We start from the raw sequence: 113,400 nt of genomic DNA on the forward strand, positions 1-113,400 counted from the left end.
GGGCTCAGCAGCGACGATGGCGTCAGCGGCCTGTGCGCCGGATACTGCTGCGAGAGCCGCAGCGGAGCCGATCAGAAGGCTCTTGATGTTCATGGGTTGACCTCCAGTCAAAGTTTTTATCCACCAACGCAGAAGTCCCGAAACCGGTTGTCCCCGCCTCATTGGCCCTGCGTTGATTCACAAAAGACAGAAAGTCGCCTCATTCCGCAATCCGGATTCGCTGATTTAGTGTGATTGAATGGAGACGAACCGCAGAAGGTGTGTCCAATAAGTAACAGAATCGCATTTGCCCTGTTGAAAACGTTAAGCTCTCATTAGGAAATTCAAGCGGTTCGGTGGAAGTTTCGTGTCGCCGGGAGGGCGCAAGGAGGGAATCGGTGGGCAATCTGTCTGTGGCGTTTCGTAATAAGAACTGCTGCTCACCCATCGAACATTTTGTAAACGGTTCGCCTGTAGGCTTCGCCCATGAAGAAGCCGAAAACCTCCAAGCCTCTTCTGAGGCACGACGAACCCCTCCGCTCGCGGCCACGACGTCGTCGGGACCCCGCTCAGCCGGCGTTGCCACTGGAACCAATGCCGGCGCGCATTGAACCTGCCCTCGCGCTGCTGAAACAAAAGCCGCCTTCAGGCGACAAGTGGGGATGGGAAATCAAGTGGGACGGCTACCGGCTGGCGGTCCATGCCAATGCCAACGGTATCCGAATATTGACACGCGGGGGCTACGACTGGGCGGCGCGCTTTCCCGCCATTGAGCAAGCGGCTCGAGCCCTTGGACCGGCATCATTCATTATCGATGGCGAGGCTGTCGTCCTGGACGAACAGGGGCGGTCGGACTTCAACGCGCTGCAAAATAGCTTAGGTGCCGTTGGCGCGCGCAGCGGCAAGAAAGTGGCCGGGGACGCCATCCTCTATGCATTCGACCTTCTATACCTCGACGGCCGCGATCTCCGCGAACTGCCGTATAGAAGCCGCCGGCACATGCTTGAAGAAATGTTGACCGGCGTCGATGGCGCCATCCGACTATCGGAAGAGGTAGAGACCGACAATCCCGGCCTGATGCTGGAGCACGCCTGTCGCCTCGGGCTGGAAGGTATTGTCGGTAAGGATCGGAACAGTCCCTACCGGAGCGGAAGAACTGGCGACTGGATCAAGGTGAAGTGCGTCCAGTCGGAACCGTTCGTGATCGTGGGATATGAACCTTCCATGTCGGCAAGCGGCGGCTTTGCCTCGCTCTTGATGGCCGCCTATGACGGCGACGAGCTGCGCTATGTTGGAAGCGTCGGCACGGGCTTTAAGGAGCGGACCGCAAACGAACTCCGTCGCTCGCTCGACAAGCTGCCGTGGCGGAAGAAAAAACCGCCTGTGTCCTATTCGGGTCGGCGCGAGGTCGTTTGGGTGCAGCCGACGCTTATTGCGGAGATCGAATTTCGGCAGATGACGCCCGATCGTAAACTGCGCCATGCCGCATATAAGGGCCTCAGAGGGCGGCAGGATAACGCAGACGTGTACCGTCTTGATTAATCGTCGCCGGTTTTCGTGTTACCTCGCCCCATGAGCGAATTCAGAATAGAGCCCATCACGATCAACTGGGGTAATTTCGAAACCCTTGAAACCGTCACCGACCTTGCGACGGTTCTCCTTCATGAGTGGCCCGGAAGCACAGAGGCGCAGGCGTACGTTACCGCTCTTATGGTTTGCTCTGCCGTCCTTGAAAATGGCTTGGACGACCGACCCGAAGACGCGCGCCTCGCTTTTGTCGAAGCTGCCTATGAGGCCGGTCTGTCGGTCAGTCCCGACGGCGAAGCGCAAGATTGGTGAGAAATGGTGTTCGGTTGACGAGAGAACCCGCTGGATTTAAGCGAAAACGCAGAATATGGCCATGGCTGCTAGTTTGCATACTGGTTCTTATCATCGTCACCGGTGTATACGCCTATCTGGAAATCACCGCCATGATCGAGGATCTTGGCCGTTTGTGGGACGACCTGGTGCAGTTGTTCTGGCTGATTGTTCCGGACGGCGAGAAATAGAAATTCTGGCAAAAAGAAACATGCCGGAGCGGGTTGTGGATCGTCCTCGTTAACAAAAGTTCATTTGCAATTGAGAGACAAAATTCCTATTTTTGCTCCGTGGACAAGCGCTAGAATCGCCCCAAGTTGCCGAAAGGCAGCAGCACTCTTTGCGGTGTGGGACAGGGGCCTAGGGGTCCACGCACGGGCCCTAGGAAACTAGGGCCTTTTCTTTTGGGCTATTATCCAATCGATGAATGTTTTTTGTTCACCATTCAATGGGCATTTAGAATAGGGCGGGATAATCGTAAGTCCTGAGTTCAAAGCATTGCCTTTGAACTTCAAAAACCTTGATGAAATCTCCTTGGCATAGCGATCTTCGCAGCGGCCGTACCCATTTGGCTCTAGGGCTTTCCACACAGCGCTGGTGAACAAATCTGCGATTTGGAGGCCAGCCCTAACCTTGTGGTTCTCGACCGCAATGTCGTCAGGGTTAAGGACAGTCCAATCGATGGACCGGACAGGCTTCATCTTCTCCTTACCATCCCGCATAAATGAAAGATACTCGCGCATCTGTTCGTAGTCGGTTCCTTTTCTTCGCGAAAATACGACCTTCAGTCGAGCCTGTGCGCCATCAGCTGAAGCGCGCCTTTTGCACGCTGCTGTAATTCTTTCGAGCAGAAACCTTGTGAGATAGTTGTAGAGGTGCTGTTTTCGCTTGAATATATCAATCTCTTCAGCGTCCAGTATCGTCTCTTTGCAGGATGAGATGACGCATGCGCCAATAGGCTTTTGCGCAATTATTGATGAGGCGTGTACCCGTTGATCGTGGCTCAGGTCCCGAAAATGAAGGTCGCGTGCTTTCTTGTTTTTGAAGGCGCTCATTATTTCGTCGCGCCAGGAGGGCAGAAGCTTGTCGTTGCCTTCGTTGACCACGCATGCGCCGATGGAAAACCATTTTGACTGAGCGCTTGGAACATCATCCCGAAGCTTGCCGAATCCCTCATCCCCAGCTTCATCAACGTAAGCGACAAACCGATTAATTTTAATGGGCTCGTTCACCCCAAATGCGCTCAATACCGCCCCCTAGGCTCGCTCACCGCTGCTTCACCTCGTCCCGTTTCAACCGCTCAAGCTCTTCGGCTCCCAGCGCCGCCTCAAGCACAACAGCATATCTGGAGAAAAGCTCCTGATGGTCAACGCTTCTCGTAGGGACTGAGAGAAGTCTGAAATTATTTCCCTCGTCAATTGTAGCGTTAATGTGATGCCCATTGAAAAATTCAAAATCCGATTGCCAAAAAACCTATTTGGGAAGGTCTAAGTACTCGTCGGCAGATTTCGCGCGCCCGTGCACCTTCTCCCATTTGCTGATGTAGTCCCCGGCTTTTTCGATCAATGTCTTGGAAAAAATTTCACAGCTCTCTTTTGAAGCCCATAAGACACCGGTTACGGAATTGTGGGAGACAAGCAAATCATTTGTATTTTTTTGCCGAATTGCTCGGACATTGGCGGGCGAGGTCTCCATTCTACTTTCATCGATCTTGGCCAACGCGTGTGAAAAGCGATTGGAATTATTATTGTCGCCAACACTCACTAGGAACTCGCTAATCTTTGGATTTTCTAACAGTGCCTTAATTACATCAAAAGCTTCTCGCAGCCGCTCGATATTGGCGTCTGAAAAATCAGTTTCAAAATCTGTGATGCGGCGCTCAAGTAGGTTTAAAAAATGCCTCATTCTAGTCGCTTCAAAAACGAGTAGGCATGCAAGCGCGTAATGATCGGAGTAGTGGAGCTTTTGAGCCTCGCTGTATTGGTCACGAAGAAACGTTAGCGTGACCAAAGCAGCAAGCGCGGCCGCCCAACCGCCCATTGCACTAACCCATCCTAAGATACATCCCCCGCCAGTCTCGCACACAGCACCACGGAAATTTTCCCACCCTACGTAACTCAAAAGAATCGCCGCACCTAAGACGAGGACGGCAACCCAACCGCAATTTTTTGACCACCAATGGCTAAGTAACTTTATGCCACTCCCAAGGGTAACAAATGCTTTGGGCATATCGGCTTTGATTTTGAATGGTGACTTCATTTTTGTCACCAACCGCCTGGCCGCGACATAGCACTTCGGTGACCGCATAGACTACCATCCGCAGCTCGGTCATAGTAGGAGTAGCAATTCCCTGGGTAGCTTCTTGTGGGGTAGCCACCCCCGCAATTGTTGTTGGCGCAAACAGCAACGGCCGTTCCGACAAGCGCCACAGCGACCAAAGCCGCGGCAGCCGCATCTTGGTTCCGAACCATTTCTGGACATTGATAAAACTGCACACCCCGCCGGCTGAGTTCGTTCGCGAGCTCCTGCTGGAATGCTGGGTCTTGGCTTTGCAAGTATGTGCGACAGAGCGTCGGCTTATCGATCGACTTTGGATTGGCGTTGAATGCCTCGCGCGAAGTGGTGCATGCGCTTAAGGCACACGAAATGAACAGGGCGCCAAGCACCCGCAAATAAACAATTGTCAAGAAAGCCCCCAATAACGTCCCCGCGAACACAAAAACACGCAGAGAGATTGGAGTCGAGTCTACTCAACTAGAATTTTTATTAGAGAAGATAAAGAACCACCGGGAGACCCTTGCGACCTCAAAGTACACTCAGAGCCACGAGGTTGAGGATGAATGAAAGAAGTAAGGTTGCCAAAAGGGGATACCAAACCTTTCCGACCAATTTCCCGGTTTGTTCGATAAACTCGCTAAAAGTATGCGAATTTGCGTGCAAACGGACGACGCAGAACGCGAGCAATACTCCTGTCGCTCCGACCGGCGGAAGGATGGAGTTTGGGGTAAATCTGGTGCTCGGAATAATAATTGCCAGCACTAGTAAGTAGACGATATAGACGATCAAAAAAGCAATGAGGATGCTGAGGGCGGCGTAAAGAGCTATCGACGCTATCTCGCTCGCGTCGATCCGACGGTTTGAACCAGCTTCCCGCATTTCTCTTCCTTTGCTACTCGCTAAATGGCGTATGTGTTTACCTGACCGTGCCCTGGAGGCACCTCTGTCTTGTCGGATTGGAGAACTTAATCACTTGGGAGCCGACCGATCACATCCACACGGTCGCACGTCCCAGTGGCGGGTACGACATCAAGTTTTTCACCAACCGCGTATTTATCCAGAGGCCTTCCAAGTCTCACGGTCTTCTTGCAGGAATGTGTAATGCCCTTTTGCTGACGCTCGAAAACAATCGTGCCGAAAGTGAAGGTCTCGTAGTGCGTCTCAAATAACGGTTCACCTCTGCGGCCCGCGACCTTGACTTTTTGATCCCACACTTCCTGAATTGTTGCGATGGAGTGGGCGAAATTACTGAAGCGCCATGCTCGCAGGCCGACAACTAGGGCCCCGACGAAAGCAATGCAGCACACCAACAGTATAGGCCACGCAAACCTGAATGCGTCGAGCTTCGGATCGTTGTGCTGTCGATGTAGCATGGTGAAACTCGACTGTTGCATATCTTTGGTGAGGCTACGGCAAAATAAAGGGAGCCCTCCGAACACCCTTCATGGGCGGGGTGACTTAGTCTCCAACCACCTTCAAAACCGGTGGAGCGCCTTCGGCTCTGAACGTTTTAAGATCCACCTGCGTCAACGGCCCGCGCGAGGTCATCATCGCCAAGGTGGAGACTTCCACATCAAGGCCGGTCTTGTGAACTTCCTTGATGGCATCGTTCAATTGGCGAAGCGCCATCGCCAGTCGTTGTTCTGCATTTTTCTGGCGAGCGATGCGGGATATCATCGTGACGGCTCCTTTTCCTGGTGGTGCTCCCAGCGATACCATTTAGGTTTTCCAGCATACGATTTCGAGAATTCGAAGCCGCTCCACCTACGACAATTTACCCGCTCGTACCAGCGGCGGCGTCTCATAGATGCCATGTCTTGCCACCTTCGCATATTCCCAATGGTTAAAATTGAGAGGTGTGGAAAGCCGGGAAAAGGTGGCCGCCAGACTCGCATTTCAAGTGGTGGGAGGTTGAAATTGCGCGGGGAGGTGCTTCCAATGGCACTAGCGTATCACGCAAGGAATGCAGTCATGGCTCAACGTGCGAGGGCCCGGGTTCATCGTGCTGGCGAAATTGCTGGGCAGAAGCTTTGGACCGACCAAGAGCGAGAGACGATCATCCAACTTGCTCCAGATTACAAAGCTCTTCGGAAGGCTCTTCGGCGTAGGAGTTATGTCGCGATAAGAGCCCAAGCCGGTAAGCTGGGGCTCACAAAGGAAATCCACATCTGGACTGGCGCCGAGCTTTCCAAATTGCGAAAGCTCTATCCGGAAGCGTCTCCTCAAGATATCTGCGCAGCCTTTCCACATTCCACCTGGCACAATATCCAGCAAACTGCACGCTACCACGGCTTCAGGAGAAAGCGGAAAGGTTACAAATTAACTGGGATACCGGGACTAGACGAAGTCAGACGTCGTTGTTTCGAAATAGGCTGGACTATGCCAGATTTGGATAAAGCTGCGCGCACAGGGACGTACTTTAGCAGAGCGGGATGGATCGGGAAAAGGACCAACCACCGAGCGCTTGGCAGGGCAATAGAAGCGCTTGATGGCGCCGTTATGCCGGAATGGGCGAGATACGAGTGATTGATAAAGAAAACCCGCCGGCAGCCTCGTACTACCAGCGGGTTCTTTCAACTTCCGGCCAGCTGGCCGGAAGTCTCTCGACCTCCATAACGGAGGCGCAGATCAATTGCACCAATCAATGCGCACATTAAAAATCTGCCACCTGCTTTCCCTTGGGGCGCTGTATTAATCGTCCCAGTAGTTGACCTTCATTGGCGGATCGCCTTCCGGATCGTAAAGGGGATCCGGATCTGCGAAAAGCAGCTTGGCCTCTAAAGATGTCTGAATTGCCTCAACACGCGTTTGCTCCTCCAGCTGCATTAGCCGCTTTTGAGCCCACTCAAGCATGCGTCGGTAGTCCGCCGGGAGATCTTCACAATACGGAACGGTGGAAATTGTATCGCGTAAATCGTCTGCCTCACGGCGCGCATTGGCAATACTTTGCAAAAAGGATAGGCGATCGCTTTCACGCTTCGCTCGTTGCTCGGCCATCTTCCTACGAGACGCCATATGCGCTCGACGCGCAGCTTCTTGGCGGCTTCGCTCTTCGTACTCTCGCTCGGCTACGTGGTTTAAGCGAAAGCTCTCAACAATCTTATCAAGGTGATCCTCAATTGAACCACTATCCCTGTCGATCCATTCTTTCTTTACGCCGTCCGCACGACCAAAAATACGCAGCTTAAACCGACCAACGTGCTTGTAGGTGAAGCTCCTCCATTCAGTCCTTGAAACGTTGGTTTCTCTTTTTCGTGGAGCTTCTATTTCGAAATCTACAGTCGTCCCGGCCTTCGAAAATCCCAAACGGCTTCCACCCCCATCAAAAATGAACTCGTACCGTTTTAGCTGCCGCGCGAGACTGTCTAATATCGCTCCAACTCGGTTGACATCTTTCGGAGCGACCTTAATCCACTTCAACTGAATAAAGCCGTCCCGATCGACTTGGCACCTCCGCAGTTCTGAAATGAAGGCTTGTACGTCTGGCTGAAGCTTTCCGGATGTTAGTTTCGACGGTCTATTCGCCTCAACCCCTGTTTCTGGTGCGGGGGCCGGCATCGTCAAAAAAGGTAAGCGAGTTTCATCGCCTGCGCTGCGCGATAACAATTGATTTTCAGCCTCAACCTCCCGTTTGGCTGTAGCCATGACTTCTAAGAGATAGGGACTGGGCGCGCTTAATTGTCTGCCTCCGATGTGCACCGTGTGGAGCGCCGTATTCTCAACCGCCCGCAGGGGCGTCCGCTTAACCGGTTGCCCGGCGTCGATTTTTGCCCAATATCCCCTCGACGGCACTGGAACGAGGTATCGCTGACACGTCTTTGCAAGCCCTCGGTCTGATAGGCCGTACGTTTCCGCCAGCTTCTGCATTGGGGTGGACCACACTAGTTCGTAAAGCTCCTCCCGCGACATCGACCTCTTCGGATTTTCCATGATTGCCTCCTAGCGGTGAAGCGAGATTTATGAATCTATGGGGCGTCTGCGAGCTTTCACTGACGTCATAGACGCGGATCGATGCACGAGTTTTGTGGGCCATGCTCAACTGCACGTCACGACTTGTGGAAAGGTGACCCCAAGGCTACGAGCAGTTCAGTCCGGCATCTTGGAAAGTAATGTCGTAAGATGACCGGTCCAATGTGAGCGAAGGGCAGCAGCGTTTCCATCCTCATGGCCGTAACAATTTGGCGCATTTCTTGGAGGCCATAGACCGCCACCAGTTCCTCCACCATGTCGAATGCCGCTCGATAGTCTCCGGCGGTCATGGTTCTGAAATCCACGCCTTCATATCTGGATTGGAAAAACTGTTCGACAAGATAAATTTTTGCGTGTTCTGCCAATCCCTCTTCAAGCACCGTTGCTTGTCCGGTCTGCGGGCCATTAGGAGTGAGGCAATGAACTAGTTCATGCGTCAGGTGGAAAAAGCGCGCCAAACCGTCATCGGCTTGATGCTCAGGCAGGCAAACCGCAACCTGTTTGGGATTGTCTGGGTCGGTGTAGATTGTGAAGGGAAACCTTCGCTCATGGAAATACACGCCATCGAAGATGACTTCCGGGTGGGGGGTGCCAAAGAAGCCAACAACGAGCTCCTGTGTGAGCGCCACTTCGCTAGGGTCCATCTGGTTCAGAGTATCGAACTGGATAAAATCGTTCTGGCGCATCTCGGCTCCGATGGAGAGCGGTGCTTCCTATATGCTTCCTGTAAGATTTTTATCCATCTAACAAAATCGCTGGAAGCCTTGAGAAAATGGCGCACCCGACAGGATTCGAACCTGTGACCTTTGGAATCGGAATCCAACACTCTATCCAGCTGAGCTACGGGTGCAGCGGCCACGCTTGAATCGCGTGCAGCGGTTGGTTCATACCCTAGCTTTCTTTCCGCATCAATGACTAAAAATCCAAGATTTGCGAAACCTTGCCAGTTTTCGAGACCGCAGGGTGAAGAGGGCCGGAAGTGCGGGCGTGCGGTTTTTGGGCGACTTTGCGCGCGGGGCTGCGTCGTTTGGCGTCCCAGGTCTCGCGGAAATCGATTTCACCTATAAGTAGTAGCTTGTCACGGGTCCCGCGTGCAGTTTCAGCATGTTCATCCGTCGTGGGCCGCGGTGCCCGTATGCCTGCCAGAGAAGGGTGACCCCGCGGTTCCGGCCCCTCAAAATTGGCGGGTAAATAGTCATGCTTTCGGCGCAGATTTTGTCGCCAGATGGCGGGCAACATTGGGTTTCCGGTCATTAACTGTCAAATTCTTATACAATATTAGTATCATCTACATTTATTTAGGATACAGTTTCGTGACATTGTCAGTTATGATTTCGGCAGGGTAAAGGACGAATCAGGCGGGGGATCGGATGGCTTTGCGATTGGCACATAGCAACGGGCCGCGGACGGAAAAGGTCGAAAGCGGCAGCGCGCAAACGACGAATCTTACGGCGATCGATTACGGTTTGCTGACGACTGCGATCAGCTATCATTTGCGGCACTCGCAACTTGCCGTGGCAAACGGTTTTTCCGATGTGCTGGCGGAGCAGGGATTGCGGCCGGCCGATTTTTCCGTTCTCGTCATCGTCGGCGGAAATCCGGGTCTTAAACAAAGCGATGTGGCCGAGGCGCTCGGCATCCAGCGGGCTAATTTCGTTGCCATCGTCGACAGCATGGAAGAGAAAGGTCTGCTCGTCCGCCGCAGGTCGGAAGAGGACAGGCGCGTTCATTTCCTCGACATGACGGCCGAGGGTAGCCGTCTTCTCGACCGCCTTTCCGATGTCTGGCGCGACCGCGAGGAAAAGCTGATCGACCGTATCGGCGGCAAGAAGGCCCGCGACCAATTGCTGGCGCTGCTCGGCCGCCTGCGCGACTGACGTCCGGCGCCGGTGTTTCCCCATGCTCAGCTCGGCAAATGCTGGCCGGAAGGGCGGCGGATTTCATCCGTGGTGGCACGGCACCCCCGGTTATCAGCTAATCTCCATCACGGCAGCCTGATATCCCTCGGTCCGATTTGCGTTGCAATTTGTCTGCGAAACGGTCAAGACGCATGGAATCCCCGTGCCATGCGGTGCCCGCGCGGCAGCGAGCGACTGACCGGAAAAGCCAGAGACGGAAACACCATGCTGAATATCGATACGAGTCATCCGCTTTATCGTCCCCTGTGGGTGCGGTTGCTCATCGTCGGTTTCTGTGTGGCATGGGCTGTCATCGAATTCGTCAATCGCGAGTTTTTCTGGGGAACCGTCGTGGGCGGCATAGGCGTCTATGCGGCCTATGAACTGTTGGTAAAATTCAAACCCGCAAGCGACGGCGACAAGAGTGGGGACGGGGCGGTTGCGCCCGCCGCCGAAAATCCACCCACCGATAAGGACGATGCCGGCTGACGCGTCGCGATTTTCCGTTCATCGCCTGTCTTGAGCTGCCCGCCTCTTACCGGAAATGCTCTCGCATCCGAAGCATGCGGAGCGCCTGGTCGATCAGGAGATTGGCTGCCGTCATGCGCAGTGTCGCATTGTGCCGGAACTGCGGTTTCACCCGGTCGGGATGATTGAGGCGGGCGAAGGCGCGGCGCTTTTCCGCGAGCGTTGCCGCAGTGTCGGTCTCCTGGATCGCCAGTTCCGCCGAAACATCGGCAAGTGAGGTCTTTTCGAGGTGGGCCGGCATCGGTTCCGGTTCGCTCTCCGGTTCCGGCTGGGGTTCCGCCGGTGGCGCGGCGTCTTCCAGGAAGGCGAGATAGGCGTCGAGATTACCGTTCGCAGCCGCCGGCGCTTCGATATGCGTATCGACAACGAAGCGTGAGCTGAAGCCGGCAATGCGGTTATCCGCGGGCGGGGGCGGCTCTGCGCCTTCGTCTTCTTTCTCCTGCTTCAGTCTTTCGACGACAGACTGGAAAACGGATTGTCCGAAGAGCATACGGCTGTTCCTTCGCCGGTCACGATTTCCGGCCCTTGTAGTGGATGAAGGTGGCGTCTGGCTTGCCGCCGTCACTGGGCAGTCAGCTTGCGGCTTTCATCCAGCACCAGATCGTAAAGCAGGCGGGCGCTGGGCGGCAGGACGCGCCCCTTGGTGGTGATGATGCTGTAGGGCTTGACGACCAGTTCGAAATCCGTCGGCAATATGCGGGTCCGGCCGATATCGGCCCGCTGGCCGGCCACGAATTCGGCCATGTCCTGCGCAATCGGCGCAATGGCATCGGTGTTGCAGACAAGCGCAAGCGTGAGAACCACGGATGGCGTGTTGATGACGTTGCGCGGCATGGCGACGCCGTGGGTAAGGAAGACATCCTCCATGGTGCGCCGCAAAAGCGCGCCAGGGGGCTGGAACACCCAGTCGTAACCGGAAAGATCCTGCAGGGTGACGGGATCGCCGCCCAGAAGCGGGTGACCTTCGCGCACCACTAGACAGGCGCGCTCAATGCCGATTTCGTGGATGGAGAACAGGCCTGGATCAAAGTCATCCGGTATGCGGCCGATGATGAAATCGTGGCGCGCAGCCAGCAATTCCCGCGCCAGCACGTTGCTGCTCTCCACCTGAACATTGATTTCAATGCCGGGATAGGTGTCCATGGCCCGTCTTATGGCGGGAACCACGAGGCTGATGGCGGGCGCGGTCACCGCGCCGATGAAAACGGATCCGCCGCTGCCGGACTTCATCTGATTGAGTTCGCGACTCGCCTCACGCAGCTCCAGCAATATGGTGCGCGCCCGTCGCGCCAGCGCCTCGCCGAACTTCGTCAGAACCACACCGCGCGATGCTCTCTGACAGAGCGGCGATTTGACGATCGCTTCCATTTCCGAGAGCATGCGCGAGGCCGCCGGCTGCGTCATGTTCATGGCGGCGGCAGCCGCGCTGACCTGCCCGTGCTCCTCGATCATGACCAGCATGCGCAGGTGGCTCATCTTCAATCCGGCCCGCAGCAACGGGTTGTCTTCAAAGACAAAAAGGGCATCCGTTGTTTGCGCCTGCTCATACACTTTCTGGTTGCTCATTCGCGATTTTATACCCCTCATCGGTTTTTGTATCGATTTAATATATCATAATTGATATATGGAAACTGATTTATTCTATTTGACAGTTATATGGATTCAGAACAATTTGCGGAATGCCGGGGAGGAGCGGCAGCTGTTCCATTTCGCAATTGCGAAAAGGGAGCGAGCAGGGCGCGGCTTCTTCCTCTGACGGCATGAATTTCCTGGTGCACCGCAACATGCGGGTCCAGAGAAGGGCTCAAGGGAGAGAGTTAATGAAGTCCATTATTTCGCTGATGGCAGCTTGTGCCATCGGTGCTGCGTCTTTCGCAGTGCCGGCTTTCGCACAGGACAAGGGCGCTGTTGGCATCGCCATGCCGACCAAGTCTTCCGCGCGCTGGATCGATGACGGCAACAACATCGTCAAGCAGCTTCAGGAAGCTGGTTACACGACCGACCTGCAGTATGCCGACGACGATATTCCGAACCAGCTTTCCCAGATCGAAAACATGGTCACCAAGGGCGTCAAGGTCCTCGTGATCGCCTCGATCGACGGCACCACGCTGTCGGACGTGCTGAAGCAGGCCGGCGAGCAGGGCATCAAGGTCATCGCTTATGACCGCCTGATCCGCAACAGCGGCGACGTCAGCTACTACGCCACCTTCGACAACTTCCAGGTTGGCGTTCTGCAGGCGACTTCGATCGTCGACAAGCTTGGTCTGAAGGATGGCAAGGGTCCGTTCAACATCGAACTCTTCGGCGGCTCCCCTGATGATAACAACGCCTTCTTCTTCTACGACGGCGCTATGTCTGTTCTCCAGCCTTACATCGACAGCGGCAAGCTCGTCGTGAAGTCCGGCCAGACCGGCATGGACAAGGTCGGCACGCTGCGCTGGGATCCGGCAACGGCCCAGGCCCGCATGGACAACCTTCTCTCGGCCTACTACACCGACGCCAAGGTTGACGCCGTTCTGTCGCCTTATGACGGTCTTTCCATCGGCATCATCTCCTCGCTGAAGGGCGTTGGTTATGGCACGAAGGATCAGCCGCTGCCGGTCGTTTCCGGTCAGGACGCTGAAATCCCGTCCGTGAAGTCGATCATTGCCGGCGAACAGTATTCCACCATCTTCAAGGACACCCGCGAACTCGCGAAGGTTACCGTGAACATGGTGAATGCCGTTATGCAGGGCAAGGAACCTGAAGTGAACGACACCAAGACCTATGAAAATGGCGTCAAGGTTGTTCCGTCCTACCTGCTGAAGCCGGTTGCAGTAACCAAGGAGAACTACAAGCAGGTTCTCGTCGATGGCGGTTACTACAAGGAAGACCAGCTGAAATAAGCCTGATACACATGCGGGGATGGCTTGGCGTCATCCCCGTTTTTCCATAAAAATAAAAACGCCGGAATTAATCGGGCGCTGGATTGCGATATGGCCAATACCATTCTCGAAATGCGGAACATCACCAAGACGTTTCCGGGCGTGAAAGCGCTTGAGAACGTCAACCTCAAGGTTAAGGAAGGTGAGATCCACGCACTCGTCGGTGAGAACGGCGCGGGAAAGTCGACCTTGATGAAGGTCCTTTCCGGTGTTTACCCCGCCGGCACCTATGAGGGCGAAATCCACTATGAAGGCGCCGTGCGAAACTTTCGCGCCATCAACGACAGTGAAGATATTGGTATCATCATCATTCACCAGGAACTGGCGCTCGTGCCGCTCCTGTCGATTGCGGAAAACATCTTCCTTGGCAACGAGGTCGCCTCGAACGGCGTGATCAGCTGGCAGGAGACCTTCAATCGTACGCGCGAACTTCTGAAGAAAGTGGGTCTGAAGGAATCACCGGAGACGCTGATCACCGATATTGGTGTCGGCAAGCAGCAGCTGGTCGAAATCGCCAAGGCGCTGTCGAAAAGCGTGAAGCTGCTTATCCTTGATGAGCCGACCGCTTCGTTGAACGAAAGCGATTCCGAGGCGCTGTTGAACCTGCTGATGGAATTCCGCAAGCAGGGCATGACCTCGATCATCATCACCCACAAGCTGAATGAAGTGCGCAAGGTGGCCGACCAGATCACCGTGCTCCGCGACGGCATGACGGTGAAGACGCTCGACTGTCACAAGGAAGAAATCAGCGAGGACGTCATCATCCGCAACATGGTGGGCCGCGATCTCGAAGATCGTTATCCGCCGCGCGACGTGCCGATCGGCGAAACCATTCTCGAAGTGAAGAACTGGAACGCCTATCACCAGCAGCACCGCGACCGCCAGGTTCTGCATGATATCAACGTCACCGTGCGCAAGGGCGAAGTCGTCGGTATTGCTGGCCTGATGGGGGCAGGGCGCACCGAATTTGCGATGAGCGTGTTCGGCAAGTCCTATGGCCACAAGATCACCGGTGAAGTGCTGATCAACGGCAAGCCAGTTGACGTCAGCACCGTGCGCAAGGCAATCGATGCCGGTCTTGCCTATGTCACGGAGGACCGCAAACATCTCGGTCTCGTGCTCAACGACAACATCCTGCACAACACCACACTCGCCAATCTTGCCGGCGTCTCGAATGCCAGCATCATCGACGACATCAAGGAAATGAAGGTGGCGAGCGATTTCCGCACGCGCCTGCGCATCCGCTCGTCGGGCATCTTTCAGGAAACGGTCAACCTTTCGGGCGGCAACCAGCAGAAGGTTGTGCTCTCCAAGTGGCTGTTCTCCAATCCCGACGTGCTGATCCTCGATGAACCGACCCGCGGTATCGATGTCGGCGCGAAATATGAAATCTACACCATCATCAACCAGCTCGCTGCCGATGGTAAAGGCGTTCTGATGATCTCATCGGAAATGCCCGAACTGCTCGGCAATTGCGACCGCATCTACGTCATGAACGAAGGCCGCATCGTCGCTGAATTGCCGAAGGGAGAGGCGAGCCAGGAAAGCATCATGCGCGCTATCATGCGCTCAGGGGAGAAGAACTCATGAGTTCGGCAAACACAACAAACGAAGAAAGTAACGTCGTCTCGGTCACATCCTATATTCGCTCCAATATCCGCGAATATGGCATGCTGATCGCGCTCGTCGCCATCATGGTTTTCTTCCAGTTCTACACCGGCGGCATCCTGTTCCGCCCCGTGAACCTGACCAACCTCATCCTGCAGAACTCGTTCATCGTCATCATGGCGCTGGGCATGCTGCTTGTCATCGTGGCCGGGCATATCGACCTTTCGGTCGGTTCCATCGTCGCCTTCGTCGGCGCGATCGCGGCCATACTGACCGTGCAATGGGGCATGAACCCCTTTCTGGCGGCATTGATTTGTCTCGTCATCGGCGGCATCATCGGTGCGGCCCAGGGTTACTGGATCGCCTATCACCGCATTCCGTCCTTTATCGTGACGCTGGCGGGCATGCTGGTGTTCCGCGGCCTGACGCTCTTCGTGCTCGGCGGCAAGAACATCGGTCCGTTCCCGACCGATTTCCAGATCATCAGCACCGGCTTCCTGCCCGATATCGGCGGCATTGAAGGTCTCAACACCACCTCGATGATCCTGACGGTGCTGATTACCGTCGTGCTGTTCTATCTCGCATGGCGTCGCCGTGTCGTGAATGTGAAGCATGGCATCGATGTCGAGCCTTTCGGTTTCTTCATCGCCCAGAACCTGCTGATTTCGGCCGCGATCCTGTTTCTTGGCTACCAGCTTTCCACCTATCGCGGCCTGCCGAACGTGCTGATCGTGATGCTTGCTCTCGTTGCGCTCTACAGCTTCGTGACGCGTCGCACGACCATCGGCCGTCGCATTTACGCCATGGGCGGCAATGAAAAGGCGACCAAGCTTTCGGGTATCAACACCGAACGCCTGAGCTTCCTGACCTTCGTCAACATGGGCGTTCTGGCTGGTCTCGCCGGCATGATCATCGCGACCCGCCTCAACTCGGCAACGCCGAAGGCCGGCGTGGGCTTCGAGCTTGACGTTATCGCGGCCTGCTTCATCGGTGGTGCTTCGGCATCCGGCGGCGTTGGCAAGATCACCGGTGCGGTCATTGGCGCCTTCATCATGGGTGTCATGAACAACGGCATGTCGATCGTCGGTCTCGGCATCGACTTCCAGCAGATGGTCAAGGGCCTCGTGCTGCTCGCCGCCGTGTTCTTCGACGTCTACAACAAGAACAAGGGCTGATCGGCTCACCCATATAGCAGTCCAAAAAGTGGCCGGTTTCCGGCCACTTTCATAAGATGCAGGCGCAAGGCGCCGCGTAGAAGAGATAAAGGCGCATTGCGCCGGAGGAAGGAAATCCCGTGCTCATTTCACAGATTAAAGATGCCAGCGGCAACATCACCGTAGCGGTTCGCGAAGAAGGCGGAGAGGCACGCGCAGTCAAGGGCGCAGAGTCCGTTTATGCGCTTGCCATGGAAGCCGCCAATGGCGACAAGAACCTTGCAGATGTCATTTCCGCGCATGGTCTGGGCGATGCCGTCGATCTTGAAAAGGCTTATGCCGAAGGTCGCTTCCTGCCGCCGATCACCCATCCCGATCCGGCTCATCTGCATCTGACCGGCACTGGCCTTACCCATCTCGGTTCGGCCGCGACCCGCGACAGCATGCACAAGAAAACCACGGAAGCCGCCGAGGAAAGCCTGACGGACTCCATGAAGATGTTCCGCATGGGTCTGGAAAACGGCAAGCCGAAGGCCGGTGAAAAAGGCGTTCAGCCCGAGTGGTTCTACAAGGGCAACGGCCATGTGGCGGCAGCGCCCGGTGCGGCGCTCACCTCGCCTTCGTTTGCGCTGGATGGCGGCGAAGAGCCTGAGATGGCAGGCATCTACGTGATTTCCGACAAGGGCGAAGCCGTGCGTATCGGCTTTGCCGTCTCGAACGAGTTTTCCGATCACGTCACCGAGCGGATCAACTATCTCTACCTCGCCCATTCCAAGCTGCGCCCGGCAAGCTTCGGTCCGGAAATTCGCGTCGGCGCCCCGCCGTCCGATATTCGCGGCACCTCGCGCATCCGCCGCGGTGATAAGGTCATCTTCGAAAAGCCGTTCGTATCGGGTGAAGACAACATGTCCCATACCTTCGCGAACCTCGAATATCACCACTTCAAATACGGCCTGTTCCGTGCGCCTGGCGATGTGCATGTGCATATGTTCGGCACGGCAACGCTTTCCTTCGCCGAAGGTATCAAGCCGGAAGCGGGCGACGTCTTCGAAATCGAAGCCGCCGGTTTCGGCCTGCCGCTGAAGAACCCGCTGGCGGTCGATGCGGAAGAGGAGATCGTGGTTCGGCAGATCTGATCTGCGGGCGATCTTTGGGAATGATAGAGGGAGCAATTGCTCCCTCTATTCGTCTACCGGCCTTGAACCGGTATCCAGCCAGCCCAAGTCTTTGGGCTGAAAAGAGTCTTTTCTCCGCGCAGACGCGCGTCGGCTGGTTTCCGGCTCAGGGCCGGAATGACGTAGGTCATATTGTCTGCGTCACCTGATCACGAGCAAATGTCGCTATGGCTATCGCGAGGCAAAATCCTGCAGATGCGAAACATCCGCCAGTGAAACGATGGCGCGGTTCTGCCAGTAATCGTCTTCCTTCAAATGCGTTATGCTGCCGGAGCGCGCCGGAAAGCTGACATAACCGGCGCTGTCGATCGGCATCTTGATCCATGCCGCAATGACGAAGGTCAGGGCGAAGCCATGGGTCACGATGATCTGCGTGGCGCAGGGCCGCGCGATGATCATGTTTACGGCTCGATACACCCTTTCGGCAAATTCGCGTCTCGTCTCGCCATCGGCAATACCGCCACGATGGTCAAGGCGATTATGGTGCGGTGCCGGGATTTGACGCTCATCGAGCCATTGCTGCGGCATGCCTTCGGCCTCACCATAGCTCATTTCCCTCAAGTCACGCATGGTCTCCATTCGCTGCCCGAAGCGTTCCGCGATGATTTCTGCGGTCTGCGAGGCGCGAAGCAGGTCGGAGGTGAAGATTTCCACGGGCTCACCACCGACCAGCGTCGCCAGTCTGGCAGCCGCCGCCCTGGCATCGGTCCTGCCGTGCGGCGTCAGTTCGGTATCATACCAGCCGCCGACCCGGTTCTCGACATGGTGGACCGACTGAGGATGAGTTACGACATAAATGTTCTTCACGGTGGTGTCCTGCTTCTTTGCGGTCAGCCCTGTTCAAATCCCCAGAGCTTGCCTTCTCCCACTTCCACCGAGTTCCCGGAGGGGTCGCGGATATAGACGGAATAGCTATCATTCGGCCAGCGGTGATAGTGCTCGATAGGAATCCCGAGCGTTTCGAAGTGCGCTTTCCAGCCGTCTACCTCCGATTTGTCCCTTGCGTAAAAGCAGAAGTGGCCTTCACCTGCCGTGCCATGGCGAGGGATGGGATTATCGGGATCGGCTTTGCGCGACTTCTCGGGGTCGAAAACCAGCAGTACCTGCCGCCCGCACCTGAAAAAGACGAAGCTTCCGGGCACCTTGCGGATGATCTCCAGACCGAAGACATCGCAGTAAAAAGCCTCGGCGGCTTCGAGATCATTCACATAGATCGCGGTTTCCATGATGGCTGTTGGCGGTTGCATGGTGCCTCCTATGGTCGAGATGTGGTGAGGAATGATGGGTAAGCGGCGGGCGGCGTCATGTCTTGTAGGTCAACACCGTCAGATCGTGCTTGCCGACGCCCCGTTCGAGGACGGTCCAGCCGCAGTTGAGGTAATAGTCCTCAAGACCTGCCTCGCAGCAGAGGTAGCAGATCTCGTGACCGAGGTCGGCGGCACTCTTTGTCGCGGCCTGCATCAGCGCGCGCGCCACGCCAGAGCGTCGGCGGTCTTCTTCCACCCACAGGGCCGCGACCCAGGGAAGATAGTGCGGGCGCTCCTCGAGATCGCAATGAATGAGAAAAGCGGAGCCGACATAGGCGTCGCCATCATGGGCGACGAAACCGGTGGGGAGGGCGTGAGGATTTGTCATCTCTTTCAGGTGCTCGAGGACATCGCCCACCTTGAGGCCGCTATCTTGCCACCACGCCGTCCAGACCCTTTCTGCTATGATGGGTCCATGCGACTGGCAGTCGCGATAGTCGGAAATGCTGTACAATGCCGTCTCCCGGCCGGTTTTGTCCCAAAAGGATAAACCGGATCATGCTTTCAACTGAGAACGGCGATTAAAACGGGTGCTGCGCCATTTTGCAACCGTGAACCTGTCGCGGTTGGTTAGCGCTTTTTGGCCATGACATGCAGCCAGTCTGTCGGCAGCTTGTCGTAACCGCTTCCCTGCCGGGCTTCGATCTCTACGCCCGTCCAGTCATATTGCCCGTAAAGCTCCTCCAGCCATGACCTGGACGGATAATTGTAATAGCGGCCGAACGTATCGCGTCCTTCAGCCTCTCCGGCCTTGAAGCTCGCATAAAAGACGCCGCCCTGTTTCAGTGCCGTGTGGATACGGCCGATGATGCCGCGCAGAGCAGGGCGTGGCACGTGCAGCAGGCAGGCATTGGCCCAGACGCCGTGATAGCGCCCGACCTCATCGATATTTTCGAACAGCAATATCCTGACAGGAATGCCGAGTCGGGCTTCCGCAGCCTTCGCTATATCGGGCGTTCCATCTGTGGGATGCACGTCGAAACCGGCTGCCAGCATATATTCGCTTTCCTGCCCGCCGCCGCATCCAAGTTCGAGGATGGTCGCGCCTTTTTCCAACTGCGACAGGAATGTCTTGAGATGCGGGCGGTCTGCTGCCTGCCCGCGGGTGGTATAGGCGGTTGCGTTGTCAGTATAGAAACCGATCGTATCGTCGTCTCTGGCGGCCATGATCTCAGCTCTGGGACTGGCTCTGGCTCTGCGATTGCTGCACGGTAACTGAAACGCTCAGCGTCTCACCGGCCGGGCCGATGCGCATGCCAGATATAGGCGCGCAATCGCGATAGCAGAGACCGGATGCGATGCGGACATAACGGTCATCGGGGCAGATATTGTTGGCGGCGTCGAAGCCGACCCATCCAAGGCCCTGCAGATGCACCTCGGCCCAGGCGTGGGTAGCGGTTTGTTCCTCCACCGCCTCCATCATCAGATAACCGGATACATAACGGGCAGGCAGGCCCATCTGACGGGCAGCGGAAATGAGAATATGGGCGTGGTCCTGACAGACGCCCCTGCCAGCCTCCAGTGCCGCTTCGGCCGTGGTTTCGATGTCGGTGGAGCCGGGAACATACTCCACCTTGCCGTGAATGTTTTCCATGAGATTGTGGAGGCGGGCAAGCTCGCTCTCGCCGACGCTCACCTTCACCAGTTCGCGTACCAGCTTTCCCGGTTTGGTCCGCGGCGTTTCCCGCAGGAAGAGCCAGAGCGGCGCGTTGCCGATGTGGTGACCGAACACGCCGGCCTTGTCCTGCGTGTTCACCGTGCCGCTCGCCACCACTTTGACCCGCTGCTGTGGGCCTTCCGTTTCCACCAGCGCGACGCGATTGCCGAAATGGTCGTCATAGGTCACTTCCACGGTCGCGCCATCGACCGAGACATCCCAGTCCTCCACCGTCTGGCTCGGGCCGGTCTGCGGTGTCAGGCGCAGCCGCTGCAAGGCATAGGGCATCGGCTCGTCATAGACATATTCCGTCGTATGGGTGATTTTCAGACGCATAAGCTGTCCCCGTCTACGCGCTCATTGATAGAAGCGGTAGCCTTCCGTTATTTCCTGTCCCAGTTGCCCGTTGCGATGGACGAATCTTTCCAGAAACTCGTGCAGGCCCTCGTCCATGACCCGGGCGATGGTGGTCGCGCGCAGGCTGTCGCGGATGCTTTCCGCCGTATCGTGTGCCTTGTGCCGCTCGCTGTAGTCCTCGGCGATGTAATTGAGGTTGCTGGCGATCTTCTCGTAACAATAGGCAAGCGAACGCGGCATGCGTCCATTGAGAATGAGGAAGTCGGCGATGTTGGCCGGTTTGTATTCCGCATCATAGACCCAGCCATAGGAACGGTGGGCCGAAACCGAGCGCAGAATGGATTCCCACTGCGCATTGTCGAGCGATGAGCCGACATGCGCCACAGCTGGCAGCAGCACGTAATATTTGACGTCGAGAATGCGCGCCGTATTGTCGGCGCGTTCGATGAAGGTGCCGATACGGGAGAAATTATAGAGATCGTTGCGCAGCATTGAACCGTGGAAGGCGCCGCGCACCAGACCGGCGCGGTGTTTGATCACGTCGATGGTCTGCGGCAGTTCCGCATGGTTGAGCTTGCGGCCGAGGATGTTCTTCAGCTCGATCCAGAATTCGTTGGTGGCTTCCCATGTCTCGCGCGTCAAAGCCGTGCGCACCATGCGGGCATTGTTGCGCCCCGCTTCGATGCAGGACATGACGCTGGATGGGTTCGATTTCTCGCGAAGAAGATAATCGATAGCATTTGCCGCCGTCACCTTTTCGCGTGTTTCGAGGAATTCCTCATGCACGCCCGCGCTTTGCAGCACGCCGTCCCAATCCTCGTCGCCGCTGCCTGAGCGCGTCAGTGAAACGCGCAGGCCCGCATCGATGAGCCGGGCGATGTTTTCAGCGCGCTCGATATACCGGAACATCCAGTAGAGCCCGTTTGCCGTTCTGCCCAGCATGGCTTAATCCTCCAGTACCCACGTATCCTTGGTGCCGCCGCCCTGGCTGGAATTGACCACCAGCGAGCCCTGCTTGAGCGCAACGCGGGTCAGGCCGCCGGGAATGATCTGCACCTTGTCCGAAACAAGGACATAAGGACGCAGATCGACATGGCGCGGCGCGATGCCGTTCTTGACCATGATCGGCACGGTGGAGAGCGACAGCGTCGGCTGTGCAATATAGTTGGAGGGGCGCGCCCGCAGCTTTTCGGCGAATAGCGCCCGCTCCTTTTTCGATGCGGTGGGGCCGACCAGCATGCCGTAACCGCCTGAACCGTGGACCTCCTTGACGACGAGATCGGCAAGGTTGTCGAGAACGTATTTCAGGCTGTCCGGCTCGGAACAGCGCCAGGTCGGCACGTTTTCTAGGAGCGGCTTGCGGCCGGTATAAAATTCGACGATCTCGGGCATGTAGGAATAGATCGCCTTGTCGTCGGAAATGCCGGTGCCGGGGGCGTTGGCGATGGTGATGTTGCCGGCGCGATAGACATCCATGATGCCGGGAACGCCAAGCGCCGAATCCGGCCGAAAAGTCAGCGGGTCGAGGAAGTCGTCGTCGACGCGGCGGTAGAGAACGTCGATGGCCTCATAACCGCGTGTCGTGCGCATCTTCACCTTGCCGTCCATGACGCGAAGGTCGGAACCTTCCACCAGTTCCACACCCATCATGTCGGCGAGGAACGAGTGCTCGTAATAGGCGGAATTATAGATGCCGGGGGTCAGCACCGCGACGCGCGGCTTGCCGGTGCAGCCCGGAGGGGCGAGCGAGGCAAGCGACTGGCGCAGCAGATAGGGGTAATCCTCCACCCGTCGCACCCGGTTTTCATGGAAAAGTTCCGGGAACATCTGCATCATCGTTTCGCGGTTTTCCAGCATGTAGCTGACACCTGACGGTGTGCGGGCATTGTCTTCCAGAACATAGAACTGGTCTTCGCCGGTGCGGACGATATCGGTGCCGACGATATGGGTGTAGACCCCGCCAGGCGGCGTGAAGCCGATCATTTCCGGCAGGAAGGCTTCGTTCTTTTCGATGATCTCACGGGGGATGCGCCCGGCGCGGATGATTTCCTGTTTGTGGTAGATATCGTCGAGGAAAGCATTGAGGGCGAGAACACGCTGTTCGATGCCCTGGGCCAGTTTGCGCCACTCACGGCCGGAGATGATGCGCGGGATAATATCGAAGGGTATAAGTTTTTCTGAACTATCGGCGTGGCCATAGACTGCGAAAGTAATGCCGGTTTTTCTGAAGATGTTTTCCGCGTCTTTTGATTTCTGGATCAGGTGCGCCCTGTCCTGCCGGCTGTACCATTCGTTATAGTTTTCATATGGGCTTCGCGGCGTGTTGTCCGCATTTATCATTTCGTCAAATGCCAACTTCGATGTCCCCTTTTTTGCCATATGAATACAACGACAAATGCAATGCAAGAACTATGCAGGCCTCCCTGAGAAGATTTTTTGTCGCCCTAGAGTTTTAAAAAAGAAGCGTTTTTTCGGCTTCCGCCTATAAATGCGGCATCGGCAAATTGGTTGCGGGGCGACGAGCGGTGTAAGCGGGCGGTGGCGCTGTTTGCGCCGTGGGCGAATGCATAAATTTTGTTCGCTCGCTTTCGGTTGATGAATGTCCGGCGTCGCATCAGAAAATCTGAAAGATGTGATCACCAAAACGCCTTTGACCTTTTGCCGGGATGCGGATACCGCCATGCTGAACACCCGGGTCGACTATTCGCCGGTTTGCGTGAAGCCGCAGAAACATCAATTCGCCGTCTGTCCCGCACCGGTAGCGGACATCATGCTACACAGAGGATGCGCCCATGTCGCTCGACCGTTTGGCTCCGGCCATCTTCGTCTTTCTCTGGTCGACGGGCTGGGTCACCGCCAAATATGCGGTCTATTATACCGGGCCGCTGACCTTCCTCTGTCTGCGCTATCTTCTGGCGGGCGTTTTGCTGTGGGCGATCTGCCGCTTTTCGTCCATCCAGTGGCCCGAAAGTCGTGTCGGTATCTTCCGGGCGATCCTGTCAGGCGTCTTCCTGCACGGTCTTTATCTCGGCATGATCTGGTGGGCGATAGGGCAGGGCGTGCCGGCGGCGATCGGCGGCATTATCGCCGGCCTGCAGCCGCTGATGACGGCGGTGGCCGCCCGTTTCATGATCGGCGAAAGGATCTCGCCGCTGCAGCGCGCCGGCCTGCTCATCGGCTTTGCCGGCATCGCCATCGCGGTGCTGCCGAAGGTCATGGCCGCGGGTGCAGGCGGGCTGTCGGTGCCGCTTTACGCCGTGGCGGTGAATGTGCTGGGCATGACCTCGGTCACCTATGGCACGCTCTACCAGAAGAAGTACGTGCATGGCGGCAACATCATGGCGGTGGCAACGCTGCAATATGTCGGCGCGCTGCTGGTAACGGTTCCCTTCGCGCTTCTGCTGGAAGATGGGCATGTGGACTGGAGCCTCGGCCTTGCCGCCACGCTCGCCTGGTCTGTCGGCGCGATTTCCATCGGGGCCGTGGCGCTGCTTCTTTATCTGATCCGGCGCGGCCAGGTTTCGCGCGCCGCTTCGCTGATCTATCTCGTGCCGCCGCTTGCCGCGGTGGAAGCCGCCCTGCTTTTCGGCGAGACGCTGACGCCTGCGATGATTGCGGGTACGGTTCTGGCGGTGACAGGCGTTTATCTCGCCAATCGCAAACCTGCCGCATCGGTTGCGGCGGGTTAATTACTGCAACCTCATATTAGGGGTTTGTTAACCATAAAATTATACCTCTCGTTAATCACATGATTTGGCGGGGGTTACATGTCTATTTCACGTCGTGGTGTTCTGTTTGGATTGCCGCTGTTTCTGGCTGGCTGCGCAAACACCGGCATCGGCCAGCACAGGCTGGATTACGCGGCGAAGCCGGAGGAAAAATTCCCGCTTCCCGCCATGCATCTCGATAAGGTGAAGCCCGAACTGCGCCGGCAGGAGGTGGCCTATGATACGCGCCATCCGGCTGGAACGGTGGTTGTGGATACGCCGGCGCGGCGGCTTTATTATGTTCTCGGCGACGGTCGCGCAATGCGCTACGGCGTCGGTGTAGGCCGCCAGGGTCTTGCCCTGAAGGGTGACGCCTATATCGGTCGCAAGGCGGAATGGCCATCCTGGACACCAACCGCGAACATGATGCGCCGCGATCCGCGCAATCTGAAATTCGCAGCCGGCATGCCCGGCGGCCCGAACAATCCGCTTGGCGCCCGCGCGCTCTATCTTTATCGCGGCGGCAACGACACCATGTTCCGCCTGCATGGCACCAACCAGCCGCAGTCCATCGGCCACGCCATGTCGAGCGGCTGCATCCGCATGCTGAACCACGACATCATCGACCTCTATAGCCGCGTGCCTGTCGGTTCGAAGGTGGTGGTGCTGCAGGCGTGAGGCGGGACGGTTTTTCCGCCTGTTGCGATCGAAAAAATGTCTGAAGCCCTGAGTTGATTTTTCTGTAAGAAAGTCAATTTTCTATGGTGAAATCAACTATTTGTAGAAAATGGCGTTTTGAGTATTTTAGGTAGTTCTGCAATATCGGAAACGTGATTTCCGCTATTTCGGAGGTGTATCCATAAACGTGCCATCGCGCTCATATCGGCGCTTCACCACTTCAACGGGGACACATCAACATGGCAATTTTCGATTCTCTCTCCCGCTATCGCCCACAGGCACTCGGGGCGTTGCGCATCATGACGGCGCTGCTTTTCATTTCGCATGGAACGCAGAAACTGTTTGGTTTTCCGGCATCGCAGATGGAAGGCTCCCTGCCGACGATGCTGCTGGTGGCGGCGATTCTGGAATTCGTCGGCGGCATTCTCGTGCTGATCGGTCTTTTCACGCGTCCGGTCGCATTCATCCTGTCCGGCCAGATGGCGGTTGCCTATTTCATCGCGCATGGGCCGAAGAGCTTCTTCCCGGCACTCAACGGGGGTGATGCCGCCATCCTGTTCTGCTTCATCTTCCTCTATCTGTTCGTGGCCGGTCCGGGCGCTTTCTCGGTGGATGAGCGCCGGGCCTGATCTGCCTGACCGGACATCGATTTGTTTTGCCGAACCCCCCCGCGTGGCCAACGCCGCGCGGGGCTTCTTTTTAGAGCAGGATCGATACTTCGGCCGCGGCCGAAGCATAGGCGCCTGTTTTCCGGTTAAGAACGGGTCACCCTCAATGTAGTTGGAAATCGATCCGTGTCCTCTGAGAACCCCATCGCCCGCGAATTGCTGCTTCTGGCCGTGTTGTCCACGCTGTGGGCCGCATCCTACACTTTCATCAAGATCGGGGTGGAGACCATTCCGCCCCTTACCTTCATCGCATCGCGCACGATGATCGCCGGTCTGCTGCTCTTCGCGGTGATCCGGCTGCGCGGGTTGCGTCTGCCCACGGATTTAGCGACGTGGCGGCTGTTCTTCATTCAGGCCTGTATCAACAGCGTTCTCCCCTTCACGCTGATCGCCTGGGCCGAACAGAGCATCGATGCCGGCCTCGCCGTCATTCTCAATGCCACGACGCCGATCTTTACCTTTCTTCTCACGGCGCTCGTGATCCGGCATGAGGCAGTCAGCGGGCGCAAGCTGTTCGGCACGATTGCCGGCATGACGGGCGTTTGCCTCATTATCGGCATGGAGGCACTTGATGGGGCGGGCGAGGCGATATGGAGCCAGCTCGCCGTGCTGACAGCGGCATTTTCTTATGCCTGCGCGGCCATTTTCAGTAAAAATTTCAAAGGGCTCGATCCGATCATGCCGGCCGCCGGCTCGCTTATCTGCGGTGCTGTCCTGCTGCTGCCCGTGAGCCTGATTGTCGACCGACCCTGGACCTTGTCGCCTTCGGCGGCATCACTGGCGGCGCTGTTGTGCCTCAGTGTGTTTTCGACCGCGCTCGCCTTCATGATCTATTTCCGGCTGATGCAGACGCTCGGTTCGGTCGGTACCACCTCGCAGGCCTATCTCAGGGTGCCGGTCGGGGTCGCCATCGGCATGGCGTTTCTGGGGGAAATGCCGACGCCCGCCATGTGGGGTGGGCTCGTCTGCGTGATTGCGGGCGTGCTGGCGATGACCCTGCCGTCACGGCGTCGTCCGGTCGCGCAGGGGAACTGAAGGCGAAGAAAAGCCCCGCTACCGGGTGTGGCTGCGGGGCTTGATTATTGGCGAGCGCGTGCCGCTTGTCTTCTCCCCGCCGGGGAGAAGGTCGCGGCAGCGGGCTGAGGGGGCAAGGGTGATGAGATACGGCAACTTTACCCCCTCATCCGACCCTTCGGGCCATCTTCTGCCCGGCGGGGAGAAGAAACGCCCGGCAATGCCGCGGCGTCCTCAATCCATTCAGAGCGCCTTAACGGTTGCGGCCGCGATGGCCGTTACCGGAAGCGCGTTTTTCCTGGCCGTTGCCGCCGGCAGGGGCGTGGCGGTTGGCGCCGCTGCCGCCGGGCTTGCGGGCCGGACGACGATGCTTGCGCGGGCCAGCCGGGCGGCCTGCGTCGCCTTCGGCCTGCTTCACGCGCTTGAAGTCTGAGGTGACTTCAAGATCATTGTCCGCATCGCGCGGCGCGTGGTGGCGAGACGGGCGGGATTCGCCGTTGTGGCGTCCGCCTTCGCGCGGACCGCGCTGCTGGCCGCCATTGTTATTTCGTCCGCCGCGGTTGTTGTTGGGGCGCGTCGGGCTGGCAAGACCGGCCGGGCGTTCACCAGAAGCAACCGGAATATCGATCTTCATCAGCTTTTCGATGTCGTGCAACAGGCGGGTTTCGTCCGGTGCGCAGAAAGCAATGGCGATGCCGTCGCGGCCGGCACGGGCGGTACGGCCGATGCGGTGGACATAAGCGTCCGGTACTTCCGGCAGGTCATAGTTGAAGACGTGCGTCACGGCCGGGATATCGATGCCGCGGGCCGCGACGTCGGTTGCGACCAGAACCTTGATCTCGCCGTCCTTGAAGCCCTTCAGGGCGCGCTCGCGCTGGCCCTGGCTCTTGTTGCCGTGGATGGAGGCGACCTTGAAGCCGATATGTTCGAGATGCTTGTAGAGCTTCTCCGCACCGTGCTTTGTGCGCAGGAACACGATGGCGCGGCCATCCGGGTTCTCGTTGAGCGACTTCTTCAGAAGCTCGGTCTTGTCGTTCTTGCCGGCGACGAAGTGGACATATTGCTCCACCTTGTCGGCTGCCTTGCCGGGCGGGGTCACTTCGACCTTCAGCGGATCGGTCAGGTAGCTGTGGGCAAGATCGGCGATCGCCTTCGGCATGGTGGCGGAGAAGAGCAGCGTCTGGCGCTTGGCGGGCACCATCTTCGAGATCTTGCGCAGATCGTGAATGAAGCCGAGGTCGAGCATCTGGTCCGCTTCGTCCAGCACCAGATAGGTGACCTTGGAGAGCGAGATGGCGTTGCGGGCGATGAGGTCAAGCAGGCGGCCGGGGGTTGCCACCAGAATGTCCGTGCCCTTTTCGAGCTGGAGCTGCTGCTTGTTGATCGATGCGCCGCCAACCACCTGGTTGATGCGCAGCGGCGTCTTCTTCACGAAAGCGCGCAGGTTTTCGCCGATCTGGTTCACCAGCTCGCGGGTCGGGGCAAGGATGAGCGTGCGGCAGGTGCGGTTTGCCGGGCGGTCCGCCTGCTTCATCAGCATTTCGATGATCGGCAGGCCGAAAGCGGCGGTCTTGCCGGTTCCGGTCTGTGCGAGGCCGATGAGGTCGCGGCCTTCGAGCAGCAGCGGAATGGCTTTTGCCTGAATGGGGGTCGGGGTTGTGTAGCCAAGCTGGGTAACGCTGGCAACAATCTTTTCGGAGAGGCCGAGTTCGCTAAAACTGGTCAATATAATGCCTTTCGGGGCGCCAAAAACCAATCGTCCGGAACAGGGCTGCTGTCCGGCGGTTTCGGCGTCAAGAACCCCGCGTGAATTGGGAACTTGTGGGTTGGAATAACTTTCTGCGCATCAGTGCGGCACATGCCGTCTTCTGTATTCTCTGCGCTTTTCCTTCATGCGGGCCAAGTCTCTCTCGGACCAAGTCTTCTCAACATACGCTGCAGCTCACGCGGCTGCCGAAGGTGAAAGCTTGACCGGCATGTGGGCGTTTTACTCGCCAAAGTCAAGCGATAGTTTCATGACATGGCTGCCGGACGGCGCATGGCAGCCATGCGGAACGCTGCCGCCAGCTGGCCGAAGAGCTGGGCCGCAGCGAATAATTATGGTTAAAAAAGTGTATTGCCGGGCAGGGCGCATAGCAAAAACAGATTTTCTCACATAACGTTTTTGCGAAGTCATCTAGAAATATTTGATTCGACAAAAGTGAAACTGCACGCTGTGGAGTATCGATTGACCGAGGGCAGCGGGTTGCTGGAAAAGGCTTGCAGGGCTGTTGCCGCCCTGAACCTGCCCGCGTGCATCAAGGACAGCGAGCTGCGCTATCTCGTGGTCAACGCCGCCTACGCACGGTTGATGGGGCGTCCCCTCAGGGCGTTCGAAGGCCACACCAGCCTTTCCCTCTCGGCTGATATCCGTGATGCGGAGCGGGAGGACAGGGAGCGCCGTTCACTCGTTTTTGCGACGGACGAGATGATCGCCTGCCATGCCTCGGTTTCCTCCCTGCCATACACACTTCGCTGCGAGCGCTTCACCGATGATGACGGCAGCCTGTTCCTGTTCGAAACGGTGGAAGACATGCCCTTGGGCGTTCTGACGGGGACGGCGGATATCGGCGGGGCGTCGGACCTGCTGTTCAGTAGCGGCCTCATGGATTTCATCGATGCCGGCATCGTCGTCTACGATCCGGAAAACCGGCTGGTTTATTGCAATGCCCGTTTCGCGGAGTTCTATAGCGGTTTTGGTGTCGAGCTGAAGCCGGGCATCCGGCTCGAGGCGCTGATGGAGGCGCTCTATTTTTCGAGCGGATATCGTCGCGTCAAAGAAGACGACCCTGCGTTCGAAGGCTGGATGCGGGAGCAGTTGCGCGATTTTTCCCTGCCCTATCTCGAAAGGGTGGAGCAGTTCGCCGATGGCCGCTGGGTGCGCATGGTCAACAAGCGGCTGGAAAACGGCATGCTGGTTGGCCTGCGCATCGATGTGACCGAGTTCAAGGCGCACGAGACCCTTCTCAGCGCCCAGATCCGCGAGACCTGGTTGCTGCGCGCTGCCCTCGAACAATTGCCGGTGGGGGTTTTCCTGAGGGATCAGGACAGGCGGCTGACCTATGCCAATGCCGCCTATGACGCATTTCTCGGCGGCAATCTCGCCGACTATATCGGCAAGACCGAATCCGAAATGTTTCCGCAGAATGGCTCCCAGTTCCAGCAGGAAAACGAACGGATCTTGCAGACCGGGGAGGCGCTCGAACGCACGGGAAACATGCCTCAGCGCAACGGACGGTCCATTCCCGTCATCACGCGGCTCGGCCGCGTTGCGACACCGGATGACGAATATTACCTCGTGGGCTCCGTCACCGATGTCAGCCTCCTGCAGGAGCGGGAAAAGGCGCTGATCGCCACACAGGCCGAAGCCGAGGCGCTGCATCGCCAGCTCGAGGCGGTGCTTCACGCGCTGCCCGTGGGGGTGCTGCTTCTCAGCGCCGATCTCGTCATCGAATATGTCAATCCGTTCTTCTACCAGGTCTGGGGCGAAATCGGCGGCGAGAAATCACTTGTGGGCAAAGACTATCGCGAATTCATGAGGATGAATTTCGATAGCGGCCTTTATGATTATGGCGATCGGCCTTTCGACGAGGTCTATAGCGAGCGGGCGCAGCGGCTCCTGAAGGATGAGGCCTTTGCCCCCCGCGAGGTGCGCAGCAAAAGCGGCAAGGTGACCGTCATCTCCAAAACGCGCCTCGAAGGCGGAAAAATCCTCAGCACCTATGCCGATGTGACGGATGTGCGAATGCGCGACGCCGAAATCAGCAAGGCGAAGGCCGAGCTGGAGCGCGTCGGAGAATATATGCAGGGCGCGACGCGCGCCATGGCGCAGGGCCTGGTGCTGGTGGAGCAGGGCACGATCATCATGTCCAACGAGGCGATGGCGCGGATGTTCGACGTGCCTCCCGAGCTGCTGGAAAAGGATCGCGACTGGTCCGGCTTCTTTGCCCATTGTGCCGCGCGCGGAGATTTCGGCACGGCTGAGGAAGCGGCCGCGATGCTCAATGCCTGGAAAGACAACATTGCCGCCAACCGGCCGTTCTCCTGGCTAATCCATGTCGCCGGCAAGAGCTGGCTCAACCTGGAAGCCACCAACAGTTCCGGCAATTACTGGCTCGTGATCGTCACCGACGTGACCGAGATGAAGATGCGCGAAGGCGAATTGCAACGTCTGCTTTCGCGGGCGGAAGCGGCGGACCGCGCCAAATCGGAATTTCTGGCCAATATGAGCCATGAAATTCGTACACCGATGAACGGCGTGCTTGGCATGGCGGAGCTTCTGGCCAAATCCAACCTCGATACGCGCCAGAAGACTTTCACCGACATCATCGTCAAGTCAGGCAATGCGCTTCTGACGATCATCAACGACATCCTCGATTTCTCCAAGATCGAAGCCGGGCAGATGAAACTGCGCAGCGTATCTTTCGATCCGGCGGAAGCCGTTGAGGATGTGGTTTCGCTCCTGTCCTCGGCGGCGCTGGAGAAGAATATAGAGCTGGTGGTGCGGACCGACCCGTCGGTTTTCGGCAAGGTCATCGGTGACGCCGGACGCTTCCGCCAGATTGTTACAAACCTCGTCGGGAATGCCGTCAAGTTCACCGAAACCGGTCATGTGCTGGTGGAGCTTTCTGCGCAGTCAGCGGAAGCTTCGGAGGCTATCCTGTCGCTGCGTGTCGAAGACAGCGGGATCGGTATTCCCTCCGACAAGCTGGAGACGATCTTCGACAAGTTCAGCCAGGTCGATAGTTCCGCCACGCGCCGTCACGAAGGAACCGGGCTCGGCCTGGCGATCACCGTCGGCCTTGTCGGACTGTTCAACGGCAAGATCGATGTCGTCAGCGAAGTGGGCAAGGGGTCGAGTTTCGAGGTCAATATCCCGTTTCAGATGACCGAAAGGCGGAGGGATGTCCCACCTCTTTCGGTGGCGATCGAAAATATCCGGGTGCTCGTCATCGATGACAACGATGTCAACCGGCGCATCCTGACGGAGCAGCTGCAAAGCTGGGGCATAGACGGCCATGCCGTCGAGGGAGGGCCCACCGGCATTGCCGTGCTGCAGGAAGCCGTAGCGGTGGGTCTTTCGATCGACGCCATCATTCTTGATTATCACATGCCTGTCATGAACGGCCTGGACGTCGTGGAGCGGATCAGGGCGGATCGCCGTTTCGACGACATCGCCATCATTTTCCTGACGTCCATGGATGTCGTGGGTGACGAGACGCTCTTTACCGATCTCAACGTGCAGGCACATCTGATGAAGCCCGCGCGGGCGCGGCTGTTGCGCTCCACCCTGTTCGACGTGGTGCGCGACGTGCGGCTGAAACGCGCGCGGCCGGAAGCTTTCGCAGGTGCCTCGGACGGCGGTTCGTCCCGGCCGGAAGGTCCTGCTTCAGAAAAGAAGCGGCGGGCAGAGGTGCCGACAGTTTCCGTCCGGCTGCGGCCCAGCCTGATCGATGTGCTGGTGGCCGAGGACAATGACGTCAACCAGATTGTTTTCACGCAGATTTTGCAGCAGACGGGTCTGCGGTTCCTGATCGTCGGCAATGGGAAAAAGGCCGTTCAGGCGTGGGAGGAATATAATCCCGCGATCATCCTCATGGATGTCTCCATGCCTGTCATGAACGGGCATCAGGCAACGCAGGCGATCCGGACGGCCGAACTTGCGGCCGCCGAAGGCCGGCATGTGCCGATCATTGGCGTGACGGCCCATACGCAGGATGCTGACCGCGATCTATGCCTGCAGGCCGGCATGGACGATTATCTGTCGAAGCCCATCAGCCCCGAAATTCTCGAGGATAAGATCGCCCAGTGGCTGGGTGAAGATATTCCGCGCCGGGTATCTGATGACGCAACCGGTCGCTGATGTCGTTTTGGTCAAACCGGGGGCCTGGTGCCGCAGAGCATTTCCCGTTTTCCTGCGAAACCCTTGCGTCGTTCCACATCAAAACCGGCGGCGATGAGATTGCGGCGGACGAAGCCTGCGGCGGCATAGGTGGCGAAGGTGCCTGCCGGCGCCGTCCTGGCGAACAGTGCCTGCATGATCTCCAGCGACCACATGTCCGGGTTGCGCGCAGGTGCGAAACCATCCAGGAACCAGGCATCGAAGGTTTCGTGACTGTTGGAAATACCGGTGAGCGCCTCGCCGCAGACCACCGTCAGGCGTGTTTCACCATCGAGTTCAATCTCTACCTTCCCCTTCGGTTCGGCGGGCCAGAGGGCGGTGAGCGCCCTGCGTTCGGCGTCCACCTCCGGCCAGCGGGAAAGTGCCCGGCCGATCTCGTCCGCCTTCATCGGGTAGAGTTCGAAGGAGATGAAATGCAACGTGGAGCGGCCGTTGCGGAGCTCTTTCCATTGGCGCCATGTCTCGCACAGATTGAGCGCGGTGCCGAAGCCCAGTTCCCCGATGCGGAAGACGCCTTCGCGTTCCCGCCAGCGTTGCGGCAGGCCGTTTCCTGACAGGAAGACGTGGCCACATTCCAGCCTGCCATCCGTCTGGCAATAAAAATGGTCGTCAAAAGCCAGCGAATAGGGCATATCCCCGTCACGCCAGTCGAGTGCAGTGTGGGTTTCGCCGGTTGCCGAACCGGCCTGTGCGCCAGTCTCTCTGATAGTGTCGTTGGAATCTTTCATGGCTAAAGCCGATAATCCCGCTTTCGAACAGGGTCAATCACCAAGAACGCCTTTGCCTGCTTCCGTCCCTCTCCTCATCGTCGGGGGTGGTATCATGGGTCTATGGGCTGCGGTTAAGGCGGAACGGCTCGGCATCGATACGTTGTTAGTGGAGGCGGACCATCCCGGTGGCGGCGCGAGTGGCGGGCTGCTCGGCGCGCTGATGCCTCATATGCCGGACCGCTGGTCGGACAAGAAGCAGTTCCAGTTCGCCGCCCTCGTGGCGCTGGAAAAAGAGATCGCCGGGCTGGAGGCGGAGACCGGGCTTTCCGCCGGTTATCGCCGCTCTGGCCGGATCATCCCATTGCCGAAGCCGCATCTGCGTCCCATCGCCGAGCGGCATGAAAGGGATGCGCAGGAGAACTGGGTCTCGGGTGAGCGCCGGTTCCATTGGCATGTCGGTGACAGCCCCGCGGTTGCGGGCTGGGTGGATGACGCGGCTGGCGCAGCGGGTTTCGTGTTCGATACGCTGGCGGCGCGGGTGGCTCCGCGTGCAATGATTGCGCTTCTTTCGGCATTTCTCGGCAAGGCGCGGCATGTGCGGTTGATCAAGGGTTGCCGCGTCCTTTCGCTTGACGCGGAGACAGGCCGGGCGGCGCTGTCTTCGGGTGACGAGGTCGTGTTCGGGCACGCCGTGATCGCCAATGGGCATCGATCCTTTCCCCTGATCCGGGACGCACTGGGCCTCGACACCGGGCTGGTGCTCGGGCAGCCGGTGAAGGGGCAGGCGGCGCTGCTCGACGCGGCGGTCGATCCGGCCATGCCGGTGGTGTTCCTGAACGGTCTTTACATCGTGCCGCACGAAGACGGAACGGTCGCCATCGGCAGTACCAGCGAAGATTGTTTTTCCGACCCCTTCGATACGGATGAGAAGCTGGAAAAACTGCTTGCGGATGCGGCTGCGATTGTCCCCTGCCTTGGCGGGGCGCCGGTTCTCGAACGCTGGGCCGGGCTGCGGCCGAAGGCTGCGGGCAGAGACCCCATGGTGGGAACGGTTGCCGGTCACCCGAAGCTTGTGGCATTGACGGGCGGCTTCAAGGTGAGCTTCGGTCTTGCCCATTCTCTTGCCGATGCCGCGCTACAGGCCGTCTGCGGAAAGGCACCGGACGTGCCGCGGAGTTTCCAGCTTCAAGAACACGTGAACATAGCCATGGCGGGCATCGGAAAGTTCTGACCAGACCGCTTACGTCGTTAATCTGTCACGCAAATCACTTATTTGCTGGCCTGCAACGAGGCAGGTTTGTCCGCTTTTGCGGCGAGGTGACAGCGCATGCGATACGCCATTCATTTCACGCCTTCCCCCAATGACCCCCTGACGCAGGTGGCCGCTGCGTGGCTGGGGCGCGATGCCTATTCCGGTCAGGCGGTTGAGCCGCCCGGTATGATCGATCTTGGCATGCAGGAGATTTCCTATCACACGGCCCTGCCGCGCCGGTATGGTTTCCATGGCACCATCAAGGCTCCTTTCCGCCTTGCCGAGGGTCAGTCCGAAGCGGCGCTCCTGCGCGACCTGATGTATTTTTCCGGCAGGCAGGAACCCTTTCCGTTGCCGCAACTTGTGGTGGCGAGGCATGACAATGTCTTCAGCCTCGTCCCCGAACGGCCCTGTGAAGTGCTGCATTTTTTCGCGGCCCGCGTCGTGCAGGAATTCGACCGTTACCGGGCGCCTCTCACAGAGGCGGAGATCGAGCGTGCCGATCCGGACCGGCTGTCGGCCTCGCAGCTCACCAATCTGCACCGCTGGGGCAGCCCGCATGTGATGGACGAGTTCCGGTTCCAGATGTCGTTGACCGGCGGTGTGGAACCCGCCAGCAGCCAGAGGATCGAGCGGGCCGTGCGCAAGGTGTTCGAGCCGCTGCTGTCCCGGTCCCTGCAATTTTCCAGCCTTGCGCTCTTCATCGAGGATGAGCCGGGAGCGCCTTTCCGGGTGCACTCGCTTCATCCCATGGGCCGCGTTTCCGCCCGCAAGATTGCCTGACTGGCGCGCCATCATAATCGTATACAAAAAAGCTTCGGAATGTCGGCAAAATTGATCTCGACATTCCGGATGCGAATGCTACCGTTCGACATCGCATATTCGAAGTGCGCTGCGTCATCCGTCTGGATCAGGCATCTTCGAAGTTCTGTTTATGTCTCCGAAATCGGTTGCCGATTGGGAGAGATGGTCTGGGTGGCTGAATGATTTCCGAAAACTACTCCCGCAATCTGGTGGGCTATGGCCGCAATGTTCCCGATCCGAAATGGCCGGGCGGTGCGCGCATTGCCGTGCAATTCGTCATCAATTACGAAGAGGGTGGCGAAAGTTGCATTCTCGACAATGACAAGGCGTCGGAATCGCTGCTGTCGGAAATCGTCGGCGCCCAGCCCTGGCCTGGCCAGCGCAACCTGAACATGGAATCGATCTATGAATATGGCTCGCGCGCCGGCTTCTGGCGGCTGTGGCGCATGTTCACCGGGCTTGGCGTCACCACCACCGTTTACGGCGTGACCGCAGCCATGGCCCGCAACCCGGAAGCGGTTGCGGCGATGAAGGAAGCGGGTTGGGAAATCGCCAGCCACGGATACCGCTGGCTGGAATACAAGGATTTTTCCGAGGAGGAAGAGCGTAAGCACATCGTCGAAGCGGTCCGTCTGCACACGGAGGTCACCGGCGAACGTCCCTATGGCATGTATCAGGGCAAGCCCTCGGACAATACGCTGCGGCTTGTCATGGAAGAGGGTGGTTTTCTCTATTCGTCGGACTCCTATGCCGACGATCTGCCCTATTGGGTGAAGGGTGTGAAGGATGAGCCTTTCCTGATCATTCCCTACACGCTTGAGACCAACGACATGCGGTTTGCCACGCCGCAGGGCTTCAATTCCGGCGACCAGTTCTTCACCTATCTGAAGGACGCTTTCGACGTGCTTTATCAGGAAGGTGTCGAAGGTGCGCCGAAGATGATGAGTGTCGGCCTGCATTGTCGTCTTGTCGGCCGTCCGGGTCGCGCAGCGGCACTTCGCCGCTTCATCGAATATGTGCTTGGCCACGAAAAGGTGTGGATCCCGCAGCGCATCGAGATCGCCCGTCACTGGCATGAGCATCACAAGCCGGAGGCGCTTTGATGCTGACGCGTGAGGACTTCGTTACCCGTTTCGGCGGCGTGTTCGAACATTCGCCATTCATTGCCGAGCGGGCCTATGACGCTGGTGGGGCCGGCCTGGAGCTGACGGCGAAGGCGGTTCATGCCGCGCTTAGCGCGCAGTTTCGCGCGGCTCCCGAGGCGGAAAGGCTTGGAGTGTTGCGGGCGCATCCCGATCTTGCCGGGAAGCTGGCAATTGCCGGTGAGTTGACGGCAGACAGCCGCAACGAACAGGCCGGTGCCGGGCTCGACAGGCTTACCCAGGAAGAGCACGCCCGTTTTACCGAATTGAACAGCGCCTATACCGATAAATTCGGTTTTCCTTTCATCATCGCGGTCAAGGGGCTGAACAGGCACGATATACTCTCGGCCTTCGAGACACGCATAGGTAACGGCGCAGCCGAAGAATTCGCGACCGCCACGGGGCAGGTTGAAAAGATCGCCTGGCTTCGTCTTTGCGCAATGCTGCCGCAGGGATGATTGGCGCGTTGCGGCCATTCTGCTAGAATCGCGCCGTGTGGAGATGACGATGAGACCTTCCGAGGTGCTGGAAAAGAACAGGGAAGCGATCCGCGAAGCGACGAAACGCTTCAATGCGGCAAATCCCCGCGTGTTCGGCTCCGTCGCCCGCGGCGAGGACAGGCCGGACAGCGATCTCGACATTCTGGTGGACGCGCTGCCGGGTACGACGCTGTTTGATCTCGGCGGTTTGCTGGAAGAACTGAAGACGATGCTTGGTGTCGAGGTCGATGTCGTCACCTCGGGCGGCTTGCATTCGGATATTCGGGCGCGCGTTCTGAAGGAAGCCAAAGCGGTATGAGTACGGATCGGCTTCTGCTCTATCTGAAGGAGATGGATGTTGCTGCTGCCAGGATACGGGATTTCATTCAGGATATGGATGAGGCCGCTTTTTCTTCCGACACGCGCACGCAGATGGCGGTGATGATGGGTCTTGCCCTGATTGGCGAGGCGGTCGCCAAGCTCGACAGGCACTACCCAGCATTTATACAGCAGCACCCGGAAATCCCCTGGATCAAGATGAAGGGTATGCGCAATCTGATCGTGCATGATTACTTCCGGGCAGAGCTCTCGGTCGTCTGGAAAACGATAACGCAGAGTATTCCGGATTTGCAGGCGCGCCTCTCCCTTCTCCGAAACTGGCATGCCCAAGGTGAATGACATTTGACTGATTTTCTCAACATACAACCTCTTACCAAGGAGGCGTTTGCCTCCTTCGGCGACGTGATCGAAACAACACCTTCTTCCATGCGGTACATCAATGGCGGCCAGACGGAGCGGCATCATGCGCTCGCAGCGCCGGAGGCGGCAGGCGAGGGGGCACGTGTGATCCTCAATATCTTCCGCGGGCAGCCGCGCGCCTTTCCGCATGAAATCGAGATGATGGAGCGGCATCCGCTCGGCAGCCAGAGTTTTTCGCCGCTTTCCGGCCGGCCCTTTCTCGTGGTCGTTGCCGAAGACGATGGCGGCCGGCCGGGGCGGCCTCGGGTGTTTCTGGCGCGGGGCGATCAGGGCGTGAATTACCGCCGCAATGTCTGGCACTATCCGCTGATGCCGTTGCAGGCGGTTTCGGATTTTCTGGTTGCCGACCGTGACGGGCCGGGCAACAATCTGGAAGAGTATTTTTTCGACAGGCCCTATGTAATCGCGGAGCCCAGCCTATGACCGGTCTGACAACCCATGTTCTCGACGCCGCGCACGGCACGCCTGCCGAGGGGCTGGTGATCGATCTCTACCGGCTCTCCGGTGATCGCCGTGACAAGCTGAAGACGGTGCAGACAAATGGCGACGGCCGTGTCGATGGCGGGCCGCTGCTCGTTGGCGACAGTTTCAGGGCCGGTGAGTATGAGCTGGTTTTCCATGCCGGCGATTATCTGCGAGGCAAGGGCGTCGTGCTTCCGAAACCAGCCTTCCTCGATATTATCCCGATCCGTTTCGGCATTGCCGACGAGAGCGGTCATTACCATGTGCCCTTGCTGCTCTCGCCTTATAGCTATTCCACCTATCGAGGAAGCTGACACCGATGATCTTTGCCGCCATTGCCGATATTCACGGAAACTGCGCCGCGCTGGAGGCGGTGCTTGAGGATATCGCCAGGCTTGGTATCGAGGACATTGTCAATCTCGGCGATTGTTTCAGCGGTCCGCTGGAGGCCGGTTTTACCGGCGATGTGCTGGTCGGCAACTGGATTCCCAGCATCCGCGGCAATCACGACCGGGAACTGATCGAGCGTGCGCCGGAGGAGATGGGGAGCTGGGAAAGGCCCGCCCATGCGCAGCTGAGCACGGCGCACCGGGACTGGTTGCAAACTCTTCCGTTCAGCATGGTGTTCAAGGACGTCGCTTATTGCTGTCATGGTTCGCCCCGTGAGGATCTGGAATATTGGCTGGAAACGCTGTCGCCTGAAGGTGTCCTGAAATTGCGGCCTCTGGCCGAAATCGAAGCCATGGCTGAGGGTATCACGCAGCCGCTGATGCTTTGCGGCCATACCCATATTCCACGCGCCGTGCAGCTTTCAGATGGCCGGCTGATCGTCAATCCGGGCAGCGTCGGCTGTCCTGGGTGGAGGGACGATACGCCTTTCGATCACCACGTTGAAGCCGGTCACCCGCTTGCCACCTATGCGGTTCTCGAAGAAACCGCACGCGGCTGGCAGGTCTATTTCCGCAATATCCGTTACGACAACCTGGCCATGTCCGAAATGGCTCGGGTCAACGGTATTCCTTATCTGGCCCATGCGTTGGAAAACGGCTGGCTGAAGCGCTAGGGATCACCCCTCACTGGTCATCACCACGCATGCATAAGAGCGTGCCTTCAGCGCCTTGCAGGCGGAGACTGCCGAGGACTGGTCTTCGAAGCCGGTGAAGCGGGCTCTGTAGAGCGTCGCCGATCCGCTCTGCACGGCTTCGGTGTAGGGGGCGATGCCGGAATAGTTGCCGATATTGGAGCGCGCATTGGCGAGCAGCGAGCGGGCGGCGGCTTCGCTGTCGGTGGCGGCGATCTGCACTTCCCACCGGCTGCGCTGGCCGGCAGGGGCCGCGGCGGGAGCAGGCCGCGGGATGGCCGAGACCTGCATCATGTCCGCCACATCGGCGTTTGCGGTGGCAATCTGCATGGCAACCGGATCTGCCCGGCGCTCGGCGAACATCGGCAGCGGCACGGCAGCCGGCGGCACGGCGGCGGCAACATCGAAGGTGCGGCTGACTTTGGCACTGGCGACGAGCTGTTCGGTGTTGCGGCCCCTCGATGCCTGCGGCACGGCCTTGTCGAGAAGTGCAGCCATCTGGGCATCGCGGCTGCGCGCGGTCTTGCCGCCCAGCACGACGCCGACGACGCGGCGGCCATTGTGATTGACGGCACTGACGAGATTGAAGCCGGAGGCGTTGGTATAGCCGGTCTTGATGCCGTCCATCCCCTGATAACGATACATCAGATTGTTGTGGCCGCGGATGCGCTTTCCACGAAAATTGAAGGATTGCGTGGCGAAGAGGCTGTATTCTTTGGGAAAATCCCGTTGCAAGGCAAGACCGAGCTTCGCCATGTCGCGTGCCGTCGTCACCTGCGACTTGTTGGGCAGGCCGGACGCGTTGCGGAAGACCGTTTTGGTCATGCCGAGTTGGCGGGCCTTGCGGGTCATCATTTCGGCGAACCGTGCCTCTGAGCCGCCGAGGTGATCGCCCATACCTTCGGCCATGTCATTGGCGGATTTGACGATCATGCCGTAGACGGCTTCGCGCACGGTGAAGGTCTGGCCCTGACGCACATAGAGCTTCGAGGGAATGACCGATGCCCCATTCTTGGACATGGTTATCTTCTGGTCCCAGCGAAGTTTGCCGGCATGCAGCGCCTCAAAGGTCAGGTAAAGCGTCATCATCTTAGTGAGCGAGGCGGGGTGGTTCAGCACATCGGCATTGCGGGCGGCCAGAACCTTGCCGGTATTGGCGTCCATGATGAAATGGGCATAGCCCGCCTGCGCCGGCGACGCATGGAGCGAGAGGATCGCGCAAAAGAAGGCGAGTGCAAAAATCCAGGCACCCGCCATTCCCCGTTTGATCATTCCCGACATAGTTCACCCCTTTTGTTCGATCGCCGCGCTGGGCAAAGTTTTACTGACACTTTCCGGCAACAAAACCGCTAAAACTTTAGAGATCGCTTTCATGCTTAATTAAGTATGAATTTCAACCCGACAGCTGCCCTCACAATTTCCTTGAAAAGAAACCAACCGTCCGGTATGTTTTACGACATGACAAACGCTCATGAACGCAAGAAGCAGCCTGAGGTGGTGCGCCGCAATCTACTCGATTGCGCGGCGAAACTTGCTGCTGAACAAGGGGTTGCAGCACTTTCCGTGCAGGCGGTGGCGGATGCGGCGGGAGTGACCAAGGGCGGGCTGTTTCACCATTTTCCTTCCAAGCAGGTGCTGCTCGAAGCCGTCATGACTGACCTTCTGGCGGCGCTGGACAACGAGATCGATGCTCTCATCTCACAGGATCGTGAAGCTTCTGGAAGCTTTACGCGGGCCTATGTAAACGCGGTTTTCTCTGATCGGGGCAGGGATTCGGGTCGGCAATGGGCAGCGATCTCCGTTTCGATGGTCGGCGAACCGTCGCTTCGACGCATGTGGAACAGCTGGATCGAGGGTCGTCTTGTCCGTCATAAAGAAACGGATGACGGGGTGGTACTGGAGATGGTGCGGCTGGCTGCCGACGGCATCTGGTTTGCCGATCTGCTGGCCGACGACGGCAAAGCGGGTGGCGACAGGGCGGCTCTGAGGGCCCGGATGATCGCCCAGACGAAGAAGGATAGGTGACGATGAATACCGCGGTCTTCACTTATGGCGCGCTTGTCGCAGCCATTGTCTGCGAGGTAATCGCCACCTCCTTCCTGCAGCAATCGCAGCAGTTCACCAGGCTGGTGCCGACCGTGCTGATGGCGTTGTTTTACGGTGCAGCCATTTATCTTCTGTCGTTCACGCTGCGGGCGCTGCCGGTCGGCGTGGCCTACGCGATCTGGAGCGGGCTTGGCATCGTGCTGATTTCCGGCATCGGATATTTCGTGTTCCGCCAGACGCTGGATATTGCCGCCGTCATCGGCCTCGGCTTCATCATCACCGGCGTGGTGATCGTGAACGTGTTTTCGAAAACGGTCGGGCATTGAGGGGCTGGGTGGTGTAGCGCGAAGGCTATACCAACCGCCGTCATCCCGGCCTTGAGCCAGGATCCGGCGCGATCAAGTCTTTGATCGCGAGAGACTCTTTCGCGGCGCAGACGCGCCGCGGCTGGATGCCGGATCTAGTCCGGCATGACCGTAGAGAGCTCCGCGAGCTGTGGTTGCCATGCCGGAAGTTCTGCCCTTCTGACATCACGCCAGAATGCTGCGATCCACATCGGTAATCAGCCGCTTGCCGCAGAGCGCCATGCTGACATCCATTTCCTTGCGGATGATCTCGAGCGCTGTCGTCACGCCCTGCTTGCCATCCGCACCGAGGCCATAGAGAAAGGGCCGGCCGATATAGGTGCCCTTTGCGCCAAGCGCCACGGCCTTCAGCACATCCTGACCGGAGCGGATGCCGCCATCCATGTGCACCTCGACCCTGTCGCCCACAGCATCGACGATTTTCGGCAGCATGGCGATGGAGGAGTGCGCGCCGTCGAGCTGGCGGCCGCCATGGTTGGAGACGATGATGGCATCGGCGCCGGTATCGAGTGAAGCGCGGGCGTCTTCCTCGTCAAGAATGCCCTTGAGGATAAGTTTGCCGCCCCAGCGTTCCTTGATCCATTCAACGTCTTTCCAGGATAAACGCGGATCGAACTGCTCGGCCGTCCAGGAAGAGAGCGACGAGAGGTCGGAGACGTTCTTGGCGTGGCCGACGATGTTACCAAAGCTGCGGCGCTTGGTGCGCGCCATGTCCAGGCACCATTTGGGCCGGGTCGCCATCTGCCAGATGTGTTTCGGGGTGAATTTCGGCGGGGCCGAGAGGCCGTTGCGCAGATCCTTGTGCCGCTGGCCAAGGATCTGCAGGTCGAGCGTCAGCACCAGCGCCGAGCACCCGGCGGCCTTGGCGCGGTCAATGAGGTTGTTGACGAAGTCACGGTCCTTCATCACATAAAGCTGGAACCAGAACGGTTTCGAAGTGACGGAGGCCACATCCTCGATGGAGCAGATGCTCATGGTGGAGAGCGTGAAAGGCACGCCGAATTCCTCCGCCGCCTTGGCAGCCAGCATTTCGCCATCGGCATGCTGCATGCCCGTAAGGCCCGTAGGGGAAAGCGCTACCGGCATCGAAACCTTCTCGCCGACCATTTCGGTGGCGAGCGATCGGTCGGTCATATCCACCAGCACGCGCTGGCGCAGCTTTATCTTGGCAAAATCATCCTCATTGGCGCGGTAGGTGCTTTCCGTCCACGCGCCGCTATCGGCGTAGTCGAAAAACATCTTTGGCACACGGCGCTGCGCCTGGTTTTTCAGGTCAGCTATGGTCAGGATTTTGCCCATGGATAAAGCCTTCACATTTGAATGATGGCTTCACTTAACATGAATAGCACGGTTGCGACATCGAAATCGTCGTTCTTGTTTCACCAAAAAGCGCGCAGGGATAGTTCGCAGCCAAGCACGAGCAGGCAGATGAGGAACCAGCGCCGAAATGTCGCCGGGCTAACGATATGGCGGATTTTCTGGCCAAGCCACATGCCGAGAAGCGCTGGCAGGACGGCGAGTGCGGAAAGCGACAGATGCTCGACATGAAAAGCATTCTGAGAAGCAAGACCGGCGGCAAGTGCAAGGGTGGAAATGGTGAAGGAAAGGCCGAGTGCCTGCACCAGATCGTCACGGCTAAAACCCAGCGATTGGATATAGGGCACAGCGGGTACGACGAAAATTCCGGTGCCGCCGGTCAGAAGGCCCGTCACCAGCCCCATGATGGGGGAGAGTTTTGGTTCCAGCCTTGCCGGTATCGAGATCGGTCTGGCAAGCAGGCTGTAGGCTGCGTAAACCGCGAGGCACAGGCCGAGCGCTGAGGTGGTCCAGACGCCGGTGCCCGCCGTCATCAGCCGGATACCGATGAGGGTGCCAAGCGCAATGGCGATCATCATCGGCCACAGCCGCTTCACGATGGCCCGGAAATCAGGCCCGGCCAGCAATTGCCAGATATTGGTGATGAACGAGGGCAGGATGAGCAGGCCGGCGGCGATGACCGGGGGCATGAAGAGGCCGAGCACGCCCATGGCAACAGTCGGCAGCCCCATGCCGGTCACGCCCTTGACGATGCCGGCAACGATGAATGTTGTGAGGATCATCAGCAGGGTGGTTGTGTCTAGGTTCGGCACCGGGCACTCCAGAGGTCATTCGCATTCGGCCGAAATGGCGTCAGGCAATCATGTGGAGCGAGCGAGTGCCGCTTGTTTCTTCCCCCCCCCCCCCGGCGAGAAGGTCGCGGCAGCGGGATGAGGGGGGCAAGCTCTCCGAAATCCGGCAACGTTGCCCCCTCATCCGACCCTTCGGGCCACCTTCTCCCCGGCGGGGAGAAGAAAGAGGCGGCACACGCTCGATCCAATATGTGACGGATGTAAACGAGTTAGCAGCTTTATGTTTCGGCCGCAGCCGAACTATGCCAGCACGCTCTTCATCGGCTGGCCGGCCACATAGGTCTCTACCACTGTGCGGTCGTCGCCCATGGTCAGCATCAGGAACAGTTCTTCCGTGAGACTTTTCACCACTTCCATCTTCAGGGCCATGGCTGACGTCGAGGAGGCGTTCAACACCGTGATGTCGGCATCCGTGCCGGCCTCCAGCGTGCCGATGCGGTCGACCATGGAGAGCGCTTCTGCATTACCACGGGTCATCAGATACCAGCTTTCCAGCGGGTTGAGACGTTCGCCCAGCAATTGCTGGATTTTGTAGGCCTCGTCCATGGTGCGCAGCATGGAATAGCTCGATCCGCCGCCGATATCGGTGGCGACGGCGATACGAACAGGATTTTCGCGCCTTTGCAGCTTTTTCATCGGGAAGAGGCCGGAGCCGATGAAGAGGTTCGATGTGGGGCAATGCACTGCCACCGCGCCGGTTTCCGACAGCACGTCCGCCTCGCGATCGGACAAATGAATGGCATGGCCGAGAAGGGTTTTGTTGCCCATCAGGCCGTAACGCACATAGATGTCGGTGTAGTCGGTCGCTTCAGGGTAAAGCTCGCAGGTATATTTGATCTCGTCCAGATTTTCAGACAGATGCGTCTGGATGAAGAGATCGGGAAACTCCTGCGCCAGCGCCTGTGCTGCTTCCATCTGTTTCGGCGTGGAAGTGATGGCGAAGCGCGGGGTGATGGCGACGTGGTTGCGGCCCTTGCCGTGCCAGTCGGCGATGACCTGGCGTGTCTCGTCATAGGAAGTTTCCGGTGTGTCCAGCAGGCCCTGCGGGGCGTTGCGGTCCATCATCACCTTGCCGCCGACCATCAGCATGTTGCGCTTCATGGCTTCCGCGAAGAAGGCGTCGGCGGAGGTTTTGTGCACGGAGCAATAGGCGGCGGCCGTCGTCGTGCCGTGGCGCAGAAGCTCATCGTAGAAATGCGTGGCGATGCGTTGAGCATGCGCGCTTTCAACGAAACGGCACTCCTCCGGGAAGGTATAGGTGTTCAGCCATTCCAGCAGGTTGGCGGCATAGGAGCCGACGACCTGCATTTGCGGGAAATGCAGGTGCATGTCGATGAGGCCGGGCACGATAAGGTGCGGGCGGTGGTCCTTTTCCTCGACGTCTTCGGGTGCTGTCTTACGGATATCGGCGTATTCGCCGATGGCGGCGATCTTGCCGTCTTCGAGAAGCAGGCCGCCATCTTCAATATAGAGATAGCTTTGCGTATCGTCGATTGCGAGCGGCGCGCGGCGGAAGCTCAGCAGGCGGCCACGCAGCAGAACCAGGCTCATTCAGTCTTTCCTTCGGCTTTTCCAGCCCCGGAAACCGCACTTTCATACCATGCGGTGAGCACCTTGCGCTCATCCGGGGTGATGGCGGTGATGTTGCCGGGAGGCATGGCATGGCTGCGCCCGGCTTGCAAATAGATTTCGCGCGCGTGGGCGGCGATCTGTTCGTCGGTTTCGAGCTTCACCGATTTCGGCGTGAACGGCACGCCTTCCCACGCCGGCTCGGCGGCATGGCACATGGAACAGCGACCCTGAACCACGTCACGGGCCTTGGTAAAATGGGCATCGCTGACGAATTGCTGCTGCATGGGTGAGAGGGTGGCGGCCTTCTCTTCCTGTTCGCCGGTCAGCACTTTCGGCACGGTGGAAAGCCACATGATGACGATGAAGATGAGGGCGGTCGCAAGCCATGTCCATGTCGGCTTGCCCTTGCGGGCATGGGTGGTGTTGAACCAGTGGCGGATGGTAACGCCCATCAGGAACACCAGCGCTGCGATGATCCAGTTAAACTGCGTGGCGAAGGCCAGCGGATAATGGTTCGACAGCATGAAGAAGATGACGGGCAGCGTCAGGTAGTTGTTGTGCAGCGAGCGCTGTTTGGCGATGCGGCCATATTTCGGGTCCGGTGTTCGCCCGGCGATCAGGTCTGCGACGACGATCTTCTGGTTGGGGATGATGATGAAAAAGACGTTCGCCGACATGATGGTGGCGGTAAACGCACCCAGATGCAGGAAGGCGGCGCGACCGGTGAAGACCTGCGTGTAACCCCAGGCCATCGCCACCAGCGCGACATAAAGCACGATCATCAGGCCCCAGGTATTGTTGCCGAGCGGCGATTTGCAGAGGAAATCATAAAACAGCCAGCCGATGGCGAGCGATGCCAGTGACAGGGCGATGGCCTGGAACTGGGTGAGATCAAGCACGGAATGGTCGATGAGGAACAGGTCCGCGCCGCCATAATAAACGATGCAGAGCATGGCGAAGCCGGAAAGCCAGGTGACGTAGCTTTCCCATTTGAACCATGTCAGGTGCTCGGGCATCTGGGCAGGGGCGACCAGATATTTCTGGATGTGGTAAAAGCCGCCGCCATGCACCTGCCATTCCTCGCCATAGGCCCCCGGCGGCAGATGCGGCCGCTTGACCAGCCCGAGATCGAGCGCGATGAAATAAAAGGATGAGCCAATCCAGGCGATGGCGGTGATGACGTGGAGCCAGCGGACGGCAAAGGCCATCCATTCCCACGCAATGGCGTATTCGTACATGCGGTTCCCCTGATCCTTGTGCAGCGCACCTTGCGAGAAATTTGGCCTTTAGGGAAGGGAAAAGCAGAGACCGGGCAGAGATTGTTCACAATGCAACGCGGTTGTGTCTGCAATCCTGGGCCGGTCCGTTCCGGCTTGGCGATCAAGCCCTCGAAAGCTGGAAACGGTCTATCCTGTCGTTGAGTTTGTGCTTAGCTGGCTAAGGCGACTCAGCTATGATCCTGTGTGCAGCCTGCTGATGTGTTAGAATATCAGGCTGTGGACTCTCGCGCCGATGCGCAGGGCTCCCATGACATGTTTCGCTGGCGGTTTTTCCGAAAGCGGGCGCTGCGAACCCTGGGCGGAGCAGATCAGGGGGCAGGTGTCGCAGTTCCCGGTGCCATTGTGTCCGGGTGTGAGTGATATGAGATTTTAAGTTAAGGGACGCAATGATCTTCCGGCTGCCGCCGTTGTTTTCAACGGAGACCGTGCCGATGCGCCTTGTTCTGACGGTTCTTTTTCTGCTTTTTGCATTCAGCGCCACCGCGCTTGCCCATGAATCCCATAAGGGATTCGAATATGAAAGCTACTGCTGCAACGGCGATGCCGAAACCGGCGACTGCCAGATGATCCCGACACGCAGCGTTCGGGTGACGTCTGATGGTTACGAGGTCTCGCTTGCGCCCGGCGATCACCGCATGGTCACGCGACGTCACGTTTTCAACTGGTCCCAGAGCCAGGCGCGTCGATCCGAAGACGGCGAGTACCACCTCTGTCTGTTTCCGGATGAGGATACGCCGCGGTGCTTTTATGCGCCGGATATGGGGTATTGAGGCTGCTGCTGCGGCCGGCTTTCCTCGATCCGCTTCAAAATCCAGTCGCGGAAGAGCCTTATCTTGCGAATGTTCCGGCGGTTTTCGGGGTAGACCAGCCAGTAGTTCTTGCCCTCGCTGCTGAGATGCTCGAAGGGTTGATAAAGGCGGCCGAGCGCAATCTCATCGGCATAGAGTTCCGGGGTGAGCATGGCGACGCCCTGGCTGGCGATCGCCGCTGCGGCCTCGAAGGCCTGCACATTGAGACGGCTGCGGGGATAACGGTCGAGACCGGGATTTTCAACGCCCACTTCCTGAAACCACTGGCTCCACCAGATATCGCCGGGATCAATGATGCGCAGGCGCAGCAGATCTTCCGGGCGGTGCAATCCGCCGATGCTGTCAGCAAGACTTGGGTGCAGCATCGGCGTATAAACGCCACGCAGCAGTTGATGGTAGATCAGCCCTTTACCGTTATCTTTGCTCCAGCGAATGGCGACATCGCAGTCTGATTGGGAAAAATCGATCAGTGAGCTCGATGTATCAAGCCGCACCGCGATTGAGGGATGTTCAAGCTGGAAAGCGCCCAGATGCCGCGAAAGCCAGCGCGACGCAAAGGTGGCGGTTGAGTGGATTGTCAGCGTTGCGTCGGGCGCGTCGCGCACGCTATCGACAGCCTCCTTTAAGGTATTAAAGGCTTCCGCAACTTTCGGCGCTAATTTTTCTCCAGCCTCGGTCAGCGAGACTTGCCGCGCCTTTCTTATGAAGAGCGGCTCTCCGATATTCTCCTCCAGCAGTTTCACCTGATAGCTGACTGCCGTCTGCGTCATGCCCAATTCCTCGCCGGCCTTGGTGAAGCTCATGTGTCTTGCGGCGGCTTCGAACACCCGCAGGGCATTCAGGGGGAACTGGCGTGACATTTTCATGGATAAGTTCTCTTTATGCCAATTGCCGAAGGTTTCATTGGTTTTAATTCGGAAATCAGAGCATTTTTAGCGTAATTCATCAACTGAGCTTCTGACATTTTTGAACGGAGACGAACATGCGCACAGCACTCTTGCGCGCGTGGTCCCGCCTGCGCGCGGGCCTGCGGACAGCGGAACGATTTACCCTAGAGAGCCTCCAACCCGACAATCTGGCGGATGAAAGCCTGCCGGACGCGCTCAAGCGAGATCTAGGCCTTGAGGATGGCCGTATTGATTACCGCTGCGGCGGGTTTCGGCAGCGGAAAATGCTTGAAGCAACTCGGCTGCCACAAGGGCCGCTATAACGGCGGGACGCTTGTCCCTGACGCTGCTGCCGCCGATGGGCAGGGTGAGTTTCGCAAGGCGGGAGGGCGGCTCGCCTTCCCGCTCCAGCCAATGGGCAAAGGTAGCGCGTTTGGTCTTCGAGCCGATCATGCCGACATAGGCGAGATCGTTGCGAGCGAGCGCCTCCTTCGCGATCATGAAATCGAGTGCATGATCGTGGGTAACGATGACCGCGGCCCCATTTGCTGGGATTTTCCGAACGAATGCTTCCGGCATGGGGGTGAGTATGGACGCCGCTGCCGACGGAAGATCGCGCAGTTCGTTTTCGCGTGTTTCGACCACGGTCAGGGTCAGGGGCAACAGCGACAGGGCCTCAGCCAGCGCCTTGCCCACGTGGCCAGCACCAAAAATGAAAACGGCGGGCTGCTGCTCAGCTTCGCCCTTCAGCTTTGCCTCAAGCGCGGCGGCAATATCCGCCGTGACCAGCCGAAAGCGCAGGAGCGTGCGCCCGCCGCAGCATTGGCCGATTTCGGGGCCGAGCGGTATATCCATGCGGTCTTCGGCAACACCGCTGCGCAGCATGGCGCGGGCATGGTCTATGGCCATATATTCGAACTGGCCGCCGCCGATGGTTTCCCAGATTGCCTTCTGGCTGACCAGCATGAAGGTGCCGGCCTCGCGCGGTGACGAGCCTTTCACGGCTTCGATTTCCACGAGGATTGTGGAGGTGTAGCGGGCGAGGAAAGTGGAGAGGGAGGCGTCAGGCATTGGGGCTGGCCCCCTCATCCGGCGCTGCGCGCCACCTTCTCCCCGGCGGGGAGAAGAAACCCGGAGAACTGGCTCCGTCCATCTTACGTGCTTGCAGGAAGGGTGAGGCGATGCGGCATCTTTCTTCTCCCCGACGGGGAGAAGGCGGCCCGAAGGGACGGATGAGGGGGCTCGGCCGCATGGTACGTCCTCCCTCAAATCTTCTTCAACCGTTCCACCGCCATCAGCACCCGCTCCGGCGTCGCTGGCGCGTCGAGCCGCGGGCAGACCTTGTAATCTGCCACGGAAGCGACGGCCATGGAGAGGGCTTCGAGAACCGAGATGGCCAGCATGAAGGGTGGTTCGCCCACGGCCTTGGAGCGGCCAATGGTGGGTTCGGCATTTTCCGACCATTCCGCCAGCCTGACGTTGAAGCTCTTCGGCCGGTCGGAGGCGAGCGGGATCTTGTAGGTGGAAGGCGCGTGGGTGCGCAGCCGCCCCTTGCCGTCCCACCACAATTCCTCCGTGGTCAGCCAGCCCATGCCCTGCACGAAGGCGCCCTCGATCTGGCCGATATCGATGGCCGGGTTGAGCGACTTGCCGACATCGTGGAGGATATCGGTACGTTCCATCAGGTATTCACCGGTCAGCGTGTCGATCGATACTTCCGAGCACGCCGCGCCATAGGCGAAATAATAAAACGGCGTGCCACGGCCGGCGGCGCGATCCCAGTGGATTTTCGGCGTCTTGTAAAAACCGGCGGCGGAAAGCTGCACGCGGGCGAAATAGGCCTTCTTGATGAAGTCGTTAAAGGCGATTTCCTCAAGGCCGATGCGCACCCGGTTCGGCAGGAAGACGACTTCCTCTTCCGGCACGTTCCAGTTCTCGGCGGCGAATTTGATCAGCCGATCGCGGATCTGGCGGGCGGCGTCATAGGCGGCCATGCCGTTAAGGTCGGTGCCTGACGAGGCGGCGGTGGCTGACGTGTTCGGCACCTTGCCTGTGGTGGTGGCGGTGATTTTCACCCTGTTGATATCCACCTGGAAGGCATCGGCCACGACCTGCGCCACCTTGGTGTAAAGGCCCTGGCCCATTTCGGTGCCGCCATGGTTCAGATGGATGGAGCCGTCATTATAGATATGCACCAGCGCTCCGGCCTGGTTGAAGGCGGTCATGGTGAAGGAGATGCCGAATTTGACAGGGGTGAGCGCAATGCCCTTGCGGATGACCGGGCTGGTTTTGTTGAATTCGATGATCGCCTCGCGTCGTCCGCGATAGTCGCTTGACGTCTCCAGCTCCTCGACAACGCGGGCGATGATGTTGTCCTCGACTTCCTGATGATAGGGCGTCGTGGTGCGGCCGGAACCGGTCTCGCCGTAGAAATTCAGCTTGCGGATATCGAGCGGGTCCTTGCCGACGGCATAGGCGATTTCTTCGATAAATCGTTCCGCGCCGAGCATGCCCTGCGGGCCGCCGAAACCGCGAAAGGCGGTATTGGAGACGGTGTGGGTTTTGAGCGGCCGCGAGGTGAGGTGCACATGCGGATAGAAATAGCTGGAATCCGCATGGAACAGCGCTCGGTCGGTGACCGGGCCGGATAGATCGGAGGAAAAACCGCAGCGGGCGGCATAGGTGGCATCGACGGCGTGGATGCGGCCCTCATCATCGAAGCCCAGCTCGTAATCGACGCGGAAATCGTGGCGTTTGCCTGTTGCCGTCATGTCCTCGTCGCGGTCCGGCCGGATTTTCACGGCCCGGTTCAGCTTCTTGGCGGCGATGGCGCAGAGCGCGGCGAACTGGTTGCCCTGCGTTTCCTTGCCGCCGAAGCCGCCGCCCATGCGGCGCACCTGCACGGTAACGGCATTGGATGGCACCTGCAGGATGTGGCTGACGATGTGCTGGATTTCGCTCGGATGCTGGGTGGAGCTCCACACCGTCACATCATCGTCTTCGCCCGGCACCGCCATGGCGATGTGGCCCTCGAGGTAAAAATGTTCCTGTCCGCCGATCCGCATCGTGCCGGTGAGGCGGCGTGGCGCGACATCCATTTCCAGCTTCGCATCGCCACGCTTCAGCGTCATCGGATCGATGACGAGCGCGCCGCCATTTTCAATCGCCGTATCGATGTCGGTGAAATGCGGCAGATCCTTATAGGTGATCTTTGCTTTCCGGGCGGCCTTGCGAGCAATATCGCGCGTCTCGGCGAAGACCGCGAAGATCGGCTGGCCGTGGAATTCGACCTTGGTTTCGGCAAGCAGCGGCTCGTCGTGACGGCCGCCGGAGGAAATGTCATTTTCGCCGGGCACGTCCTTACCGGTCATCACCCAGAGAACGCCCGGTGTGGCTTCGACCTCGGAGAGGTCCATCGACACAATTTCCGCGTGGGCACGGTCCGCCATGCCCAGCGCGCCGTGGATGAGGCCCGCGGGTTCGGGAATATCGTCGATATATTCGGCGCTGCCCGTCACGTGCTTGTGGGCGGAATCGTGACGGAGCGAGGTGTGCATCGGGCCGTCGATTTCGGTCTTGGTCTTGTCGAAGCTTGTGGTGTCCATGGTTCAAGCCTCCTCCAGCGAGAAGCGGGCAAGTTCCTGCTTTTCCCCTGCTGTCTCGAGGAAAAACCGTGTCAGCAAATTCTTGGCCGTCAGTTGCCGATATTCGGCGGTCGCCCGCCAGTCGGTCAGCGGGGTGAAATCCTCGTCCAACGCATCGCGCGCGGCATCAATCGTGTCCTGCGACCACGCTTTACCGAGAAGCGCCGCCTCCAGATGTGCAGCGCGTTTCGGCGTACCGGCCATGCCGCCGAAGGCGATGCGGATGTCTTCGACTGCGCCCTCAGCATCAAGCGTCAGATTGAACGCTCCGCACAGCGCGGAAATATCCTCGTCGCGGCGTTTGGAAATTTTGTAGACGGCATAGCGGCTTGCAGGATTCAGGAACGGAATCAAGAGCTTTTCGACGAATTCGCCGCTCAGCCGGTCCTGTTTGCCGTAATCGATGAAATAGCTTTCCAGCGGCAGGCTGCGGTTTCCCGAGGAAGAACGCAGAGTCAGCGTCGCGTTAAGCGCGATCAGCGCCGGCGGTGTATCTCCGATAGGCGAGCCATTGGCGATGTTGCCGCCGATGGTGCCCATGTTGCGCACCTGCTCGCCGCCGAGACGATCGAACAACCGGGCAAGCGGCGGGAAATGCTCTGCGATGGTCTTGAAGGCCTGGCTGTAGGTGACGCCCGCGCCGAGCGTGATACCGTCTTCCCCCACCGTGATGGTCTGCAGGTCGCCGAGATTGTTGATGAAAATGACAGGATTCAGCGCCCGCATCTGCTTCGTCACCCACAGGCCGACATCGGTTGAGCCGGCAACGATGGTCGCTTTCGGCTCCGCGGCGTAGATTTCGGTAAGATCAGCAAGCGTTGCCGGAATTATGGTGCGGTCTTCGCCGCTGACGATGGTGATCGTCTCGTTTTCGCGGATCGCCCAAAGCCGTGCCATAATATCGGTGCGGTCCCGTTGCAGCGGGTCGAACAGGGCGCTCGGGCGGGCGGTAGCGATTTTTTCGGCGGCCTTCACGATCGGCTCGTAACCCGTGCACCGACAGAGATTGCCTTGCAGCGCCTTCTCGATATCGGCGCGGCCTGGGTTTTCGCTGGTCAGCCACAGGCCGTAAAGCGACATGATGAAGCCCGGCGTGCAAAAGCCGCATTGCGAGCCGTGGAAATCCACCATGGCCTGCTGCACGGGATGCAACGTGCCGTCGCGGGCTGCCAGATGCTCCACTGTCACGATATGGGTGCCGTGCAGCGAGCCCAGAAAACGGATGCAGGCATTGACGCTTTCATAACGCAGCGAACCGTCCAGCAGCCGCCCAACCAGCACCGTGCACGCGCCGCAGTCGCCTTCCGCGCAGCCTTCCTTGGTCCCGGTCAACCGCTTGCTGATGCGGAGGTAATCGAGAAGCGTGTCTGTCGGTCCGAAATCCCTAAGCGAGATCGTTTCGCTGTTGAGGATGAAGCTGATCGCGTCGTTCATGCAATGCCTTGCTTTTTGTCCGGCCGCCGAGCCGGTTTCTTGTTGTTCATCTATGCACGCCCCGGCGGGCATATCGATTTCCGTTTTGGCAATTCATTCTTTCCATAACGGAAAGAAAATTGGCGATTATTGTGCCGTCCATCCACCGTCGACGGAAATATGCGTGCCGGTGATGTTGCTGGCGGCGTCGCTGGCCAGGAATATGGCCGCGGTCGCGACATCATCGACGGTGACGAATTGCTTCGTCGCCTGCAATTCCAGCATCACGTCTTTCTTCACCGCCTCTTCGCTGATGCCACGCACCTTGGCCATCTCAGGTATCTGTTTTTCCACCAGCGGGGTGAGCACATAACCGGGACAGATGGCGTTGACGGTAACCCCGGTCTGCGCAAGCTCCAGCGCCGCCGTCTTCGTCAGGCCCATGATGCCGTGTTTGGCCGCCACATAGGCCGATTTGAACGGCGAGGCGACGAGGCCATGGGCCGAGGAAATGTTGATGATGCGGCCTTTGCCAGCCTTCTTCATCAGCGGTATCGCGGCGCGCATGGTATGGAAGGAACTGGTCAGATTGATGGCGATGATCCAGTCCCATTTTTCCGTCGGAAACTCCTCGATGGGCGCGATATGCTGGATGCCGGCATTGTTGATGAGCACGTCGACCGAGCCGAGCTTATCGTGCGACGACTGGATGAGATCGGCGATCTCGTCCGGTTTCGTCATGTCTGCGGGATGGTAAAGCACGCGCCCGCCGCTTTCGGCTTCCAGCACCAGACGGAGTTTTTCGATCTCGTCCTCGTCGCCGAAACCGTTCAGCACGACATTTGCGCCCTCCCTTGCAAATCGCTGGGCAATGGCAAGGCCGATGCCGCTCGTGGAGCCTGTCACGATAACTGTCCGATGCATGCTTTCCCCTTTTTGCATTACTTCGCACATATTTAAGCAGCGTATGCCCAAGAAGGCAGGCTGGCAATCGCCATTTCTGTCCGGGGTCACAGGACACGGATCCGGCGGCGCCCATCCATTTTTTCGAAGCTAAACTTCCATATTATGCGTTTGTCTGCGGGGGCCTCAGTCCCTATCTCTCGGACAGGCAAACAGAGGTATGTTCATGGAACTCGGTCTTTACACTTTCGCGGATGTTAACCCGAACCCCGCCGATGGCCGGGGGCCGGAAGGCGCGCGCCGGCTCAGGGAGCTTCTGGAGGAAATCGAACTTGCCGACCAGGTAGGTCTCGATGTGTTCGGGCTCGGCGAACATCACCGCCCGGACTATGTTGTGTCCTCGCCCTCCACCGTGCTTGCGGCGGCGGCGGTGAAGACGAAGAACATACGTCTGACGAGCGCCGTTTCGGTGCTGAGTTCGGATGATCCCGTTCGCGTGTTCCAGCAGTTTTCCACCGTCGATCTCCTGTCGAACGGCCGTGCCGAGATCATGGCGGGGCGCGGCTCCTTCATCGAATCCTATCCGCTGTTCGGTTATGATCTGGAAGATTACGACGTGCTGTTTGCCGAAAAGCTCGATCTGCTGCTGGCGCTGCGCGAACAGGAAATCGTCACCTGGTCGGGCACCAAGCACCCGGCCATCAACGGTCGGGGCGTTTATCCGCGACCGCTGCAGGAACGTCTGCCTGTCTGGATCGCCGTTGGCGGCACGCCGCAATCTGTCGCCCGCGCCGGCGCCATGGGGCTGCCGGTAGCGCTCGCCATCATCGGGGGCGAATATCGCCGGTTCGCGCCGCTCTTCGATCTCTACCACGAGGCTGCCCGGCGGGCCGGTCAGGACAAGACGACGCTGCGCACCAGCATCAACGTGCATGGCTTCATTGCCGATACCACCGACAAGGCGGCCGATCAGTTTTACGGTCCGCAGGCGGAGGTGATGAACCGCATCGGCCGCGAGCGCGGCTGGGGGCCGACCAACCGCGCCCATTTCGATGCAGCGCGTGGCCCGGAAGGCAATCTTTTTCTCGGCGAGCCGGAGCTGGTGGCAGAAAAGATCATCAAGGCGCATGGGGTATTCAGGAATGATCGCTTCCTGCTGCAGATGGCCATCGGCCTGATGCCACATGATCAGATCATGCGCGGCATCGAGCTTTATGGTACGAAAGTCGCTCCGATCGTCAGAAAAGAATTGACGGGGAGCGCCGATCCGGTGAAAGCCACGGCCTCATGATTACCAAGGCGGGCGCCACGAGACCCGCCATTCACAATGACGGAAAGACATATGGTTATCTCCACCGACGAAGAACTGGTCATGCTGAAGGATATCGGCCGTATATGCGCCGTTGCCATGCAGACCATGGCGGATGCGCTGGAACCGGGCATCACCACGGCCGAACTGGATGCCATCGGCCGCAAGGTGCTCGAGGATAACGATGCGGAATCGGCGCCGGAGTTCTGCTACAAGTTTCCCGGTGCGACCTGCATCAGCGTCAACGAGGAAGTGGCCCACGGCATTCCGGGAGCGCGCATTATCAAGGCGGGCGACCTCGTCAATATCGATGTCTCGGCCGTGAAAAACGGTTTTTTCGGCGACACGGGTTCGTCTTTCGCCGTGCCGCCGGTCAAAAAGGAAATCGAGCGGCTGTGCCGCGATGGCAAGCGCGCCATGTGGACAGGCCTGCAGCAGGTCAAGACCGGCCGTCCCTTTGCCGATATCGGTAACGCCATCGGCGCTTTCGCCAAGAAAAACCGCTACACGCTGATCACCAATCTGGCGAGCCATGGCATTGGCCGTTCGCTGCACGAGGAGCCGAAGGAACTGGCGACCTGGCCGGACAAGGATGAGCGGCGCATCATGCAGGAAGGCATGGTCTTCACTGTCGAGCCATTTCTTTCGACGGGGGCTTACTGGGCGGAAGACGGCGATGATGATCCGTGGACGCTCTATAGCGATCCGAGCGCGCCGACGGTGCAATATGAACACACCGTGGTCGCGACCAAGAACGGGCCGCTGGTGCTGACGCTCGCGGACTGACGACGTCTCCTTTGCCGCCTCGTTTTCGCTGTCGGAGCGGGCGCGTGCCGCTTGTTTATCTCCCCGGCGGGGAGAAGAAATACGCGGCACTCTCGATGCTCACCGCGTGACCGATAACGACCGCTTATAACGCCGATCAAAATAACTCGCTTGTCCCTTATCCTCCCCGTTGCGATAAGCCATGCATGAGCATCGACAAGCCACTTTCCGCCAGACATCTGACAGCGCTCGGTTTCGCCGGTGCCCTGATGATGGCCTCCGCCATGGGCTTCGGCCGTTTTTCCTTTACGCCGATCCTGCCCGGCATGATGGCGAATGTGCCCCTGTCTGCGGGGGATGCGGGGATCGTGGCGGCTGGCAATTTTGCCGGTTATCTGGCGGGTGCGGTTCTCGCGGCCTATTCATGGGGCTCGGGACGGGAAAGGCTGGTGGCGCTGAGCGGCCTTTTTGCAACCGGAGCGCTTTTGTTGGCGATGGCGGCTTTCAATTCCGTCGCCGCTTTCACAGTCATCCGGTTTCTCGCCGGTATCGCCAGTGCGCTGACTATGATCTTCACCTCGCAGATCGTTATCGGCCATGCCGTCAAGGCCGGCAGGGACAATATCCAGGCGTTGCATTATGGGGGCGTTGGCGCGGGGATCGCAATCTCCTCGCTTGCGGTCTATCTCATCGGTGTCGTGTTCGATGGGGGTGGTGCCTCGTGGCGGGAGGAATGGATCGCCGGCGCCGTCTTCTCCTTCCTGACCTTTATGCTCGTCTTCAGGATATTGCCGGCAGGCCCGCCGCGGCATGCTTCCGCGGTGGCGGAACCGCCGCTCAGCTGGACACGACCGCTTTTCCTGACGACGTTGGCCTACGGTCTTTTTGGCTTCGGTTATGTCATTACAGCCACCTTCATCGTGGCGATAGCGCGCATGGCAGCAGCCGGTGTTTTCGTGGAGTTCCTCGCCTGGTTCATCACCGGCTGCGCCGCTGCGGTATCTCTGTTCCTCTGGAAGCCGCTATTGAGGGCGCAGGGGCTGAAACGTGCTTTCGTGATCGTTCTTGCCGTGGAAGCCGTCGGCGTCTTCGCCTCCGTGATACTGCCGCCCGTGTCCGGTGTACTCATGGGTGGTCTGCTCCTGGGGCTGACCTTCATGGTCATCACCGCTTACGGGCTACAGCTCGGCCGGGAATTTGCGGGTCCGAGCCCGCGTCGCGCCTTTGCGCTGATGACGGCCGCTTTCGGGACGGGCCAGATCGTCGGGCCGCTTGCCGCCGGCTGGATTGCCGAGGCGACGGGAAGTTTTACCGCGCCCAGCGTTCTCGCCTCCGCCGTGCTCGTCGTCAGCATTCTGCTGATGCTGCCGGTGCTCGCCACGGAGCGGCGTGGTTAAGGCCGCGGGTCGCCGTCTCTTCCCCTTTCATCCTGCGTTTCCGCTGGGTATCGTCCACGGACTCCGCCTTACATCTTGTTAAGGTCAGCGCTTCGCCGTTGCTGTGCACAAATTTCTGCCCTAGGTTCGGGCAATCTAGTGCTTCGCCAATAATGGCTGATTTCAAACGCGCGTGAGTTCGAAACGTGTTTCATTCCTTCTTTCCCAAACCGAAATTGTTCTTCACGTCTGCCTTCGTCTGGGCGATGGCCATGATCGGCGTTTGGTATGCCGGCGGCCGCAATTGGGGCGCCGCCATTGGCCTGCCGCCTTTGCCTGCCGGACAGGAGCCTGTCATCGGCGTTTCGGTTTTCTGGTCCACGCCGTTCCTGTGGTTCTACATCTATTATGCCGTTGCCGCGCTGATCTTTTCCGCATTCTGGTTCTGGTATCGGCCCCATCGCTGGCAAAACTGGTCAGTTCTCGGTTCGGCGCTTATTATTTTCGCAACGTATTTTTCGGTGCAGGTGAGTGTTGCGGTGAATGCCTGGTACGGGCCGTTCTACGACCTCATCCAGCAGGCTCTGGCGCGAACGGCGCCTGTTACGGCTGAGCAGCTATATATGGGGTCGCTTGGTTTCGCAGGCATTGCCTTCGTCGCGATCTTCGTTGGCGTTCTAAATCTGTTTTTCGTCAGCCACTACATTTTCCGGTGGCGCACGGCGATGAACGAATTCTACATGTCGAACTGGGATCGTCTGCGGCATATCGAAGGTGCCTCGCAGCGTGTGCAGGAAGATACGATGCGCTTTTCCTCCACGGTCGAGGGGCTGGGCGTGGGCTTCGTGCGCGCGATCATGACTCTGATTGCATTTCTACCTGTCCTGTTCACTTTCTCGGAAACCATCACGGACCTGCCGTTTTTCGGGACCGTGCCGCATGCGCTGGTATGGGCTGCGATCGTTTGGTCAGTGTTCGGAACCGTTTTCCTGGCGCTCGTGGGTATCAAACTGCCCGGCCTCGAGTTCCGCAATCAGCGCGTCGAAGCGGCGTATCGAAAAGAACTTGTCTATGGTGAAGACCATGAAGATCGCGCGGATCCCCTGACCATCAGCGAGTTGTTCGCGAATGTCCGGAAGAATTATTTCCGCCTCTATTTCCACTATCTCTACTTCAACGTCGCCCGCATCTTTTATCTGCAGGCGGACAACATCTTCGGCACACTGGTACTCATCCCGTCGATCGTTGCCGGCAAGGTAACGCTCGGGCTGATGAACCAGGTACTAAACGTCTTTGAACAGGTCCGTGGCTCGTTCCAGTACCTCGTCAACTCATGGACGACCATTGTTGAACTCCTGTCGATCTACAAACGTCTTAAAGCTTTCGAAGCGGCCATCGAAGGGCAGGAACTGCCTGAAATCGACCAGCGCTACCTGCTTCGGGAAGCAAGAGGCGGCGAGCTGGATGCTGATCGACCCTGACAAACAAAAAGGCGGCCAATCGGCCGCCTTTTTTTTCATGAAGAGGTTTCAGCCCTCGGTCTTCGCCTTCTTGCGCGCCTCGATCATCGGCATGGATTCAGCATAGCTCACACAGGCGACATCGGTCTTGTGGCAAACCTCGCGCAGCAGCCTTTCATAGGCGTTCCAGTAGGCGCCGCCATTCATTTTCACGAAGTGAAAGCCCATCTGCAGGGGAATGCGTTCGCCATTGTACTGCCTGTCGAAAGCGTTGCGGAAGGCAGTGTAGGCGCGCTCTTCGAACTCGCTCGAGCGATCGGGCGTTTCGACTCCGACGGAGTGGCGGATGAAGAGGTTGTAATCCATGGCAATGATCGGGCGGTTGCCCGGGCCTTCGGGTATCAGCGGCAGGCCGAAATGCTGGATACCTTCCCGCTCCACTGGCCATTCCGGTCCCTTGGTGATGCTGGTGGCGTCGTAAACGAAGCCGTGCTTTTTCTGCGCGGCGGTCAGCGCCGGACCCTGCGACAGATAGGGTGCACGGAAACCATTGATCTTTTTGACCATGTCGCGCCAGCCTTCGGGCTCCTCGCCCTTCTTGCCGATCATCTGCCAGGCGTTTTCCAGCGTGCTGGTGAAGGTGGTGAATTCGCCGTCCCACTGGTCGGCGGTCCATTGCCCGCCGTCGAAATGGCCGCAGGTGTGGTTGGCGATCTCGTGGCCTTCGCGATAGGCGGCCCAGATGTTTCTAAGCCTTGCCTCCACCTCGTCCGGCGACTGGCCGAAGCCGACATTGGAGCGGCCGGCCTTCTGGCCCGGTCCCTGATAGGTCTTTGCGCTGGTCTTGCGATCCATCACCAGCGTACAGGCGAGAAAATAGGTGAAATGCGCCCCGACTTCTGTCGCCGTCGTCCGGCTTCTTTCCCACAGGGTATTGTCGCCCGCACCGTCGAAGGAAACGATGACAAGCTGCTTCGGCTTCTGCACCTCCTGCGCAAAAGCGGGAAGGGCGGCGAGAAGCGACAGGGAAAAGGCGGCAAAGGGGCGAAACATCAGTCTTCCGTCATATGAACACCGTGGCCTTTTGCGGGTGGAATAAGGCGAAGCTTTGAATAGTCTGGCGTTTTCATGACTTTCAGCCTAATTCCTGTTCTTGACTGCGGTGATTGAGCCGCTTCGTTCCACTCCGGGGGCCGTGTTCCATGCTTTTTCTCGCACTCTGTCTTGCCTTGTTTTTGCTCACCCATCTCCTGAGGGTGATCGCACCGCAGTTTCGCGCGCGCATGATCGCGACGATGGGTGAAGGGCCATTCAAGGGCGTTTATTCCGTCGTCAGCCTCATCACGCTCGGCCTTGTCATTTACGCTTTCGGCGAAGCGCGGCAGGAGACGGGCATGCTATGGTATCCGCCGGTCTGGATGAGCCACATCGCCATTACCCTGATGTTGCTGGCGATGATCTGCCTCGTGGCCAGCCTGATCCCGGCTGGCCATATCGCAACGAAGACCAAACATCCGCTCATTCTGGCCGTCAAAATCTGGGCGCTCGCGCATCTTCTCGCCAATGGCGAAACGTCTTCGATCCTGCTTTTCGTGTCGTTCCTTGCCTGGGGCGTGGTGATGCGGATTTCGCTGAAGCGCCGGGAGCGGGCAGGTGAAAAAGTGGTCCGGGACTTCGTTTCAAGCCGCTACGATCTGGTGGCGGTCGTCGGCGGCATTGTTCTGTGGGGGGCTTTCATCCTGAAACTGCACGAATGGTTGATCGGCGTTCAGCCCATCGCCATGTAGGAAATCGACGTTTCCCCCTTACATATCAGGCAAAATAGGCTAGAAGGCCGACCATGACCCGGTTGGCCTTACTTTTGCCGATCCGGGTAAGCGGCTTGGTATGTCCGCGGACGGATGGATCGGGACACGATCTCCGCGCGGGTAACGGAGAATTTGATGGCAAACGAGAATGATACCTTTATCCGCGAAGTGAACGAGCAGATCCGCTCCGAGCAGCTGTCGCGTTTCTGGGGCCGTTACGGTATCGTGGTCGTGGGTGCCGCCGTCCTCGTTGTTCTCGGTGCCGCCGGTGCCGGCATCTACGAATACTGGAACACCAGCCGTGCCTCCAATTCCGGCGATCAGTTCCTGGCGGCCCTGACGCTCGCTTCCGAAAACAAGACGGATGAGGCGCTGAAGGCCTTCGCCGATCTCGAAACCTCCGGTCACGGCAACTATCCCGTTCTGGCGAAGTTTCGTTCGGCAACGCTGCTGTCACAGAAGGGCGATGCGGCCGGTGCGATCGCCGCCTTCACCGCGATTGGCAACGATAATTCCGCGCCGCAGGTCTTCCGTGATGCCGCCAAGGTTCGCGCCGCCTGGCTGCTGGTCGATAATGGCACCTATGATCAGGTGGCTGCGCTTGCCGAACCGCTCAGCACTGACGGCCAGACCATGCGCGCTTCCGCCCGCGAGGCGCTCGGTCTTGCCGCCTATAAGGCTGGCGATTTCGCCAAGGCCAAGCAATGGTTCGAGCAGATCGTCGGCGACACGCAGGCGCCGCGTAACGTCACCAATCGCGCGCAGATCATGCTCGATAACATCACCGCTTCGGGCAAGGCTGCCTAACGCCGCTGCACCGCCCGAGATCGCGCCGACAATCTTCGCATTGCCAAAGCGATCCAACGCATTATTTTACGCAAGTCCTTTGCCCAAAACAGGTAACGTTTTGGGCAGACGTGCTTTAAGGAACCAGGATCAATGAGCTTCACCGTCGCCATAGTCGGGCGCCCCAATGTCGGCAAGTCCACGCTTTTCAACCGTCTCGTCGGAAAGAAGCTGGCGCTGGTGGATGATACGCCCGGCGTGACCCGCGACCGCCGGCCTGGCGAGGCAAAGCTCGTCGACCTGCGTTTCACCATCATCGATACCGCCGGTCTGGAGCAATCCGGGCCGGAAACGCTTCAGGGCCGCATGTGGGCCCAGACGGAAGCGGCGATCGACGATGCCGACGTGACACTCTTCGTAGTGGATGCAAAGGCAGGCCTGACGCCGGCCGACGAGACGCTGGCGGAAATGCTGCGACGTCGCGGCAAGCCGGTGGTGCTGGTGGCCAATAAATCCGAAGCGCGCGGTTCCGACGCCGGTTTCTACGATGCCTTCACGCTCGGTCTTGGCGATCCTTGCCCGATCTCGGCCGAACACGGCCAGGGAATGATCGACCTGCGCGACGCCATTGTCGAGGCGATCGGCGAAGACGTCGCCTTCCCGCCGGAGGTGGACGAGGCGGAAACGGATATCGTTCTGCCACGCAGCGAGCCCGGCAGCGAGGACGAGGAAGACGAAGAGCCCGTCTATGACGAGACCAAGCCGCTGCGCGTCGCCATCATCGGCCGGCCGAATGCGGGCAAGTCGACGCTGATCAACCGTTTCCTCGGCGAAGATCGCCTTTTGACCGGCCCCGAAGCCGGTATCACCCGCGACAGTATTTCCGTCGAATGGGACTGGCGCGGCCGCACCATCAAGATGTTCGATACGGCCGGCATGCGCCGCAAGGCCAAGGTGACGGAGAAGCTGGAAAAGCTCTCTGTTGCGGATTCGCTGCGCTCCATCCGCTTCGCCGAAACCGTCGTCATCGTGTTCGACAGCACCATTCCGTTCGAAAAGCAGGATTTGCAGCTGGTCGATCTCGTCATCCGCGAAGGCCGCGCCGCCGTGCTCGCCTTCAACAAATGGGATCTCGTCGAAGACCCGCAGGCCTATCTGGCCGATCTGCGTGAAAAGACCGAGCGTCTGCTGCCGCAGGCGCGCGGCATTCGCGCCGTGCCGATTTCCGGACAGACGGGGTATGGCCTCGACCGGCTGATGCAGAATATCATCGATACCGACAAGGTCTGGAACCGCCGCATCTCCACCGCAAGGCTTAACCGCTGGCTCGACGCGCAGACCACGCAGCACCCGCCGCCGGCCGTCTCCGGCCGCCGCCTGAAGCTGAAATATATGACGCAGGTCAAGGCCCGCCCGCCCGCCTTCATGATTTCCTGCACGCGGCCGGAAGCCATTCCGGAGAGCTATACGCGTTATCTCGTCAATGGCCTGCGCAAGGATTTCGACATGCCGGGCGTGCCGATCCGCGTGCATTATCGCGGGTCGGACAATCCGTTTGAGAGCAAGGCGAAGAAGAGACGTTGATTTCGGCGTGAGACGTCGCGGCAATTTTCTTCTCCCTGCCGGGGAGAAGATGGCCCGAAGGGTCAGATGAGGGGGCAAGCTCTCCGTATATCGCTGGCCTAGCCCCCTCATCCCGCTGCCGCGGACTTCTCCCCCTCGGGGAGAAGAAACAAGCGGCGGACGCTCATCCAACGCCTTGTTTTGAAGAGTAAAAATCATGCTGATCAAGCAGACCGACTATCAGCGGATCTACCGCGTCATCAACAGCCTGCTCCTCGCCCAGAATGCCGATCCCGCTTCGGCCTCGATGTATTTCAGCACTTTCGGCGCCTTCATCCTGCAGCAGCACTACAAGGTGAAAGCGGTGCCGAAGGGCGGGCTTGCGGCCTACAATCTTGGCGGAAAGGTGCTCCTGTTCGCGGATCATCGCGACGATGGTTACGTGACAGGTGCGGGCGAGAATTTCCACTGCTGGATCGAGGCCGATGGCTGGGCGATCGATTTCATGGCGCCGGCTTTTGCCGATAGCGCCCGGGGGCTGTCGGTGCCGGCAAAAATGTTCCAGCGGCCACTCTCCGCCATGGCGGCATCCATCAACGATCTCGGCCAATCCGGCGATTTCTTCTATCGTTCGGAGCCTGAAGCAACAGCCAGGCGCTTTGCCGAATGGCACAAACAGGCGGCGATCGGAGATATGGCAAGCGTCGCCGCCAACTGGTTCCGCAAGTCACCCAAGCAGATGGCCGCATCTCTTTCGGTCAAGGACCGAGACGGAAAGGAACGGGCCGTGCCGCTGACGGGCGAATCTCTGGTCGGTGCCTGGTAGGCACCGGTTTATCGGACTAAAGGACGGCCAGCGTAATCTCGCGGCAGCCGCCTGACGTCAATCAGCAGCCCGACCCCGTTCTAAAGATAACGGCAGTCGCGTCCTGATCGCCTTGTGACATTCCCGATCGGTTTCGTCCACTATCCCTGAAGAAAATCTCGGGGATCGACTCATGCAAGTTGGGAGCGGGAGAGCAGCGGCAGCGATTTGCCAGCGGCATGAATGACATTGTCGAGGAATTGCCTGGATGCCTTTTCCCAGCTGTAGCTCCTGGAGAGCGCCAGCGCCGCCTGGGGCGAACAATGAAGGGCGGCAAGACAGGCATCGCGAAGATTGTCGTCCAGCGCTCCGGCCGCCGGGTTGCCGCCAAGGATGTCGATTGGTCCGGTAACGGGGAAGGCGGCCACGGGCACGCCGCTTGCCAGAGCTTCCAGAATGGTGTTGCCGAAGGTGTCTGTCTTGGACGGGAAAACGAAGACATCGGCCTGCGCATAGGCGTCGGCAAGATCCTCGCCGGTCTTGACGCCGGTGAAAAGGACGTCAGGGTATTTTTCCTGCAATTCATGGCGGGCGGGGCCGTCGCCGATGACGACCTTAGATCCCGGCAGGTCGAGATCGAGGAATTCCGGCAGGTTCTTCTCCACCGCTACACGTCCCACGGTCATGAAAATCGGTCTTGGCAGGTCGAAGGGCAGCTTTGCCTTCGGGCGGGGATGGAAAAGCTCGGCGTCGATGCCGCGGCTCCAGCGCTTGAGGTTGCGCACGCCGCGCGCCTCCAGTTCTGTCTCAAGGCTTGGCGTCGCCACCATGCAGGTATTGCCGCCATTGTGGAACCAGCGCACGAAGGCATAAAGCCAGCTTTCCGGCACGGGAAAGCGCGCCGCCACATATTCGGGGAAGCGGGTGTGATAGCTGGTTGAAAAACGCATGCGGTTCTTTACGCACCAGCGCCGCGCCATGAAACCCAGCGGCCCTTCTGTGGCAATATGCACGAAGGAGGGCTGGCTTTTTTCGATCTCCGCCGCCACGCGGCGATAGCCGGCAACCGAAAGGCGGATTTCCGGATAGGTGGGGCAGGGAATGCTGTAAAAACTCTGCGGCGTCACCATGCGCACGTCGACGCCGAGCCGCGCGAGTTCGGTATTGGTGTTTTCGATCGAGCGAACCACGCCGTTGACCTGCGGGTGCCAGGCATCTGTGACAATCGTGATTCTCGTCATGAACACCGATCCTGCTCATCTGCGCACGGGCGAATCCCCATTGCCCGGCTTCCGCCCGTATATGCGGCGCGCTTGTTACAGGATCATGTCAGGGTCTGTGACGGCTGCAAAACCTTGTTTGCTGGCCGGGCGTGGCGGCTATCCGACGAGAGGGAGCAATTCGGGGCTGATCAGCGCGCCGTGGTGGCCAATCACGGTTGCGGCGGCCCTTGCCGCAAAGGTGGCCGCTTCCTCCGGTGAGTTACCGGTCACGTAGCGGGCAAGGAAGGCGCCGTTGAAACTGTCGCCGGCGCTCGTCGTGTCCACCACCTCAACGGCCTTCATCGCCGGGGCATGGCTGTGGCTGCCGCCAAAATCGAGTGTTGCGCCTTTGGCGCCGTCCTTCACAACGATGTTTTCAACACCGAGCGAACGGTAACGGGCAATGGTCGCTTCCACGGAGGTATCGCCGAAATGGCTCGCCTCGTCGTCGAAGCTCGGCATGACAAGCGTCGCGGCGCGGGCGCCATTGGAGATCGTCTCCAGCATGATGTCCTTGTCCGCCCAGAGGCGCGGGCGGATGTTGGGATCGAAGACCACGAGCTTACCGGCCGCCCTGGCGCGGCGCAGTTCCGCAAGGAATGTATCGACATCATGGGCGGAGGCGAGGATGGCGAGCGTAATGCCGGAGAAATAGACGACGTCGGCGTTTTCGACCGTTTTGCGCAGGTGGTCCGCGTCCGCAGCGAGCTGTCTTGCCGCCGCGGCATTGCGCCAGTAGCTGAAGGTGCGTTCGCCGTCTTTCAGGTTGATCAGGTAAAGGCCGGGCGTGCCGCCCTTGATGCGGCGGATTTTTTCCGTGCCGATGCCGGCTTCCCCAATGAATGCCAGCATGTCTTCCGAAAGCGGATCGTCGCCGAGTGCGGTGAAATAATCGACGGACCAGTCCTCCGGCAGGCAGGCGCGCGCATACCAGGCGGTATTGAAGGTGTCGCCGGCAAAACCCTTACGCAGCAGCCCGTTGCCGGCCTGCGACAGTTCCACCATACATTCGCCAATCGACAGAAATCGTCCGCCCACGCCGTTATCCTCCCGTTTATTCCAGCCATGCGGCTTACGACGAGTGCGCGCTGCTGACAAGGTGGTTTTGGCCGTTTGTGCAGGTGCGAAGTTAAGGTTTACGCGGAGGCGGCTGCTTTATATTCTCTCCGTCAGACACGATCAGGAGATTGCCGATGACGTTATCCCATGCCCCGGTCCACAAACCCCAAGCGCAATCGGACTGGTGGAAGGGAGCGGTGATCTATCAGGTCTATCCGCGTTCGTTTCAGGACACGACGGGCGACGGCTATGGTGATCTCGCCGGCGTGACCAAGCGCTTGCCATACATCGCCTCGCTCGGTGTCGACGCAATCTGGCTTTCGCCCTTCTTCACCTCGCCCATGGCGGATATGGGCTATGACGTCTCGGATTATCGCAATGTCGATCCGCTGTTCGGCACGCTCACTGATTTCGATGCGCTGATGGCCGAGGCGCATCGTCTCGGCTTGAAGGTCATCATCGACCAGGTCATCTCGCACACGTCGGACCAGCATCCATGGTTCGTGGACAGCCGGGCGAGCCGGACGAACAGCAAGGCCGACTGGTATGTGTGGGCCAATCCCAAACCGGACGGCACGGCACCGACGAACTGGCTTTCAGTTTTTGGCGGGCCGGCCTGGGAGTGGGATGGTGTGCGCAAGCAATATTACATGCACAGCTTCCTGACGTCGCAACCGGACCTGAACTTCCACAATCCCGAGGTTCAGGATGCGCTGCTGGAAACGGTACGCTTCTGGCTGGATCGCGGCGTGGACGGTTTCCGGCTCGATACCGTCAATCACTATTTCCACGACAAGCTCCTGCGTGACAACCCGCCGCTGTTCGACGAGGAAAGCTTCGGGCTCGACGCTTCCGACGTCAATCCCTACGGCATGCAGGACCATCTCTATGACAAGACCCGGCCGGAAAATATCGGATTCCTGAAGCGCTTCCGCGCACTGCTCGATGAGTATGAGGGCCGCGCCACCGTGGGTGAAGTGGGTGACGGCGCGCGGTCGTTGAAGACCGTTGCTGCTTACACATCCGGCAACGACAAGCTCAACATGTGCTACACCTTCGACCTTCTGGGGCCGGATTTCACCGCCAAACACATCCGCGGGTCGGTCGAGACTTTCGGCAAGGTGGTGACGGACGGGTGGGTCTGCTGGGCCTTTTCCAACCATGACGTGGTGCGCCATCTCAGCCGGTTTTCGGAAGGCGCCGAAGAACAGACGCGGGTTGCCAAGCTTGCCATCTGCGTTCTCGCCAGCCTGCGCGGGTCCATTTGCCTCTATCAGGGCGAGGAACTTGGCTTGACGGAGGCTGAGCTGGCTTTCGCTGATTTGCGTGACCCCTATGGCATCCGCTTCTGGCCAGCCTTCAAGGGGCGCGATGGATGCCGCACGCCGATGGTGTGGGAAACAGGCAAGCAGAATTCCGGCTTTTCGACCGCTGAAAAACCGTGGCTGCCGGTGCCCTATGCGCATGCCATGCACGCCGCGGATGCGCAGGAACGAAGGCCGGACTCGATACTGAACCATTACCGGGCGGTTCTGTCGTTCCGGAAAAGCCATGGCGCGCTGCGTGACGGGGACATGACGTTCCTGAAAACAAATCTCGACGTGCTGGCCTTCACGCGTCACAAGGGCGAGCATACGCTGCTTTTCGTTTTCAACCTGACGCGCAAGCCGGTGGAGTTTCCCATCCCCAAGGGCATGAACGTGACGACAATCCTGCCGATGCCGGGTTTCGAGCCGCTGTTTGATGGCGGCATCGTCAAGCTTGAGGGGCTGGACGTGTTTTGCGGGAGCATTGAATGAGCGGGACTTTCGACGTCCGAAATGCTGGCGACTATCCGGATGACTGGTGCCTTCTGCGACACCGTCTCTGGCCCGATACGGCGCCTGAAGACCATCGGGCTGAGTTGCAGGACGTTTGCGAAACCGGGGCTGGATTTATCGTTCACGATCTTGCCGGATCGGCCATTGGTTTTGCCGAGGTCAGCCTGCGGCGGGATTACGTCAACGGCTGCGATACGTCACCCGTGGCGTTTCTTGAGGGAATCTACGTGGAGGAGGCGTTTCGCAGGCAGGGCGTCGCCGCCCTTCTGGTGGAGCAGGTGACCCGATGGGCCATCGACCAAGGCGTCAGCGAACTTGCCTCCGATGCCGATATCGCCAATCTCAGCTCCCATCGCATGCATGCGGCTCTCGGATTTGAGGAAACGGAGCGCGTCGTTTATTTTCGCAGGTCGCTGATCCCGAAGCGATAAGCTGCCTGTGCTGATCCGCGAAGAGTCTCTGGCTGCGGGGCGGGTTGCCACCGCCGCATGTGACGTCATGGCTTTGTCTTAACGTCGTAACGAAGCTATTTAAGTATATTCATAATTTAGAATGTTTATATTGTCGTTTTTCCTCCGCATAAATAATGGTTTCGCATTTATTTCGGCTGTACTGCAAGTCTTGGGCAAGCTTTCGGCGTCAAACATCGAGTCCTGCATATTTCCATCACCACTCGTTAGTGAAGCAGGAATTGTCATGTCCGTTTCAATCAAGAATTTCAATCGACCCAACAGCGGTAATACTAGGTCCTCAGGCGGCAAAGCCAAGGCTGCCCTTCCGTCCATCCGCGATGTATTTCCTGCCGGGAAATCGGCGGCCCGCACATCCTCATCGACGCCAGCGGCAAAAACCTCTTCGTCCGACTATATCGCGTCGCCCGCTTTCATGCGGAATCTGAAAGCGAAGCTCTCGTTGGCTGGCGACGATCCGGCGCAATATCTGCGCGCCCGGGCAATGGTAGGCGCTCTCGAGCGCGGGGCCCTGCAGGTTACCAATCCCACTCAGGGTAAAACGATCAATGCGTGGGATCCCAACCAGAAAAAAGCAACGCCGACCACAGCTACCGATACCGCCAAGACCAACTGGGTCGACTTCCTCAATACTCAACTGAAGCGCAGCGAAGACGGTGCGCTTTCCAAGGACGGAAACGGGAGTTACGTCGAAAAGGCGACGGGAAAAAATGCCTATTTCGGCAGGGTCGCGGGCAAATATTATTATGTCACCTGGCCTGCGGAGACGAAGGCATGAGGCCGCGCCAGCGGCCTCAAAAACGGAGGCGAAGCGTTCTTCGCTGCCGCTAGTCGCCAAGCCACCATCAGATCAGCGCAAACCGGTCCACATCCACCATGCCCATGTCGGAAATCTTGAGATGGGGGATGACGGGCAGGGGCAGGAAGGCGACCTGAAGGAAGGGTTCTTCCAGCGTGGTGCCCAGCGCATAGGCCGCTTTTCTCAGGGTGTGCAGCGTATCGCGAACGGTCTCGTAGGGTTCAAGGCTCATCAGCCCGGCGACGGGCAAAGCGATTTCGCCTGTCACCCTGCCGTCTTCCACCACGACAAAACCGCCCTTGATTTCGCCCAGCCGGTTAGCGGCCAGCGCCATGTCGTCTTCGCTCACCCCGACAACGCAGATATTATGGCTGTCATGGCCGACGGTGGAGGCGATGGCGCCCTTTTTCAGGCCGAAACCTTGAACGAAACCATTGGCATGGTTGCCGTTCTTGCCGTGGCGTTCGATGACGGCGACCTTGATGATATCGTTTTCGAGATCGACGGTGGTCTGGTTGCCGTCCGTCGGCAGTCTGTAGCGACGGTGCTCGGTAATGATTTTGCCTGGAAGCACGCCCATGACAGGGCTTTCGCCTTCCGTGACCGGCACGCCAAAATGCGAGGCGAGCACGGGTCTTGCCTTGACGCTGTCGAGACCGACCGGTGCGACCGGTTTGCGCGTGGTAAAGAGCGCATCGTTGACGATCCGGCCGCCGGAAAGAACCATGCTGGCTTTGCAGCTTTGCAGACTGTCGATCACCACGAGATCGGCGCGCCAGCCCGGCGCGACCAGGCCGCGATCGCGCAGGCCAAAGGCTTTGGCGGCGGAAATAGAGGCGGCGCGATAGATGGCGAGCGGTTCCACGCCGCTGGCGATCGCGGTGCGGATCATGTAGTCGAGATGGCCCTGTTCGGCGATGTCGAGCGGGTTGCGGTCATCGGTGCAGAGCGCCAGATAGGGCGACAGCCGCTCGGTTATGATGGGCATCAGGGCATGCAGGTCTTTCGAGACCGAGCCTTCGCGCACCAGAATGTGCATGCCCTTGCGGATTTTCTCCAGCGCTTCCGTTGCACTCGTGCATTCATGCTCGGTGCGGATGCCGGCAGCGAGATAACCGTTCAGCGCTGTTCCGGAAAGAAGCGGTGCGTGCCCGTCGATATGCTGGCCCTGAAAAGCCTCCAGCTTCGCCATGCACACCGGGTCCTTGTGGATGACACCGGGGAAATTCATGAATTCAGCAAGGCCGATGACCTTCGGGTGGTTCCGGAACGGCAGCAGCTTTTCAATCGGCAGGTCGGCGCCAGCGGTTTCCAGGTGAGTGGCGGGCACGCAGGAGGAAAGCTGCACGCGGATGTCCATGATGGTTTCCATGGCGCTGTCGAGGAAGAACTGAAGCCCCTCCACCCCGAGCACATTGGCAATTTCATGAGGATCGCAAATGGCGGTGGTGACGCCATACGGCAAAACGCAGCGATCGAACTCATGCGGTGTCACCAGCGACGATTCGATATGGAGATGCGTATCGATGAAACCGGGGACGACGATTTTGCCGGAAATATCGATTTCCCGGTAACCCTCATAGCTTTCACCGGTTCCCACGATCGTATCGCCACAAATGGCGATATCCGAGGCAACGAGTTCTCCGGTGACGAGATCGAAGAAGCGGCCGTTCTTGAGAACCATGTCTGCCGGTTCACGGCCCGTACCCTGGTCGATGCGCTTTTCAAGTCTGGAATTCATGCGGCTTTCTTCGGCTCCTGATTTACGTCGTATGCGAGAATCTTCATCATTTACATTCGAGGGTTGTTTCTGGATCTATTCGAATTGATTCTTTGAGTTTTAAATATATCGAGAGTAAAAAATTTTCATATTTGTGGTATCTAATCTTCAAGGTTCAAGTTTAGGCGGGATTGGGAAGGCTTGACTTCACCTTTATATTTCATTCGGTTGTGCGCCGGCATTTTTACGAATTGCAGTTTTAGGTTATATTCCCGGGAAGGAAAATAAAAGCGTCTGATGCTCAAACGAATTTCCACCCAGCAACTGACACTTGGCATGTTTATCGAAGCGGTCGAAGGAACGCTTTCGAATCAGGGATTTTTAAAGCGGCACCGCTTTCTTTTGCGGCAGGAGGAATTGATGCGGCAACTGAAATCAAGCGGCGCTGAAAGCATCATCATCAACACGGCCAGGGGATACGATACCGAAGGCGGCAGGCGTTCGGCTGCGGTTTCGCTGGCGCCGGATAATTGCCCGGAAACCATTGCCGCCGTAACCCATGCGGTCCGATCAGCCGCAGGCACTATTTCCGAGACCTTTGCTTCCGCAGAAGCCGGCGGCCTTGTGTCGCTGAAGGGCATGGCGGCGGCGGCGGGCAAGATTTCCGATGCCGTGCAGTCGAACCCGGCGATCTTCATCGGGGTCACCCGCCTGAAATCGAAAGATGAAACGACTTTCGTGCACTCGGTTTCCGTCAGCGGGCTGATGATCCTCTTCGGTAATTATCTGGGGCTCGACCGCGGAACGGTCGATCTGCTCGGCGTCAGTGGCCTGCTGCATGATATTGGCAAGGTGGAAATCCCCTCGTCCATTCTCAACAAGGCGGATGGGTTGAGCACCGACGAACGCAAAATCATCAATCTCCACCCGGCATTCGGGCGGGAAATATTGTCGCGAAACGAGCAGATGCCTGAGATGGTGCTTGATGTCTGCTTCAATCATCATGAGCGAATTGACGGCGGCGGTTATCCCAGCGGGCGTGCCGGCAGCGAGATCAGCCTTTACGCGCGTATCGCGGCCATCTGCGACGTTTACGACGCCGTGACTTCGGTCAGACCCTACAAGAAGCCATGGACGGCGAATGACGCGCTGACCTGGATGCTGCGTCGGGAGGGACACTTCGACCTGCAGCTGCTGAAGAAATTCGCGCTTTGTATTTCCGCTGCGCTGCCGAGGGGTTAGTTGCCGAGGATGATCGCCATGTTCAGGCTGTCGATATAGCGCCCGTCGATCAGAACGGCATCGCGGGCCCGGCCCTCATGCACAAAGCCGATTTTTTCGTACAGCGCTATGGCTCTGGCGTTGTCCGCATGCACGCTCAGCTCGACACGATGCAGCCCGCCTTGACGGGCGGAATCGAGCGCTCGCCGCATCAGCTGCGCGCCAAGTCCCTTGTCACGGTAGGCTGGTAGGATACCAATGCCGAGTGTGCCGCAATGGGCGCGGGTTGCTCTGTCCTGGCGCCGAATGTCGCACCAGCCCGCCACTTCGCCATCCGCAACTGCAACGAATTGCGGATGGTTGTTTTCGATCATGTCGAGAACGAAGGCGCGCACCGCATCGAGCGGCGGCGCCTCCAGGAAGCTCAGATATTTCCGCTCGCGCGATACCGCATCAAGGGCACGATGAAAGCTCTCAACGTGCTCCACCCGTATCGGCTCGATGTTGGTGGTGCCGGCGGCAGCCATCACGCGGCTTTCGTCTTCGCCTTGCGGGTCAGATGCACCACCACGTTCTCGATCATGCGCATGCCGGCGTCCTGGCCAAGCGTCATGATCGATTCCGGGTGGAACTGAACGGCAGCCACGGGTTCCTTGGCATGTTCGATGCCCATGATCGTGCCGTCCTCGCTTTCGGCCGTGATGATGAAATCACGCGGCAGGGTGGAGGGGTCGGCAAAGATCGAGTGGTAACGGCCAACGGTCACTTCCTTGCCGAGACCGGAGAAGACGAGGCCCGGTTCCAGCACGCGGATGCGCGAGGGTTTGCCATGCATCGGCACCGCAAGCTGGCGAAGCTCGCCGCCATAGGCTTCCGCCAGAGCCTGAAGGCCGAGGCAGACGCCGAAGACCGGCAATTCGCGGGCGCGGGCCGCCTTGATCGTCGCCTTGCAGTCGAAGTCCGTCGGGCTGCCCGGTCCGGGGGAAAGCACGACGAGATCGGGCTGGAAGCGATCGAATACGTCGGCTGCGACCGGCGATCTGACGGTGGAGACGGTCGCACCGGTCTGGCGGAAATAATTCGCCAGCGTGTGGACAAAGCTGTCTTCGTGATCGACAAGCAGGATCTTCACACCGGTACCGACCTTAGCCGCATCGCGCTTGGTGGAAGCGGCGTTGGTGGCTTTCGCGTCGCGAATGGCTGATATCATGGCGGACGCCTTGAGTTCGGTTTCGGCTTCTTCTTCCTGCGGATTGGAATCGTTGAGCAGGGTCGCACCCGCACGCACCTCGGCAATGCCGTCCTTGATCCGGATGGTGCGCAACGTAAGTCCGGTGTTCATGTCGCCGTTGAAGCCGACCATGCCGATGGCGCCGCCATACCAGGCGCGCGGGCTCTTTTCATGGCCTTCGATGAAGCGCATGGCCCAGAGCTTCGGTGCGCCGGTGACGGTCACGGCCCAGGCGTGGCTGAGGAAGCCGTCAAAGGCGTCCATATCGTCCCGAAGGCGGCCTTCAATGTGGTCCACCGTGTGGATGAGGCGCGAATACATCTCGATCTGGCGGCGGCCAATGACCTTGACCGAACCCGGTTCGCAGACGCGGCTCTTGTCGTTGCGGTCCACATCCGAACACATGGTCAGTTCGGACTCATCCTTCTTCGAGTTGAGCAGCTTCAGGATCTGCTCGCTGTCGGCAATCGGATCGTCACCGCGCTTGATGGTGCCTGAGATCGGGCAGGTCTCGATGCGGCGGCCGGAGACGCGCACGAACATTTCCGGCGAAGCGCCGACCAGATATTCCTGATGGCCGAGATTGATGAAGAAGGAGTAGGGGGACGGGTTGATCGCCTTCAGGCGGCGCGAAATCGCCGACGGGTTGCTTTCGCAGCGTTCCATGAATTTCTGGCCGGGGACGACCTCGAACAGATCGCCGCGGCGGAAGCTTTCCTTGGCCTTCACGACAAGTTCGGAATATTCGCCGGGACGATGATCGCCCTTGGGCGGGATCGTATCGGTTGTCTTGAAGGGATCGGGTGCTATGTCCGAGGACTTGCCGTCCGTCGTCACGCCGCCCTTTTCGAAATCGTAACGGTCGATCCAGGCCTTGGCGGAATAGTGATCAACGACCAGGATTTCATCGGGCAGGAACAACACCATGTCGCGCTGGTCTTCCGGGCGTGCCAGCGACAGCTTGATGGCATCGAACTGGAAAGCGAGGTCGTAACCGAAGGCGCCGAACAGGCCGATTGCCGAATCCGCGTTCGAATAGAAGAGGTCGACTATGGCGCGCAGCGCAGTGAAGACGGTCGGGATTTTTGAGCGTTCTTCTTCGGTGAAGACGCGGTCCGGTTCGTTGACGGTAAGATCAAGACGACGCGTGGTGGAAGCGCCGAGCGTGAGATCGGGCGTCGCCTTCAGCTTTTCGGTGATGAAGGAAAGCAGTACTTCGCCGCGGCCATTATAGGCCTCAATCCACATCTTGCGGCCAAAACAGGAAATTCCGAGCGGTGGGTCGATGATGGCCGTGTCCCAGCGCGTGTAGCGGCCGGGATATTCATAGTTGGACGAGAAAACTGCGCCGCGATGGGAATCGAGCTTTTCGACATAATTGTCGATGGCGTTGGCATAGTCGGCAGGCCGGCGCTTTCGGCTGACCTTGATGTCGCCTTTCGTCTCGTAGGTTTCCGCTCCGTCATCCTGAATGATCGTTACCATTTCTTTCGCACTTCCCGTTGTTCAGGCCCGATGACAGGCGGCAAGATAACAAAAAAGCCGCCTGAAAATTCGGGCGGCTTGGACTTTGTCTGAAGACATGACTGGTCAAGGCCGCGTAAAGCTGCTCCACCACCAGTTAGCAATGTTCTTAGACACGATGTTCATGCGAAAATTGTTAGCGTGCACGATCCGCCTTGGCAAGCGGATTTCGGCAGGGGAATGAACCTTACGGGCCGCCGCGGCGTTGCACCCCTGCCGAAACGGTCAGGAGTGCCCCGTAAAATGCTTCATCGCCTGTGTCTTCTGGTAACCACCCTCGCACTGATTTCTGCCTCTGAACCGCCGGCGCAGGTGCCGGTGCCGCAGCCGAAACCGGGTGAGGGGCAGTCCTCCACCCCCTCGGAAAAGCCATCCGACGAGACGCCGCAAAGGCCGGCGGAAGCACCCAAACCCGTTCCCAAGCCGCAGCCCGAGGAGAAGCCGGTCGCGAAACCCGATGCTTCCGGAAACCAGCAATCCGATGGTGAAAAGACACCCGCAGACAACGGTTCCGATGACGCCAAGAAGGAAGGCGAGGACAAGGATGGCGTGGAGCAGAAGAAACCGACTGTCGAAACGGCGAAACCTGACGAGAAGCCACCGGAGCCGGTGAAGCCGGAGGACCCGGCCGCACTCCAGGCATGCCTTGCCTCGTTGAAGGGGATTGGTGCAGAGTTCAAGCAGCTTGAGCCGATCCGCGATACGGAACAGGGGTGCGGCATCGACGCGCCTGTCGAGCTTTCCGTGGTTCTCCCAGGCATCAAGCTGGAGCCATCGGGGACCATGCGCTGCGAAACCGCGCTTGCCCTTTCACGCTGGACCAAGGAGATGATGGTGCCGGCGGCCGCTCTGGCTTTGCCGGAGAAAAAGGTGACGGCCATCGCCAATGCCTCGACCTATATTTGCCGAAACCGCAACAGCGCGGAAAACGGCAAGATTTCCGAACATGCCAAGGGCAATGCCGTGGATATTTCCACCATTTCCTTCGATAAGGGCGAGCCGCTGGTGATGAAGCCGCGCGGTGAGGACGGGACGCCGGAAGGCGCTTTCCAGCGCACGATTACCGCTGCCGCTTGCCTGTTTTTCCGCACGGTCCTTTCGCCCGGCAGCGATGCTACCCATCAGGATCACCTGCATCTCGACGTGCTGGAGCGAAAAGGCGGCTATCTCTATTGCCGCTGACAAAAAGGGGCGACCCGAAAGGCCGCCCGACTGGAGTTGATGCTTCCGCCCCGGATTTAGAACTTCTGGGTCAGGGAGATTTTGAAGGTGCGGCCTGCTTCCGTGTAGAAATCGACCGGCTGATTGACCGTGCTGACCGAATTCGGGTTCACGTCGCGGACGCCGACGGCATTCCAGTATTTCCTGTCGAACAGGTTGTAGATGCCGGCCTGGATGCGCAGGCCTTTGGTCTGCTCGGGTTCCCACCAACCGGTCAGGTTGAAGACGCCGTAACCGGGGGCGTCGAAAGTGTTGGCCACCCTGTCGTCACGCATGCCGGCGGAGAAAACGCCCGTCAGTTCCGTGCCCCAGACATCCTGCGCATAACCCACGCCGAGGACGGACTTGAACGGTGCCACCGTGCGGATGAACTCGTTGGTGTCGGTGTCCTTGCCATAGGCGTAGGCGAGCGAAGCGTGGGCGAAGAAGCCGTTTGCCAGATCCTTGCGGACCTTGGCCTCCACACCGGAGATTTCGACGTTGTTGCGGTTGCGATAGGTAAAGAGCGATCCGTTGCCCCTGCCGCCGAAGCCGGGGAAGAGCGTTGTCGAGGTCGTATATTGTTCGATGAAGTTCTTGTACTTGTTGTGGAACAGCGTCAGGCTTCCCGTCAGGTCGCCGGAGGCGTAGTTCGCACCGATCTCGAAACCGTTGCTGGTCTCGGGATTGAGGGCGGAGTTGCCGACAACAGCGTAACCGGAGCTGACGTTGGAGAAGTTCAGATACAGTTCGTTGATCGTCGGGGCACGATAGGCCATCGACCATTGTGCGAAAAGCTGTAGTTCGGGCGTGACATCATAGGTGGCAAGAAGCTTCGGCGAGAAGCGCGAGCCGCTATTGCCGCTCGGCAGGCCGAATGTTCGGTAGCCGCTGTTGCTGGAAACGGAGCCATCGGGATCGTAATCGTAGGAATCGAAGCGCAGGCCGGGGGTCAGTCGGAAGCCGTTGCCGAAGGCGATTTCGTCATCGAGATAAAGGCCGAGGCTCTTGCCGCTCACGTCAGGCATGTCCGATTGCGACGATGAGGTCGAACCGGCCGTATTGGCGAAAAGCTCCTGGCTGAAATCGGTGGTCATGGCGTTGCCGCCGAAACGGACGGTGTGCTGCACGCCGCCAAGCTCGAACCCGGATTCCAGGCCGCCGACGATACCGAAGGCGCTGTTGCGCATGCTGTCTTCGCGAATATAGAGGGAATTATTGGTCAGCCGGTCGCCGGCGCCGGATTCCTTGGAGAGGCGCGTCCAGTAGAGCGACAGATTGGCGGCATCGATCACGCTGTCAGTCGAGGGCGCCTCGTATTCATAATCAAGCGAGACGCGGTCGCGCTCAGTGTCCTCGTAACCGCGGTAATCGCCGATGCGATAGGTCGAGCCCGATACGCTGACACCCTGAAGGGTTTTCATGTCGCTGCGGTCTCTCAGCGAATACCGTTCGGCAGTAAGTCCTATGCGGTGGCCACCTTCCAGATCCTGGCGGATCTTGAACATCAGGTTGCTTTCATAGGTGTCGGCGGGGTTGGGCTTGGTGCGGCGCGTGCCGTAGATGTCGGCCGTACCCTTGTTGTCCGTTTCATTGCCGCGTTTGTAGGAGCCCTGGAACAGGACCGAGGTGTTCTCGATCTTCCTGGCGACGGCGAGCGATCCGCCCACGCTTCTGTCCTCGCTGTCATAGGTGGTCTTGGCGACACCGCCCCAGTCCCTGCCTTCACCGATCAGGTCCTCCGGTTCGAGCGTGCGCAGTACCAGAGCGCCGCCAAGGGCACCGGAGCCGATACGGCTGGAATCGGCGCCGCGCACCACATCGACCGTCGAGAGCGAGGAAAAATCGAAGCTTGAGCTTGTGTCGCTGAGGGTGGTGGTTGCCTGACCCTGACGGGCGAAATTGTTGAAGTAAGGAACGGGAATATTGTCGATCAAAGTGACGACGCGTGCGCCGCCGAGGCCGCGAATGAACAGGCCGCCGGGCCGGCCGGGCTTGGCGTCGACGTAATCGACACCCGGTTCCGTGCTGTTGCCGAGGTCCTTGATGCTGCCGATGTCCTTCTTGCGGATGTCTTCCGCAGTCGTCTGGCTCGCCAGCGGCGTATCGGCGACGGCATTGGCGCTTTTGACGCGCTTGCCCTTGACGACGATTTTTTCGAGCGTGGTGGTGCCATTGGTACCGGAAGCGGCATCCTGTGCCTGTGCCTGTGCGTGGCCGGTCAGGGGCAGAAGAGACATGGCGGTGCAGAGAAGCAGCGCGGAATGCGTGCGTGAGATGGACATTGATTACCCCCGAATATGCGCGCACAGGAGCCACGGCGCGCAAAAACGCGCCGCGCTCAGGCGCGGCTGGATATGTTGTGATTGGTTACGGGCGAGCCGATAAGCGAGGACTAAAAAACATGACGATAACTGTCAACATATTATATATGACTTTTTGCATCATGTTTTAAAGCGGGGCGCTATGTTGCAAAAATATTACGTTTGCGGGCCGCGGCCAAAAAAGATGGGTCAGGGCGAAAACGCCACGATGCGGTCAAAGTGCCGACATTGATGCTTGCTACGATCTTCGCCGCCAGTTTACATGGCGGAAGAAAGCATACCCGAAAATAACAGTTTAATAATCGGATACGGAAATGAAGTCTCTTGAACTGCTCGTCGAGCGGATCATTCTCTCCAGCCGCTGGCTGCTGGTCGTTTTTTATCTCGGCCTCGTCGCGGCACTGGCTGTCTACGCCTTTTCTTTCGCGCTCAAGTTTCTGAAAGTTGCGAAGAACGTTTTTACCTACGACGAAGCCGACATGATCCTTGCCATGCTGGGCCTGATCGATGCGGCACTCGTCGCCAGCCTGATCGTCATGGTGATGATTTCCGGTTACGAGAACTTTGTCAGCCGTTTCGACGATGCCGATGCGGAGGTTTCGTTTCTGGGCAAGCTTGATGCCGGAAGCCTGAAAATCAAGGTCGCGTCGTCAATCGTGGCCATTTCGTCCATTCACCTGCTGCAAATCTTTCTCAATGCCAATCAGTACTCGGACAGCAAGCTGATGTGGTTCACGATCATCCATCTGGCTTTTGTCGCCTCGGCGGTCATGCTTGGTTTCCTGGAGAAACTGATGGCCAAGCCGAAGGACAAGGCCGAAAAGCTGGTGCTTTAGCAGGGTAATCCAGACGATATGAAGGTCGCAACCCCGTCATGGCCACGCATTTTTTCGCTCCTGGCGTCAAGACCCGGCGCGGAGAAGGGGCGTGAATGGTGAAGACGGAGCGTCAGGCGAGGCTATGCGATGATCTGTCGGCTGCTGCCGACAAGTCCCAATGGCTGGAGGCGCTGCAGGAAGTGATGCGCGCCTTCGGTTACGCCTATGTGACCCTGCTGCTCCTGCCCGGCGGCCAAAATGCCTATGTTTGCCGACGGTCATTGAAAGCAGCCTGCCAATCTGGGTCGTGAATGCGATGACCAGCGACGGTGCGCTCGGGGATTGTCCCGTCATCAGGCGCGGCGCATCATCGATGATGCCGCAATATTGGTCGTTGCAGGACCCGGACATTGCGTGTGAAACGCTTCAGGATGCCGTATCCTCCGTGCGCAGCATGGGCATCACTTCGGGTCTCATGGTCCCGGTACACGGCATGAACGGCAATCGGTATCTGATGAATTTCGCAGGCGATCGCGATACCCTGCAACAGGCCGCGCTGAACGAGCTGGGCATGATCGCGCTACACGCGCTGGAAGTCTATGACCGGCTTTGCCGCACTGGCTCCAGAGGGCCTTCACCGCTGACGAAGCGGGAACTCGACGTGGTGCGGTGGACGGCGCAGGGGAAGACCTCTGTGGAGATTGCCGAGCTTCTCTCCATCTCGGAACATACCGTCAACGCCTATATGAACAACGCCATCCGCAAACTCGACTGCGTGAACCGCACCCAGCTGGTGGCCAAGACCATACGCCTTGGCCTGATCGTCTGATCGGTCCCGCCCTTAGGGGAAACCTGCGCCTTATCGGTCGAGAACCGAGCGAAGCTCGACGAGATTGGAGCGAACCCGCAAAACGTAAAATCCCATGGTTGCCAGGTGCGACGGCATGATCCAGCCGCTCTCCTCACCATTGGAGATGATCGCCGGCTGGATACGCAAGGCTGCGCGGGTCTGCAGGAGCGTGTCGTTCCACAGGTTGGTAAGGTTGCGTTCGCGGATGACCTGCGCGAAGTCGGATCCGGCTGCGGAAAGTACGCCGTAATAACCGTTAAGCTGACCATAGGCGAACCAGAAACGGTCGTCGGCGCGGGTATCGAACCAACCGCCATTATAGTTTTCCGAACGCTCACGCAGGATGGCCGATGTCGAGCCGATATCGCCGGCAATGCGGTCGATGAACTGGATCAGGTTGTCGGCGCGGGTGTCGAAGACGGCCTTGCAGGCGACGAGCTCGCCATTGAAGGCCTGGAAGCTGCGGATCGCGGCGCGGTAATAGCTGGGAGTCGGCGTCTTCGGGCCGAAAGGATCGAGACCGAAATACCAGGAATATTCGCTGAACTGCATATTGCCACGCGCTTCCTGGAGGTTGTTGTTGATGCCGGATGTCCCGCGCACGCGCCCGAGCGTATCCACCAGCTCCACTGAGGTGCGGCGCACGGCCTGGTTCACGCCGCGCTGGAATGAGGCCTTGTTGTCGAGAAACGGTGTGCTATCCCAGTCCATGCCGAAGAGACCGAGGCGATAGAGCAGCATGGAGGAAATCCATGCATTCTGGTTGACGTTGAAATCGGTGAGATCGGCGGCAGCGTCAACGATGGCCGAGCGCTGGCACACCGGTGCGGATGTGTTGGCGGCTGCACCGGTTGCGCCAGCGGGCGACGTCGGGGAGGCGGCCGGCAGTTCCTGTCCGGGCGGCACGGTCCGTTCAGCAAGCTTGTAACGGGAAATGTAATCGGGATCGAAATTGCTCCAGACCTGCGTTTGCCAGACGAAATATCCGTAGAAGCCGGCAAGCAGGATGAGAACCAGAGCGATCGGGCCCCTGATGAGCCAGTTGCGGCCGCTGTACCAGCCATGGGCGGCCATGAAGGGCCATAAAAGCCAGGCGACGAGAAGACCGGCGGCCCTGCCGATGGCACTGAAGGCTGCCTGAATCGTGGCGGTGATCCGGTCTATCATGTCGTCATAGTCTCCTCTGCCCGTGGGGCTGGATGCCGGAATAAAACCGCCATCCGGTGGGGCGCCCTTCGGCGCCTGGTCGGACTCCGGTCATTTACTGTCCTGCAGATATGTCCCGGTCAACCGGGATACAACATGATTGCGAAACTTTTCTCAACCTGCGGTCCGCGCCGGCCATCATCGCTCTCCATACGGACTGCGACGTAACGGCTGCCGCGGAGCCGGAGGGCAAGCAGTCAGAGGCCGAGCCTGGCGATCTCCTCATTCAGCCGGTCGCGTGCCTTTTTCGGCAGTTTGCCGCTCTTGACGGCATCGAGGTTGGCCGGCACGGCGTCGCCCACGACAACAAGCGCGACCATGCCCATGCCGAGATGCGGCGTGCATTTGACGACGTAGGCGCCTTCCTTCTCGACCGTCAGCTTCACCGCCTCGTTCATCTTGCCCTTGAACTCGGAAACCCCCTCGGGGATCATATCCTTCACGGCTGCCGCGTCATGGCCCTTGTCCACCGGAATGAAGGTGATGACGTCGCCTACGGCAGCCTTGACGGTTGCGGGCTCGAAGACCATCGCCTGACCATTGCTGCCCTTGTTGAGCATCTTCACTTCGATTTCGGCAGACAGGGCGGGGAAGGCAAAAATTCCAGCAATGACGAGGCTGGCAAATCCGGCAATTTTGTTCTGCATAATTTTGCTCCTGAGAGAAAGCACATCCAAGCGGATGTCCCCGCCGTTCTAGCGCAGGAGCCGGGCGGTCATCTTTGCGAAAAATCAAATGCGGCAACCGGACGCAGCCGCTCAGCCGCCGTTGAACGTCTCCACCCAGTGGCGGCGGCAGAAGGAAACATATTTTTCGTTGCCGCCTACCTCAATCTGCGCGCCTTCCGTGACGACATTTCCCGCATTGTCGAAGCGGGCCACCATCGTCGCCTTGCGGCCGCAATGGCAGATGGTGCGGATTTCGCGCAGCTCGTCGGCAATCGCAAGCAGTTCTTTTGAGGCAGGGAAGAGCTTGCCCTGGAAATCCGTGCGCAGACCATAGGTCATGACCGGGATGTTCAGCCGGTCGACAATCTCGGCAAGCTGCCAGACATGGTGTTCTGAGAGGAAATTGGCCTCGTCGACGAAAACGCAGGCGACGGGCGCCTGTACATGCAGGGCCGATACTTCAGCGAACAAATCGGTATTTTCATCGAAGGTCAGGGCGTCGGAGGACAGGCCGATGCGCGAGGCGACGCGGCCGACGCCGGCGCGGTCGTCAAACGCGGCCGTGAAGATCAGCGTGCGCATGCCGCGCTCCTGATAATTATAGGACGCCTGCAGCAGCATGGTCGATTTGCCGGCATTCATCGTCGAATAATTGAAATAGAGTTTTGCCATTATCCACTCCCGGAGCGCCTTCGCGCCTTTCGGACGCCTCGCAACCTCACGAAACGGCGCGCCGGATTTCACCAGGCAATCACAAAGCCCGATCCGATGCGCATCAGGCGTCTTTTGACGAGGAAGATGTGGATTGAAAAGTGCGCAGGCGCGAAAAACACAGATTTCTGCGGTCCGCTCTTTCCCATTTGCAGGTTCGAATCCCGACGCTTTTGCCGTTTTTGTCGCAAACGGGCGGGCCAAAGCACGCAAATGCACGCGAGTTGATTGTGGCCGGAAGATATTGATAATGGCAAGGGAACGAAAAAAAGGGAGCAAACAATGTTTGCAAATAGACGTCGCTGTCTGGTTCTGGCCGCAGCAATCTCCTCCATGACGTTCAGCGCGGCCGGTGCCGCCGAACCGGCAAGTTGCGGCACGGTGCGGTTTTCCGATGTGGGCTGGACCGACATCACTGCCACAACGGCTACCGCCACGGTGCTACTGAAAAGCCTAGGCTATGAAACCGACGTCAAGCTTCTTTCGGTTCCCGTTACCTATACATCCCTGAAAAACAAAGACATCGATGTCTTCCTCGGCAACTGGATGCCGACCATGGAAGGGGATATCGCGCCTTACCGCGAAGACAAATCGGTCGAAACGCTGCGGGAAAACCTGACCGGCGCCAAGTATACGCTGGCGACCAACGCCAAGGGTGCCGAACTCGGCATCAAGGATTTCAAGGACATCGCCACGCACAGCGACGCGCTTGGCGGCAAGATTTACGGCATCGAGCCCGGTAATGACGGCAACCGCCTGATCCTCGACATGGTGGCCAAGGATACATTCGGATTGAAGGCGTTCGAAGTCGTCGAATCCTCCGAGCAGGGGATGCTGTCGCAGGTCGCCCGCGCGGAAAAATCCGGCGAGCCGATCGTTTTCCTCGGCTGGGAACCGCATCCGATGAATGCGAATTTCAAGCTCACCTACCTGACGGGCGGCGATGAGGTCTTCGGTCCCAACTTCGGTGGTGCGACGATCTACACCAATGTTCGCAAGGGTTATGTCGAGGAATGCCCCAATGTCGGCGCCTTCCTCAAGAACCTGCAATTTTCCCTGCCCATGGAAAACGAGATCATGGGCAAAATCCTGAATGACGGGCTTGAGGGCGAAGCCGCCGCCACCGCATGGCTGAAGGCCAATCCGGCTGCGGTCGAACCCTGGCTCGCCAACGTCAAGACCAAGGATGGCAGCGCCGACGCCCTGCCCGCCGTCAAGAAGGCGCTTGGCCTTTAAAACGCAAGACTATGCATGACTGTATCCGGCCTGTGCGACAGGCTGGATGCAGCGGGAAATATCGATGCCCATGCATGACCTTGCCCGCGCATTTTCAACGCATTGCAGGTCATGCGCCAGCACCGCGTCCGGCCGCCGTCTGCCGGTCGTTGTTTCTGCATTTGTTTAAGAAAGGTCTTTTCTTACCGTGGAATGGCTCAGCGCTCCTGAAAACCGCCTGCCCGTCGGCCGATATGCCAAGGAGGCCATCGACTGGCTGACCGGCAATCTCGCTTTTTTCTTCGATTGGCTTTCCTTCATTTTCCAAAGCGTCATCAACGCCCTGCTTTATGTGCTCCAGGCGCCGCATCCGCTGGTCATCGTGGCGATTGTCACGGCGCTTTCGGCCTGGACGCGACGCTCGATCGGCATGCCCGTCTTCACCGCACTCGGCCTGCTGCTCATCATCAATCTCGGCTATTGGAAAGCGACGACGGAGACGCTGGCGCTGGTGATCGCCGCCAGCGCCGTGTGCATGATCATCGGCATACCGCTTGGCATATTGGCGGCGAGGCGCAAATGGATCTATGCCGGCATGCGCCCGGTGCTGGACCTGATGCAGACCATCCCCACCTTCGTTTATCTCATTCCGGCGCTGGTGCTGTTCGGCCTTGGCATGGTTCCGGGGCTGATCGCCACCGTCATCTTCGCCATTCCGGCTCCGGTGCGGCTCACGCGCCTCGGCATTGTCTCCACGCCGCCGGCGCTGGTCGAGGCGGCCGTCGCCTTCGGAGCAACGCCGTCGCAGGTGCTGCGCAAGGTGGAGCTGCCCTTTGCCGCGCCGCAGATCATGGCCGGTCTTACCCAGACGATCATGCTGTCTTTGTCGATGGTGGTCATTTCCGCGCTTGTCGGCGCCAATGGTTTGGGCGTGCCTGTCGTGCGCGCCTTGAACACCGTCAATATCGCCATGGGCTTCGAGGCGGGATTGTGTATCGTCATACTGGCAATCGTTCTTGACCGGCTTTTCCGCCTTCCCGGTACGGAGGATGATCTATGAGTGACGCCATCATCTTCGGAAATGTCGATATCGTCTTTGGCGACCGGCCCGATGCCGCGCTGCCGATGATCGACAGAGGCAGTACGCGCGACGAGATCAATGCCGAGACCGGGCTGGTGCTCGGTGTCGCCAATGCATCGCTGTCGGTGAGCGAAGGCGAGATACTCGTGCTTATGGGGCTTTCCGGCTCGGGCAAGTCGACGCTGCTCAGGGCCGTCAACGGGCTTGCGCCCGTGGTACGCGGCAATGTGGGGGTGAAGACCAAGACCGGATTTGTCGATCCCTATCGCTCAACGGCCAAATCGCTCCGCGACCTGCGCATGCATACGGTTTCCATGGTGTTCCAGCAATTCGGTCTTCTGCCATGGCGTAACGTGGCCGACAATGTCGGTTTCGGGCTCGAGCTTTCCGGCGTACCGGAAGCGGAGCGCAAACGCATGGTGGCCGAGCAGCTCGAACTGGTCAATCTTTCCGCCTGGGCCGACCGCAAGGTGGGAGAGCTTTCCGGCGGCATGCAGCAGCGTGTGGGACTGGCGAGAGCGTTTGCCACCGGCGCGCCGATCCTGCTGATGGACGAACCATTCTCGGCGCTCGACCCCCTTATCAGAAGCCGCCTGCAGGATGAGCTTCTCGAATTCCAGAGCCGGCTGAAGAAAACGATTCTCTTTGTCAGCCACGATCTGGATGAGGCTTTCCGCATCGGGAATCGTATCGCCATGATGGAAGGCGGACGCATCATCCAGTGCGGGACGCCGCAGCAGATCGTCAAGCAACCGGCCACGCAATATGTCGCGGATTTCGTGCAGAATATGAACCCGATCTCCATGCTGACCGCTGCGGATGTGATGAAGCGGGGCGTAGATGAACGCAACGGCCAGATGACCGTTGCGGCCACCGCCCGCCCGTCATCCCCCCTGATCGACATTCTCGATGCGCTGGCCAAACATTCCGGCGCAATCGGTGTCGTCGACAATGGCGCGATCGTCGGCACGATTTCCGCTGACGAAGTCGTGACAGGGCTGACCCGTCATCGCAAAAAATAACTGGCTTTTGCCAGGAAACAAAAGGGACCTCCCTCACCGGGGGTCCCTTTTGTTTTTCCGCAGATATTCCGGGCAAGTTACCTTCCCCCTGTTGGAAAGAGTATCTTTGACATCATAAGTTATGCATGAAAATTATTACTAATAAAAACCATATTGCAAATTTCGAGAAAATTGCGCAAAGTAAAACTAGATTCTGTAGCGCGTTGCTAAATTTAAGGTGGTATAAGCTTAAAGCCTCAAAATCGGTCGCGGGTTATGGTGATTTGGGAGTTGAAATTTTTATCATTTGTTGCTTATGAATACTTATTCTAATACATGTTTTTATTGTAAATGTGATAAAAATAAGGCAGAACGCCGATATTTTAGGTGAAGTGTCTTAGATGGATAATTAGTGAAGAATAGTCTTTGAAAGGGACACGATATAAGCAAGATTTAGGTATATACAACGTATCCACCGAATTATAAAAACACCTTTTGGAACACCTATAATAGCCACCATGACCGTCTTTCCGACTGTCATCAGGAGACTTGAGCGTATGGATAACCAATCTCTGTCGGAACATAGCATCGCCGCTGCAGACTTGCTCTCAGCGATGGCGAATCCCAAGCGCCTGATGATCTTATGCACGTTGGTGGATACGGAAGTGCCGGTCGGTGTTCTCGCCTCTCAGGTTGGTCTCAGCCAGTCCGCTCTTTCGCAGCATCTTTCGAAATTGCGGGCCCAGCGGCTGGTAAAGACACGACGGGATGCGCAGACCATCTATTATTCCAGCAACTCCGAATCCGTTAAGAAAATCCTGGCCTCCCTTGAGGAAATTTATTGCCAGGCGCAGAAGAGCAGCAAGACAGCCGCCTGATCCGGGGCCGTCAGGCCTCCGGCAGCATTGAATTGAAACCGGCGCTTGACGCCGGTTTTTCGTTTGTGAGTCACCTGACCGGGCGGGTGGTCCCGCAAGGAGCGCGCTGGTCTTTGCGCCGGGTGCGATCAGCGGGCGGGCACAGCCTGCATCTGCTGCTTGAGCAGGGTTGCTGCAGCCGCATATCCGCCGTCAGCGCCGTCCACGAAATGCATGTGATCCCGTGAAAGCGGGGAGGGTACGATACAGGTCATCAATGCGGCGTCCTGCTCATGCAGGCCGAAATAACAGCTTCCAGACAGGCGGCCTTGCTCCAGCCGGTCGCGAATTTTTTCGAGCCTTGCGCCGTCGATATCCACGGTCATCTTCAAACCGTCGTCGAATTTCCTGAAATCGGTATTGCTGGCGACGGAGCGCCGATAGCGCTCCGCATTGAACCGTCCGAGCGAAAGACCCGTCAAGCCGAGCAAATTGATAAGCAGGGTCTCGCCGAGAATACGGGACGAACGGCGCAACTGGCCCCAGACGTCGCGATGGGCCGCTCCTGCGCGTGCCTCGAGATTCAGTCCCTCCCGCACGAAACCGAGCTTCGGGCCCTCCTCAGGCACGGGGTGGCCATGCCTTCCGTCCTGCTCGGCCAGATCGACAAGATCGGTAACAAGCTTGCGGAATGCCGGCATGTCCCGCGACGGCCCCGGCACCGCTATGATGGATACAACCTTGCCACGGGTCGCCGGAATGGGATTCCAGCGGCATGAGAGGCCGGTCAGATCCGGGCGTTCGCCTGCGGCTGCGGTGGGCAGGATATAAAGGCCTTCCTTCATCCGTGCTTCGGCCCAGCTATTGCCGCCACCTGAAAACATCGCATAGGAAACATCGTCGCTTGCCTGAAAGCGCGCGACGCGCACATCGAAACCATTCTCACGAATATCCTCAACCGGAACCAGAGCTACCCGCATCGTAAGGTCGAGATCGTCCTTCACCCAACGCTGAACGGAAGAAAGAGCGGCGCTGGCAAGCGGCAGCCCGCCCGGGGGCACAGTGACGGCGGCGCCATCGCCGCCGAAAACGAAGGGCAGGTCGTGACGTCCGAGACTGTTCGACACACCGGAAATGACAGCCGCGCCGGCCATGTTCACCGCCTTGTATCGGCCGGTCTGGATCGCCGTCGTTGAATCGACGATATCGGCGATGGCAAGCCCCCATCCCGGTGGCAGGGCACGATAAAGCGCCGGATCAACCACGTCCTCAAAGCGCTGGAAAACGGGCAGGCCCGTCAGAAATTCGTCATCTGCTGTGATCATGCCGCGATTATCCTCCAGCGGCGGCCAAACGCCAAGCATTTCCATAGGGCGATACCGTGCTTCGGAGTGATAGGATCATGGCCCGCTTCGCGTTTGATTTACCTCTAATAGACCTAATCCAGCAAAGGTGACTTGCATAGATCATCAATCCTTCCGTATGAGTTGAGTGGAAGGCTCGGAATTCAAAAATGGAACGAGTTTTCGCCGGGAGGCGTCCGATAGTTTCATTCGGTCGGCGCCCATGGCGCTCACCGGGTCCCGCGACCCCCTTTAAGGAGACACCAGGATGAAACTGAAGACATTGACCAGCGTGACGCTTGCAGCGTCCTTCGCATTCGCACCCCTTGCCCATGCCGAAATCGTCATCGGCCTGATTGCGCCGCTCACCGGTCCTGTCGCCGCTTATGGCGACCAGGTCAAGAACGGCGCCCAGACGGCAGTCAATGAAATCAACAAAAAGGGCGGCATCCTCGGCGAACAGGTCGTGCTGAAGCTGGCCGACGATGGCGGCGAGCCGAAGCAGGGCGTTTCAGCCGCGAATCAGCTGGTTGCCGAAGGCATTCACTTCGTCGTCGGTCCGGTGACGTCCGGCGTCGCCATTCCCGCTTCGGACGTCTTTGCCGAAAACGGCGTGCTGATGGTGACGCCGACGGCGACTGCGCCGGGCCTTACCAACCGCGGCCTTTCCAACGTCTTCCGCACCTGCGGTCGCGATGACCAGCAGGCCGAGGTTGCGGCGAAATACGTTCTCGCCAACCTCAAGGACAAGAAGGTCGCCATCATTCACGACAAGGGCGCTTACGGCAAAGGCCTGGCAGATGCCTTCAAGGCGACGCTGAATGCCGGCGGCGTGACCGAAGTTCTCTACGATGCCCTGACGCCGGGTGAAAAGGACCTCGGCGCGCTGACGGCACGTCTGAAGTCCGACAATGCCGAGATCATCTATTTCGGCGGTTACCATCCGGAAGCCGGTCTTCTGGTGCGCCAGTTGAAGGATATCGGCTCCAAGGCTGCCGTTATCGGCGGTGACGGCCTGTCGAACAGCGAGTTCTGGAACATCGGTTCGCAGGCTGGCGAAGGCACGATCTTCACCAATGCTTCCGACGCGCTGAAGAACGCTGATTCCAAGGCTGCTGCGGAAGCGCTGAAGGCCGCCAACATTCCGGCGGAAGCCTTCACGCTTAATGCTTACGCTGCTGTCGAAGTCCTGAAGGCCGGCATCGAAAAGGCTGGCGCCAAGGATTCCGAAGCGGTTGCCAAGGTCCTGAAGAGCGGTGAAGCCTTCCCGACCGCAATTGGTAAGGTCACCTATGGCGAAAGCGGTGACCTGACCTCGCAGACCTTCTCGCTGTTCAAGTGGCAGGACGGCAAGATCGTCGCAGCCGAATAAGCTGATCTTACCGGCCGCACCTGTTGCGGCCGGTTTCATTTTATGGCCTGAAGAAGGTGAAGGCAGCATGGCCGATGCCGGGACGCGCATAGACGGAGATATCGCTTTCGAGCGGATATTCCCCATCCTCAGGATGTTCGACGAGGCCAAGGCACGGGAGTTCTATATCGATTTTCTCGGTTTCGAGGTCGACTGGGAACACCGCTTCGGCGAAAATTTCCCGCTCTACATGCAGGTTTCCCGCGCGGGGATGGGTCTTCATCTCAGCGGCCATCATGGCGATGCGACACCGGGCTCGAACATCTTTGTCACGATGCACGGCGTTCATGCCTTTCAGCGCGAACTGGCAGCGAAGGATTATCGCTTCATGAAGCCGGGTGTCGAAGAGTTGCCATGGGGCGACGTGATGGAGGTGACCGACCCCTTCGGCAACCGCATCCGTTTCTGCGAACAGAAAAGCCGGCCATGAGGCCTTGAAGGCCGCTACGGCTCTTGACCTTTGCCATGGTTTGAACGATAGAACGCGCAAATTGCGAACCGCGCGCACGGGTACCCCCGTGCGCGCGGTTCGTGCGTTTTGGGACTTGATGATGCAATTCGTTCGCATCCGCACGGGGACAGAAAATGAACGTTGAAGGCAATGCGCTGGTCAGGAAGCTCGCATTCTGGGGCATTCCGCTTTCTTTCGGTGTACTCGGCCTCAAGCTTGTGGCCTGGTGGGTTACCGGCTCGGTCGCGCTGCTGTCCGACGGTCTGGAATCGACCGTCAACGTGGTCGCGGCTTTCATCGCCTATTTCGTCATTCGTTATGCGCAGAAGCCCGCCGATGACGACCACCAGTTCGGCCACCACAAGGCGGAGTATATTTCCGCTGTTGTCGAAGGGGTGCTGATCGTTGTCGCCGCCCTGCTGATCGTGCAGGAGGCCTGGGGCGCTCTCTTCAATCCGAGACTGCCGGAAGCGCCGGTACTTGGTCTTGCCATCAATGCCGCGGCCGGGATCATTAACGCTGTCTGGGCGACAATATTGATCCGCGTCGGCAAACAGCATTCTTCGCCGGCGCTTGCGGCCGACGGCCACCACATCATGTCTGATGTCGTGACATCGGCAGGCGTACTTGTCGGCCTCGTCCTGGCATTGCTGACGGGCTATGCCATTCTCGATCCCGCGCTTGCCATTCTCGTGGCCGTCAACATTCTGTTTCAGGGCTCGAAGGTCATCCTGCATTCGCTGGGTGGCCTGATGGATCGGGCAGTGGAGCCCGAGGAGGATGAGGCGATCAAGAAGGCGATCGCAGCCAATTCCGGTGGCATTATCGGTGTCCATGATCTCAGAACCCGCCGCGCCGGTTCGGCCGCCTTCATCGATTTTCACGTCGTCGTACCGGCGATCATGACGGTGCGTGAGGCGCATGATATTTGCGACCGCCTTGAAGATGCCATAAGGGACGTCATACCGGGCGCCAGCCTTGCCATTCACGTCGAGCCGGAAGGCGAAAAGGCGCATGGCGTCAAAGTGATCGTTTAAAAAACAGGAGTTTTCCATGTCCGTGACGGATGTTTCCGGCCTGTCGCAGCTGGGCACGAAGGTCGATACGCCAGAGAGCCCTGAAAAGGCCGTTCTTGAAAAAGTGCCGAACGGCAATGCCGGCACCGATTATGTCGTGCGCTTTACCGCGCCCGAGTTCACCTCGCTTTGCCCGATGACCGGCCAGCCGGATTTCGCCCATATCGTCATCGATTATATTCCCGGCGATTTTCTGGTGGAATCGAAGTCGCTGAAGCTGTTCCTGCAGTCCTTCCGCAACCATGGCGCATTCCATGAGGATTGCTCGGTCTATATCGCCAAGCGTCTGGTGGAGCTGCTGCAGCCGAAGTGGCTGCGTATCGGCGCCTACTGGTATCCGCGCGGCGGCATTCCGATCGACGTGTTCTGGCAGACCGGACCGGCGCCCGAGGGCGTATGGCTGCCGGATCAGGGCGTTGCCACTTATCGCGGCCGCGGCTGATCCGGCTCTTTAGGTGATAAAAAGCTCAAACGAACGAGCTGTCGTCGCCTGAATCGAAATCGGCATCATCGGCGCTGTCGTCGTAATCGGCCTGCTGGATATCGTCGTCATTGTTATCCTGCGGGTTCGCCATGTCACCATAATAGTTGTTGATGACCGTTTCTTCGACTGGCGCATTGCCAGTGCCGCTATTGCCGCCGAAGGGCGAGCCGAGACCGAGCGACGACATGTGGCTTCCGAAGATGCCGCTCAGCGAATTCGCAAGCAGCATGCCGCCTGCAACTCCGGCTGCGGTGCCAAGCGCGCCCTGCAGGAAACCGCCGCCAGATCGGCCGGCTGCTGCCGGCTGCTGACCCCACGGTCCACCGGGCTGCTGCTGGGCTGCCTGCGATCCCCACGGACCGGCCGTCTGGCCAGCGGTATCGTTGCGCCACGAGGCCGGCGCGGCAGCAGCAGGTGCTGGCGTCGGAGCTGGCGGCTGCGGCTGGCCGGTGCCGAAGATGGAACTGAGAAAGCCGCCCTGCGCTGCGGCCTGAGGGGCCGGGTTGGCGCTTTCCAATGCGTGGATGCGCTCTTCGAGCTGCTTGATATGGGCTGCTGCCGCCTCCAGTCCCTTCTCCTGCACGATCACCGCCTGAGCGAGATAATAGGGAGCTGCGGGCTGATCGCGCACGGCGTCTGCGATCAACGTTTCCGCCTCGCGGTCACGCGGGGTGGCGGATGCGGCCTTGGTTCTTTCGAACAGGCCCTTGAGAAGCTGGCTTTCTTCCGGTGACATGTGCTGCCTCCTTACCGTGAAGCGAAATTCTACGATAAGGAGGTAGGCCACAATTTTGGCTTTTCAAAGCGGTCCGAATTTTAAATTTCGGTAATGATCCTCAGCCGCCGAAAGCGAGCGAGAGGCCCGCAATCGCCGTGAGCGCGCCAACCGTGCGGCTGACGACCGAGCCGAAGCGGGCGATGCCGAGACCGAGGGCGATGCCGGCAAGGTGCAGGATGGCGGTGGCGATCATGAAGCCGATGCCGAATTGCAGCGCGCCCGCGCTGCCGAGTTCGCCGCCATGCGCATGGCCGTGGAAAAGCGCGAAAGCGCCGACAACGGCCGCGGCTGCTGCGGTGGGAAGCTTTGCCGCCATGGCGACCAGAAGGCCAAGGCCGATGACGGAGGCGAGAATGGCGGGTTCGACGAAGGGCAGGTCGATGCCGTAAACCGCCATCAGGAAGCCCACAGCCATGGTGCCGACGAAGGCGGCCGGCACGATCCACAGCGCCCTTCGGTCACTTTGCGCGACAGCAATCTGGGAGGCCCAGATGCCGACCGCCACCATCGCCAGAATATGATCCGCACCGAAGAAGGGGTGAGAGACACCGGCCATGAAGGAGCCGTGTTCTTCCGGGTTCAAATGCGCGAAAGCGGGCAGGGTGGTAAGGCCGAGCGCGGCGGCTGCAAGGCTTAGTCTTTTCAGCATGGTTCCCTCTTAAGATTATCGCCGCCCACCTGCTGTCTTGGGGTTCCGCAGCGTGCGGCACTGCAATGACACGCTGACGATATCGCGAAGACGAACGAGCTGTCCATGCGTCATCTGCCGGGGGTGCTGTTTATTGTTCGGGCGCGAACCTTGTCTTTTTTGCTCATTGCCTTACGTAACAAGTCGCACTATGTCCGAAGGGCATGCACGAATTTTGCTGGAGAGAGCCGTTTATGAACGAAGACGAAGACGACAAGAGCAAGGAACTGCCGATCGGCAAGGAAACGGAAGCGAATCTTTTCAAGTCGCGTTCGATCTTCATCTATGGTGGCATCACGCAGGAACTGGCGCAGAAGGTCTGCACGCAGCTCGTGGCCCTTGCCGCCGCCAGCGACGACGACATCCGCGTTTACGTCAATTCTCCGGGCGGTCATGTCGAATCGGGTGATTCCATCCACGACATGATCAAGTTCATCAAGCCGAAGGTTTACATCATCGGCACGGGCTGGGTCGCCTCCGCCGGCGCGCTGATCTATGTTTCGGTGCCGAAAGAACGTCGCCTTTGCCTGCCGAACACCCGCTTCCTGCTGCACCAACCCTCCGGCGGTACGCGCGGCATGGCGTCCGACATCGAAATCCAGGCGCGCGAAATCATCAAGATGAACCAGCGCCTGATCAAGATTTTCTCCAAGGCCACCGGCCAGAGCGAAGAAAAGATCGCCAAGGATATCGATCGCGATTACTGGCTCGGCGCGGAAGAGGCCAAGGACTATGGCCTCGTCGGCAAGATCGTCGAAAGCCAGTCGGAACTCTGAGTTCCGGATTTTCAGTCGATAAAGCCCGTATCGGTGAAAACCGATGCGGGCTTTTTCCTTTCGGGCCGTTGTTATTTCATCATATCGCAGGCCTTCATCATGTCGGCTTTCTTCATCTTGTCCATTTCCATACCGGCCTTGTGCATGCAGGCCTTCTTGCCGGTCACGGACATGCCATCTTTTTTCATCGTCTCCATTTTCATCGCGTCGGGCTTCGTGGGGTCGGTCTTCATGCCGTCGGCATGGGCGATGCCCGTGAGGGAAACAGTAGAGAGCAGGGAGGCGGCGGCAACGGCGGTGAAAATGCGGGTCATGAAGGGTCTCCTCTGGACGTTATCGAATGTCCGCCGGCATCATGTCGGGGATCACGATTGTCCATTCGGGAGAAATGGGCGGTCGTTACAGCTTCACACGTTTGTGACAACATCTTCGGGCGAGATTTTTCAAACCACCGTGTAACAATATGCTGCCGACCGCGAATAACCCGATAGTGACAATGACAGGCAGCCTTTCAGAAGACACTTTAAAGACGCTGATGCTGCGTTCCCTCGACGGGGACGAAGGCGCCTACAGGCATTTGCTTCATGCCCTGCGCCGGCTGCTGACTGCTTACTACGGTCGGCGCATGGGCGCCGCTTCAAGGGCAGAAGTGGAAGATCTTGTGCAGGAAACGCTATTGTCGCTGCATGCGAAGCGGGCGACCTATGATCGCTCAAGACCGTTCACGGCCTGGTTTTTTTCGATAGCGCGCTACAAGCTCATCGATCACTATCGCGGCAGGGGCGCGCGCATGCGGGGGGAGGTGGAGCTGGATGAGACCCTGGAGGCGGATTGGTCTGTCGACGCCGTCACCGCGCGGATGGATGTCGAACGGTTGCTCGAGGATTTGCCGGAGCGGCAACGCGAGCTCATTCGCAGCGTGAAGCTTGAAGGGCAGTCCATTGCCGAAGCGGCAAAAAAAACCGGCCAGACCGAGCTTGCGGCACGAGTCGGCATTCACAGGACATTAAAAACCCTGGCGGCGAAGTTGCGAGGCGACACGTGAAGAAGACGGAAGATATTATCGAGCGACTGGCAGCAGATCTCAGGCCCGTTCCGGCTTTTGCGCTCGAGCGTCGGCTGGCCTTTGCAGCCCTGCCGGCGCTTGGCGTTTCACTTCTGCTGATGTTCATCATTTTGGGACCGCGCGGCGATATGCGGGATGCGGTGAGCGAGCCAGCTTTCTGGGTGAAGTCTTTCTACAATGCCCTGCTGGCGATGGTCGCTTTTTTCGCGGTCAGGCGTCTTGCCCGGCCGGAGGGAGAAAGAAGCTGCCTGTTTGTCGGGATCGCGGTGATCGTTTCGGCAATGGCGGTGATGGCCTTCGTGCAGCTGGGATTTGCCCTGCCTGAAGCCTACCGCAGGCTCATCCTGGGTTCTTCAGCTCTGCATTGCCCGCTCTTGATCGTCGCCTTTTCTGTTCCGGTGTTTTTTGCGAATTTTGCCGCTCTCAAACGATCTGCTCCTGCCGATCCCGCCCTGGCAGGTTTTGCTGCGGGACTTGCGGCCGGAGCGGCCGGAGCCTGGGTCTATTCCTGGTTCTGCAGCGAAAACGGCCTGGCCTTCGTGCTGATCTGGTATTCGCTGGGTATTCTCCTCACCGGTCTGATCGGGGCCTTCGCCGGTTCACGTCTTCTCCGCTGGTGAAGGCAGGTTTCCTGTTGTGTCGTGTCCGCTCATGCCGGCGCTGTGGGCTGTCAGGGGCCGGCACTATCCTTATCGTGTGTTACTGACCGAGGTTTGCCGGCACTGCGAAGGCTGCAAACTGGGTGAACTGCTTGCCCGGGTTGAAATTATCGTCCGAGGCGATGAAAAAGAGCTGTTTGCCATCCACGACCGGTCCAAAAGCAAGGCTTTCGATATTGTCTATGTCGAGGCCGAAGTCGCCTTCCCTGATTTCGAACCATGCCGATTTGGAAACGGCGGCCACGGATGCCGGATCGATCCTGTCCTTGCCGAGAATATTCTCGGCGCGGGAGAGGTCGACGACGAAGAAGCGGATATGGTTGCCGACCCCGGAGGCGAAATTGCGCTCGACGGCGACGAGGCGGCCGCCCGGCAGGGCCGCAAGAGCGGAGAGGCCATTGTCATTGTATTTCGGCTCGGCGGCTGTCGGTGTGTTGGAGATCGCCTCCGTCACATAGATATGTTCAGCGACCGGCTTCAGGGTCGCGGTATCGATGACGAGAATACGGGCCGGGCTGCCCGCCTGCGGCGTCGCCTTCGGACCATCCTGAGTGAGCGCATTTTCGGTAGCGGCGATAAGTCTGCCAGGTGTCAACGTCAGGCCTTCGAAGCCAAGATTGTTTTGCACGCCCCTGGTCTTCGCGTCATCGATGAGATAGGCGTCGGGCAGCGCCAGCCGTTTGACATCGCTTCCATCGAGGTTTGACACATAAATCGCCGGCTGGTTTTTCAGGTCGCGTTCCGAAGACCAATAGAGCTTGCCGCCCTTGCGGTCGAGTGTGATGCCTTCCGCGTCGATGCCTTTGGGAGCGAAGGCCGCGCCGGTCTCATCCTTCAATTCATGCATGGCGGCGATATTGAGGGTGGCGACGCCTTCCGACACCGCCAGTTCCAGCTCGTAATAACGGGCCGGGCCCTTTTCCACGCGGTCGTCGGAAATTGCGAGATAACGCCCGGTTTCGCTGTCGAAAGCGAGATCGGAGATCCCGCCGAAGGTGACGCCATCGATGGCGAGGCCGGAGGGAACGACGATCTGGCCCAGAAAGGCCGGCTGCGGCAGGGTCTGGGCAGCCGCCGGAAGGGCTGCAAAACCCAGGGCTGCAGTGGTGACGATACGAAACATGAAGCTCCCTCCTGTGGCGGATGATCCGTTGCGATGCAGGGAGGATTAGCGTGCTGCCGCTAAACTTTGATGACGTTTTCCATGCCGGCGTACCCGAAGTCCGGCGGTTCATCTTGCCAAGCCCCGTCTTTTTTGATCCTGAATATAGCCATGCTTCATCCAGAGCGTGCTGCTATCTTCAGATTCGCGCTTCACGCTTCAAATTTGTTCGTGTCCGTCGCCAGTGCAGATCGCTGCGGTTTCTTGCGACGGGCAGCAGGCCGCAGAGTGCTTCATGCTGAGAGATTTTTCCGTCCAGAGCCTGTTCATGGGCTGCCTCACCGCCTTTGTCGGTTTCGCCAGTTCCTTTGCCGTCGTGCTGCAGGGCCTCAAAGCCGTGGGCGCGACCGATTTCGAGGCCGCGTCGGGACTGATGGCACTTTCGGTGGCGATGGGGCTTTGCGCCATCGTTCTTTCCGTCGCCACCCGGCTGCCGGTCAGCATTGCATGGTCGACGCCGGGCGCCGCACTTCTGGCCACGACGGGCGTGATCGAGGGCGGTTTTCCTGCGGCTGTCGGCGGCTTCATTGTCTGCGCCGTCCTGATCATCGTTGCCGGCCTGTTCAAGCCGCTCGGTCGGGCGGTTGCCTCCATTCCGGCGCCACTCGCCAATGCCATGCTGTCGGGTGTCATCATCGGCTTGTGTTTCGCCCCGATCAAGGCGATCGGCTTCAACCCGGCGCTTGGCCTGCCGATCATTCTGGCGTGGATTGTCGTGGGGGCTTTCAGGCGGCTGTTTGCAGTACCTGCGGCCCTTGCCGCCTTCGTGCTGGTGATGATTTTCGGCGTCGATATTCCGGCGGGTGCGCTCGATAGCGTCGCGCAATCGCTGACGCCGCCGATGGAATGGGTAACACCCGTCTTCAGCCTGCATGCCGTCGTCTCCATCGCGCTGCCGCTCTTCATTGTCACCATGGCCTCGCAGAATATTCCCGGCATTGCGGTGCTGAAGGTCAATCACTACGATCCGCAGCCCGGCCCGCTTTTCGCCGCGACCGGCTTCTTCTCGCTGCTTTCCGCGCCCTTTGGCGGCCATGCGGTCAATCTTGCGGCAATAACGGCGGCGATGTGCGCGGGCGAGGATGCCCATCCTGATCCAAAGCGGCGCTATTGGGCGGCGATCATCGGCGGTGTCGGCTATATTATTTTCGGTCTGCTAGCCGGCGTGGTCACGGCCTTCGTAGCGCTTGCGCCGCCCATCCTCATTCAGGCGGTGGCGGGGCTGGCGCTGGTCGGCGCCTTTTCCGGCTCCGCGGTCGCCGCGTTCAAGGACCCCGAAACCCGCGAGGCTGCGGCCATCACTTTCCTCATCACGGCCTCCGGCCTCTCCTTCGGCGGCGTTTCCGGTGCTTTCTGGGGCTTGATCGGCGGCGGGTTGATGATGGCGTTGCAACGGTTGGTAAGGCGTGGTTAGATAGTGGAAATGGTATAGTTTTTATATTATATTCTCATGGAATTCGAATTTGATCCGGCCAAGAGCGCTGGCAATAAAGACAAGCACGGGATTGATTTTGTCGATGCTCAGGCGTTGTGGCACGACAAATTCGGTTTGACCGTTACCGCGCTGGGCGTCGGTGAAGAGCGGTTTGCGCTCATCGCTCTTCTCGGCGGCAAATTATGGCTCGCAGTGCATACGCCGCGGGATGGGCGTATTCGAATCATTTCCGTTCGGCGCGCCCGTGAATTAGAGAGGCATCATTATGAAGACAATAAGCGCAGAAGAATTCGACAGAATGGCTGATGATGGCGAGGACATCGGTGAGTATCTCGACTGGACAACGGCGCGGCATCTGAATATCGAGCCCAAACGTGTCAACATCGATTTTCCGACGTGGGTCGTCAACGACCTGGACAATGAGGCTCGGAGACTTGGGGTGACCCGGCAGTCGCTTGTCAAATTGTGGATCGCGGAAAGGCTTGAGATCGGCCGACACGCAAAATAGGCCTGCACCGCACAAGATCACTTGTCAGACCGCCAGCCGCTGTTTATACACATCGCCATGAGTAACAGCATCGCAACCATTTCCGGCATGAGCGCGCAGATTTCTGCGAAGGCCTCGTCGTGCGGTGCACTCTCGCTTCTTAGCCTCGACCTTACACGCGGTTGCCGGGTCCAGTGAGGAGCGCCCGGCGGCCGAAAGCCCGCTGGTGCAAACGCTCCTCATCTCGAAATCTCATTTATACTGGATTTAGGCCCTCAAGGGCCGCGCATCCGCCGATGGCTTGAATAAGCCCGCGGATGGCGCAAGGAGGAAGCGACATGGACGCCAAGACCACCACTGTTTCCAAGGGCATGACCGACGCGAGCGTGAAGTATCGCCCTTATCCCACGATCAACATCCCCGACCGCACCTGGCCTTCCAACACGATCACCAAGGCGCCGATCTGGTGTTCGGTGGACCTGCGCGACGGTAATCAGTCGCTGGTCAACCCAATGGGTCACGACCGCAAGGCCCGCATGTTCAAGCTGCTGCTCGAAATGGGTTTCAAGGAAATCGAGATCGGTTTCCCTTCCGCGTCGCAGACGGATTTCGATTTCGCCCGCTGGTGCGTGGAAGAGGGCAATGTGCCCGATGACGTCTCGTTGCAGGTTTTGGTGCAATGCCGCCCGGAACTGATCACCCGCACCTTCGAAGCGCTGGAAGGCGCCAACAAGCCGATCATCCATTTCTACAATTCGACATCGGAACTGCAGCGCCGCGTGGTGTTCGGCAAGGATGTGCACGGTATCAAGCAGATCGCGGTCGATGCGGCCAAGATGATCACCGACATGGCGGCCAAGGCCGGCGGCGGTTACCGTTTCGAATATTCGCCTGAGAGCTTTACCGGAACCGAGCTGGAAGTGGCGCTGGAAATCTGCAACGCCGTGGTCGAGGTTGTGAAGCCGACGGCCGACAACAAGCTGATCCTCAACCTGCCATCGACGGTGGAAATGGCGACGCCGAACATCTATGCCGACCAGATCGAATGGATGTGCCGCAATATCGACAACCGCGAAAACGTCATCATCTCGCTTCACCCGCACAATGACCGCGGCACGGGCATTGCGGCGACCGAGTTGGGCCTGATGGCGGGTGCGGACCGCGTTGAAGGCACCCTGTTCGGCAATGGTGAGCGCACCGGCAATGTCGATGTCGTGACGCTGGCGCTGAACATGTATACGCAGGGTGTGGACCCTGAGCTGGACTGCCGCGATATCGAGCGCATCAAGGCGGTCTATGAATATTCCAACGAGATGACGATCCCCGAGCGCCACCCTTACGTGGGCGAACTGGTCTACACGGCGTTTTCCGGCTCGCATCAGGACGCCATCAACAAGGGCATGAAGGCGATCAAGGTCGCCAATCATCCCGTCTGGGAAGTGCCCTATCTGCCGATCGATCCAAAGGATGTGGGACGCTCCTACGAGGCGATCATCCGCATCAACTCGCAATCCGGCAAGGGTGGCATCGCCTATATCCTCCAGCAGGATTACGGCATCAACCTGCCGCGCAATTTGCAGGTGGAGTTCCGCGAGGATATCCAGCGCATCACCGATGAAGAGGGTGTCGAGCTGCCGGCCAAGCGCATCTATGAGCGCTTTATCGAGCGCTACGTGACGCAGCCGAATGCGCGCCTCAAATTCGTCGATCACCACACCTATCCGGCCGGCGATTTCAAGGGCGTGCGCATCGTTGCCGCGGAGATCACCGACAATGGTGAGGTGAAGCGCATTGAAGGCAAGGGGACCGGTCCGATCGACGGGTTCATCAATGCGCTGTCGGTTTATCTCGGCATTGATCTCTCGGTGAACGATTATTCCGAGCACTCGCTGCAGCACGGCTCGAATGCCTCGGCCATCGCTTATGTCGAGATGGAACATCCGGGCGGCAAGCTGTTCGGAGCAGGGGTGAATACGAATATCGTGGCGGCTTCGCTGGAAGCGATCGTTTCTGCGGCCAACCGAGTGCTGGAAGAGCGTGTGAAGTAAGGCTTGCACTGAGGGTGGGGCAAAGCACCCCCCTCTGCCCTGCCGGGCATCTCCCCCTCAAGGGGGGAGATCAGCAGGAAGCACTAACATAGCCTCGTTTGCCAAGGTCGAGATGACCGAAAGATCGCCACGAGTCGATCTCCCCCCTTGAGGGGGAGATGTCCGGCAGGACAGAGGGGGGTAAGCTGCACGCGCTAAGGTTTACTCCTCCGGGCTCTGCTCCGCAGGCCGCGAGAACCCCAGCGGCCGGCCGTTTTCATAAAATACCCTGATATCCTCAAGCGCGACACCCGTTGCCGTCTCATTGAGGCTGTGCCGCTCGCAGGTCACGTTCCAGGTGCCGGGACCACCGGAGATGTTGAAGAGATTATAGGCCGCGCGCGGTTTTTCTCCACCGGGCCCCTGGCTGGCAGAGGCGATGCCGACCACGGGAATGTGGTCTTCACCATGGTGCGTGTTCAGCCAATAGACTGTGTTCAAATGTGTATGGCCATGCAGCACGAGCTCCGCACCGCCGACGCCAAGCGCCGCGGCGAAACGGCGTATGCCGATCATGCGCTTGTGCGTTGGAGCGGCGCCACGGATCGGCGGGTGATGGATCATCACGACGCGGAACAGCCCCTGTTCCCCGGCTTTTTTCAACAGTTCCGCCGTGGCGCGCGCCTGCCGGTTGCCGAAATAGCCGGTGGCCGAGAAAGGTGGCGTCGCAATCGATGTGGAGCAGCCGATCAGCGCGATGGGGCCGCGCACGCGCATATAGGGGAATATCTTGCGGTCGTCGTCCCACTCGGCAGGGTCGCCATCGCCACGAACATAGGGGTACCAGGCCTGCATGGCCTTGTCATGCGCGCCGGACACATAGGCGTCGTGATTGCCGGGAACGACGGAGGTCTTTTCGGGGTCACCCACCTCTTCCAGCCAGTCGGCGGCGGCGCGAATTTCAATGCCGGTCGCAAGATTGACGAGATCGCCGGTGATAGCCAGATGATCCGGTGATTTTGTCTCCAGATCGTCCAGCAGCTTTTCCAGCGTATCGGTGAAGAGATGCTTGCGGCGGTTGCGATGCCAGTTGACGAAACCGGTGATACGCTTGGATGCAAGTTCGCGAAAAGTGAGTTTTGGAAGTGGCCCCAAATGGACGTCTGAAATATGCGCAAGTTTGAACATGGCGGCAGAGATAACCTATGATATGCCGCACGTCCAACAAAAGCCGGCAGGCGGGGAGAAACAGGGTGAATGACGAGACAACCGGGCGGCAGGCCCGTCCGTTCCATATGCGCGTCTTCATTCGTTTGCTGCATTTCGTTTTTCTGTTCACGCGCGGCGCAACTCTTGGCGTGCGTGCCGCCTGCTATGATGGAACCGGCAGGATTTTCCTCGTCCGCCACACCTATCTGCCGGGCTGGTATCTGCCGGGTGGAGGGGTGGAGCGGGGTGAAACCCTGCTCGCGGCGCTTCACAAGGAAATTCGGGAGGAAGGCAATCTCGAAGCCACGTCAAAGCCTGAGCTTTTCCATGTTTATCTCAATCTGGAAGGCAGCAATCGCGACCATGTCGCGCTTTATCGGCTTGAGGTTACCCAGACCAAGCCGAAAAAGCCGGATCATGAAATTGCCGAAAGCGGCTTTTTCGATCTTTCAAATCTGCCCGAAGGAGTGACAGCCGCAACCCGCCGCCGCCTTGCAGAACTTGCCGGCGAGGCGGCGCTCGCCGATCACTGGTAGCAGTGTCCACCCTCGTCAGGAAAGCGAGTCGCGGCCATGGGCCTTTGTCAGGTCCAGCTCGGGGCCGATGGGCACGATGCCTGTCGGGTTGATGGTGCGGTGGCTGCGGTAATAATGTTCCTTGATATGGCGCATATCGACCGTGTCAGGCACGCCCGGCGTCTGGTAAAGATCGCGCAGGTAACCCGTGAGGTGCGGATAGTCGTGGATGCGGCGGATATTGCACTTGAAATGGCCGACATAGACGGGGTCGAACCGAACCAGCGTGGTGAACAGGCGCCAGTCCGCTTCCGTCTGCTCCGAACCGAACAGGAAACGGCGGTGCTTCAGCCGGTCTTCCAGCATGTCCAGCGTTTCGAAGACCTTGACCGCATTCTGCTGATAGGCATCCTGCGTTGTGGCAAAGCCAGCCTTGTAGACGCCGTTATTGACGGTGTCGTAAATCACGTCGTTCAACGCGTCTATTTCGGCGCGGAACGTCTCGGGATAATAATCGGTCTGCGAGCCGGTGAGGCCGTTGAAGGCGGAGTTGAACATGCGGATGATTTCCGCCGATTCGTTGGAAACGATGGTGCCGCGCTTCTTGTCCCAGAGCACCGGCACGGTCACGCGGCCGGAATATTTGGGATCTGCTTTGGTGTAGACCTGCCAGAGCGCGGATGAACCGAAGAGGTGATCCTCGGTCGCACCTGGCGTCCGCTCACCTTCAGGCTTAAATTCCCAGCCGTTTTCCAGCATCAAAGGGTCGACAACCGAGACCGAAACAAGCTCTTCCAACTTTTTCAGCTTGCGAAAAATCAGGGTTCGGTGCGCCCAGGGGCAGGCGAAGGAGACATAGAGGTGGTAACGGTCCTTCTCCGCTGCGAAGCCGCCTTCTCCTGAAGGGCCGGGTGCGCCATCCGCCGTTATCCAGTTGCGAAATTGCGAGGCGCTGCGCTTGAAATGCCCCTTGGTTTCCTTGGTGTCGTACCAGACGTCTTTCCATACGCCTTCCACCAGCATGCCCATGACGATCTCCTTGATTGTTTCCTTGGCGGCAATCCTACCCGTTTCACTCGTTGTCGCGAACCCGCAAGGCATTGAACAATGCGTTTCCGTGCTGCAGAGCTGGAATGGGGCGGCGACGAGATTTGTTCTGGACGGGTCGTTATTTTCCTGATAATTGCGATTTTCACAAATCTGAGGAAATTTTTGATTATGATCGAACTACGGATGCTCCGACGACGCTGACGCTCCTGAACGCCCTAACCGGCGCAGCTGTCATCTATTGTCGCATCCGCATTCTGGAAGTTTCGGTCTCTTCATGTCCAAGCACGATCTTGTCTACCTCACCGAGGACGCGTCGCACGACGCCATCATCGAAGTCATCAACGAAGAAGCATTTGGCCCCGGCCGGCACACCCGTGCGGCAGCGCGCATTCGCGAGCAGGGTCCGCATGACCGGTCGCTCTCCTTCGTCTGCGCCGATGATGGCGAGACGATTGCCTCGGTGCGCATGACGCCGGTTCTGGCAGGCGGTGTGAAGGGTCATATGCTTGGCCCGCTTGCGGTTCGGCCCTCTCACAAGAACAAGGGCATCGGCCGGGAACTCGTCCGGATCGCCATCGCGGCGGCAAGGCGCAAGGGCTCCGAAGCCGTGATACTGATCGGCGATCCGCCCTATTACATGCCGCTCGGGTTCGAGAAAGTCGCTTATGCGGCGCTTGATTTTCCGGGGCCGGTTGATCCGAACCGGGTGCTGGTCGTGCCGCTTGGCAATGACGTGCACCAGCGGCTGAAGGGCAATATCGGCTGGCGCAAATGCGAGGCCGTGATGCCGGCCGCGACAGTGGAAGATGAGGGTTTCGAGGCGCCTCTTCGGGTTTACGGGTGACGGGATATCCGAAGAGCTTTTTGCTTCTTAGCGCAACATAAGCCCCGTCATTCCGGCCTTGAGCCGGAATCCAGCCAGGCCAAGTCTTTGGGCTGAAAAGGACTCTTCCCACGGCGCAGACGCGCCGTGACTGGATCCCGGCTCGAGGCCGGGATGACGGAAGGGGCGTTGCGCGCTATGGCAAACATCGAGACTGCCGTGCACATCTTTTTGTCTGGTAAAATCTTCTTCCAGTAGCCTGTTTCGAAACAACGCGTCTCCCTCCACAGAATTCAATTCCGTTTCCTCCCCCCATACGATAGCAAGTGAAAGTCGGTTTTTGCGAAGGGACGAGGCATGACGGCAATCACCATGAATGATGCGCTGGAGCGCGCGGGTGCAGGCGCCTATCAGCGCAGGCTGATGGGCATATTCGGCCTCGTCTGGGCGGCGGATGCCATGCAGGTTCTGGCCGTCGGTTTCACTGCGGCCTCCATTGCCGCAACCTTTGGGCTGACGGTGCCGCAGGCGCTGCAGACCGGAACAGCGTTCTTTTTCGGCATGTTGCTGGGTGCTGCGGGTTTCGGGCGGCTGGCGGACCGTTACGGCCGTCGCCGGGTGCTGATCGTCACGGTGGCCTGTGATGCCCTGTTCGGCGTGCTTTCGATATTCTCGCCGGATTTCACCATTCTGCTTGTCCTGCGCTTTCTCACCGGGGCCGCCGTGGGCGGCACGCTGCCGGTGGATTATGCGATGATGGCGGAATTCCTGCCCGCCAGGAATCGTGGGCGCTGGCTCGTCTTTCTGGAAGGTTTCTGGGCTGTCGGGACGCTGATCGTGGCGCTTGCAGCCTGGGGTGCCAGCCTTGCCGGTGTTGCCGATGCCTGGCGATATATCTTTGCCGTAACCGCGTTCCCGGCTGTCCTCGGCCTTGGCCTTCGCTTTCTCGTGCCGGAATCGCCGCTTTATCTCCTGCGCACGGGTCGGTCGGAGGAAGCAAAGGCCGTCGTCAACCATATGCTGGTCACGAATGGCCGCGCCCCGCTCGATGCCGGGACAGGGCTTTTCCAGCCTGAAGTGTCCAAGGGGCAGGGGATATTTTCACCGGCGCTGCGCCAACGCAGCATCATGATCCTCGCCATCTGGTTTCTCGTTTCCGTTTCCTATTACGGCGTCTTCACCTGGATGCCGGCGAAGCTGGCGGGAGATGGCTTCGGTTTCGTGCGCGGTTATGGTTTCCTTGTGCTGGTGGCGCTGGCACAGATCCCCGGTTACGCGCTTGCGGCCTATGGTGTCGAAAAGTGGGGTCGCAAGCCGACGCTGATCGGCTTCTGCCTGCTCTCCGCGCTCGGGTGCCTGCTTTTCACGCTTGCTTCCGGCGGTGCGATGATTGCCGCCTCGCTTCTCATCATGAGCTTTGCGTTGCTTGGCACCTGGGGCGCTCTCTATGCATTCACGCCGGAACTTTACCCGACGGAATCACGGGCAACCGGCATGGGTGCCGCAGGGGCGATGGCGCGGCTTGGCGGCCTGCTGGCGCCATCACTCCTCGGTTATGCCATTGCGCAGGGTTTTGGTGTCGCGATCGGCATATTTGCCGGGCTGCTGGTACTGGCCGCCATTGCGGCGACGATGATCAATGCGGAAACGCGCCAGGTGGCGCTGACATAGGGTGTTAGTGCGGGACGATGGCCTGACCCTTGAGGATCAGGCCATTCTGTTCGGCTTTATAGCGTCGTGTAATTCACCGGCAGCCAATCATAATTGGTGCTGTCGGTGCGCACATGACCGATGCCGGGGAAGGCGATATGCGCCCCTGTCACCAGATATTTGCCTTCCACCGCCTGTTTAAATGCCAGATCACGCGTGGCGACGGCTGCCTTCTGATCGACGTCGAATGCGACGGCGACATCAGGTTCATCGAACTGGAGGATATCGCCATGGGTAATATCGCCCCAGAAGACGATTTTCTGGCCGTTGCTTTCGAGAACGATGCCGCTGTGGCCCGGCGTGTGGCCGGCGTAAAGGACTGAGCCGAGACCGGGAACCGGCGCGGCATTGTCGCCGAACGTCTCGAACTTGCCGGCATCGATATAGGGCTGGATGCTTTCTTTGGCTTCGGCATAGCCCTTCTTCAGCGCCTCCGGTGCTGCCTTGGCCTTCGCCTCATCGAGCCAGAAAGCGGCTTCGCGCTTGTTCACGCGCAGGGTCGCGTTAGCGAAGACGCGCTTGCCATCCGCGGAGAGACCCCCGGAATGATCTGTATGGATATGGGTGAGAACGACGTCATCTATCTCATCCGCTTTGTAGCCCGAGGCTTCGATATTGGCGACGAGCCTGCCGAGGCTTGGGCCAAGATAGGAGCCGGTGCCGGCATCGATCAGCACCAGCCTGTCACCGGTGTTGACGAGAAACGCATTGACGGACGTAGGCGTCTCTTCCGGAAGGAACGCATCCTGAAGCGCCTTCGTCGCATGTTCCGGTGTGGTGTTGGTGTAGATTTTGGCAAGCGGCAGCGCAATGACGCCGTCCGAAAGCGCAGTAACTTCCACCTTGCCGACCATCAGCCGGTAGAAGCCGGGCGCCTGCGTGGCGACAAGCGGTGCCTTGGCAAATGCGACGGAGGGCGTAACAAAGGGGGCGGCGATGAGGGCGCTGGCGGCGCCTTTGAGAAGTGAGCGACGTGATGGCATTGAAGGCTCCTGGGTTTAGGAATGTCTTGAAACTTTCCGATCTCCAGTTAAGTGTAGGCAGGTTAGCAATCAAATCGATGTGACTTATGCAAACTATCGATCATTTCAATCTCCGTTCCTTCGACCTCAATCTCCTCGTCGCTTTCGATGCGATGATGGAAGAGATGAACGTCACGCGCGCGGCACGGCGGCTGAAAATCCAGCAACCTGCCATGAGCCATAATATCTCCACCCTGCGCACACTGTTTCAGGATGAGCTGTTCATTCGCGTGGGGCAGGAAATGAAGCCGACGGCGCGGGCGCTCAATCTGGCGGGGCCGGTACGCCAGGCGCTGAGACAAGCGCAGGCGGCGGTGCTGACGGCTGATGTGTTCGATCCGGCGACCGAGCGGCGGACGTTCCGGCTCGGCATGTCCAGTGAGGTGGAGCTGCTGCTTTTGCCGGATCTGTCCGCGCGGCTGCGCGAGATCGCACCCGGTATCCGTATCCTTGCGCGCAACGGGCAACAGCAGGAAATCACCGCTATGCTGGATACGGGCGTGATCGACATGGCTGTCGGATGCACCTATTCGAAGGAACAGCGGCACCATTGCGAACCGCTTTATTCTTCCAGCGTGCTCTGCTGCTTCAACCCGGCTCTGCTCGATCTGCCCAATCCCGTTGGACTGGACGCCTATCTGTCGGCCAAGCACGCGGTCATATCACAGACCGACAGTCTGCATGGCTGTATCAAGGACGCGCTGGAACTGACCGGACTGGAAATCGACGTCGTCGCCGCTGCGCCGGATTTTCTTTCCGTGCTGGCAACGGCGCGCTCCTCAGCCGTGCTGGCGACCGTGTCTTCGCGCATTGCTCAGCGTTATGCGCCCATGCTGGGACTGGAAGTGAGCCCGGTGCCGGTGACGTTGAATTTCCCGCCTGTCGCCATGGTCTGGACATTGCAGACCGATGCGGATGCGGGAGCCGTGTGGCTGCGTCAACAGATTCGCGAGACCATGGGACGCACGGTCGACAGCGAGGTGTCGGGCATCGCCGCCTGAAATTTGCGTGGCCGGCGCTCTAGAACCGTTTTTCCAGCCAGGTGATGGATTGGCCGCTGGAGAGTGGCCCAAGCGAACCGATCTTGGTGAAACCGTACCGCTCGTAAGTCCTCAGCGCATCCGGGTTCATCGTGTCGATATAGGCGCCCATACAGCCGCGCTTTTTCGCCTCGTCTTCGGCCATGGCCAGAAGTTTCGCGGCCGTGCCTTGTCCGCGCATCGTCTCCGGCACGAAAAGAAGCTGCACATAAAGCCAGCCGCGGGCGGTGTGGCCCACCAGGCCGCCGGTGACCTCATTGTCGTCATTGCGGATGGTGATGATAATGTCGCGTTTGTCGCTTTCGCCGAAACGAGCAAGATTATAGGCCACCAGAGGATCGCGGATGGCTTTTTCGGCCTCTGGATCGGCGGCATCGCTTAAAACGAAATTCATATTTATCTTCCCCGGCCGCCGGGCGGTGGCCGTTTCCCGTTTACGTGCCGAGACGAGGGGAAGGCCCCACGATCTTTGCTGGAACGCCCTTACCGGCCTTCACGCCACCATAGAGCGGAGAAGGCAAGCAGCAACGCGCCTAGCCCGGCGAAACCTGCAAAGAGCGGCAGGGTGTTGACGCCTTTCAGCACCGTCTCGTCGGTCATGCGTATCAGCATGCGATCCTCATCGGCAACCCTGATATCGCCGCGGACCGGCAATATATCCGGCAGTGCGACCCGGCCGGAATTATCGGCGACACGGTGCACGCTGCCTTTGGTGGCATCTGCCAGCGGCTTCAGCGTTTCGGTCGTTGAAATCATCGCCTTGAATTCGGGTGCGTCCACCGCGCCAACATGGACGAGGGTGGTGAAATCGCCGTTCTTGATTTCGAACAGGCCGGTTTCATCCATGCGGCGTTCGATCCTGTAGAGACCGGGCTCGCTGCTGGTGAAAGCCATGTTTTCGGTTTTGCCGGAAGGGAAACGCACGCTGGCCTGACCGGGATCGTCACCGATGGTCTGACGGGTGATCTGCAGGGTGCGGCCGTTGGCGCGCGCTGTCAGTGCCTCTTCCTCAAGCTCGGGTTCTTTCATCAGCCAGTGGGCGATGCGGCGGTAAAGCGCCACATGCGGGCCGCCGCCCTCATAACCACGCGCCCAGAGCCAGCCCTGATCCGACAGCAGCATGGCGACACGGCCTTCACCCTGGCGGTTGAGCACCAGCAGCGGGTCCTGACCATCGCCCAGCATCACGGTCTGGCCCTGCGGCGGGTCGACGCTGATGGTGCGGAACCAGCGGCCCCATTGCGGCGGCTCATTGCCCGATCCCTCTAGCCCGCGGGTGACCGGGTGTTTCTTGCCCGCTTCCGAAAGACGCGGATAGAAGGCAGCCTGATGCACCTGACCGGTCGGCTGCGCCGGGAGGACGGAGGCGAGCGGCGTCATGGCGATCGAATCCTGACCGGCATGTTCCGGCCCGGCGGCAATCAGCAGCGCGCCGCCTTTTTCGACATATTGGGCGATGTAATCGTAATAGAGGATCGGCAACACGCCGCGATGCTGGTAGCGATCGAAGATGATGAGATCGAAATCATTGATCTTCTCGACGAACAGCTCCCGTGTGGGGAAGGCGATCAGCGAGAGTTCGTTGATCGGCGTGCCGTCCTGCTTTTCCGGAGGACGCAGAATGGTGAAATGCACCAGATCGACCGAGGCGTCGGATTTCAGGAGGTTGCGCCATGCCCGTTCGCCGGCGTGCGGTTCGCCGGAGACGAGCAGCACGCGCAGGTTCTGGCGGATGCCTTCGATCAGATGAACGGCGCGGTTATTGGCAACAGTCACTTCGCCCGGGATTTCGGCGACGGAAAATTCCATGACATTGTTGCCGCCGCGTGGGACCTTGAAGCGGAACGGCGTCGGCTGACCGGGTGTCGCCTGTAGTGTGGCGATCTCTTCGCCATTCATCTTCACCGTCACCTCAGCCGCGCCACCGCCTGCCGGGCGTCCGTCATCGAAGACGCGCAGCGTCAGTTGCTGTTCCTCATTGACGATGCCGAAGCGCGGGGCGCGAACGATTTCGATACGGCGGTCGAACTCATCAGCCTTGCCCGTGATCAGGCCGTGCACGGGCGCGCGGAAGCCGAGCGCCTGCTCGGCGTTGGGCAGGGCATTGGGAATATCGTGAATCTGGCCATCGCTCAGGAAGATCGCGCCACCCACGCGGGAAGGCGACACATCGGAAACGGCGGAGGACAAGGCCGAAAAAAGCTGGGTCGAGGGCGAATCGCTTTCACCATTATCGCGCACTTCAACGATGCGCGGCTCGATGCGTGGGAAACGGGACAGCCGGTCTTTCAGCGCATTGAGCGCCGTGTCGGTCATCTGCGGCCGGTCCTGCACGTCCTGGCTCTGCGAGCGGTCGACGATGACAGGCACGATAGTGGAAAGCGGCTCGCGCTCCTCCTGTGTCAAAAGCGGATTGGCTATTGCGGCAAGCAGGGCGGCGAGCGCCAGCCCGCGCAGCCATGCGCCACGCACGCCGCGCCACAGGCCGATGAAGGAAAGGAGAAGTGCTGCGACGGCCAGAATGGCGATCACGATCCACGGCAGGAAGGGGGCGAAGGTCAATGTCATGTCACTGCCCCAACCGTTCGAGAAGTGCCGGAACATGGACCTGATCGGCCTTATAGTTGCCGGTCAGCATATACATCATGATGTTGACGCCGGAGCGGAAGGCATGTTCGCGCTGCATCTCGTCAGGCGGAACGGTGGGCAGAACCGGTGCGCCCTGCGCATCGACGGCCCATGCGCCGGCGAAATCATTGCCTGTAATCATGATCGGCGTCACGCCGTCCCCGGAGGAGGAGAGGCCGGAGGTGGTCTTGGCGGCACCCTGACGCGATTCCACCCAGAGCGGCGAGCCATTGTAACGGCCGGGGAAATTGGTGAGCAGGTAGAAGGAACGGGTCAGGACGTGATCCTCCGGCACGGGCTCCAGCGGCGGAATATCGATATTGGCGAGGATCGCCTGCAGGCGTTCGCCATTGGCGCTGGTCGCGCCGGTATCGAGCGAAGAGAACTGGTCACGCGTATCGAACAGGACGGTGCCGCCGGCGCGCATATAGGCGTCGATGCGCGAGATGGCGGCGCTAGACGGCATCGGGGCGGAGGCCGAAACCGGCCAGTAGATGATTGGGTAGAAGGACAATTCGTCCTTGGAAATATCGAGGCCGACAGGCTGCCCGGGCTCCAATGTTGTGCGCCAGGTCAGGAATTCGCTCAAACCCTGTAAACCCTGTTCTGAAATGCGATCGACGTCGTCTTCGCCGGTGCGGACATATGCGAGGTGCGTTGTATCAAGCCGCTCGAATATCTGCTCGTCGCCGGGTTTGGGATCGTCGGCGCGGGCATCGTTTGGCGCCATGGCGGCAAAGGTGCCAAGCGCCAGCAGCATTGTGGCCACTGTGGCGCTGCGGGCTTTCGGCAGGCGGGCGAAGGCGCCGTTCATGAAGAGCACGATCAGGCTGTCGGCGATCAGCATCAGGAAGGCAGCGATGAAGAGGGCGGGACGCAGCGATTTCGCCGTCTCGCCGATCAGCGCTTCACTTGACGTGCTGACACCGGCGGCAGAGGTATCGAGCGGGCGCAGCGTCGCACCCGCCGGCAGGAGATTGAGAGCCACGAAACCGTCCTCTGTGCCGTAAAGGCCGGGGGGATTGTCGAAGCCGGTGCGCGGAAGCTGGCCCGCGCGCATTTCTAGCGGCCGGGCAGTGCCGATTTCGGCAGATAGCGCGCCTTCCGCCGTCAGCAGCCGGAAGGGTGGTAGAGCGGCGGCCGGGGCATTGGCGGAAGCCGAAGCGCCGCCCGCCTTGGACAATTGCACGATACGGCGAAGCATATCGACGAAGTGGCCTGATATCGGCAGGTCGGACCAGCTGGCCTCGGCGCTGACATGGAACAGCACGATGCGGCCCGCCTCGACGTTGCGGGTGGTGACGAGCGGCGTGCCATCGGCAAGGCTTGCCCAGGTGCGTTCGGCGAGGTCCGCTGTCGGCTCGGCCAGAACCTGACGTTTGACGAGAATGCCTTCGGCTTTCGGCATGCCGGCGAAAGCGCCGAATGCAGGGAAATCGGCAAGCGGTTGCGGTTCAGCCCAGGAGAGTGCGCCGCCGAGCGCGCGTTCGCCCTGTCTCAGCGTCACCGGCACCAGCGGGTCGTCGGCGGGGGCTGCAGCAAGGCGTGGCCCGGCGAAGCGGATCAACGTGCCGCCGCCCGCAAGCCATTTTTGCATCGGCTCATAGGTTTCCTGCGGCAGGCGGCCGATATCGGCCATGACAATGACGGAGGGGTTGGATTGCAGGATTTCCGGGATAGCCTGCGCCAGATCGGCCTGCCGCTGCGGAATGAGATCGACGAAGGGCTGAAGTGCGCGACTGATGTAATAAAGCGGTTGCAGCAGCGGCTGGAAGTCGTTGCCGGTTTCGCCTGCCAGCAGCGCCACGCGGCGGCGGCGGAAGCCGTCATCGAGAAGATGCACTGCACCCGCCGTGGAAACACCTTCAAGGGAAAGACGGGCGAAATCGTTGCGCAATTCGAAGGGTGCTTCCACCGTTGCCGTTGTTTCAGCCTGGCCGGGGGCGAAGGTGGCGATGCCATTGGCGAGGATGCGGCCCTGGCTGTCCTGCGCGTTGACCGTCAACCGGGCAGCTTCCGCAGTATCGAGCCTTGAAAGCGAAACGCTCATGGCGTCGGCATTGTTGGTTGCGCCCGTTATCGCGGCAATGGCCTTGCCGTCGCCGCTGACGATACGGAATTCGGCTGGTGAAAGACTGGCCAGCGTTTTCAGGGCGCTTTCGTCCTGCGCCGTCTGC

At 59.1% G+C, this 113,400-nt stretch carries 106 protein-coding genes, 1 tRNA gene and 1 pseudogene (1 of these 108 only partly in view); 59 read left to right on the forward strand and 49 right to left on the reverse strand.

All coding sequences use genetic code 11. The features are described 5' to 3' along the window. Positions 1-465 precede the first annotated feature (465 nt). Together ligD and BLU28_RS04595 are read left to right on the forward strand one after the other, a co-directional pair. On the forward strand, positions 466-1,521 hold the full coding sequence (gene ligD, locus BLU28_RS04590; RefSeq protein ID WP_077987332.1) for a non-homologous end-joining DNA ligase: 1,056 nt from the start codon (positions 466-468) through the stop codon (positions 1,519-1,521). A 30-nt stretch (positions 1,522-1,551) separates the two neighbouring features. Beyond that, positions 1,552-1,818: a DUF982 domain-containing protein gene (locus BLU28_RS04595; protein WP_077987333.1), complete on the forward strand. Its 267-nt coding sequence runs from the start codon at positions 1,552-1,554 to the stop codon at positions 1,816-1,818. Positions 1,819-2,225: 407 nt separating this feature from the next. Here BLU28_RS04595 and BLU28_RS04605 read toward each other — a convergent pair whose 3' ends face one another. From BLU28_RS04605 to BLU28_RS04650, 7 genes are all read right to left on the reverse strand, one after another. Beyond that, positions 2,226-3,083, reverse strand: a complete 858-nt coding sequence (locus BLU28_RS04605) for a DUF3800 domain-containing protein (RefSeq protein ID WP_077987335.1) — start codon at positions 3,081-3,083, stop codon at positions 2,226-2,228. A 226-nt stretch (positions 3,084-3,309) separates the two neighbouring features. Then, on the reverse strand, positions 3,310-4,095 hold the full coding sequence (locus BLU28_RS04610) for a hypothetical protein (protein WP_077987336.1): 786 nt from the start codon (positions 4,093-4,095) through the stop codon (positions 3,310-3,312). A 546-nt stretch (positions 4,096-4,641) separates the two neighbouring features. Next, positions 4,642-4,992: a hypothetical protein gene (locus BLU28_RS04620; RefSeq protein WP_077987337.1), complete on the reverse strand. Its 351-nt coding sequence runs from the start codon at positions 4,990-4,992 to the stop codon at positions 4,642-4,644. Between the two features lie 579 nt (positions 4,993-5,571). Then, positions 5,572-5,832 carry a hypothetical protein gene (locus BLU28_RS04630; protein ID WP_223215387.1) on the reverse strand — a complete coding sequence of 87 codons (261 nt, stop codon included), beginning with the start codon at positions 5,830-5,832 and terminating at the stop codon, positions 5,572-5,574. Between the two features lie 972 nt (positions 5,833-6,804). Continuing rightward, a complete protein-coding gene (locus BLU28_RS04640) occupies positions 6,805-8,043 on the reverse strand; it encodes a hypothetical protein (RefSeq protein WP_139190393.1) in 1,239 nt (412 codons plus the stop codon). A gap of 116 nt (positions 8,044-8,159) precedes the next feature. Then, positions 8,160-8,768, reverse strand: coding sequence for a hypothetical protein (locus tag BLU28_RS04645; protein WP_077987341.1), 609 nt, complete (start codon positions 8,766-8,768; stop codon positions 8,160-8,162). Between the two features lie 87 nt (positions 8,769-8,855). Further along, a tRNA-Arg gene (locus BLU28_RS04650) sits at positions 8,856-8,932 on the reverse strand. A 520-nt stretch (positions 8,933-9,452) separates the two neighbouring features. Here BLU28_RS04650 and BLU28_RS04655 point away from each other — a divergent pair. Then, positions 9,453-9,959 carry a MarR family winged helix-turn-helix transcriptional regulator gene (locus BLU28_RS04655; RefSeq protein WP_077987342.1) on the forward strand — a complete coding sequence of 169 codons (507 nt, stop codon included), beginning with the start codon at positions 9,453-9,455 and terminating at the stop codon, positions 9,957-9,959. Positions 9,960-10,205: 246 nt separating this feature from the next. Beyond that, positions 10,206-10,469, forward strand: a complete 264-nt coding sequence (locus BLU28_RS04660; RefSeq protein WP_077987343.1) for a hypothetical protein — start codon at positions 10,206-10,208, stop codon at positions 10,467-10,469. 46 nt (positions 10,470-10,515) lie between these two features. Here BLU28_RS04660 and BLU28_RS04665 read toward each other — a convergent pair whose 3' ends face one another. Both BLU28_RS04665 and BLU28_RS04670 read right to left on the reverse strand, forming a co-directional pair. Continuing rightward, positions 10,516-10,998 (reverse strand): hypothetical protein, encoded by a 483-nt coding sequence (locus tag BLU28_RS04665; RefSeq protein WP_077987344.1) that lies wholly within the window; start codon positions 10,996-10,998, stop codon positions 10,516-10,518. A gap of 71 nt (positions 10,999-11,069) precedes the next feature. Further along, positions 11,070-12,074: a LysR family transcriptional regulator gene (locus BLU28_RS04670; RefSeq protein ID WP_004443150.1), complete on the reverse strand. Its 1,005-nt coding sequence runs from the start codon at positions 12,072-12,074 to the stop codon at positions 11,070-11,072. Positions 12,075-12,328: 254 nt separating this feature from the next. On the opposite strand from BLU28_RS04670, the gene chvE reads away from it, so the two are divergent. The 4 genes from chvE (at position 12,329) to araD1 (ending at position 17,330) form a co-directional block, all read left to right on the forward strand. Then, positions 12,329-13,393 carry a sugar ABC transporter substrate-binding protein ChvE gene (gene chvE / locus BLU28_RS04680; RefSeq protein ID WP_004443148.1) on the forward strand — a complete coding sequence of 355 codons (1,065 nt, stop codon included), beginning with the start codon at positions 12,329-12,331 and terminating at the stop codon, positions 13,391-13,393. Positions 13,394-13,483: 90 nt separating this feature from the next. Continuing rightward, positions 13,484-15,022: a sugar ABC transporter ATP-binding protein GguA gene (gene gguA, locus BLU28_RS04685; protein ID WP_022556773.1), complete on the forward strand. Its 1,539-nt coding sequence runs from the start codon at positions 13,484-13,486 to the stop codon at positions 15,020-15,022. Then, positions 15,019-16,215, forward strand: a complete 1,197-nt coding sequence (gene gguB / locus BLU28_RS04690) for a sugar ABC transporter permease GguB (protein WP_004443145.1) — start codon at positions 15,019-15,021, stop codon at positions 16,213-16,215. Before gguA ends, gguB begins: the two co-directional genes overlap by 4 nt. 119 nt (positions 16,216-16,334) lie before the next feature. Further along, entirely contained in the window at positions 16,335-17,330 is a 996-nt protein-coding gene (gene araD1, locus BLU28_RS04695; protein ID WP_006699587.1) for a 2-keto-3-deoxy-L-arabinonate dehydratase AraD1, read from the forward strand. A 210-nt stretch (positions 17,331-17,540) separates the two neighbouring features. Here araD1 and BLU28_RS04700 read toward each other — a convergent pair whose 3' ends face one another. The 7 genes from BLU28_RS04700 to BLU28_RS04730 all read right to left on the reverse strand — a co-directional run bounded on the left by BLU28_RS04700 (position 17,541) and on the right by BLU28_RS04730 (position 23,045). Continuing rightward, positions 17,541-18,176, reverse strand: coding sequence for a histidine phosphatase family protein (locus BLU28_RS04700; protein ID WP_077987346.1), 636 nt, complete (start codon positions 18,174-18,176; stop codon positions 17,541-17,543). Positions 18,177-18,199: 23 nt separating this feature from the next. Next, complete coding sequence (locus BLU28_RS04705) at positions 18,200-18,616, reverse strand: VOC family protein (protein WP_037089696.1); 417 nt, start codon at positions 18,614-18,616, stop codon at positions 18,200-18,202. A 55-nt stretch (positions 18,617-18,671) separates the two neighbouring features. Further along, positions 18,672-19,130, reverse strand: a complete 459-nt coding sequence (locus BLU28_RS04710; RefSeq protein ID WP_077987347.1) for a GNAT family N-acetyltransferase — start codon at positions 19,128-19,130, stop codon at positions 18,672-18,674. 116 nt (positions 19,131-19,246) lie between these two features. Continuing rightward, complete coding sequence (locus BLU28_RS04715) at positions 19,247-19,843, reverse strand: class I SAM-dependent methyltransferase (protein WP_077987348.1); 597 nt, start codon at positions 19,841-19,843, stop codon at positions 19,247-19,249. 4 nt (positions 19,844-19,847) lie between these two features. Beyond that, positions 19,848-20,669: a transglutaminase family protein gene (locus tag BLU28_RS04720; protein ID WP_004443136.1), complete on the reverse strand. Its 822-nt coding sequence runs from the start codon at positions 20,667-20,669 to the stop codon at positions 19,848-19,850. Between the two features lie 21 nt (positions 20,670-20,690). Continuing rightward, positions 20,691-21,632 carry an alpha-E domain-containing protein gene (locus BLU28_RS04725; protein ID WP_004443135.1) on the reverse strand — a complete coding sequence of 314 codons (942 nt, stop codon included), beginning with the start codon at positions 21,630-21,632 and terminating at the stop codon, positions 20,691-20,693. A 3-nt stretch (positions 21,633-21,635) separates the two neighbouring features. Then, on the reverse strand, positions 21,636-23,045 hold the full coding sequence (locus BLU28_RS04730; protein WP_022556767.1) for a circularly permuted type 2 ATP-grasp protein: 1,410 nt from the start codon (positions 23,043-23,045) through the stop codon (positions 21,636-21,638). A gap of 437 nt (positions 23,046-23,482) precedes the next feature. Between BLU28_RS04730 and BLU28_RS04735 the strand changes: the two genes are divergently transcribed. The 4 genes from BLU28_RS04735 (at position 23,483) to BLU28_RS04750 (ending at position 26,778) form a co-directional block, all read left to right on the forward strand. Beyond that, positions 23,483-24,379, forward strand: coding sequence for a DMT family transporter (locus tag BLU28_RS04735; RefSeq protein WP_045532131.1), 897 nt, complete (start codon positions 23,483-23,485; stop codon positions 24,377-24,379). Positions 24,380-24,457: 78 nt separating this feature from the next. After that, positions 24,458-25,075, forward strand: coding sequence for a L,D-transpeptidase (locus BLU28_RS04740; RefSeq protein ID WP_004443131.1), 618 nt, complete (start codon positions 24,458-24,460; stop codon positions 25,073-25,075). A gap of 239 nt (positions 25,076-25,314) precedes the next feature. After that, positions 25,315-25,704: a DoxX family protein gene (locus tag BLU28_RS04745; protein WP_004443130.1), complete on the forward strand. Its 390-nt coding sequence runs from the start codon at positions 25,315-25,317 to the stop codon at positions 25,702-25,704. A 165-nt stretch (positions 25,705-25,869) separates the two neighbouring features. Beyond that, entirely contained in the window at positions 25,870-26,778 is a 909-nt protein-coding gene (locus BLU28_RS04750) for a DMT family transporter (RefSeq protein ID WP_077987351.1), read from the forward strand. Positions 26,779-27,010: 232 nt separating this feature from the next. On the opposite strand, the gene BLU28_RS04755 is transcribed toward BLU28_RS04750, so the two are convergent. Next, on the reverse strand, positions 27,011-28,483 hold the full coding sequence (locus tag BLU28_RS04755) for a DEAD/DEAH box helicase (protein WP_004443127.1): 1,473 nt from the start codon (positions 28,481-28,483) through the stop codon (positions 27,011-27,013). A 501-nt stretch (positions 28,484-28,984) separates the two neighbouring features. On the opposite strand from BLU28_RS04755, the gene BLU28_RS04760 reads away from it, so the two are divergent. Beyond that, positions 28,985-32,659: a response regulator gene (locus BLU28_RS04760; protein WP_168247036.1), complete on the forward strand. Its 3,675-nt coding sequence runs from the start codon at positions 28,985-28,987 to the stop codon at positions 32,657-32,659. Positions 32,660-32,670: 11 nt separating this feature from the next. Here the strand turns inward: BLU28_RS04760 and mnmD are convergent, their stop codons facing one another. After that, entirely contained in the window at positions 32,671-33,426 is a 756-nt protein-coding gene (mnmD, locus tag BLU28_RS04765) for a tRNA (5-methylaminomethyl-2-thiouridine)(34)-methyltransferase MnmC2 (protein WP_004443123.1), read from the reverse strand. Between mnmD and BLU28_RS04770 the strand changes: the two genes are divergently transcribed. The 9 genes from BLU28_RS04770 (at position 33,425) to BLU28_RS04810 (ending at position 39,369) form a co-directional block, all read left to right on the forward strand. Continuing rightward, entirely contained in the window at positions 33,425-34,639 is a 1,215-nt protein-coding gene (locus BLU28_RS04770; RefSeq protein WP_034498736.1) for an NAD(P)/FAD-dependent oxidoreductase, read from the forward strand. The two genes, mnmD and BLU28_RS04770, sit on opposite strands and share 2 nt — an antisense overlap. A 96-nt stretch (positions 34,640-34,735) precedes the next feature. Further along, positions 34,736-35,443, forward strand: coding sequence for a DUF1045 domain-containing protein (locus BLU28_RS04775; RefSeq protein WP_004443119.1), 708 nt, complete (start codon positions 34,736-34,738; stop codon positions 35,441-35,443). 200 nt (positions 35,444-35,643) lie between these two features. Beyond that, positions 35,644-36,567: an allantoinase PuuE gene (gene puuE, locus BLU28_RS04780; protein WP_072494737.1), complete on the forward strand. Its 924-nt coding sequence runs from the start codon at positions 35,644-35,646 to the stop codon at positions 36,565-36,567. Then, complete coding sequence (gene uraD, locus BLU28_RS04785; RefSeq protein WP_077987353.1) at positions 36,567-37,064, forward strand: 2-oxo-4-hydroxy-4-carboxy-5-ureidoimidazoline decarboxylase; 498 nt, start codon at positions 36,567-36,569, stop codon at positions 37,062-37,064. Before puuE ends, uraD begins: the two co-directional genes overlap by 1 nt. A 49-nt stretch (positions 37,065-37,113) precedes the next feature. Continuing rightward, the gene (locus BLU28_RS04790) at positions 37,114-37,404 is read left to right on the forward strand and encodes a nucleotidyltransferase family protein (RefSeq protein ID WP_004443113.1); all 291 of its coding nucleotides are present in this window, start codon (positions 37,114-37,116) and stop codon (positions 37,402-37,404) included. Then, the gene (locus tag BLU28_RS04795) at positions 37,401-37,763 is read left to right on the forward strand and encodes a HepT-like ribonuclease domain-containing protein (RefSeq protein ID WP_077987354.1); all 363 of its coding nucleotides are present in this window, start codon (positions 37,401-37,403) and stop codon (positions 37,761-37,763) included. The genes BLU28_RS04790 and BLU28_RS04795 overlap by 4 nt, the downstream gene beginning before the upstream one ends. A 3-nt stretch (positions 37,764-37,766) precedes the next feature. Continuing rightward, positions 37,767-38,267: an ureidoglycolate lyase gene (locus tag BLU28_RS04800; RefSeq protein ID WP_004443111.1), complete on the forward strand. Its 501-nt coding sequence runs from the start codon at positions 37,767-37,769 to the stop codon at positions 38,265-38,267. Further along, complete coding sequence (gene uraH, locus BLU28_RS04805; RefSeq protein ID WP_037089711.1) at positions 38,264-38,620, forward strand: hydroxyisourate hydrolase; 357 nt, start codon at positions 38,264-38,266, stop codon at positions 38,618-38,620. Before BLU28_RS04800 ends, uraH begins: the two co-directional genes overlap by 4 nt. A 5-nt stretch (positions 38,621-38,625) precedes the next feature. After that, positions 38,626-39,369, forward strand: coding sequence for a metallophosphoesterase family protein (locus tag BLU28_RS04810; RefSeq protein WP_077987355.1), 744 nt, complete (start codon positions 38,626-38,628; stop codon positions 39,367-39,369). 3 nt (positions 39,370-39,372) lie between these two features. Here the strand turns inward: BLU28_RS04810 and BLU28_RS04815 are convergent, their stop codons facing one another. Next, on the reverse strand, positions 39,373-40,644 hold the full coding sequence (locus BLU28_RS04815) for a D-alanyl-D-alanine carboxypeptidase (RefSeq protein WP_060942403.1): 1,272 nt from the start codon (positions 40,642-40,644) through the stop codon (positions 39,373-39,375). A gap of 189 nt (positions 40,645-40,833) precedes the next feature. Here BLU28_RS04815 and BLU28_RS04820 point away from each other — a divergent pair, with 189 nt between their 5' ends. Together BLU28_RS04820 and BLU28_RS04825 are read left to right on the forward strand one after the other, a co-directional pair. After that, complete coding sequence (locus BLU28_RS04820) at positions 40,834-41,412, forward strand: TetR/AcrR family transcriptional regulator (protein WP_077987357.1); 579 nt, start codon at positions 40,834-40,836, stop codon at positions 41,410-41,412. A 2-nt stretch (positions 41,413-41,414) separates the two neighbouring features. Beyond that, positions 41,415-41,759, forward strand: coding sequence for a DMT family transporter (locus BLU28_RS04825; protein ID WP_077987358.1), 345 nt, complete (start codon positions 41,415-41,417; stop codon positions 41,757-41,759). A gap of 204 nt (positions 41,760-41,963) precedes the next feature. On the opposite strand, the gene BLU28_RS04830 is transcribed toward BLU28_RS04825, so the two are convergent. From BLU28_RS04830 to puuD, 4 genes are all read right to left on the reverse strand, one after another. Further along, the gene (locus BLU28_RS04830; protein WP_004443103.1) at positions 41,964-43,097 is read right to left on the reverse strand and encodes an alpha-hydroxy acid oxidase; all 1,134 of its coding nucleotides are present in this window, start codon (positions 43,095-43,097) and stop codon (positions 41,964-41,966) included. A gap of 80 nt (positions 43,098-43,177) precedes the next feature. Further along, entirely contained in the window at positions 43,178-43,897 is a 720-nt protein-coding gene (locus tag BLU28_RS04835; protein WP_077987360.1) for a sulfite exporter TauE/SafE family protein, read from the reverse strand. A 309-nt stretch (positions 43,898-44,206) separates the two neighbouring features. Further along, positions 44,207-45,517 carry a guanine deaminase gene (guaD, locus tag BLU28_RS04840; RefSeq protein ID WP_077987361.1) on the reverse strand — a complete coding sequence of 437 codons (1,311 nt, stop codon included), beginning with the start codon at positions 45,515-45,517 and terminating at the stop codon, positions 44,207-44,209. Beyond that, entirely contained in the window at positions 45,514-46,776 is a 1,263-nt protein-coding gene (gene puuD / locus BLU28_RS04845; RefSeq protein WP_004443099.1) for a urate hydroxylase PuuD, read from the reverse strand. Before puuD ends, guaD begins: the two co-directional genes overlap by 4 nt. Before the next feature lie 473 nt (positions 46,777-47,249). Between puuD and BLU28_RS04850 the strand changes: the two genes are divergently transcribed. Beyond that, positions 47,250-47,588 carry a hypothetical protein gene (locus tag BLU28_RS04850; protein WP_175477667.1) on the forward strand — a complete coding sequence of 113 codons (339 nt, stop codon included), beginning with the start codon at positions 47,250-47,252 and terminating at the stop codon, positions 47,586-47,588. Here BLU28_RS04850 and BLU28_RS04855 read toward each other — a convergent pair. The 5 genes from BLU28_RS04855 to BLU28_RS04875 form a co-directional block, all read right to left on the reverse strand. Next, positions 47,564-48,493, reverse strand: a complete 930-nt coding sequence (locus BLU28_RS04855; RefSeq protein WP_037089720.1) for a LysR substrate-binding domain-containing protein — start codon at positions 48,491-48,493, stop codon at positions 47,564-47,566. The two genes, BLU28_RS04850 and BLU28_RS04855, sit on opposite strands and share 25 nt — an antisense overlap. 237 nt (positions 48,494-48,730) lie before the next feature. Then, positions 48,731-49,585: a xanthine dehydrogenase accessory protein XdhC gene (xdhC, locus tag BLU28_RS04860; RefSeq protein ID WP_168247037.1), complete on the reverse strand. Its 855-nt coding sequence runs from the start codon at positions 49,583-49,585 to the stop codon at positions 48,731-48,733. 194 nt (positions 49,586-49,779) lie between these two features. Beyond that, positions 49,780-52,119 (reverse strand): xanthine dehydrogenase molybdopterin binding subunit, encoded by a 2,340-nt coding sequence (gene xdhB / locus BLU28_RS04865; RefSeq protein WP_168247038.1) that lies wholly within the window; start codon positions 52,117-52,119, stop codon positions 49,780-49,782. 3 nt (positions 52,120-52,122) lie between these two features. After that, positions 52,123-53,592, reverse strand: coding sequence for a xanthine dehydrogenase small subunit (gene xdhA, locus BLU28_RS04870; protein WP_077987363.1), 1,470 nt, complete (start codon positions 53,590-53,592; stop codon positions 52,123-52,125). A gap of 126 nt (positions 53,593-53,718) precedes the next feature. After that, the gene (locus BLU28_RS04875) at positions 53,719-54,495 is read right to left on the reverse strand and encodes a 3-hydroxybutyrate dehydrogenase (RefSeq protein WP_077987364.1); all 777 of its coding nucleotides are present in this window, start codon (positions 54,493-54,495) and stop codon (positions 53,719-53,721) included. Between the two features lie 205 nt (positions 54,496-54,700). Between BLU28_RS04875 and BLU28_RS04880 the strand changes: the two genes are divergently transcribed. The 4 genes from BLU28_RS04880 to bacA all read left to right on the forward strand — a co-directional run bounded on the left by BLU28_RS04880 (position 54,701) and on the right by bacA (position 59,405). After that, entirely contained in the window at positions 54,701-55,765 is a 1,065-nt protein-coding gene (locus BLU28_RS04880; protein ID WP_004443085.1) for an LLM class flavin-dependent oxidoreductase, read from the forward strand. A 51-nt stretch (positions 55,766-55,816) separates the two neighbouring features. After that, entirely contained in the window at positions 55,817-56,569 is a 753-nt protein-coding gene (gene map, locus BLU28_RS04885; protein WP_004443083.1) for a type I methionyl aminopeptidase, read from the forward strand. Positions 56,570-56,754: 185 nt separating this feature from the next. Beyond that, entirely contained in the window at positions 56,755-57,945 is a 1,191-nt protein-coding gene (locus tag BLU28_RS04890; protein ID WP_035211115.1) for an MFS transporter, read from the forward strand. Positions 57,946-58,130: 185 nt separating this feature from the next. After that, positions 58,131-59,405, forward strand: a complete 1,275-nt coding sequence (gene bacA, locus BLU28_RS04895) for a bacteroid development protein BacA (RefSeq protein WP_006699415.1) — start codon at positions 58,131-58,133, stop codon at positions 59,403-59,405. Positions 59,406-59,453: 48 nt separating this feature from the next. On the opposite strand, the gene BLU28_RS04900 is transcribed toward bacA, so the two are convergent. Further along, entirely contained in the window at positions 59,454-60,437 is a 984-nt protein-coding gene (locus BLU28_RS04900; protein ID WP_035211113.1) for a polysaccharide deacetylase family protein, read from the reverse strand. Between the two features lie 149 nt (positions 60,438-60,586). Here BLU28_RS04900 and BLU28_RS04905 point away from each other — a divergent pair, with 149 nt between their 5' ends. The 4 genes from BLU28_RS04905 to BLU28_RS04920 all read left to right on the forward strand — a co-directional run bounded on the left by BLU28_RS04905 (position 60,587) and on the right by BLU28_RS04920 (position 64,367). Continuing rightward, positions 60,587-61,171, forward strand: a complete 585-nt coding sequence (locus tag BLU28_RS04905) for an NnrU family protein (protein WP_035211111.1) — start codon at positions 60,587-60,589, stop codon at positions 61,169-61,171. Positions 61,172-61,327: 156 nt separating this feature from the next. Continuing rightward, the gene (locus tag BLU28_RS04910; protein ID WP_004443073.1) at positions 61,328-61,999 is read left to right on the forward strand and encodes a tetratricopeptide repeat protein; all 672 of its coding nucleotides are present in this window, start codon (positions 61,328-61,330) and stop codon (positions 61,997-61,999) included. Between the two features lie 132 nt (positions 62,000-62,131). Continuing rightward, positions 62,132-63,562: a ribosome biogenesis GTPase Der gene (gene der, locus BLU28_RS04915; RefSeq protein ID WP_004443070.1), complete on the forward strand. Its 1,431-nt coding sequence runs from the start codon at positions 62,132-62,134 to the stop codon at positions 63,560-63,562. Positions 63,563-63,758: 196 nt separating this feature from the next. Further along, the gene (locus BLU28_RS04920; protein WP_077987365.1) at positions 63,759-64,367 is read left to right on the forward strand and encodes a DUF2026 family protein; all 609 of its coding nucleotides are present in this window, start codon (positions 63,759-63,761) and stop codon (positions 64,365-64,367) included. A 170-nt stretch (positions 64,368-64,537) separates the two neighbouring features. Here the strand turns inward: BLU28_RS04920 and BLU28_RS04925 are convergent, their stop codons facing one another. Both BLU28_RS04925 and BLU28_RS04930 read right to left on the reverse strand, forming a co-directional pair. Further along, positions 64,538-65,587, reverse strand: a complete 1,050-nt coding sequence (locus BLU28_RS04925) for a bifunctional monoglucosyl/glucuronosyl diacylglycerol synthase (RefSeq protein WP_004443066.1) — start codon at positions 65,585-65,587, stop codon at positions 64,538-64,540. 138 nt (positions 65,588-65,725) lie between these two features. Continuing rightward, entirely contained in the window at positions 65,726-66,646 is a 921-nt protein-coding gene (locus BLU28_RS04930; protein ID WP_168247039.1) for a sugar kinase, read from the reverse strand. A gap of 155 nt (positions 66,647-66,801) precedes the next feature. Between BLU28_RS04930 and bglA the strand changes: the two genes are divergently transcribed. The 3 genes from bglA to BLU28_RS04945 all read left to right on the forward strand — a co-directional run bounded on the left by bglA (position 66,802) and on the right by BLU28_RS04945 (position 69,735). Continuing rightward, positions 66,802-68,466, forward strand: a complete 1,665-nt coding sequence (gene bglA, locus BLU28_RS04935; RefSeq protein WP_077987367.1) for a beta-galactosidase BglA — start codon at positions 66,802-66,804, stop codon at positions 68,464-68,466. Further along, positions 68,463-68,918, forward strand: a complete 456-nt coding sequence (gene aac(6') / locus BLU28_RS04940) for an aminoglycoside 6'-N-acetyltransferase (RefSeq protein ID WP_077987368.1) — start codon at positions 68,463-68,465, stop codon at positions 68,916-68,918. Before bglA ends, aac(6') begins: the two co-directional genes overlap by 4 nt. Before the next feature lie 130 nt (positions 68,919-69,048). Beyond that, a complete protein-coding gene (locus BLU28_RS04945; protein WP_234794373.1) occupies positions 69,049-69,735 on the forward strand; it encodes a hypothetical protein in 687 nt (228 codons plus the stop codon). A gap of 67 nt (positions 69,736-69,802) precedes the next feature. Here the strand turns inward: BLU28_RS04945 and ade are convergent, their stop codons facing one another. Continuing rightward, positions 69,803-71,497, reverse strand: coding sequence for an adenine deaminase (gene ade, locus BLU28_RS04950; RefSeq protein WP_077987370.1), 1,695 nt, complete (start codon positions 71,495-71,497; stop codon positions 69,803-69,805). A 276-nt stretch (positions 71,498-71,773) separates the two neighbouring features. Here ade and BLU28_RS04955 point away from each other — a divergent pair, with 276 nt between their 5' ends. Further along, the gene (locus tag BLU28_RS04955) at positions 71,774-72,718 is read left to right on the forward strand and encodes an HD-GYP domain-containing protein (protein WP_035211098.1); all 945 of its coding nucleotides are present in this window, start codon (positions 71,774-71,776) and stop codon (positions 72,716-72,718) included. Here BLU28_RS04955 and BLU28_RS04960 read toward each other — a convergent pair. Beyond that, positions 72,715-73,224, reverse strand: coding sequence for a GNAT family N-acetyltransferase (locus BLU28_RS04960; protein ID WP_035211096.1), 510 nt, complete (start codon positions 73,222-73,224; stop codon positions 72,715-72,717). The genes BLU28_RS04955 and BLU28_RS04960 overlap by 4 nt on opposite strands. Next, on the reverse strand, positions 73,224-75,413 hold the full coding sequence (locus BLU28_RS04965) for an anthranilate synthase (protein WP_035211094.1): 2,190 nt from the start codon (positions 75,411-75,413) through the stop codon (positions 73,224-73,226). Before BLU28_RS04965 ends, BLU28_RS04960 begins: the two co-directional genes overlap by 1 nt. Positions 75,414-75,695: 282 nt before the next feature. Here BLU28_RS04965 and BLU28_RS04970 point away from each other — a divergent pair, with 282 nt between their 5' ends. After that, positions 75,696-76,634 carry an extensin-like domain-containing protein gene (locus BLU28_RS04970; RefSeq protein ID WP_060942401.1) on the forward strand — a complete coding sequence of 313 codons (939 nt, stop codon included), beginning with the start codon at positions 75,696-75,698 and terminating at the stop codon, positions 76,632-76,634. Between the two features lie 56 nt (positions 76,635-76,690). On the opposite strand, the gene BLU28_RS04975 is transcribed toward BLU28_RS04970, so the two are convergent. After that, complete coding sequence (locus tag BLU28_RS04975) at positions 76,691-78,937, reverse strand: TonB-dependent hemoglobin/transferrin/lactoferrin family receptor (protein WP_077987371.1); 2,247 nt, start codon at positions 78,935-78,937, stop codon at positions 76,691-76,693. A 353-nt stretch (positions 78,938-79,290) separates the two neighbouring features. Here BLU28_RS04975 and BLU28_RS04980 point away from each other — a divergent pair, with 353 nt between their 5' ends. After that, a complete protein-coding gene (locus tag BLU28_RS04980; protein WP_077987372.1) occupies positions 79,291-79,812 on the forward strand; it encodes a TIGR00645 family protein in 522 nt (173 codons plus the stop codon). A gap of 95 nt (positions 79,813-79,907) precedes the next feature. After that, positions 79,908-80,623: pseudogene (locus BLU28_RS04985) on the forward strand (helix-turn-helix transcriptional regulator). A gap of 30 nt (positions 80,624-80,653) precedes the next feature. Here BLU28_RS04985 and BLU28_RS04990 read toward each other — a convergent pair. The 3 genes from BLU28_RS04990 to BLU28_RS05000 all read right to left on the reverse strand — a co-directional run bounded on the left by BLU28_RS04990 (position 80,654) and on the right by BLU28_RS05000 (position 83,190). Then, positions 80,654-81,811 carry a DUF2333 family protein gene (locus BLU28_RS04990; protein WP_077987373.1) on the reverse strand — a complete coding sequence of 386 codons (1,158 nt, stop codon included), beginning with the start codon at positions 81,809-81,811 and terminating at the stop codon, positions 80,654-80,656. Positions 81,812-82,047: 236 nt separating this feature from the next. Further along, entirely contained in the window at positions 82,048-82,497 is a 450-nt protein-coding gene (locus tag BLU28_RS04995) for a pseudoazurin (RefSeq protein WP_077987374.1), read from the reverse strand. 111 nt (positions 82,498-82,608) lie between these two features. Continuing rightward, positions 82,609-83,190, reverse strand: coding sequence for a thymidine kinase (locus BLU28_RS05000; RefSeq protein ID WP_077987375.1), 582 nt, complete (start codon positions 83,188-83,190; stop codon positions 82,609-82,611). A gap of 372 nt (positions 83,191-83,562) precedes the next feature. Between BLU28_RS05000 and BLU28_RS05005 the strand changes: the two genes are divergently transcribed. The 4 genes from BLU28_RS05005 (at position 83,563) to BLU28_RS05020 (ending at position 87,404) form a co-directional block, all read left to right on the forward strand. Next, positions 83,563-84,465: a choline ABC transporter substrate-binding protein gene (locus BLU28_RS05005; RefSeq protein ID WP_373887382.1), complete on the forward strand. Its 903-nt coding sequence runs from the start codon at positions 83,563-83,565 to the stop codon at positions 84,463-84,465. A 187-nt stretch (positions 84,466-84,652) separates the two neighbouring features. Continuing rightward, positions 84,653-85,504, forward strand: a complete 852-nt coding sequence (gene choW, locus BLU28_RS05010; protein WP_004443035.1) for a choline ABC transporter permease subunit — start codon at positions 84,653-84,655, stop codon at positions 85,502-85,504. Continuing rightward, positions 85,501-86,547, forward strand: a complete 1,047-nt coding sequence (gene choV / locus BLU28_RS05015) for a choline ABC transporter ATP-binding protein (protein WP_077987376.1) — start codon at positions 85,501-85,503, stop codon at positions 86,545-86,547. Before choW ends, choV begins: the two co-directional genes overlap by 4 nt. 536 nt (positions 86,548-87,083) lie before the next feature. Then, positions 87,084-87,404 (forward strand): ArsR/SmtB family transcription factor, encoded by a 321-nt coding sequence (locus BLU28_RS05020; protein WP_003524068.1) that lies wholly within the window; start codon positions 87,084-87,086, stop codon positions 87,402-87,404. Between the two features lie 128 nt (positions 87,405-87,532). Here the strand turns inward: BLU28_RS05020 and BLU28_RS05025 are convergent, their stop codons facing one another. Beyond that, entirely contained in the window at positions 87,533-88,708 is a 1,176-nt protein-coding gene (locus BLU28_RS05025) for a DUF3095 domain-containing protein (RefSeq protein WP_037089968.1), read from the reverse strand. A gap of 286 nt (positions 88,709-88,994) precedes the next feature. On the opposite strand from BLU28_RS05025, the gene BLU28_RS05030 reads away from it, so the two are divergent. The 4 genes from BLU28_RS05030 to queF all read left to right on the forward strand — a co-directional run bounded on the left by BLU28_RS05030 (position 88,995) and on the right by queF (position 92,106). After that, positions 88,995-90,098: a branched-chain amino acid ABC transporter substrate-binding protein gene (locus BLU28_RS05030; protein ID WP_004443027.1), complete on the forward strand. Its 1,104-nt coding sequence runs from the start codon at positions 88,995-88,997 to the stop codon at positions 90,096-90,098. Between the two features lie 67 nt (positions 90,099-90,165). Further along, positions 90,166-90,567 carry a glyoxalase superfamily protein gene (locus BLU28_RS05035; protein ID WP_077987377.1) on the forward strand — a complete coding sequence of 134 codons (402 nt, stop codon included), beginning with the start codon at positions 90,166-90,168 and terminating at the stop codon, positions 90,565-90,567. Between the two features lie 155 nt (positions 90,568-90,722). Next, a complete protein-coding gene (locus BLU28_RS05040; protein WP_004443025.1) occupies positions 90,723-91,625 on the forward strand; it encodes a cation diffusion facilitator family transporter in 903 nt (300 codons plus the stop codon). A gap of 16 nt (positions 91,626-91,641) precedes the next feature. Further along, positions 91,642-92,106 carry a preQ(1) synthase gene (queF, locus tag BLU28_RS05045; protein WP_004430149.1) on the forward strand — a complete coding sequence of 155 codons (465 nt, stop codon included), beginning with the start codon at positions 91,642-91,644 and terminating at the stop codon, positions 92,104-92,106. 25 nt (positions 92,107-92,131) lie between these two features. Here the strand turns inward: queF and BLU28_RS05050 are convergent, their stop codons facing one another. Beyond that, on the reverse strand, positions 92,132-92,884 hold the full coding sequence (locus tag BLU28_RS05050; protein ID WP_077987378.1) for a DUF2076 domain-containing protein: 753 nt from the start codon (positions 92,882-92,884) through the stop codon (positions 92,132-92,134). Positions 92,885-92,984: 100 nt separating this feature from the next. Then, a complete protein-coding gene (locus tag BLU28_RS05055) occupies positions 92,985-93,575 on the reverse strand; it encodes a HupE/UreJ family protein (protein WP_077987379.1) in 591 nt (196 codons plus the stop codon). Positions 93,576-93,808: 233 nt separating this feature from the next. Between BLU28_RS05055 and BLU28_RS05060 the strand changes: the two genes are divergently transcribed. Then, complete coding sequence (locus tag BLU28_RS05060) at positions 93,809-94,390, forward strand: ATP-dependent Clp protease proteolytic subunit (RefSeq protein WP_003523060.1); 582 nt, start codon at positions 93,809-93,811, stop codon at positions 94,388-94,390. A 71-nt stretch (positions 94,391-94,461) separates the two neighbouring features. Here the strand turns inward: BLU28_RS05060 and BLU28_RS05065 are convergent, their stop codons facing one another. After that, positions 94,462-94,704: a pentapeptide MXKDX repeat protein gene (locus BLU28_RS05065; RefSeq protein ID WP_077987380.1), complete on the reverse strand. Its 243-nt coding sequence runs from the start codon at positions 94,702-94,704 to the stop codon at positions 94,462-94,464. A 182-nt stretch (positions 94,705-94,886) separates the two neighbouring features. Between BLU28_RS05065 and BLU28_RS05070 the strand changes: the two genes are divergently transcribed. Next, a complete protein-coding gene (locus BLU28_RS05070; protein WP_006699438.1) occupies positions 94,887-95,435 on the forward strand; it encodes a sigma-70 family RNA polymerase sigma factor in 549 nt (182 codons plus the stop codon). Beyond that, on the forward strand, positions 95,432-96,076 hold the full coding sequence (locus tag BLU28_RS05075; RefSeq protein ID WP_034498755.1) for an NrsF family protein: 645 nt from the start codon (positions 95,432-95,434) through the stop codon (positions 96,074-96,076). The genes BLU28_RS05070 and BLU28_RS05075 overlap by 4 nt, the downstream gene beginning before the upstream one ends. A 79-nt stretch (positions 96,077-96,155) precedes the next feature. Here BLU28_RS05075 and BLU28_RS05080 read toward each other — a convergent pair whose 3' ends face one another. Continuing rightward, positions 96,156-97,238 (reverse strand): esterase-like activity of phytase family protein, encoded by a 1,083-nt coding sequence (locus BLU28_RS05080; RefSeq protein ID WP_077987381.1) that lies wholly within the window; start codon positions 97,236-97,238, stop codon positions 96,156-96,158. A 274-nt stretch (positions 97,239-97,512) separates the two neighbouring features. On the opposite strand from BLU28_RS05080, the gene BLU28_RS05085 reads away from it, so the two are divergent. The 4 genes from BLU28_RS05085 to leuA all read left to right on the forward strand — a co-directional run bounded on the left by BLU28_RS05085 (position 97,513) and on the right by leuA (position 101,247). Beyond that, entirely contained in the window at positions 97,513-98,691 is a 1,179-nt protein-coding gene (locus BLU28_RS05085) for a benzoate/H(+) symporter BenE family transporter (protein ID WP_004443018.1), read from the forward strand. Positions 98,692-98,727: 36 nt separating this feature from the next. Further along, positions 98,728-99,018: a BrnT family toxin gene (locus tag BLU28_RS05090; protein ID WP_077987382.1), complete on the forward strand. Its 291-nt coding sequence runs from the start codon at positions 98,728-98,730 to the stop codon at positions 99,016-99,018. Further along, entirely contained in the window at positions 98,978-99,220 is a 243-nt protein-coding gene (brnA, locus tag BLU28_RS05095; protein WP_004443014.1) for a type II toxin-antitoxin system BrnA family antitoxin, read from the forward strand. Before BLU28_RS05090 ends, brnA begins: the two co-directional genes overlap by 41 nt. Before the next feature lie 317 nt (positions 99,221-99,537). Next, positions 99,538-101,247 (forward strand): 2-isopropylmalate synthase, encoded by a 1,710-nt coding sequence (gene leuA, locus BLU28_RS05100; RefSeq protein WP_077987383.1) that lies wholly within the window; start codon positions 99,538-99,540, stop codon positions 101,245-101,247. A 201-nt stretch (positions 101,248-101,448) separates the two neighbouring features. On the opposite strand, the gene BLU28_RS05105 is transcribed toward leuA, so the two are convergent. Continuing rightward, on the reverse strand, positions 101,449-102,414 hold the full coding sequence (locus BLU28_RS05105; protein ID WP_004443010.1) for a metallophosphoesterase family protein: 966 nt from the start codon (positions 102,412-102,414) through the stop codon (positions 101,449-101,451). Between the two features lie 65 nt (positions 102,415-102,479). Here BLU28_RS05105 and BLU28_RS05110 point away from each other — a divergent pair, with 65 nt between their 5' ends. Further along, the gene (locus BLU28_RS05110; RefSeq protein ID WP_004443008.1) at positions 102,480-102,971 is read left to right on the forward strand and encodes an NUDIX domain-containing protein; all 492 of its coding nucleotides are present in this window, start codon (positions 102,480-102,482) and stop codon (positions 102,969-102,971) included. A 15-nt stretch (positions 102,972-102,986) separates the two neighbouring features. Here BLU28_RS05110 and BLU28_RS05115 read toward each other — a convergent pair whose 3' ends face one another. Then, complete coding sequence (locus BLU28_RS05115) at positions 102,987-103,979, reverse strand: glutathione S-transferase family protein (RefSeq protein ID WP_077987489.1); 993 nt, start codon at positions 103,977-103,979, stop codon at positions 102,987-102,989. A gap of 295 nt (positions 103,980-104,274) precedes the next feature. Between BLU28_RS05115 and BLU28_RS05120 the strand changes: the two genes are divergently transcribed. Both BLU28_RS05120 and BLU28_RS05125 read left to right on the forward strand, forming a co-directional pair. After that, on the forward strand, positions 104,275-104,844 hold the full coding sequence (locus tag BLU28_RS05120; RefSeq protein ID WP_077987384.1) for a GNAT family N-acetyltransferase: 570 nt from the start codon (positions 104,275-104,277) through the stop codon (positions 104,842-104,844). 336 nt (positions 104,845-105,180) lie between these two features. Continuing rightward, a complete protein-coding gene (locus BLU28_RS05125) occupies positions 105,181-106,494 on the forward strand; it encodes an MFS transporter (protein WP_077987385.1) in 1,314 nt (437 codons plus the stop codon). Between the two features lie 56 nt (positions 106,495-106,550). Here BLU28_RS05125 and BLU28_RS05130 read toward each other — a convergent pair whose 3' ends face one another. Further along, positions 106,551-107,516: an MBL fold metallo-hydrolase gene (locus tag BLU28_RS05130; RefSeq protein ID WP_077987386.1), complete on the reverse strand. Its 966-nt coding sequence runs from the start codon at positions 107,514-107,516 to the stop codon at positions 106,551-106,553. An 86-nt stretch (positions 107,517-107,602) separates the two neighbouring features. Between BLU28_RS05130 and BLU28_RS05135 the strand changes: the two genes are divergently transcribed. Next, a complete protein-coding gene (locus tag BLU28_RS05135) occupies positions 107,603-108,556 on the forward strand; it encodes a LysR family transcriptional regulator (protein WP_004442997.1) in 954 nt (317 codons plus the stop codon). Between the two features lie 19 nt (positions 108,557-108,575). On the opposite strand, the gene BLU28_RS05140 is transcribed toward BLU28_RS05135, so the two are convergent. The 3 genes from BLU28_RS05140 to BLU28_RS05150 form a co-directional block, all read right to left on the reverse strand. After that, positions 108,576-108,989: a GNAT family N-acetyltransferase gene (locus BLU28_RS05140; RefSeq protein WP_004442995.1), complete on the reverse strand. Its 414-nt coding sequence runs from the start codon at positions 108,987-108,989 to the stop codon at positions 108,576-108,578. 89 nt (positions 108,990-109,078) lie between these two features. After that, positions 109,079-111,163 carry a hypothetical protein gene (locus tag BLU28_RS05145; protein WP_077987387.1) on the reverse strand — a complete coding sequence of 695 codons (2,085 nt, stop codon included), beginning with the start codon at positions 111,161-111,163 and terminating at the stop codon, positions 109,079-109,081. A gap of 1 nt (position 111,164) precedes the next feature. Further along, positions 111,165-113,400 carry the 3' portion of a DUF4159 domain-containing protein gene (locus BLU28_RS05150; RefSeq protein ID WP_077987388.1) on the reverse strand. The gene runs 575 nt beyond the window's last position, so the window shows 2,236 of its 2,811 coding nt (coding positions 576-2,811); the start codon falls outside the window, past its right edge — the gene reads right to left on this strand; its stop codon occupies positions 111,165-111,167.

This window comes from Agrobacterium pusense (genome assembly GCF_900102105.1).
GTDB lineage: Bacteria > Pseudomonadota > Alphaproteobacteria > Rhizobiales > Rhizobiaceae > Agrobacterium > Agrobacterium pusense.

What these genes read in the sequence shown, in the direction of transcription:
- BLU28_RS04990 (WP_077987373.1), bottom strand. Translation starts at nt 81,811, where the DNA reads ATGATAGACCGGATCACCGCCACGATTCAGGCAGCCTTCAGTGCCATC.
- BLU28_RS04900 (WP_035211113.1), bottom strand. Translation starts at nt 60,437, where the DNA reads ATGTTTCGCCCCTTTGCCGCCTTTTCCCTGTCGCTTCTCGCCGCCCTT.
- BLU28_RS04980 (WP_077987372.1), top strand. Translation starts at nt 79,291, where the DNA reads ATGAAGTCTCTTGAACTGCTCGTCGAGCGGATCATTCTCTCCAGCCGC.
- BLU28_RS04715 (WP_077987348.1), bottom strand. Translation starts at nt 19,843, where the DNA reads ATGGCCGCCAGAGACGACGATACGATCGGTTTCTATACTGACAACGCA.
- mnmD (WP_004443123.1), bottom strand. Translation starts at nt 33,426, where the DNA reads ATGAAAGATTCCAACGACACTATCAGAGAGACTGGCGCACAGGCCGGT.
- BLU28_RS04610 (WP_077987336.1), bottom strand. Translation starts at nt 4,095, where the DNA reads ATGAAGTCACCATTCAAAATCAAAGCCGATATGCCCAAAGCATTTGTT.
- ligD (WP_077987332.1), top strand. Translation starts at nt 466, where the DNA reads ATGAAGAAGCCGAAAACCTCCAAGCCTCTTCTGAGGCACGACGAACCC.
- BLU28_RS04595 (WP_077987333.1), top strand. Translation starts at nt 1,552, where the DNA reads ATGAGCGAATTCAGAATAGAGCCCATCACGATCAACTGGGGTAATTTC.
- BLU28_RS04705 (WP_037089696.1), bottom strand. Translation starts at nt 18,616, where the DNA reads ATGCAACCGCCAACAGCCATCATGGAAACCGCGATCTATGTGAATGAT.
- gguA (WP_022556773.1), top strand. Translation starts at nt 13,484, where the DNA reads ATGGCCAATACCATTCTCGAAATGCGGAACATCACCAAGACGTTTCCG.
- BLU28_RS04955 (WP_035211098.1), top strand. Translation starts at nt 71,774, where the DNA reads ATGCTCAAACGAATTTCCACCCAGCAACTGACACTTGGCATGTTTATC.
- BLU28_RS05065 (WP_077987380.1), bottom strand. Translation starts at nt 94,704, where the DNA reads ATGACCCGCATTTTCACCGCCGTTGCCGCCGCCTCCCTGCTCTCTACT.
- BLU28_RS05105 (WP_004443010.1), bottom strand. Translation starts at nt 102,414, where the DNA reads ATGTTCAAACTTGCGCATATTTCAGACGTCCATTTGGGGCCACTTCCA.
- BLU28_RS05115 (WP_077987489.1), bottom strand. Translation starts at nt 103,979, where the DNA reads ATGGGCATGCTGGTGGAAGGCGTATGGAAAGACGTCTGGTACGACACC.
- BLU28_RS05135 (WP_004442997.1), top strand. Translation starts at nt 107,603, where the DNA reads ATGCAAACTATCGATCATTTCAATCTCCGTTCCTTCGACCTCAATCTC.
- BLU28_RS05030 (WP_004443027.1), top strand. Translation starts at nt 88,995, where the DNA reads ATGAAACTGAAGACATTGACCAGCGTGACGCTTGCAGCGTCCTTCGCA.
- BLU28_RS05050 (WP_077987378.1), bottom strand. Translation starts at nt 92,884, where the DNA reads ATGTCACCGGAAGAAAGCCAGCTTCTCAAGGGCCTGTTCGAAAGAACC.
- gguB (WP_004443145.1), top strand. Translation starts at nt 15,019, where the DNA reads ATGAGTTCGGCAAACACAACAAACGAAGAAAGTAACGTCGTCTCGGTC.
- BLU28_RS04850 (WP_175477667.1), top strand. Translation starts at nt 47,250, where the DNA reads ATGCGCCTTGTTCTGACGGTTCTTTTTCTGCTTTTTGCATTCAGCGCC.
- BLU28_RS04740 (WP_004443131.1), top strand. Translation starts at nt 24,458, where the DNA reads ATGTCTATTTCACGTCGTGGTGTTCTGTTTGGATTGCCGCTGTTTCTG.
- BLU28_RS04775 (WP_004443119.1), top strand. Translation starts at nt 34,736, where the DNA reads ATGCGATACGCCATTCATTTCACGCCTTCCCCCAATGACCCCCTGACG.
- ade (WP_077987370.1), bottom strand. Translation starts at nt 71,497, where the DNA reads ATGAATTCCAGACTTGAAAAGCGCATCGACCAGGGTACGGGCCGTGAA.
- BLU28_RS04790 (WP_004443113.1), top strand. Translation starts at nt 37,114, where the DNA reads ATGAGACCTTCCGAGGTGCTGGAAAAGAACAGGGAAGCGATCCGCGAA.
- xdhA (WP_077987363.1), bottom strand. Translation starts at nt 53,592, where the DNA reads ATGAACGACGCGATCAGCTTCATCCTCAACAGCGAAACGATCTCGCTT.
- BLU28_RS04670 (WP_004443150.1), bottom strand. Translation starts at nt 12,074, where the DNA reads ATGAGCAACCAGAAAGTGTATGAGCAGGCGCAAACAACGGATGCCCTT.
- BLU28_RS04890 (WP_035211115.1), top strand. Translation starts at nt 56,755, where the DNA reads ATGAGCATCGACAAGCCACTTTCCGCCAGACATCTGACAGCGCTCGGT.
- uraD (WP_077987353.1), top strand. Translation starts at nt 36,567, where the DNA reads ATGCTGACGCGTGAGGACTTCGTTACCCGTTTCGGCGGCGTGTTCGAA.
- BLU28_RS04830 (WP_004443103.1), bottom strand. Translation starts at nt 43,097, where the DNA reads ATGGGCAAAATCCTGACCATAGCTGACCTGAAAAACCAGGCGCAGCGC.
- BLU28_RS05060 (WP_003523060.1), top strand. Translation starts at nt 93,809, where the DNA reads ATGAACGAAGACGAAGACGACAAGAGCAAGGAACTGCCGATCGGCAAG.
- BLU28_RS05020 (WP_003524068.1), top strand. Translation starts at nt 87,084, where the DNA reads ATGGATAACCAATCTCTGTCGGAACATAGCATCGCCGCTGCAGACTTG.
- BLU28_RS04660 (WP_077987343.1), top strand. Translation starts at nt 10,206, where the DNA reads ATGCTGAATATCGATACGAGTCATCCGCTTTATCGTCCCCTGTGGGTG.
- BLU28_RS04910 (WP_004443073.1), top strand. Translation starts at nt 61,328, where the DNA reads ATGGCAAACGAGAATGATACCTTTATCCGCGAAGTGAACGAGCAGATC.
- BLU28_RS04965 (WP_035211094.1), bottom strand. Translation starts at nt 75,413, where the DNA reads ATGGTAACGATCATTCAGGATGACGGAGCGGAAACCTACGAGACGAAA.
- BLU28_RS04645 (WP_077987341.1), bottom strand. Translation starts at nt 8,768, where the DNA reads ATGCGCCAGAACGATTTTATCCAGTTCGATACTCTGAACCAGATGGAC.
- xdhC (WP_168247037.1), bottom strand. Translation starts at nt 49,585, where the DNA reads ATGCCTGACGCCTCCCTCTCCACTTTCCTCGCCCGCTACACCTCCACA.
- BLU28_RS04920 (WP_077987365.1), top strand. Translation starts at nt 63,759, where the DNA reads ATGCTGATCAAGCAGACCGACTATCAGCGGATCTACCGCGTCATCAAC.
- BLU28_RS04835 (WP_077987360.1), bottom strand. Translation starts at nt 43,897, where the DNA reads ATGATCCTCACAACATTCATCGTTGCCGGCATCGTCAAGGGCGTGACC.
- BLU28_RS04815 (WP_060942403.1), bottom strand. Translation starts at nt 40,644, where the DNA reads ATGGCGGGTGCCTGGATTTTTGCACTCGCCTTCTTTTGCGCGATCCTC.
- bglA (WP_077987367.1), top strand. Translation starts at nt 66,802, where the DNA reads ATGACGTTATCCCATGCCCCGGTCCACAAACCCCAAGCGCAATCGGAC.
- BLU28_RS04745 (WP_004443130.1), top strand. Translation starts at nt 25,315, where the DNA reads ATGGCAATTTTCGATTCTCTCTCCCGCTATCGCCCACAGGCACTCGGG.
- BLU28_RS04770 (WP_034498736.1), top strand. Translation starts at nt 33,425, where the DNA reads ATGGCTAAAGCCGATAATCCCGCTTTCGAACAGGGTCAATCACCAAGA.
- puuE (WP_072494737.1), top strand. Translation starts at nt 35,644, where the DNA reads ATGATTTCCGAAAACTACTCCCGCAATCTGGTGGGCTATGGCCGCAAT.
- BLU28_RS05140 (WP_004442995.1), bottom strand. Translation starts at nt 108,989, where the DNA reads ATGAATTTCGTTTTAAGCGATGCCGCCGATCCAGAGGCCGAAAAAGCC.
- choV (WP_077987376.1), top strand. Translation starts at nt 85,501, where the DNA reads ATGAGTGACGCCATCATCTTCGGAAATGTCGATATCGTCTTTGGCGAC.
- BLU28_RS04735 (WP_045532131.1), top strand. Translation starts at nt 23,483, where the DNA reads ATGTCGCTCGACCGTTTGGCTCCGGCCATCTTCGTCTTTCTCTGGTCG.
- BLU28_RS04795 (WP_077987354.1), top strand. Translation starts at nt 37,401, where the DNA reads ATGAGTACGGATCGGCTTCTGCTCTATCTGAAGGAGATGGATGTTGCT.
- BLU28_RS04975 (WP_077987371.1), bottom strand. Translation starts at nt 78,937, where the DNA reads ATGTCCATCTCACGCACGCATTCCGCGCTGCTTCTCTGCACCGCCATG.
- BLU28_RS04640 (WP_139190393.1), bottom strand. Translation starts at nt 8,043, where the DNA reads ATGGAAAATCCGAAGAGGTCGATGTCGCGGGAGGAGCTTTACGAACTA.
- xdhB (WP_168247038.1), bottom strand. Translation starts at nt 52,119, where the DNA reads ATGGACACCACAAGCTTCGACAAGACCAAGACCGAAATCGACGGCCCG.
- der (WP_004443070.1), top strand. Translation starts at nt 62,132, where the DNA reads ATGAGCTTCACCGTCGCCATAGTCGGGCGCCCCAATGTCGGCAAGTCC.
- chvE (WP_004443148.1), top strand. Translation starts at nt 12,329, where the DNA reads ATGAAGTCCATTATTTCGCTGATGGCAGCTTGTGCCATCGGTGCTGCG.
- leuA (WP_077987383.1), top strand. Translation starts at nt 99,538, where the DNA reads ATGGACGCCAAGACCACCACTGTTTCCAAGGGCATGACCGACGCGAGC.
- BLU28_RS04725 (WP_004443135.1), bottom strand. Translation starts at nt 21,632, where the DNA reads ATGCTGGGCAGAACGGCAAACGGGCTCTACTGGATGTTCCGGTATATC.
- BLU28_RS05070 (WP_006699438.1), top strand. Translation starts at nt 94,887, where the DNA reads ATGACAGGCAGCCTTTCAGAAGACACTTTAAAGACGCTGATGCTGCGT.
- BLU28_RS05125 (WP_077987385.1), top strand. Translation starts at nt 105,181, where the DNA reads ATGACGGCAATCACCATGAATGATGCGCTGGAGCGCGCGGGTGCAGGC.
- queF (WP_004430149.1), top strand. Translation starts at nt 91,642, where the DNA reads ATGTCCGTGACGGATGTTTCCGGCCTGTCGCAGCTGGGCACGAAGGTC.
- BLU28_RS04875 (WP_077987364.1), bottom strand. Translation starts at nt 54,495, where the DNA reads ATGCATCGGACAGTTATCGTGACAGGCTCCACGAGCGGCATCGGCCTT.
- BLU28_RS04995 (WP_077987374.1), bottom strand. Translation starts at nt 82,497, where the DNA reads ATGCAGAACAAAATTGCCGGATTTGCCAGCCTCGTCATTGCTGGAATT.
- BLU28_RS05025 (WP_037089968.1), bottom strand. Translation starts at nt 88,708, where the DNA reads ATGATCACAGCAGATGACGAATTTCTGACGGGCCTGCCCGTTTTCCAG.
- BLU28_RS04960 (WP_035211096.1), bottom strand. Translation starts at nt 73,224, where the DNA reads ATGGCTGCCGCCGGCACCACCAACATCGAGCCGATACGGGTGGAGCAC.
- BLU28_RS05080 (WP_077987381.1), bottom strand. Translation starts at nt 97,238, where the DNA reads ATGTTTCGTATCGTCACCACTGCAGCCCTGGGTTTTGCAGCCCTTCCG.
- brnA (WP_004443014.1), top strand. Translation starts at nt 98,978, where the DNA reads ATGAAGACAATAAGCGCAGAAGAATTCGACAGAATGGCTGATGATGGC.
- BLU28_RS04970 (WP_060942401.1), top strand. Translation starts at nt 75,696, where the DNA reads ATGCTTCATCGCCTGTGTCTTCTGGTAACCACCCTCGCACTGATTTCT.
- guaD (WP_077987361.1), bottom strand. Translation starts at nt 45,517, where the DNA reads ATGAGCCTGGTTCTGCTGCGTGGCCGCCTGCTGAGCTTCCGCCGCGCG.
- BLU28_RS05130 (WP_077987386.1), bottom strand. Translation starts at nt 107,516, where the DNA reads ATGCCATCACGTCGCTCACTTCTCAAAGGCGCCGCCAGCGCCCTCATC.
- BLU28_RS05145 (WP_077987387.1), bottom strand. Translation starts at nt 111,163, where the DNA reads ATGACATTGACCTTCGCCCCCTTCCTGCCGTGGATCGTGATCGCCATT.
- BLU28_RS04630 (WP_223215387.1), bottom strand. Translation starts at nt 5,832, where the DNA reads ATGGTATCGCTGGGAGCACCACCAGGAAAAGGAGCCGTCACGATGATA.
- BLU28_RS04720 (WP_004443136.1), bottom strand. Translation starts at nt 20,669, where the DNA reads ATGCGTCTGAAAATCACCCATACGACGGAATATGTCTATGACGAGCCG.
- BLU28_RS04825 (WP_077987358.1), top strand. Translation starts at nt 41,415, where the DNA reads ATGAATACCGCGGTCTTCACTTATGGCGCGCTTGTCGCAGCCATTGTC.
- BLU28_RS05055 (WP_077987379.1), bottom strand. Translation starts at nt 93,575, where the DNA reads ATGCTGAAAAGACTAAGCCTTGCAGCCGCCGCGCTCGGCCTTACCACC.
- BLU28_RS05090 (WP_077987382.1), top strand. Translation starts at nt 98,728, where the DNA reads ATGGAATTCGAATTTGATCCGGCCAAGAGCGCTGGCAATAAAGACAAG.
- BLU28_RS04665 (WP_077987344.1), bottom strand. Translation starts at nt 10,998, where the DNA reads ATGCTCTTCGGACAATCCGTTTTCCAGTCTGTCGTCGAAAGACTGAAG.
- BLU28_RS04620 (WP_077987337.1), bottom strand. Translation starts at nt 4,992, where the DNA reads ATGCGGGAAGCTGGTTCAAACCGTCGGATCGACGCGAGCGAGATAGCG.
- BLU28_RS05040 (WP_004443025.1), top strand. Translation starts at nt 90,723, where the DNA reads ATGAACGTTGAAGGCAATGCGCTGGTCAGGAAGCTCGCATTCTGGGGC.
- uraH (WP_037089711.1), top strand. Translation starts at nt 38,264, where the DNA reads ATGACCGGTCTGACAACCCATGTTCTCGACGCCGCGCACGGCACGCCT.
- BLU28_RS05120 (WP_077987384.1), top strand. Translation starts at nt 104,275, where the DNA reads ATGTCCAAGCACGATCTTGTCTACCTCACCGAGGACGCGTCGCACGAC.
- BLU28_RS04925 (WP_004443066.1), bottom strand. Translation starts at nt 65,587, where the DNA reads ATGACGAGAATCACGATTGTCACAGATGCCTGGCACCCGCAGGTCAAC.
- BLU28_RS04855 (WP_037089720.1), bottom strand. Translation starts at nt 48,493, where the DNA reads ATGAAAATGTCACGCCAGTTCCCCCTGAATGCCCTGCGGGTGTTCGAA.
- map (WP_004443083.1), top strand. Translation starts at nt 55,817, where the DNA reads ATGGTTATCTCCACCGACGAAGAACTGGTCATGCTGAAGGATATCGGC.
- BLU28_RS05000 (WP_077987375.1), bottom strand. Translation starts at nt 83,190, where the DNA reads ATGGCAAAACTCTATTTCAATTATTCGACGATGAATGCCGGCAAATCG.
- BLU28_RS04820 (WP_077987357.1), top strand. Translation starts at nt 40,834, where the DNA reads ATGTTTTACGACATGACAAACGCTCATGAACGCAAGAAGCAGCCTGAG.
- BLU28_RS05005 (WP_373887382.1), top strand. Translation starts at nt 83,563, where the DNA reads ATGACGTTCAGCGCGGCCGGTGCCGCCGAACCGGCAAGTTGCGGCACG.
- BLU28_RS05035 (WP_077987377.1), top strand. Translation starts at nt 90,166, where the DNA reads ATGGCCGATGCCGGGACGCGCATAGACGGAGATATCGCTTTCGAGCGG.
- BLU28_RS04810 (WP_077987355.1), top strand. Translation starts at nt 38,626, where the DNA reads ATGATCTTTGCCGCCATTGCCGATATTCACGGAAACTGCGCCGCGCTG.
- BLU28_RS05085 (WP_004443018.1), top strand. Translation starts at nt 97,513, where the DNA reads ATGCTGAGAGATTTTTCCGTCCAGAGCCTGTTCATGGGCTGCCTCACC.
- puuD (WP_004443099.1), bottom strand. Translation starts at nt 46,776, where the DNA reads ATGTACGAATACGCCATTGCGTGGGAATGGATGGCCTTTGCCGTCCGC.
- BLU28_RS04655 (WP_077987342.1), top strand. Translation starts at nt 9,453, where the DNA reads ATGGCTTTGCGATTGGCACATAGCAACGGGCCGCGGACGGAAAAGGTC.
- BLU28_RS04905 (WP_035211111.1), top strand. Translation starts at nt 60,587, where the DNA reads ATGCTTTTTCTCGCACTCTGTCTTGCCTTGTTTTTGCTCACCCATCTC.
- BLU28_RS04880 (WP_004443085.1), top strand. Translation starts at nt 54,701, where the DNA reads ATGGAACTCGGTCTTTACACTTTCGCGGATGTTAACCCGAACCCCGCC.